Origin of the sequence: Sphingomonas sp. PP-CE-3G-477 (assembly GCF_003050745.1) — a bacterium.
In the GTDB taxonomy this organism is placed as follows: domain Bacteria; phylum Pseudomonadota; class Alphaproteobacteria; order Sphingomonadales; family Sphingomonadaceae; genus Sphingomonas.
In genome coordinates, this window is record NZ_QAOF01000001.1 from 461374 (window position 1) to 574646 (window position 113273).

The window sequence follows — 113273 nt, forward strand, 5'->3', positions numbered from 1 at the left end:
TAGGCCTGGAGTGCCCAGACCTCCATCTCGCCGAAGCGCTGCCCACCGAACTGCGCCTTACCACCCAGCGGCTGCTGCGTGACGAGGCTGTACGGCCCGATCGACCGTGCGTGGATCTTGTCGTCGACCAGATGGTGGAGCTTCAGCATGTAGATGTAGCCCACCGTCACCTTGCGATCGAACTGATCGCCGGTGCGGCCGTCGAACAGGTCCGACTGGCCCGACGTGTCGAGGCCCGCCAGCGCCAGCATCGCCGACACATCGGCTTCGCGGGCACCATCGAACACCGGCGTCGCCATCGGCACGCCGCCCTTCAGGTTCTTGGCCAGCTCGACGATCTCGTCACCCGTGCGGGCGTCGATCTCGGCGTGATACTGCTCGCCGTACACCGTCTTGAGGCGATCGCGGACCGCCTCCGGCATCGCACCCGGCTTCGCATCCGGGTTCTCTTCACGCCACGTCTCCAGAGCCGCGGTGATCGACTGACCCAGGCCACGTGCGGCCCAGCCCAGATGCGTCTCGAAGATCTGACCGACGTTCATGCGCGACGGCACGCCCAGCGGGTTGAGCACGATATCTACCGGCGTACCGTCGGCGAGGAACGGCATGTCCTCCGCCGGCAGGATGCGGCTGATGACGCCCTTGTTGCCGTGACGGCCGGCCATCTTGTCGCCCGGCTGCAGCTTGCGCTTCACCGCGACGAACACCTTGACCATCTTCAGCACGCCCGGCGACAGCTCGTCACCACGCTCCAGCTTCTCGCGACGATCATGGAACTTGTCCGTGATCAGCTTGGCTGCATCGTCATACTGGATCTTGACTGCTTCCAGATCGCTCTGGACCTTGTCGTCGGCGACCGCGAACTTCCACCACTCGTGGCGGTCGACGCTGTCGAGCAGATCCATGTCGATCACGACGCCCTTCTTGACGCCCTTCGGCGCCGAGGTGGCGGTCTGGTCGAGCAGCATCTCGCGAAGACGCGACCAGGTCGCACGGTTCAGGATCGAACGCTCGTCGTCCGAATCCTTCTTCAGGCGCTCGATCTCCTCGCGCTCGATCGCCATCGCGCGCTCGTCCTTGTCGATGCCGTGACGGTTGAAGACGCGAACGTCGACGACCGTACCCGACACGCCCGGCGGCAGGCGAAGCGACGTATCGCGCACGTCGCTGGCCTTCTCGCCGAAGATCGCACGGAGAAGCTTCTCCTCTGGCGTCATCGGCGATTCACCCTTCGGCGTGATCTTGCCGGCGAGAATATCGCCCGGCTCGACCTCTGCACCGATGTAGACGATGCCCGCCTCGTCGAGGTTGCGCAGGGCTTCCTCGCCGACGTTCGGGATATCGCGCGTGATGTCCTCAGGCCCGAGCTTCGTGTCGCGAGCCATCACCTCGAACTCGTCGATATGGATCGACGTGAACACGTCGTCCTTCACGATCCGCTCGGAGATCAGGATCGAATCCTCGTAGTTGTAGCCGTTCCACGGCATGAACGCGACGAGGCTGTTGCGACCCAACGCCAGCTCGCCGAACTCGGTCGACGGGCCGTCGGCGAGCACGTCGCCGGCACGAACCGCATCGCCCACCTTCACCAGCGGACGCTGGTTGATGCAGGTCGACTGGTTCGAGCGCTGGAACTTCATCAGCGTGTAGATGTCGACGCCCGACTTGCCGGCATCGATCTCGCCGGTCGCCCGGATCACGATACGCGCCGCGTCGACCTGGTCGACGATGCCCGCACGCTTTGCCGAAATCGCTGCACCAGAGTCACGTGCCACGGTCTCTTCCATGCCGGTGCCGACGAACGGCGCCTCGGCCTGGACGAGCGGCACGGCCTGACGCTGCATGTTCGAGCCCATCAGCGCGCGGTTGGCGTCATCGTTTTCCAGGAACGGAATGAGCGATGCGGCGACCGAGACGAGCTGCTTGGGGCTGACGTCCATCAGCGTGATGTTGTCCGGCAGCGCCATCAGGAATTCGCCAGCCTGACGCGACGACACCAGTTCCTCGACGAAGCCGTTCGACGAATCGAGCTCGGCGTTGGCCTGCGCGATCGTGTGCTTGGCCTCTTCCATCGCCGACAGGTACACGACGTCGTCGGTCACCTTGTGATCCACGACCTTGCGGTACGGAGTCTCGATGAAGCCGTACTTGTTCACTCGCGAGAAGCTGGCGAGCGAGTTGATCAGGCCGATGTTCGGGCCTTCCGGCGTCTCGATCGGGCAGATGCGGCCGTAATGCGTCGGATGAACGTCGCGGACTTCAAAGCCGGCGCGCTCACGCGTTAGACCACCTGGTCCAAGTGCCGACACGCGACGCTTGTGGGTGACTTCCGACAGCGGGTTGGTCTGATCCATGAACTGCGACAGCTGCGACGAGCCGAAGAATTCGCGGACCGCGGCAACCGCAGGCTTCGCGTTGATCAGATCGTTCGGCATGACCGTCGAGACATCGACCGACGACATGCGCTCCTTCACGGCGCGCTCCATGCGGAGCAGGCCGACGCGGTACTGGTTCTCGAGCAGCTCGCCGACCGAACGGACACGACGGTTACCGAGGTTGTCGATATCGTCGATTTCGCCCTTGCCGTCCTTGAGGTTCACGAGCGTCTTGATGACCTCGAGAATGTCCTCGGTACGCAGCGTCGTCACGGTGTCCTCGACGTCGAGGTCGAGACGCATGTTGAGCTTCACGCGGCCGACAGCCGACAGATCGTAGCGATCCGGATCGAAGAACAGACCCGAGAACAATGCCTCGGCGGTCTCCAGCGTCGGCGGCTCGCCGGGGCGCATCACGCGGTAGATGTCGGACAGCGCCTGCTCGCGCTCTTCGGCCTTGTCGACCTTGAGCGTGTTGCGGATCCACGGACCGGTCGCGACGTGATCGATGTCGAGCAGGTCGAGACGCTCGATGCCTGCCTGGTCGAGCAGTTCGAGGTTCTCGGACGTAACTTCGTCACCGGCTTCGATGTAGATGCGGCCGGTCGACTCGTCGATCAGGTCGTATGCCGAATAGCGGCCGAAGATTTCCTCGGTCGGGATCAGCAGGTCGGTGAGGCCGTCCTTGAACGCCTTGTTCGCGGCGCGGGGGCTGATCTTCTGGCCGTTCGGGAACACGACTTCGCCGGTCTTCGCATCGACGATGTCGAACATCGGCTTCTGGCCACGCCAGTTCTCGACCTGGAACGGAACGATCCAGCCACCCTGGCCGCGGACGAACGTCACTCGGTTGTAGAAATAGTTGAGGATCTCTTCGGACGTCATGCCGAGCGCGTAGAGCAGCGCCGTCACGGGCAGCTTGCGCTTGCGATCGATGCGGACGTTGACGATGTCCTTCGCGTCGAACTCGAAATCGAGCCACGAACCGCGATACGGGATCACGCGTGCCGCGAACAGGTACTTGCCCGATGCGTGCGTCTTGCCGCGATCGTGATCGAACAGGACGCCCGGCGAACGGTGCATCTGGCTGACGATGACGCGCTCGGTGCCGTTGATGAAGAACGTGCCGTTCTCGGTCATGAGCGGCATGTCGCCCATGTACACGTCCTGCTCCTTGATATCGATGACCGACTTGGCCTCGGTATCGGGATCGACCTCGAACGCGGTCAGGCGCAGCGTCACGCGCATCGGCGCGGCATAGGTGATCCCGCGCTGGCGGCATTCCTCGACGTCGAACTTCGGCGGCTCAAGGACGTAATCGTCGAAATCGAGATAGGCGGTGCCGGCGAAATCCTGGATTGGGAACACGCTGCGCAGCGTCTTCTCGAGACCCGAGACGTGGCCGATCGACTTGTCAGAACGCAGGAACTGCTCGTAGCTCTCGCGCTGGACTTCGATCAGGTTCGGCATCTGCACGACTTCGTGGATGTTGCCGAAAACCTTGCGGATACGGCGCTTTGCAGTGCCGTGTTCGATCGCCTTGGAAGCCATAGGTTTTGTTTCGCCCTATAAAAACTGACGGATCAGTCGTAATTTCGTGCTTGGGAACCCCCAAGCGGGACGCACGTTCACGCAAAAAGGCCGCGCGCATCAGGTGCGGCGGCTCTCAGCGTATGAAACCTCGGTATCCAATACGATCGACACGCTGCGCGACGGCATGTCATTTCCCGGATGCTGTGGTGAGGTGCGGATATAGGCGCGCCGTGGCGTCATGTCAAAGGGTGGACGCGGCACGGTCGTTTTGACACGGTCGCACTGCCCGAAATACTATAGCGTCAGCCTTGGTCGACGCTATTTGCGTCCGCATCAGGATGTAACGCGTATTTCTAGCATCAACGGGTGCCATTCGCTGGGGAGTAGGCGACGTCATGAACGATAGGATCGCAGTGCGGACAGCGTCCGACCAGGACCGTGCGAACTGGACCCGGCTGATCGACGATCACGAGAAGATCGCCGGGCAGTGTGCCGAACTCGTCGGCCTGGCGCGACAGTCGAAGTCGCAGAGCGCGCTCGCCTCGCGCAAACTGATCGAACTTGCCGTTACGGTTGCCGACCACCTCGGCGTCGAAGACGAAGTCATCGATCGCACCGTCGTGGCGATGGAGGCGCACTGCTCGGCCGATACCATCGCGATGATGGAAGAGGACCTCGACATCCTCCGTTCGGACTGGAAGGCGTTCATTGGCCGCTGGCTGCCGACGATCTCGCCGAAAGACTGGGCCGCATTCGGGGTTCAGGCGGAGTCGATGCTCGATAGATTGTCGCATCAGGTGAAGCTGGAGACCGAGCTTCTATATGACCATGCGCTGCGTGATGGCGTGGTCCGCCCGGGTGGGCTGGTGCTGCACTGAAGAGCGCGGGGCGGTTAATGGGATGGTTGCTCCCATTCTCGTCCCCAAAAAAGAGCTACCACCCCGGCAAAGGCCGGGGCCCAGTTGGAAAGGTGGCAATAACGAAGCGCTGCCCGTCATCAGCAACGTTCCCCAACTAGGCCCCGGCCTTCGCCAAGGTGGCATTGCTCTTGGGGTCCGTATCTCGGATCAAACCAGCCGTCCGTCTACCGCCGCTTCTTCTTCGACGGCACAACCACCACCGGAACCACCGGCACCGGCGGTTGCACCGTAACCTTCACGACCAACGGCAACACCCCCGGATCCGCCGGATACTCCCGCCGGGCCCGCGCGAACACGAACCGGGCCTTTGCTGCCCCAGGCGCACTCTCGTTCGCGCCGACCCAGCGCCAGTGCCACGGTTCCCATTTAACGTGTTGTTTGTTGCCGCCGGGGAAGCTCTGTTCGAAGCCGAACCTTGGCGCGTTCGCTCGCAGCCAGCGCGCGGCAGGCGTAGCGGCCATGCATGCCTCCGCATCGGGACACCCGTTCGCAGGACGTACTGCGAAGTCGAGCGCGTAGCCGGTCGAATGCTCGCTGTACCCAGGCGGCGCGACCGAGATCGCCCGGTCGGCCGCGCTGCTGGTTTCGCCGCGACAAAAGACGCTGCGCTGCCGAGCTATCGATCGTTGACACGACAAGGCGCGGAGTTGGCCCATCACCGAAGGATCGCCCTGCGCCGCCGCGAACAGCCGCAACAGGTCGGGCAATATGTCGGCGCGCACCACGCACGGATTGCCCACTGAATATTCGGATGGCAGCGTCACCAGTTCGGTCTCGGGCGCATCGCCATATGGCAAATGTCCGAACGCACGACCGTCGGGCGCGATGGCGGCACTCTGTCCCTCGCACAATTGTGCTTCCGCGATCGTGGGGGCGAACAGGAGCGCGAGGGCCAGTGTGCGGTGCAACATTAACGCAAGCTCTGGCACGCAGGCGCTAATGATGGCAAGGGCGGCGCCATGCATGGTGAACGCGTACTCTTCCTCGACGGCGAGGCCCTGGTGATCGACAAGCCCGCAGGGCTGCCGGTCGATCCGCCCCGCGATGGCTCGCTGAGCCTCGAAAATCATCTCGAAAGCCTGAAGTTCGGCTTCCAGCGCTGGCCGAAGGCGGTGCACCGGCTCGACCGCGACACGAGCGGCTGCCTCTTATTGTCGCGCAACCCCAAGGCACACGCTCGGTTGCAGCAGGCGTTCGAGCAGGGCCTCGTCTCGAAGCGCTACGTCGCGCTGCTCGACGGCGTGGTCGAAGGCGCGTCGGGATTGATCGAGATGGCGCTGGGCAAAGTCAGCACGGCCGAGACCGGCTGGCGGATGGTCGAGGACCCCGAGGGCAAAAAGTCGCGCACCAAATGGCGTGTGCTCGAGATCAAGGACGGCCGCTCGCTGGTCGAATTCCTCCCCGAGACTGGCCGCACGCACCAGATCCGCGTCCACGCCGCGAGCGGCCTCGGTGCGCCGGTGGTCGGTGACGGCGTGTATGGCAAGGCGGATGGGCTCGGCATGATGCTCCACGCGCAGCGGCTGATCGTGCCGCGCCCGGGAAAGGCCGACGTGCTCGCCGAAGCGCCGCTGCCCGAGCGGTTCGCCAAGGCTGGTTTCGCCGACGAGGCTGCCCCGGTTTCAGACGTTGCTCCGACTGCCGACGCGGTAACGACACCCGACTCCACCGACGGCTGAGAGCCGAGGGCAGGGGCTTATGGTCGCGATCCCGATCACCCGATCGATCTCGATCGACGACAGCGAACTGATCGAGAGCACGACGCGATCGGGCGGTCCGGGTGGTCAGCATGTCAACACCACCGACAGCGCGGTGATCTTGCGCTTCGACGTCGGCCTCTCGCCCGGCCTCCCACTGGCGGTGAAGAACCGCATCGCGGTGCTGGCGGGATCGCGCCTTACGCGCGACGGTGTGCTGGTGCTGCGCAGCGAAGGCTCACGCTCGCAACTGCTCAACCGACAGGAAGTCCGCGAACGCCTCGTCGCGCTGATCAAGGAAGCGACGATCGTCCCCAAGGCACGACGCGCGACCAAGCCGTCGAAAGCAGCGAAGGCGCGGCGGGTCGACACGAAGAAGGTGCGCAGCGGCGTGAAGGCGGGTCGAGGGAAAGTCCGCGACGATTGAGCGATTCATGGTCAGGTGCCATCCCTCCGCCCCGTCACCCCAGCAAAAGCTGGGGCATCCTTGAGGAACGGACCGCCGTCGCCAACATGGAGATCCCAGCTTTCGCTGGGATGACGGATTTTGGAGCGTGCTAGTTCCATCAAGGCGCCGACCAAGGAAGACACCATGTACCAGTTCGATATCTCCGCCGGCACGAAAGCCGATCTCTACCGCGACCTGCTCGCCGCGCTTGATGCTCTAACGACGGACGAGACCGATCCGATCGCCAATATGGCGAATGCGGCGGCGGTGGTGTGGGAATACCTCCCCGACCTCAACTGGGCGGGGTTCTACCGGCTGGTGGAAGGTGAGCTCGTCCTCGGGCCATTCCAGGGCAAGGTCGCGTGCGTCCGCATCCCGGTCGGCAAGGGCGTCTGCGGTGCCGCCGCCGCGACGCTGATGACGCAACTGGTCGAGGACGTGCATGCGTTCCCCGGCCACATCGCCTGCGACGCGGCAAGCCGGTCGGAGCTGGTGGTGCCGGTGACCAGGGATGGCGTGCTGATTGCGGTGCTCGATCTCGACAGCCCGGAGCCTGCGCGGTTCGATGCGGAGGATGCGGCAGGCTGCGAGGCGCTGGCGAGGTTGCTCGGCCAGCGGCTCGGCTAGCGCCGGCCGACGCGCCCCGTTTCGGGACAGCACGCCTTCTGGCGACTCCAACGTGCGCTTGGTAAGCAACACCTCAAGATATCCGGCGTTTGCGCTGGATCGGGTGGCAAACCAGGGAGACGGACATGCGGATGCTTTTGATCGCGGGCGCGGGGCTGGCGTTGGCAGGCGGCGCGGCAGAAGCGCAGCGGCCGACACCGGGTGCGAGCTATCCTGCTCCCGGCATCGCGATGCAGGCGCCGATGGCCCGCCCGAACCGCCCCGGTCCGATCGCCGCTCGGACACCTGTCGTGCGGGCTCCGACGCGACCCGTCAACGCCCAGCGTACGTCGCGCTGGGGCAGCAAGATCGGCGGTCGCTGGTGGGGTGGTGCGAACGCCCCGGGCGGCTGGGCCGGGTATCGTCGCCCGCAACGCGGCTGGGCCGTGCCGGGCTATTGGAATACGCCGCGCTTCTACGTCGGCGACTGGTCGAACTACGGCCTCGCACAGCCACCCCAAGGCTATAACTGGGCGCGCTACTACGACGACGCCGTGCTGATTGACTCGCGCGGTTCGGTCTACGACACCGCAAGCGACCTCGACTGGGATCGCGCCGGGGGTGGCGGCTACGCGGCGATCAGTCCGCGCGACTATGCGGCTAACGACTCGGTCTATGCGGGTCCCGACGAGCGCGGCTACGCTCCGCCTTACGAGGATCGTGCCGCGCCGCGCCGCGACAATGGTCTGGGTGGCGCTGCGATCGGTGCAGTGGCCGGAGGTGTTGCTGGCAATGTCATCGGCGGGCGTGGCAATCGTCTCGGCGGAACGCTGATCGGTGCAGGTGTCGGCGCCGCGGCCGGCTATGCGATCGACAAGAGCGAAGATCGCGGTCGTCGCGCACCGCCGCCTCCGGGGTATGGCGCGGGATATTCGCCGCCCGCGTACGCCAGCGACTATCCGCCACCAGTGCCAGTCTACGGCGGCGGCTATCAGCAGCCGCGCGGGTATACCGTGGCGCCGGGCGGTACCTGGACGTCGCCAGATGGCGCGACGACGGTGACGACGACTAGCGGCGGCGCGTATCCGGCCGGCTCGACGACGGTGGTCGTGCAGTCCGTGCCCGTTACTACGACCACCACCACGACCGAATATTATGACGCAGTACCGTATCCGCGGAGGAAAGTGCGGCGCCGCCGGTGATTCAGCCGAGCATCCCGGCATAGGTCTGCGGCGGCTGGGGCAACAGCACGCGCGCTGCAATGCCGCTGCCGACGACCATAACGAGTGCCCCTGCGCCGACCACGAGTATCTTGCGCGGCATGGGACGGTCGGCGAGTAGGACGCTCGCCACCGCGGTCGCGATCATCGGCCAGAGATGGTAGCGCAAGTCGGACGCGATGCTCAGGGCTGCGAAGCTCGCCTCGAGCGCAATCGCGGACACGAGCAATGCCATGGCGAGATCGCGGGCCGGATCGCGCGGGCGCGCGAGGCTCGCGGCAAGCGCGGTGATGGCGACAACGATCCACGCGATCGGCCATCCGAGCGGCGTCTCGACGACCACTGCCGTCAGCGCTTCCCAACTCCGGGCTGTGGCACCGGGGTCGGCCAAGCCTAGCGTATTCGGTTCGGACGCGGCGGGCGGCGCCGCGCTCGGCCAGTGGAACGGGACCAGCCAGCGATCGGTGGAGTTCAGATGCGCGAAGCGGTGCCCGGCATAGGCGATCGGATGATGCAGCGCTGCGGATGCCAGCGTGACGTACAGCGTCGCGGTCGGCAGTGCGCGCAGACGCTCCATCGTCGTTGCGCAATGCGCGTCGTCGCCGAGCGGATCCCAAAAGAACGGCTTGGCGCAACGGCGGGCGATCACGGTTGTCGCTTCCGACCGGGTGAGGCCGGTGGTGTCGCTGCCCGGTGCCCGTGCGGCGATGCCGGCAAGGTCGTAGAGCGCCTGCGTTGCCTCGACGCCGCTTGGTTGTGCGCGGAGCATCTGGTGGTTCACTATCGGTGCGACGGCAAGCACGAGCACCACCGCGACAAGCCCAGTGACAAGTTTCGCGAGCGGGTGCGTCGGGCGCGGGGCAAGCGTCACGAGCAGTGGAACGACGATGAAGACGGCGTTGGCGCGGACCAGCACGGCGTAGGCGAGCAGCAGCGCGACCGGCACGCACATCGCGCGGGGAAGCGGACGGCGCGCAAGACGCCACCAGCCGATGATGCCAACCGCCCCGAGCAGCGCGCCGGCGAGTTGCGCGTCCTTGAGGACGACGCCCTGCCAGCCGAGAAAGGGTGGGAGCAGGCCGATCGCAAGGATCGCGACGGCGCTGCGGGGCCGCCCGACCCAGGCTAGCGCGGCGGCGATCAGGCCAAGGCCCAGCCAGTAGGTGAGAAGTTGCAGAACGAGCATCGGTCTCGCGCCGGAGCCGAGCGGCGCGATCAGCGACCAGACGCGCGCCATCGCGGGAGGGTGCCAATCGTCGTACACGCCCGACAGGACTTGCTGGTATTGCGTGACGGTGTCGTACATCGCGGTGCCCGGCCAGAAGATCGCGAGCGAGGCGATGCACAGCGCGGCCGCGCCGATGGCGATATGGCGCTGCGTGAGGCGGGCGGCAGGTTCGATCGGCATTTGCGGGTCCTGCACCGTTGACTTGGAGGGCTACGAAATCCTGCTGGCAAGACCTCTCGGCTGGCGCGACCTTTCGATGCGGCATGCGCGAGGGTCAAGAGATATAGGGCCGAAACGGGATGGTTTGCCCGGATCGGTCGGCCGGTCGGGTATCGCGACCGTCGGAATGCCGTGTCCGACAAGAAACGTACGCCCCATGCGCCTGGTCACCCTGAAGAAGGTCGGGATCCAGAGGCACCAGTAGCTGCGGGCTGTACCCTGGGTCGGACGGCGAAGGTCGCGGTATCGTGCTCGTATTTCCCGCTAGGGGAGGTGGCGCCGAAGGTGTCGGGGGGGGGGAGGGCACAGGCGAAACGTTATCGCCTCCGCCCCCTCCGTCAGGCTAAAGCCTGCCACCTCCCCTTTGCGGGGGAGGATCGATTGCTCAGTAGTGGATCGCCCGGCCATAGGCGGCGAGGACGCTCTCGTGCATCATCTCCGACAGCGTCGGATGCGCGAAGACAGTTTCCATCAGTTCGGCTTCGGTCGTCTCAAGCTGGCGCGCGACCACATAGCCCTGGATCAGCTCGGTAACTTCCGCGCCGACCATGTGCGCGCCGAGCAACTCGCCCGTCTTCGCGTCGAACACCGTCTTCACGAAACCCTCGGCCTCACCCAGGGCAATGGCCTTGCCGTTGCCGATGAAGGGGAATTTGCCGACCTTCAGCTCGTAGCCCGCTTCCTTCGCCTTCGCCTCGGTCATGCCGACCGACGCGACCTGTGGGCGCGAATAGGTGCAGCCCGGGATGTTGGCCTTGTCCATCTGGTGCGGCGAACCGCCGGCGATCTTTTCGACCGCGATGATGCCCTCGTGGCTGGCCTTGTGCGCGAGCCACGGCGCGCCGGTGACGTCGCCGATCGCCCAGATGCCGTCGACGTTGGTGCGGCCGTATCCGTCAGTCTTGATATGACCGCGGTCGGTCTCGACGCCTAAGGCCTCAAGCCCGATATTCTCGGTGTTGGGGACAATGCCGATCGCGATGATCGCGTGGCTGAAGGTCTCTTCCGAGACCTTGCCGTCCTTCGCCTTGATCTTCGCCGTGACGCCGTTCGCGGACGGTGCAAGACCTTCGAGGCCGGTCTGGGTCAGCAGCTTGATGCCCTGCTTGGTCAGCGCCTTGCCCATGAACGCGGACACTTCCTCGTCCTCGACGGGGAGGATGCGCGGGAGCATCTCGACGATCGTCACGTCGGCGCCCATGTCGTTGTAGAAGCTGGCGAACTCGACGCCGATCGCGCCCGAGCCGATGACTAGCAGGTTGGTCGGCATCTCGGTCGGCACCATCGCGTGACGATAGGTCCAGATCCGTTCGCCGTCGGCCTTGGCGAACGGCAGGTCGCGGGCGCGCGCGCCGGTCGCGACGATGATGTTCTTGGCTTCGAGCTCGACGGTCTTGTCGCCCTGCTTGACGCTCAGCTTGCCCTTCGCGGTAACCGTGCCGACGCCCTCGACGACGGTCACCTTGTTCTTCTTCATCAGACCCTTGACGCCGGCGTTCAGCTGACCGGCAACTTTCCGCGAACGATCGACGACCTTGGCGAGATCGAAGCCGACATTGTCCGCCTTGAGGCCGTAGCTCTCGGCGTTCTGCATATAGTGATAGATTTCCGACGTCCGCAGCAGCGCCTTGGTCGGAATGCAGCCCCAGTTGAGGCAGATGCCGCCGAGCCGCTCACGCTCGACGATCGCGACCTTCAGGCCGAGTTGCGACGCACGGATCGCGGCGACGTACCCGCCGGGGCCCGAGCCGAGGATGACGAGATCATAGGTATCAGCCACGGTAAGTCCTTCGATTTCAGTTGGTTTCGGGCGGCACGGGCCGCGGTTTGCGATCGTCGCCGACCGCCACGAAGATGAAGCGCGCCTGGGTCACCTTGCAGCTGTCGTTGCTGTGACGCGCGCGGCGCCAGGCCTCGACCTCGATCGTCATCGAGGTGCGGCCGACCGCGATCAGGTCCGCGTAGACCGACACCTCGTCGCCGACGACGACGGGCATGTGGAACTTCATCGCGTCCGCGGCGATCGTGACGGCACGGCCGCCGCTGCGCCGGGACGCGACCGAACCCGCAGCAAGATCCATCTGGCCCATCAGCCAGCCGCCGAAGATGTCTCCATACGGATTAGCGTCGGCGGGCATCGCGGTGACGCGGATCGTCGGGGCCTTGTTGGGAGGCAGGTCGGTCACGCTTCACTCCTGCGGGTCGTTTTGTCGAGACGGCGGGCGCGACGCAGCGGCCCCACGCCCATCAGCACGGTCGCCACCATCGCTGCCGCGCCGCACGCCCAGATCACGTCCTGCCCGAGCGGGAAGGACCATGCCGCCGCCCAAGTGATTGCCACCGCCGCCACGAGCCCTGCGAGGATGTGCAGGATCTCGATAGTGGTGCCGGAAAGCGACCTGAACGACGATATCAGCCCCATCTTAGGCCAGCATGCTCAGCGGGTTCTCGACGAGATGCTTGAACGCCTTCATGAACTGCGCGCCGTCGGCACCGTCGATCGCGCGGTGATCGAAGCTGCCGGTCGCCGACATGACGGTCGCGACCGCCAGTTCGTCACCGATCACGACCGGGCGCTTCTCGCCCGCGCCGACCGCGAGGATCATCGCCTGCGGCGGATTGATGACCGCATCGAACTGCGTGATGCCGAACATGCCCATGTTGCTGATCGAGGCGGTGCCGCCCTGATATTCCTCGGGCTTGAGCTTGCCGTCGCGAGCACGGGCGGCAAGGTCCTTCATCTGCGTCGAGATCGACGACAGCGACGCGGTGTCCGCACCGACGATGATCGGCGTGATTAGGCCCGACGGGGTGCTCACAGCGACCGAGATGTCGGCACGCTGAAAGGTGATCAGCTGGTCGGGTGTGAACATCACGTTGCAGGTCGGGACCTGCATCAGGGCGACGGCCTGCGCCTTGATCAGCAGGTCGTTGACCGACAGCTTCACGCCGCGCGATTCGAGACTCTTGTTCAGCTCGCCACGCAGCTTAAGCAGCGCGTCGAGGCGGATGTTCACCGTCAGGTAGATGTGCGGAACGGTCTGCTTCGACTCGGTCAGGCGACGCGCGATCGTCTTGCGCACGTTGCTGAGCTTGGTCGCCTCGTGCGGGATATCCGGCACGGTCGCAGGCTTTGCGGCAGGCGCGTGCGCCGCGGCGGCAGTCGGCGCAGCAACTTCGGTCTTCGCGGCAACCGGAGCCGCACCCGGCTTCGCGCTTTCGACGTCGGCCTTGACGATGCGACTCTTCGGCCCCGAACCCGAGACAGCGCCAAGATCGATGCCCTTGTCGGCGGCGAGACGGCGCGCGAGCGGGCTCGCCTTGACGCGGTCACCGCTGGCGGCGGGCTTGGCCGCACCGGCGTCGTCGGGACGGCCGTGATCCTCAGCTGACGCCTCGGTCCGCTCGACCGGCTTGGCCTCGGCACCGGTCTTGTTCGGGTCCGTCGGATCGGGCTTGGCTTCCGATTCCTTTGCGGCCGGCTCAGGCGTCTCGCTCTTGGTCGGCGCGGACGATACCGAAGATGCATCCTCACCCTCTTCGGCGATGATGGCGATGACCGTGCCGACCTTTACATTGTCTGTACCCTCGGCGACGAGGATCTTGACCACGGTGCCTTCGTCGACGGCTTCGAATTCCATCGTCGCCTTGTCGGTCTCGATCTCGGCCATCAGGTCGCCGGATTTCACGACGTCGCCCTCCTTGATCAACCATTTGGCGAGGGTACCCTCCTCCATGGTCGGGGACAGCGCAGGCATCTTGATCTCGATCGACATGGATTTCCCCAGGGCGTGACGTAACGGCATGCCTACTCGCGCCCTCGTCCGCTCGGGTCAACCCCGGCGCACTTGCGTATCGACCCGCCTCGGCCCAATTACCTGCAATAACGGGGGCTAAAATGCGCATTTATCTGGTTGTTATCGACGACAGTCCGGAAGCCGGCATCGCGTTGCGGTTCGCGGCACGGCGTGCGGTAAAGACCGGCGGTGGCGTCGAGATTCTCACCGTGATCCCGCCGCAGGAGTTCATCGCGTTCGGCGGCGTTCAGGCGACGATCGAGGAGGAAGCTCGGTTGCATGCCGAGGGGTTGGTCGCCGGCGCCGCGGGTACGCTGATCGAGGAATCCGGACTCCGGCCGTCGATCACGGTGCGCGAAGGCGAGGCCGCCAAGATCATCCGCGAGATGATCGAGGCGAACCCCGATATCGCGGCGCTGGTGCTGGGGGCTGCCGCAAGCGGGGCACCGGGCGAACTGATCGCGCATTTCGCGGGCACGGACGCGGGCGCGCTGCCCGTTCCGGTCATGATCATTCCCGGATCGCTGACCCGCGAGGCGATCGACAGGCTCAGCTAGCAATCGGCTCCGTGGGCAAAAGGTTGGGTTGGCCATAGGCTGGCTAGCACAGGCTACACGAGATTTCGCTTAGCTGACTTCCATTGCGGGCTGGGTTGCGAGCAGTCGTTCGATACCGTCGATGCCAGTCTGGGTGAGTTGCAGCGCGTCGAGATCGGCGTGAGGCGGCTCGATCAGCGACCGGGTCTGGAGTACCCTGATCCACCGGCCAAGCGTCGCGCGGGACATGCCCAAGGCGCCGGCGACCATGTCGATACTGGCGATCCGGCCTTCGGCTTCGGCAACGTACACGATCAGCAGCGTCGTCCAGGCGTGATCGGCGAACAGGTCTGAGCCGAGCGTCTCGTCGCGCGCGCGCATGACGCCCAGCAAGCTCTTTGCGCGTTGCCAGAGGCGGTAGGGCATGTCCGCGGGGTCAATGACGTCGACCGCGGTAGGGATGGTCGAGAGCGTGCCGACGAGATGACCCGTCTGACCGCTACCGAGTCGCGACACCTGAACCTCTAGCGTCAGGATATCGCCCTCGCCACCGATATAGCGCTTCCTGATTTTCGCGGAATTTCCGTTGGGTTGCAGTGCGATGACCTGCGAGCGGTTACGGGCAAGGTCATCGGGATGGGTGATGGCGAGATAGGACAACCCGACCAACTGTTTCTGGGTGCGCTGCAACAATGTCGCAACCGTTTCGTCGACCACCTGGATAACGCCGTCGCCGTTCGAAATAGAGTGGCCAATGATCATCGTCGTTCCTGCAGCCCCACGAACATCTTTACCAACCACGCCAAAATTTCTGCAACATGGATTATGCAGTTTCGTTTCAAGCCATTGGTAGAGCGTGCGAATAGTTGCTGGCACGCTAAATAGTGCTCGATTGTAAAAATATCATGATCGCAGCTTGAGCTGCGGGTGGGTTCGATCCAAGATCGTGGAATGTCCATCCTTGTCGCTCCGCTGCTACTTGCAGCCGCCGCCGCGTATCCTGCTCCATCTCCGGCACGACTGGAGGCCGATGTCACGACGATGGTCGGTTTCGGCACGCGCCATACCGCGTCGACCACGACCGATCCGAAGCGCGGCATCGGTGCCGCCCGGACCTGGGCCGCCGACCGGTTCAACGCGATTTCGGCAACCTGCGGCGGATGCATCACCGTCGACCGGATCTCGCGGCGCTTTACCGGGCCGCGCGCACCGACCGGTGTCGTCGTCGAGGACGTGCTCGGTATCCAGAAGGGCCGCGATCCGAACCGCGTCGTGATCGTCGGCGCGCATATCGACAGCCGCGTCACTGACGTGATGAACGTGACGTCGGATGCGCCCGGCGCGAACGACAACGCGTCGGGCGTCGCGCTGGTGCTGGAGGCCGCACGACTGCTGTCGCGGCGCCAGTTCGACGCGACGATCGTCTACGCGGTGTTCTCCGGCGAGGAGCAGGGCTTGTGGGGTGCCGAACTGCTCGCCGACACCGCCAAGGCTCGCGGCTGGCAGGTCTCGGCGATGCTCAACAACGATATCGTCGGCAACACGGTCGGGCAGGGCGGCGTGCGCGTCGCTGACAAGGTTCGCGTGTTTTCGGAAGGCATTCGCGCATCGGAGGATCTCGTCGCTCAGCAGGGGCGCAGGGCGGAGGGCGGCGAGGACGACGGTCCCAGCCGCGCCTTGGCGAAGGCGATCGACGGAATCGCACGCGGTATTCCTGGTGGACTGGATGTGATGCTCGATCGCCGGCCGGACCGGTTCGGGCGCGGCGGCGATCACGAGCCGTTCCTGAAGCTCGGCTATCCCGCCGTACGCTTCTCGGTCGCGGCAGAGAATTGGGACCGCCAGCACCAGGATCTGCGCCCCGAGAAAGGCGTGGTCTACGGCGATACGATCGCCGGCATGGACTTCCCGTACCTTGCGAAGGTGACCGCGATCAACGTCGCGACGCTGTCGCGAATCGCCAGCGCACCCGCGGCGCCCGAGGACGTGTCGATCGCAGGGGCATTATCCCGTGACACGACGGTGAAGTGGACTGCGGTACCAGGCGCTGCCGGCTACCGCGTGCGGTGGCGTCGGAACGATGCGCAGAACTGGGCCAAGACCCGCGATGTCACGGGGACCGAAACGGTTCTGACGCAGGTTCCGGTCGACGACAATTTCGTCGGCGTGTCCGCGCTTTCGGCTGCGGGAGCGGAAAGTCTCGTGAGCTTCGCCGGGCGCGAACGGCGACGTTGAACGTCGCGCCCGTCGGGCCGTTCGCGGTCGATCAGGCCGCGGCGGACGCTCTCCAGCGCCGGTTGGCGAGCGCCCGCGCTTCCTCGACCGGCAGGGGGCGACCAAAATAGAAGCCCTGGACCTTGGTGCAGCCGAACTCCTGGACCATGCGGTGTTCGGCCTCGGTCTCCACGCCCTCTGCCGTCGTCGCCATGTCGAGGCTCTTCGCCAGCGCAATAACGGCGTGAACGATCGCAACCGCCTCGCGTAGCCCTTTGGCGGCATCGCGGACGAAGCTGCGATCGATCTTGATCGACGAGAAACGCGTGCGGCTGAGATAGCCGAGTGAGGAATAGCCGGTCCCGAAATCGTCGAGACTGAGGTGGACGCCGAGATCGAGCAGGCGTTCCAGCACTTTCGTTGCGCCAAGCCCCTCATGCATGAAGACGCTTTCGGTGACCTCGAGCTCGAGGCGTTCGGCCGAGAGCCCGGTGTTCGCCAGTGCGGACGTGACGGTGGTCACGAAGCTCGGGTTCTGGAGCTGATTGGCGGATATGTTCACTGCGATGCGAATGTCCGACGGCCATTTGGCCGCTTCCTCGCACGCCGTACGCAATACCCAGGCTCCGATCGGAGCGATCAGGCGGGCATCCTCGGCGAGCGGAATGAACTTGCTTGGTGCAATGGTGCCGTACGCCGTGCTGACCCAGCGCAGCAGCGCCTCGAAGCCCAGCAGGGCGCCGGTGCCGGCGTCGACGACCGGCTGGTATTCGAGATGCATTTCGCCATTCTCGACGGCGGTGCGCAGCGCCAGTTCCAGCACCCGGCGCTCCTCGGCCTTGACGTGAAGTTCGGGCTCGTACGTCCGGTACACGCCGCGCCCGGCATCCTTGGCACGGTACAGCGCCAGGTCGGCGGAGCGCACGAGCATCTCGGCGGTACGACCGTCACGCGGGCCGACCGCGATGCCGACGCTGACCCCGATGTACAACGTATGTGCGTCGATCTCGTAGGAATGGGATAGCGATTCGATGATCCGCTGCGCCAGGCGTTCGATCGCGACGGTATCGCTCGCATCGCGGACGATCACCGCGAACTCGTCGCCGCCGAGCCGGCCGCACAGATGATCGTCGTCCATCAACTGAGCGAGGCGTTCGGAAACCTGGCCAAGCAAGCGGTCGCCGATCGGGTGACCAAGCGTGTCGTTGACCGCCTTGAAGCGATCGAGGTCGAGCATCATGAACGCATAGCGGCCTCCCCAGATGTCCGCCTCCGCCATCGTCTTCACGAGCGTCTCGTTGATCATCAGACGGTTGGGCAGGCCGGTGAGCGTGTCGAACCGTGCCATGCGGTTGATCTTGTCCGCGGATGCGCGCTGTTCGGTTACGTCGGAGCACACACCACGAAAACCCACAAATTCGCCGTCGTCGCCGAAGCGGGGCGAGGCCGCGAGTTCCCACCAGCGATCCTCGCCACCGATCTGCACCAGCAGCCGCAAATCGCGAAAGCTCTGCCGCATCTTCATCTTTTCCGCGAGCGTGCGCAGGCCGGCGGTGAAGTCGCCGGTATCCCAGCTTGGCCCCGCCAGCACCTGCAGGAACGGCATGCCCTCCAAGCCCCGCGCATCGAGCCCGCAGGCGAACGCAAAGCGTGACGACGCCCGGACGATCCGTCGTGCGACATCGGTTTCCCAGAGCCAGTCGGCGCCGGTTTCCTCGAACTCGCGCAGCAACAGGCTGACCGTCTGGTCGCGTTCGTCGAGTGCGATCTCGGCAGCGCGGATCAGGACGAGGGTCCGCGCGCGGCTGACGCAGACGATCATCAACATCAGCGTGAAGCCGAAGATCCCCGCCGCGGCTGCGCTGGCGCCGGCCATCGCCAGCTGGACCACCATCGCCGTGCCGAGATATCCGAGGAAGATCAGCGTCGCGAGCGCGAGCGGCGCCATCGCGAACGCCGCCGCGATCATCAAGACCGCAAGCGTTATGCCGAGGCCCGCGGTCGTTCCCGACGGTGCGTGCGTACAGAACAGCACGGGCACGATCGACCAAGTAAGACCGAGCGCGAGCCCCTCCCATCCGGTGTTCCGGACGTCGCGGACGCTGGCATAGCTATCGCCGCGATGATTCGTCGCGAGCCGACGAAATCCGACGACGAGTGCAACCGTGAGAATCGAGACGGCCCAGCCGACGATCTGCCAGGTCGGAACGAATCCACGCACCAGAAAGGCCGTGGTCAAGGTCGCGCAGATGTTCGCGACCAGCACGAACAACGCCAACCTGCGCCCCGCAAAGAGCTGCGCGGCACGGATGCGGCTCCATTCGAGATGATCCACGCCGCCGCGCAATCCAAGCAACGTCGGCGTATCCACCGTGAACCGGCGTGATGGAGAGGGTGATCTGATGTTCACGGGGTCAGTGTAAAACAACCTGGTTAGCAGATCGTTGGTAATCCACCGAATTGGATGTAATTAACACCCGACATAATGCTAAGTGCTGGACGACACGTACTTTGTCGGCACGAACTTTTTTAGTGCCGGTCCGAGTCGCGATGGTTTCACGCTGCAATGTCATACGGCTTTATATCGCCGCTGAGGTACAGATTACGCGCTTTCGCACGGCTGAGCTTGCCCGACGACGTGCGCGGCAAGGTGCGCGGCGGGATCAGTTCGATCAAGCAGTTCATGCCCGTCACCGAACGGACGCGCTCGCGGATCTCGTCGCGCAGGCGCAGGCGTTCGGCTTCGTCGGAGCTGCGGCACTGGACCAATACGGCGGGGGTTTCCTCGCCGCCGGGCGTCGTGATCGCGAACGCGGCGATGTCGCCCGCCTTGAAGCCGGGAAGCTGTTCCACCGCCCATTCGATGTCCTGCGGCCAGTGGTTCTTGCCGTTGACGATGATCATGTCCTTGGCGCGGCCGACGATGTAGATGTAGCCGTCCGACATATAGCCCATGTCGCCGGTATCGAGCCAGCCGCCGGACATGCACGCCTCGGTCGCGGCGTCGTCACGGAAATAGCCGACCATCACCGACTTGCCCTTGCACCAGACCTTGCCGATCGCGCGCTCGGGAAGGGGCGTGCCGTCCTCTTCGCGGATCTCGATCTGCATGTCGCGGACCGGCTTGCCGCAGTTGACGATTGCCCGGTAGCGCTGCGGACGGTCCCCGCCGCGGCTACCACCCGAGAGCTGGGTTTCCTCGACGAGTTCGACGCGGATGCCTTCGCCCGGCGGCATCAGCGATACCGCGAGCGTCGCCTCGGCAAGGCCGTAGCTCGGCAGGAACGCGCTGGCCTTGAAGCCGGCATCGGCAAATGCGTCGACGAACGACTGCATCACGTCGGGACGGATCATGTCGGCGCCATTGCCCGCGACCCGCCAGCGCGACAGGTCGAACCGGTCGCTCGCCTTGGTCTGCGAGGACATCCGGCGCGCGCAGATATCGTAGCCGAAGGTCGGCGAATAGCTGAGCGTCGTGCCTTCGTTCCGGCTGATGAGATCGAGCCACGCGAGCGGACGGCGCGCGAAATCCTCGGTCTTGAGGTAGTCGGTGGAGACCTGGTTGGCGATCGGCGACAGGAAGCAGCCGACCAGACCCATGTCGTGATACCAGGGCAGCCAGGAGACACAGCGATCGGTGTCGCAGACTTCCATGCCGTGGCTATGGGCAGCGAGGTTGTTGAGCAGCGCGGCGTGCGTGATGACGACGCCGTGCGGAAAGCGCGTCGAGCCGCTGGAATATTGCAGGTATGCGATGTCGTCGGGCTTGGCCTCGGGCAGCGTCGCGACCGGTGCCTCGCGCACGGCGAACTCGGACCAGTCGATGCCGACGGTGCCCGACAGGCGCGCGGCCTCGCCGGCCATCTGTGCCAGTTCGGGCGGGAAGATCAGCATCTTCGGATCGCAGCTGGCGAGCTGGACGCGGAGTTGTTCGATGTACGAGTCGCGACCGCCGAACGAGGTCGGCAGCGGCAGCGGCACGGGCCATGCGCCGGCATAGACGACGCCGAAGAACAATGCGGCGAACTCGGGACCGGTCTCCGCGACCAGCGCGATGCGATCGGCAGGCGCGACGCCGGCGGCGATCAGGCGATCCGCCATCGCACGCGCGTCGGTGCGGAGTTGCGAATAAGGGTAGGGCTGCGACAAAGTGCCGCGGGCGTCGTGAAAATTAAGCCCGCGGTTACCGCTTGCGGCGTAATCGAGCGCTTCGCCCAAGGTGCCGAAATCGGCGAAGCGGCGCGGCAGGGCGTCCTGGGTCGGCGTCGCGGTGATCGCGGTCTGGCCGTCCTTCTGAAGCGTCTCGGTCGTCATCGCAGTTCCTGTCTCTGGCGTCTTGCCCGGCATGGCGGCTGAGCGCACCTCGCCTATTTCTAGTCTAGCCGTTCAACTTCGGGTGTCAGTGTGGCACAATGATGGCGTGTCCGACGATGACGACCCCGATCGCGCGACAGGGCGCCCCAAAACCCGCGGTAAAGAGCGGTCCGCCGGCCGTGGCAACATGCGCAAGGCCGACCGCGCGCCGCCAAAGCCGATCGATGCCGCCGCGCTGGAGCGGATGGCGCTGCGCTATGTCGAGCGGTTCGCGACCACGCGGGGGCGGCTCACCGATTATCTGATGCGCAAGATCCGCGAGCGGGGTTGGGATGGTGGCTCTGCCGCGGCGTTGGCCGAGCCCGGCGAGCTCTCGCAACGGATGGCCGATCTGGGTTATGTCGACGACCGTGCGTTCGCCGAGCAACGTGCTGCTGCGATGCAGCGCCGAGGGCTGGGCGCGCGGCGTGTCGCGGGAGCCTTCCGCGAGGCCGGAATCGATGATGGCGATGCGGAATCGGTCGCGCCTGCGATTGCCGATCGTGCGGTCGAATCTGCACTCGCCTTTGCCCGGCGGAAGCGAATCGGACCGTACGGCAACGGCGAGGCGGACAGGAAACTTCAGGAAAAACAGCTCGCCGCGATGCTGCGCGCCGGTCACCGGTTCGACCTGGCGCGCAAAATTGTTGCTGCACCGCCGTCCGATACGCCGGAATTGGTGGATTTCGATTGAGTTCGGCAACGGATTCGTTGCGGTAGCGACGAAGCGTGCTATCTCGGCGTTCAGGGGTGTGACAATGCGTAACGACACGCAACAGGATGCGGACATGATAGTCGCGGCGGTATCGCCGGCCGTAGCGATGGCGACGCCGATGGTGGTGCCGATCGCTGCGACCGTCGCGAACGGTGAAGACGTGCGCGCGATCGGTGGCGTCATCAAATGGTTCGACGTGACCCGGGGCTTCGGATTCGCGGTCGCGGACGACGAGGACGTGGGCGATATCCTCGTGCATTTCTCCGTCCTGCAATCGCATGGCCGTCGCAGCCTTCCCGAGGGCGCGCGCGTCGAGACGCTGTCGGTCCAGCGCGGTCGCGGTTTCCAGGCGCGCGAGATCGTGTCGATCGACATGACCAACGCGGTCGAGGAGGTCGTGCGCGCCGTGTCCTCGCCCGATCGGGTCGATCCGATTGCGATGATCGACGCGGCGGGACCGTTCGAAGCGGCATCGGTGAAGTGGTTCAACCGGTTGAAGGGTTACGGCTTTCTGGTACGGAGTGCCGATGGCAGCGACATCTTCGTCCACATGGAAACGCTGCGCCGCGCCGGAATCGAGACGGTCGAACCCGACCAGCCGCTCCGCGCGCGCGTGGTCGAAGGGCGCAAGGGACCGCTTGCCGTCGCGGTCGAAGAGGATCCTGGATGAGTTTGGTTGCGAAGGCCGTGTTGGCCGCGGTGCTGGCGGTGGGCGTCGGCGCCGGGGGTGTCGCGTACATGAATAGCAGCACCGACACCGAAGCGGCGAAGGACGGCACGCTGGGGCTGACGATCAAGAGCGCGAACGGGGCGCATGCGTTCCGGGTCGAGAGCGCGAAGACGAAAGCCGAGCAGGCGCGCGGACTGATGTTTCGCACCGACCTGAAGCCCGATCGCGGGATGCTGTTCTGGCCGTATCCCGCCACGGGAGGCAAGCCGGTGGAGGCGAACTTCTGGATGAAGAACACGCCGAGTTCGCTGGATATCATCTACATCCGTAGCGACGGGACGATCGCGCGGATCGCGGAGAATGCCGTGCCGTTTTCGGAAGTGCCGATACCGTCGGGCGAGCCGGTCGGAGCCGTACTGGAACTGATGGGCGGACGGGCTGCGGAACTGGGGATCGCCGAGGGTGATCTGGTGACGTGGGACAAGGCGGAGTAGGCGCGGGCGGTTTGTCGTGCGTCTAACAATTTCATCCGACCGCGCGATATCGTTGAAGGAATTACACCGCCCCGGCGAAGGCCGGGGTCCAGTTGGGTGACGTCGCCAACTGATGCTGCGCTCCGTTACCGCGGCCTCTCCAACTGGGCCCCGGCCTTCGCCGGGGTGGTGGCCTTGCTTGAAGCGTCCTCTAAAAGTTGCTGGTCGGTGAGGGCTAACCCTTCCAAGTAGAAAAGACTGTTTCCCCGCGAAGGCGGGGACCCAGACTGGGCTCCCGCCTTCGCGGGAGAACAAGGAAGCGGGAACAGTTGCAGGCAAGGGCCCCTATCATAACGGCGAACCTCCACGATCCTCCCCCCTGGCGGGGGGGATCAAGAGTAGCGGCAGCCTTCCCTCCAACGATCATGGTTGAAGCCCGTCGCCAGTCGGGTTAAGCGCCAGCCATGGGCTTTCTCGCATCGACTTTCACGTGGTGGAACGGCGCCACCCTCGGCACCAAATTCGGCTTGCGCAGCATGGCGAAGAAGGGCGAGGACGCGCTTGGCAACGTCTATTACGAAGGTGGCAAGGACACCGCCGGCAACCCGCGCCGCTGGGTGATCTACCAGGGCGCGACCGACGCGAGCCGCGTGCCGCCCGCGTGGTTCAGCTGGCTGCATCACCAGGTCGACGACGTGCCCGATCGCGCATTGCCGCCGATCCGCGCGTGGCAGAAGCCTGCCGTGCCTAACATGACGGGTACCGCGCTCGCCTATCGTCCTGCCGGTGCGCTCGAAAAGGGTGGCCACCGCGCCGCCGCGACGGGTGATTACGAAGCCTGGACGCCCGAAGGGTGATCATGCGCTGGCTCGCCGCGGCCGTATTGGTCGTGGCGTTGGCGGTGGGCGGCTGGTTCGGATACCGCGCGCTGACCTCGCCTGCGGCGCCGGTTGCCACGGTCCAGCAGGACCTCCCCGGTCCGGACGAGGCCGGCAATTCGTCGATCGAGACGATCGAGACGGGTACGGCGGCGATCGCCAATGGCGGTACCCCGATGGCGCAGCGCGTTGCCGTGCTGGGCCTGCTCAACAAGCGTAACGGCGAAACCCATGACGTGACGCTCAAGCCGGGCCAGTCGACCCGGATGGGCGACGTCGTGCTGCGCCTCCGCGCGTGCGAGCAGACCGCACCGTGGGAGCAGGAGCAGCTGACCGGCGCCTTCGTGCAGGTGCTGGTGCGTGGCGTGGACACGCATTGGCGTCGGTCGTTCTCGGGCTGGTTGTACAAGGAACGCCCCGCGCTGAACGCGGTGCAGCATCCGATCTACGACGTCTGGACCAAGAGCTGTGCGATGACCTTCCCGGAGACCGGCCCCGATACTGCGCCGCCTGCGGAAGCCTTGCCTGCCAAGCGATCGAGTGCGCGGAAATCGCCGGCGGATGCGACGCCCGCCGCGGCCGACGCGCCGAGCGCGCCTTCGAGTGAAGCGCCGAGCAACGCGACGTAATCCGCGCGGTCGATCTCGATCGCGCCGAGCGAGGCGAGATGCGAGGTCTGAAACTGGCAGTCGAGCAGTGTGAAGCCGCCGGTCCGCAGGCGCGCGACGAGGTGCGCTAGTGCGACCTTGGAGGCGTCGGTGGCGCGGCTCACCATACTTTCGCCGAAGAACGCGCGGCTCAGCGCGAGGCCGTAGAGCCCGCCGACCAGCTTGCCGCCGTCCCAGCATTCGACCGAATGCGCGAACCCCATCGCGTGGAGCGTCTGGAAGACGCGCTCGATGCCGTCGTTGATCCATGTCTCGGGGCGGCCCGCGACGCTTTCGGCGCAGAGCTGCACGACGCGCTCGAACGCGGTGTCGACGGTAACCTGGAAACGGTCTGCGGCGATCGTCTTTCTGAGCGAGCGGGAGAGCTGGAACCCGTCGAGCGGCAGGACGGCGCGGCGGCGGGGCTCGACCCAATAGACGCTGGCGGCGTCGCGACTGTCCGCCATCGGGAATACGCCGACCGAATAGGCGCCCAGCACCAGTTGTGGGTCCAGGACGTCGCTCATGCGGCTAGCCGGTGTTCGATCCGGCGCCAGAGATCGGCGAACGCCTGCGCGGCGGCCGAGCGGGGGGCGAACGCACCGACCGGCGCGCGCTTGACCGCCATCGATTCGATCCCGCTCGCCATCGGGATGACCGGCCAGTCGGGGTGACGGGACAGCGCCTCGGCGTGCAGCGCGCGACGTTTGTCGACCATGACGTGGACGGGGAGCAGGGCCGTGCGGCCGCCGAGATGCTGGAAGACTGCGTCGTACGCGCGGGTCGAGAGCGGGGAGGGGATGACGGGAATCACGATCAGGTCGGCGGCGCGCATCACCTGATCCGCGGTCTCGGTCAGGCCGGGCGGGCAATCGAGGATCACGCGGTCGTAGCCGGCGAGGTCTGACAGCAGCTTGGCGAGCCGCTTCTTTTTGTCCATCTCGTGGAACAGCTGGTCGAGACCGCGCAGCGACGCGTCGGCGGCGATCAGGTCGAGATGCGGGTAGGCGGTCGGCCGCGCCTGCTTGGCGACCGCGATGTCCTTCGAGAACATCGCCTGCGCCTGGTCGGCCTTGGCCCCGACTCCATGGGGTCCGCCGAGTACCCAGGTAGAGGCGGCCTGCGGGTCGAGATCCCAGAGCAGCGTGCGGCGCGCGGACAATGTCGCGGCGCACCAAGCCAGGTTCACCGAAAGCGTCGTCTTCCCGACGCCGCCCTTGAGGCTGTAGATCGCAACGGTTGCCATCGGTCTAGCGTGCCGGTCTGCGGCGATCAGGGCAAGGGTGCGCGGCGCAAAGAAAAACGGCCGGCGGATGATCCGCCGGCCGTTTCAGAACAAACAAGACGTCGAAGACTTACGCGTGGCAGGTCTGGGCGGACTTGCCGGGCGCGGTCAGCGTGACGTTGGTCTCGCTGCCGGTCATCGACCAGCCGCCCTCGGCGGTCTTCGGCGCACCGGCGACATCCGACTTCAGCGTCGTTGCGGGGCCATCCTTCTTGGTCTTGACGACGGCCTGCTTGTCGCCCTGGAAGAACGTCACGAATAGCAGGCTGTTGTCCTTGCAACGCAGCGTTGCCTCGGACTTGATCGCGGGCGGCAGCTCGACTGGCGCCGCGTTGGCGAGCGTATTCGCCATCGGATCGGGATTGCTATCCAGCACCTCGGGCGAAGCGGGCTTGGAGTTGCAGGCTGCCAGCACGAGCAGCGCAGCGACGGCGGTCATGGGGAGGATTTTCATAGCGGCCATCGCTTCGCGCATGCAGCATTGGGCGTCAAGGTTTATGGTTTACGCTACGGCCCGATCGCGATGAACGGGGGAGCCCATCCTCATGGGCCGGGACGCCGCCTGCAGCCGTTCCGATATCCGCTGCCGACGCGTATCTCACTCGCGGCCCGGGCTATTGCGATCCATCAGCCCGCCCTGCGGATAAAGCCGGGCCTCGACCAGCGCGAGCGGCGTCGCGATGTGCGCCGCGATCAGCGTGTCCCCGGCAGCTTCCATGACGTCCGAAGCCTCCTTCAGGAGCGCCTGGGCACGCAGATAGTTTTTCACGACATCCTTCTCCTGCTTCCGAGTCGGTCGGCTAACATAGATCATATCATCTATACTTCCGGGACGCGGTGCAATGGGATGCGGCCGCGGAGTTTTCGGTCGTGGTAATGCCCGTGAGGGCACACCGATTTAACGGCGCAAACTTTCGCTCGCTTGCTCCTGGGGGAGTGCCGCGCCACATAGCGGGCATGCACACGACACCTGATACGCTCGCCCTCATCGGCAATACTCCGCTCGTCCGCTTGAAGGGGCCGAGCGATGCGACCGGCTGCGATATCTTCGGCAAGTGCGAATATGCGAACCCTGGTGCATCGGTGAAGGACCGCGCGGCGCTGTTCATCGTCGAGGATGCGGAGCAGCGCGGATTGCTCCAGCCGGGCGGGACGATCGTCGAGGGCACCGCGGGCAATACCGGGATCGGCCTCGCGCTCGTAGCCAACGCGAAGGGCTACAAGACGATCATCGTCATGCCCGAGACGCAGAGTCGCGAGAAAATGGATACGTTGCGCGCGCTCGGCGCCGAACTGGTGCTGGTGCCGGCCGCGGCATTCTCGTCGCCATGCCATTTCGTCCACACGTCGCGGCGCATCGCCGAGGAAACACCGGGCGCGATCTGGGCAAACCAGTTCGACAACACCGCCAATCGCCGTGCGCATATCGTCGGAACCGCGGAGGAGATCTGGGCGCAGATGGGCGGGCAGATCGACGGCTTTACCTGCGCGGCGGGAACCGGCGGGACGATCGCGGGGGTCGGGCTGGGGCTCAAGGCGAAGGACGAGAGCGTCTGCATCGCGCTCAGCGATCCACACGGTGCGGCGCTGTATAATTACTACGCGCACGGCGAGTTGAAGGCGGAAGGATCTTCGGTCGCCGAGGGGATCGGGCAGGGGCGTATCACCGCCAATCTGGAGGGTGCACCGATCGATACGCAGTTCCGGATCTCGGACCAGGAAGGCTATGCCTGGGTCCGGCGACTGCTCGACGAGGAGGGGCTCTGCCTCGGGCTGTCGTCCGGGATCAACGTCGCCGGTGCAGTGGCGCTGGCCAAACACCTGGGGCCCGGCAAGCGGATCGCGACGGTCCTGTGCGACACCGGATTCCGCTATCTATCTACGCTGTACGATCCCGAATGGCGCCAGGCGAAGGGTCTGGCTTGAGCGGTCCGGTTCCCCAGAATCGACAGAAGCGCGGCAGTCGGGTATCGAGGTGGGGCAAGATGAAGTTACCGCACGAACCTTCCCAGACGATGCAGCGCATCAAGGTCGGCATGATCGGCCTTGCCGCGGTCGTGCTGCTGATCGGGCTCGCGAGCGCGATCATCGGTTCGACGAATCGCGAACGGCCGGTCGCGACTGCGGGTACCGCGCAAGCCGACGTGGTGGCGAACATGGGCGTTTCGAACGTCACCGAAGCCGCCGGTGCGGGTGAACCGCTAGCGGAGATGGGCGTGGCGCCGAGCGCCAACGCGCAGGCACCCGCACAGTAATCACCAGCGCAATGTTGCAATTCTTCGCTCGCCTTCCCTCAAGGAGGGGGTGAGCGTGGCGCTCCATCGAAGTGTGCCTAGCCTCAGCTTCGGCCGGCGGCGGGACAAGCGCTTATCGTGGCCCATCCCCGAATTTCCCCAGCGCTGATGACCGCTCGCCGCCGGTCACATCCAATTCCCCCGCAAATCCCCCCGAACTGAGCGTCGAAACCGGCGTCAAATCCGTCCAATCCCCAAAAATCCCGTTGCGTCCCCGAAGCGCTATGGTAGATGGAGGTTAATACAGGGGCATTTTCATCGTTCGCTGAAAACGCGGTCGAAACGTAGCGATGGCTGCTTTTCGAAGCGGTGAAGCGTGCGCGCCAGTTCGAAGGGTTTTGGCGTGTCGGTACGGGGTCGCTATCAAGGAGACGGTATCGGCCTTGTCGACGACAAGGGCCGGGTAGCCATCCCCTCGGCACTCCGCACGATGCTCTCGGCAAATGCGCCCAAGGCGAACGGCAAGGACGGCGGGACCATCATCATCGGCGCGCATCAGAAGAATCGCTGCCTGGTCGCGTATGATCCCGGTTACGTCGACATCCTCGCCGAGCGCCTCGATCGCCGCGAATCCGAGAACACGTCCGAGAACGGCGAGTACGACTACAACATCAAGCGCGCCGCAGCATCCGGCGAAGCGGTGCCGTTCGACGGCTCCGGTCGCTTCATCATGCCCGCGTTCCCGCGCTTCTATGCGGGCATCAAGGGCCACGCGTTCTTCTACGGCGTGCTCGATTACATCGAGATCTGGGATCCCGCGACGCTGATCGCCACCGACGGCATGCCCCCCGTCGTCAAGGAGATGGCGCGCTTCTACATGGCCGAGAAGGGGGTTCAGTTATGAGCTCGCCCGACGCTCCGCATATCCCTGTCCTGCTAGACGAAGTCCTCGCTGCGCTTTCCCCTGAGCCCGGCGAGACGATGGTCGACGGCACGTTCGGCGCGGGCGGCTACACGCTGGCGTTGCTCAAGTCGGGCGCGCGGATCGTGGCGTTCGACCGCGATCCAGACGCAATCGCCAATGGTCGCGCGATGGAAGAGGCCGAAGAAGGTCTGACACTGATCGCCGCGGATTTCTCGGCGATGGCGTCCGAACTCGAATCGCGTGGCCTCGCGCCGGTCGACGGCGTGACGCTCGATATCGGCGTGTCGTCGATGCAGCTCGACCAGGCCGAGCGTGGCTTTTCGTTCCAGTCGGATGGCCCGCTCGACATGCGGATGGCGCAGGCCGGGATGTCGGCGGCGGACTTCGTCAACGAGGCCGACGAGAACGAGATCGCCGACGTGCTGTATCAATATGGCGACGAGCCCAAGTCGCGGCGCGTGGCCCGCGCGATCGTCGCGGCGCGCCCGCTGACGCGGACCGGCGAGCTGGCGCACATCGTCCGCCGCGCGCTCGGCTACAAGACGCACGACAAGAAGGACCCCGCGACGCGGGCGTTCCAGGCGATCCGCATCCATGTGAACCGTGAGCTTGGCGAACTCGCCGACGGGTTGCTTGCGGCCGAGCGCGTGCTGAAGCCCGGCGGCCGGCTCGCGATCGTGACGTTCCACAGCCTCGAGGACCGGATGGTGAAGCGCTTCCTGCGCACGCGTTCCGGGGGCTCTCCTTCAGGTTCGCGTCATCTTCCGCAGGTGAAAGCCGTTGCGGAACCTAGTTTTTCTCATGTCGGCCGCGGTGTTCGCGCCGGCGAGGCCGAGATCGCACGCAACCCGCGCGCGCGCTCGGCAACATTACGGACGGCGCGGCGGACCTCCGCGCAACCCTGGACGGAAGAGGTGACGACATGACGGCGGCGTATCGGATGAAGGGTGTGGGCTGGTTCGGGGGCTGCGTGGCCGTCGTGCTCGGTTTCTACCTCGTGTCGCTGCAGGTCGCCGCCGAGCGCAAGAAGCTGGAGGCGGTCAATGGTCAGATCCGCTCGGCGCAGCGCGACATCCGTGCGCTCGAAACGGAGTTCGACACGCGGGGCAATCTGGCCCAGCTCGAGCGCTGGAATGGCGACACGCTGGCGCTGTCGGCACCGACCGCGGGCCAGTTCGTCGTGAGCGAGGCCGCGCTCGCGGCGCTCGACGTCAACAGCCTGCGCGCGGACGGGGTCCAGACCGCCGCGCTGCTCGTGCCGTCGGGTGCTGGCTCGGCCGTCACGGTGCCGATCGTCCCGGTCACCGCCGCGCCCGCAGTCGTGAAGCTTGCCCCCGTGCAGATGGCGCAGGTCAGCGCACCGCGCGCGATGAACGTCGCGATCCAGGCTGCGTCGAAGACCGCGCTCAAGCCGGTCGTGATCCGCGCGTCGGTGTCGACGCCCCGCTCGGCCGAGGCCGCACTCGTCCGCGCTGCCAAGACCGAACGCCTCGCCGCCGTCGCGAAGGTCCGGCCGCAGGCAGTGGCGATGCTCGACCGCAAGCTCCTGTCCGACACGACGCTGGGTGACATCATGAGCGGCGCCCGCTCCGAGAGCCGTAAGCGGCGGTGACCGCCTTGGTCGCCCGGCCCGTCTCGCAGCAACGTAGCGCCAACCAGCGTCATGCACTGGTGGCGACGGCGCACACGCGCCTGATGATGCTGATGTTCCTGTTCGGAGCAGCGGTGCTGGTGGTGGTCGGTCGGCTCGGAATGCTGGCGGTACAGGCGTCGCTCGCCGATCCGCAGGCGCGCTCGGCGGCGATCGCGGCGCGCGGCGACATCGTCGATCGCAACGGCGCGCCACTCGCGCGGACGATCGATGCGTGGACGATCGCGGTGCACCCGAAGAAGCTGATCGGCGATCCGACCGAGATCGCCAGCAAGCTCGCCGCGTTGATGCCCGAGGCGGGTGACCAGGCGCATTATTATGCGCTTCTGACGTCGGGCAAGAGCTTCATCTATCTCCAGCGGCGCGCGTCGCCGGCTTTGGTCGAGCAGGTCAATGCGATCGGCGAGCCGGCGATCGTGTTCGACCGCGATACGCAGCGGCTCTACCCGCAATCGACGATGGCGGCGCATGCGCTCGGATTCCTGTCTACCGCGGGCCACGGCATGAGCGGGATGGAGCGCGTACTCGACGAGCGGCTGACCAATCCCGCGCTGAACGGCACGCCCGTCGCGCTGTCGCTCGACAACCGCGTCCAGGCGGCGATGGAGAGCGAACTCGGCCGCGCGATGACGACGTTTTCTGCGCGAGGGGCTGGCGGTATCGTCCTCGATGTGGCGACCGGCGAAGTGATCGCGATGGTCTCGCTGCCGACCTTCAATCCCAACCGCGTAGGCATGTCGGGCAGCGAACAGCTCCGCAACATCACGACTCAGAGCGTGTTCGAGCTTGGCTCGACGTTCAAGCCGATCACGATGGCGACCGCGATGGACACGGGTGTCGTCACATCGTTCGCGCGGCGCTTCGATGCGACTCATCCGCTCCAGGTCGGCCGCTTCACGATCCATGACGAGCGCGGTGATCCGAAACGCTGGCTCAATATGGCCGAGACGCTGATCTATTCGTCGAACATCGCGACTGCACGTGTGGCCGACGAGGTCGGGCCCGCGAAGATGCAGGCGATGTTCAAGAAATTGGGCTTCGATACCAAGCCCGATATCGAACTGCGCGAAAAGGGCCGTCCGCTGTGGCCGAAATACTGGGCGCGGACGACGACGATGACCACCGCCTATGGCCACGGCATCGCGGTGACCCCGCTGCATCTGGCGAGCGCGTATGCGGCGCTGGTCAATGGCGGGATCTGGCGGCCGGCGACGTTGCTGAAGGTGGCGCCGGGGCACGCGGTTGCCGGTCGTCGCGTCATCAGCGAGCAGACCAGCGCGCGGATGCGGCAGATGCTGCGGCTGATCGTGCAGCGCGGCACGGGGCGCAAGGGCGATGCACCGGGCTACCGCGTCGGTGGCAAGACCGGGACGGCCGAGGCGGCGGTGTCCGGCGGCTACGATCATTCGCGCAACGTAGCGACGTTTGCCGCGGCGTTCCCGATGGACGCGCCGCGTTATGTCGTGCTGGCGATGCTTGATTCGCCGCTCGGGACCAAGGAAACCGCCGGGTGGAAGACGGCGGCGTGGAACACCGCGCCGGTGGTCGGCCGGACGATCTCGCGCGTCGGTGCGATCCTGGGCGTGGTGCCGGACGCGCACCGCGACATCGACGTGTCTGACATCCTGCCGACTTTGTGGCAGGACCCGTCGCGTACACAGCCGACCGGGCAATGAGGACTATTGCATGAAACTCGCAGCGCTGACCGACGGGACGGAAGAGGCGCAGGTGACGGGGTTCGCGATCGATCACCGCAAGGTCGCGCCGGGCACGGTGTTCGGCGCGTTCGAAGGCGCGCGCGTCAACGGCGAGGATTTTATTGAGGACGCGGTTCGCTCGGGCGCGATCGCAGTGGTCGCGCGGCCGGGGCTGACGGTCGAGGGCGCCACGTACATTGCCGATGACAATCCCCGGGAGCGGTTCGCGCAACTGGCCGCGAAGTTCTTCGCGCCGTTTCCCGAGACGTCGGTCGCGATTACGGGGACGAATGGGAAGACGTCGTGTGTCGAGATGACCCGCCAGTTGTGGCGGATGGCGGGGTTTCATGCGGCCTCGATCGGGACGCTGGGGGTTACGACGGCGGACGAGCGGGTTACGACCGGGCTGACCACGCCGGACGTGGTGACGTTCCTGTCGAATGTGGCGGGGCTCGCGCGCGAGGGTGTGACACACCTCGCGTTCGAGGCATCGAGCCACGGGCTGACGCAGTATCGGACCGAGGGGCTGAAGGTGGCTGCCGCGGCGTTCACGAACCTCAGTCGCGACCATCTCGATTACCACGGCGATATGGCCGCGTATTTCACCGCCAAGATCCGGTTGTTCTCGGAAGTGCTTTCGCCGGACGGGGCGGCGGTGGTGTGGGCTGACGATCCGCAGTCGGCGCGGGTGATCGACCTGGCGCGCGAGCGCGGCAACCGGCTGGTCACGGTCGGCACGCAGGGCGAGACGCTGCGGCTGGTGGGGCGTGATCCGACGTTGCTCGGGCAGGGGCTGACGATCGAGGCTGACGGCCAGACGTACAAGGTCACCTTGCCGCTGATCGGCGCCTACCAGGCTGCGAACGCGCTGGTGTCGGCGGGATTGGTAATCGCGACCGGTGGCGATGTGGCGGCAACGATCGCCAACCTAGCGCGGTTACAACCGGTCCGCGGGCGGCTCGAACGGGCGGTGATCGCGAAGTCTGGCGCGCCAGTGTACGTCGACTACGCCCACACCCCCGACGCCCTCGAAGCAGCAATCGCCGCGCTCAAGCCGCATGCTGGCGGCAAGCTGATCGTGGTGTTTGGCGCCGGCGGTGATCGCGACACCGGCAAGCGTGAGACGATGGGGCAAGTCGCGGTGCAGCATGCTGACCGTGTGATCGTGACGGACGACAACCCGCGGACCGAGGACGCTCGCGCGATCCGTTGCGACGTCCTGAAGGGCGCGCGCGGGGCTGAGGAAATCGGCGATCGGCGTGCGGCGATCGGCGCGGCGGTGCGCGAGGCGGGGCCCGAGGATATCGTGCTGATCGCGGGCAAGGGGCATGAGCAGGGGCAGACCGTCGGGGACATGGTCCTACCGTTCGATGATGTGACCGTCGCGCGGGAGTGCGCGGCGTGAGGGTGGCGACATCGTTATTCCCCTCCCGCTTGCGGGAGGGGCTAGGGGAGGGCGCGACGTACGTACTGGCGTTCGCTCTGTTTGATCAGCCCCTCCCCCGACCCCTCCCGCAGGCGGGAGGGGGGCAGTGAGTCTCTGGACTTCCACCGAGATCGCGACCGCTACGGGTGGCGTGGCGTCAGGCGACTTCTCCGTCACCGGGGTCGCGTTCGACTCGCGTGAAGTCGGCCCCGGTGACTTGTTCGTGGCGATGAAGGGCGAGGCCAGTGACGGCCACCTCTTCCTCGATCAGGCTTTCGCTCAAGGCGCGGCGGGGGCTATTGTGTCCGAGCCTTGCGATCATCCGCACGTCCTCGTCGCGGACAGTTTTGTCGCGTTGCAGGCGCTTGGGCGGGCGAGCCGGGCTCGGAGCGGAGCGAAGATCATCGGCGTCACCGGTTCGGTTGGGAAGACCAGCGCCAAGGAAGCGCTGTTCGCCTGCCTCGACCGCGCGGCGCCGGGCGACGTGCACCGCTCGGTCAAGAGCTACAACAACCACACCGGCGTCCCGCTGAGCCTCGCCCGGATGCCGCGGGACGCGAAGTTCGGCGTGTTCGAGATGGGGATGAACCACGCCGGTGAGCTTGCCGAGCTGACCCAGCTCGTCCGCCCGCACATCGCGATGATCACTGCGATCGCGCCTGCGCATACCGCGTTCTTTCCCGACGAGAGCGCGATCGCCGATGCCAAGGGGGAGATCTTTGCCGGGCTCGAACCGGACGGGACGGCGATCGTGCCCTATGACAGCCCGCACCGCGACCGGCTGCTCGGCCATGCCGCGCCGCATGCCGCGCACATCGTCACGTTCGGCAGCGAGAAGGGCGCCGATGTCCGCGCGATCGAGGCGATGCGGCTGCCGACCGGTGGGACGTTCGTCACCGCGCGGATGGGGCAGGGGGCCGAGCATGAGCTGAGCTTCACGATCGCGCAGCCGGGCGCGCATTGGGTGTCGAATGCGCTCGGCGTGCTGGCGTGCGTGCAGGCGGCCGGAGGCGATCTCGGACTCGCCGGGCTGGCACTGGCCGAACTCGGTGGCCTGCAAGGTCGCGGCGCAAGGTCGCTGGTGCCCGTTGGCGAAGGCCAGACGCTGGTGATCGACGAAAGCTACAACGCCAACCCAGCCTCGATGCGCGCGACGCTCAGCGTCCTCGGGCATGAACCCGGCCGCCACATCGCGGTACTTGGCGAAATGCGCGAACTGGGCGAGGGCTCCGACGACTATCACGCAGCCCTCGCCGAGCCGATCCTCGCCGCGCGCGTCGAAATGGCGCTGCTCGTCGGTGAAGCGATGGCGCCGTTAGCGCAGGTGCTTGAGGGACAGATCGAAACCGTCCATGTGGGCGACGCTGCGGCCGCGCTCGCGTCGTTACGGACGATCCTGGCGCCCGGCGATGTCGTGCTCGTCAAGGGATCGAACGGGGTAGGCCTCGCGCGCGTCGTAGCGGGTCTCCAGACTGGCCTCAAAGGCGGGATTAACTGAATGTTGTACTGGCTCGCCGAGCATCTGGGGTTTCCCGGCCTGCTGAACCTCATCCGCTATCAGACGGTGCGGACCGGGGGTGCGGTCGCGACTGCGCTGATCATCGGCCTGATCATCGGGCCGAAGTTCATCGGCTGGTTGCGCGTGCGGCAGGGCAAGGGCCAGCCGATCCGCGCCGACGGTCCGCAGTCGCATCTGTCGAAGCGCGGCACGCCGACGATGGGCGGGCTGATGATCCTGACCTCGATGTGCCTGGCCATCTTCCTGTGGATGGACCTGAGCAATCCGTATGTCTGGGCGTGCCTGTTCGTGACGCTCGGCTTCGGGACGATCGGGTTCCTCGACGACTATGACAAGGTGCGCAAGGCGAGCACCGCGGGGATCAGCGGGCGCACGCGGTTGCTGCTCGAGTTCATCATCGCGGGTGTCGCCGCGACGATCATCATGTCGCAGAACGGACCGCATCTGTACCTGCCGTTCACGTCGCGTATGTACCTCGATCTCGGCTGGTTCTTCCCGGTGTTCGCAGCGTTCACGATCGTGTCGTTCGGCAATGCGGTGAACCTCACCGATGGGCTCGACGGGCTGGCGACGATGCCGGTGATCATCGCCAGCGTCGCGTTCATGGTGATCGTGTACCTCGTCGGAAACGTGAAGTTCGCCGATTATCTCGGTATTCCGCATGTCCCTCGCGCGGGTGAACTTGCGATCTTCTGCGGGGCTATCGTTGGGGCAGGGCTCGCGTTCCTGTGGTTCAATGCGCCGCCGGCTGCGGTGTTCATGGGCGATACCGGTTCGCTGGCCTTGGGCGGTGCGCTCGGGACGATCGCGGTCGTTGCACATCACGAGATCGTGCTGGGGATCATCGGCGGGCTGTTCGTGATCGAGGCGCTGTCGGTGATCATCCAGGTGTTCTTCTACAAGCGCACCGGCAAGCGCGTGTTCCGGATGGCGCCGATCCACCATCATTTCGAACAGCTCGGCTGGGCCGAGGCGACGGTGGTCATCCGTTTCTGGATCATCGCGCTGGTGCTGGCGCTGGTCGGCCTTTCGACGTTGAAGCTGCGGTGATTGTTGCTGAGGCCTGGCGCGGGAAACGCTATGCGGTGCTGGGGCTCGCGCGGTCTGGGGGTGCGACTGCGCGGGCGTTGGTGGCTGGCGGTGCGAGCGTTGTCGCGTGGGATTCCGACGAGGCGAAGCGTGCTGTCTTTGCTCCCTCGCCCCCTCGGGGAGAGGGTCGGGGTGAGGGGCAACCCAGCAGTGCTTCGCCTGGAACAGCCCCTCACCCAACCCTCTCCCCGGAGGGGAGAGGGCTTTTAGAAGTCGCACCGCTCGATGATCTTTCGGGGTTCGACGCACTAGTAGTATCGCCGGGCGTACCGCTGAACACGCACCCGCTCGCCGCCGCGGCCCGCGCTGCCAACGTCCCCGTGATCGGCGACATCGAACTCTTCGCCCAAGCCCGCGCAGACCTCCCCCCGCACAAGGTCGTCGGCATCACCGGCACCAACGGCAAGTCCACCACCACCGCGCTCGTCCACCACATCCTCAAGACCGCGGGGATCCCCACGCTGATGGGCGGCAACATCGGGTTGCCAATCCTCGAGCAGGAAGCGCTCCCCGAGGGCGGCGTCTACGTGCTCGAACTGTCGAGTTACCAGATCGACCTGACGCGGACGCTCGATTGCGACGTCGCGGTGTTGCTCAACATCACGCCGGATCATCTAGACCGCTACGACGGCTTCGACGGCTATGCCGCGTCCAAGGCGAGGCTGTTCGCGATGCAGTCGGCCGAGCATGACGCGGTCATCGGCATCGGCGATACGCCGTCCGCGCAGATCGCGGGCGGGCTGTCGGCGAAGGGCGAGCACCTGACCAAGATCGCTCCCGGCGTGTGCATGGATCAAAGCAACTGGCCGACGCTCCAGGGCCCGCACAACGCCCAGAACGCACTCGCCGCGATCGCCGTGGTCAAGGCGCTGGGCGTGAGCGAGGTCGATATCGACCGCGGCCTCACGAGTTTCACGGGCCTTCCGCACCGGATGGAGCAGATCGCCGCGTATGGCGGCGTTGCCTATGTCGACGACAGCAAGGCGACCAATCCCGAGAGCACCGCGCCGGCTTTGGCTGCGTTCGACCGGGTTCACTGGATCGTCGGTGGGCGCGCGAAGGGCGACGATCTCGACGCCTGCAAGTCCGCCTTCGGCCACGTCGTCCACGCCTACACGATCGGCGAGGCTGGCCCGAAATTCGCCGAAATACTGAAGGACTCCATGCCCGTCGATAACGTCGGCACGCTCGACGTAGCCGTCCGGACTGCCGCCGCAAACGCCAAGCCGGGCGACACTGTTTTGTTATCCCCCGCCTGTGCTAGCTTCGACCAGTTTCGCGATTACGAAGCGCGCGGGGCCGCTTTCCGCGCCGCGGTGGAGTCGCTGGCATGACCGATATCCGCGCTGGAAGGATCGACGTTAGGGGCGATATGGGCACACCGAAGACCAGCATCGTCGCCAAGATGAAGCGGCGCGGCGGACGGGGCGATCAGTCGCCGCTCGGCACGTGGTTCTGGGACATCGACCGGATGCTGCTGTTGCTGACACTGTTCCTGATCGCGATCGGGCTGATTGCGGTGGCGGCGGCGTCGCCGGCAAGCGCGGTTCGCTATTCGGGCGAGCACCACAAGATCGCGCCGCTCTACTATTTCTGGCGGCAGTTGATGTGGGTCGGTGTGTCGCTTCCCGTGCTGTTCGGCGTGTCGATGATGCCCGTGTCGATGGCGCGGCGGATGGCGATCGGCGGGTGTGCGCTGTTCGTGCTGATGCTGATGGTGACGCCGTTCATCGGGGTCGAGGCCAATGGCGCACGGCGCTGGCTCGGCGTCGGGTTCGCGCAGTTCCAGCCTTCCGAGTTCCTGAAACCGCTGTTCATCGTCACGGTCGCGTGGCTGTTGTCGTTGCGCGCGAAGGATGCCGAGCTGCCGACCGTGCTGATCACCGGCGCGATGACTGCGGGCGTCGCGGTGCTGCTGATGCTGCAGCCCGATTTTGGCCAGACGATCATCTTCTGCTCGGTCTGGATGGCGTTGCTGATGATCGCGGGGACGCCGGCCAAGGTGATGCTCGGCCTCGTCGCGATGGCGCCGGCGGGACTGATCGCCGCCTATGTCTTCTACGGCGTGGCGCGGTCGCGGATCGATGCGTTCCTGTTTCCGGGGGTCGAGGGCGAGGGCGCGGGCGACCATTTCCAGACGAATGCGGCGCATAATACGCTGACCGCGGGCGGCTGGACCGGGACGGGGCCGGGCGCGGGCGCGGCGAAGTTCGGGCTGCCCGAGGCACATACCGACTATATCTTCTCGGTGATTGGCGAGGAATTCGGGCTGATCGCGTGTTCGGTGATCGCGGTGATCTTCCTGGCGATCGTGGTGCGCGTGTTCGTCAAGCTGCTGGACGAGCAGGATGAATTCAAATTGCTCGCGTCCGCCGGCCTCGCGACGCAGTTCGGCGCGCAGGCGCTGGTGAGCATGGCGGTGAACACCGGCCTCGCGCCGTCGAAGGGTATGACGCTGCCGTTCATCAGCTATGGCGGGTCGTCGATGATCGCGTTGTCGGTCGGCATGGGGTTGCTGCTGGCGTTTACCCGGCGCAATCCGTTTCTCACGCGGAGCCCCTATGTCGTCCGCTGGAGTGGTGAATGAGTAAGCATTACGTCCTCGCAGCCGGTGGCACGGGTGGACACATGGTCCCGGCAGCGGCGCTCGCCGCCGAACTGACCAAGCGCGGCCACCGTGTCGCGCTCGTCAGCGATGCGCGCGGCGTGCGGTTTCCGGGGCTGTTCGAGGATATCCAGACGCATGTCCTGCCAGCGGGACGCTTTACCGGCGGGCCGCTTGGCTGGGCTCGGGCCACGCGCGAGATGTGGCGCGGGCGGGCAATGGCGCGCGAGCTGTACCGGACCTTCAAGCCCGCCGCGGTGATCGGCTTTGGCGGCTACCCTGCGTTGCCAGCGTTGCTCGCGGCGTTCGCGGACAAGATCCCGACTGCGGTGCATGAGCAGAACGCGGTGCTGGGGCGCGTGAACCGCTTCGTCGCGGGGCGCGTGGACGCGATCGCGACCTCGTCCGAGCCGACCGAGCGCCTCGCGCCGAAGCTGCTGGGGAAGGCGCATCTGGTCGGCAATCCTGTGCGCGAGGCGGTGCTGGCGCTGCGCTCGCGGCCGTATCCGCTGTTGGAGGAGGACGGGATCTTCCGCGTGCTCGTGACCGGCGGCAGCCAGGGGGCGAGCATCCTGTCGCAGGTCGTGCCCGACGGTCTGGCGATGCTACCGGTGACCTTCCGGCGGCGGTTGCAGGTGACTCATCAGGCGCGGATCGAGGATATCGACGCGGTGCGCGCCAAGTATGCCGAGCATCATATTCCGGCGGAACTGGCGACGTATCTGCCCGATATGCCCGAGCAGCTGGCGTGGGCGCATCTGGTAATCGCACGCGCGGGGGCTTCGACGATTTCGGAACTGACCGCGGCGGGGCGGCCGGCGATCCTGGTGCCTCTGCCGGGTGCGACCGACGATCACCAGACCGTGAACGCGCGCGAGATCACGCAAGCGGGCGGCGCGCGGACGATCGCGCAGGGAGATTTTACCGCAGTGGAACTGGCCAAGCAGATGCAGAAACTCGGGCTCGATCCGGCGGCGTTGCAGAACGCGGCGGGCCGCGCGCGGAGTTGCGGGCGGCCGAACGCGGCGAGCGATCTGGCCGATCTGGTCGAGAGCCTTGACGCGCCATTGTCGCGGATTCCGGTCGGCGCGCCCTCCAAGCCCAAGGCGCAGTTCGCATGAAGGGCGTCGCAACGGATATCGGCACGATCCATTTCGTCGGCATCGGCGGGATCGGCATGTCGGGCATCGCCGAGGTAATGAAGAACCTCGGCTACCGCGTGCAGGGGTCGGACGTGGCCGAGGGCTATGTCGTGCAGGGGTTGCGCGACAAGGGCATTCCGGTGGCGATCGGCCATGCCGCGTCGAACATCGGCGATGCGGCCGTGGTGGTCGTGTCGACCGCGATCGTGCGCTCGAACCCGGAGGTCGAGGCGGCGTTGAATGCCCGCGTGCCGGTGGTGCGGCGTGCGGAAATGCTCGCCGAGCTGATGCGGTTGAAGTCGACCGTCGCGGTCGCGGGCACGCATGGGAAGACCACGACGACGTCGATGGTGGCGGCACTGCTCGATGCTGGCGGGGTCGATCCGACGGTCATCAATGGCGGGATCATCAACTCGTACGGCTCGAACGCACGGCTGGGCGCGAGCGACTGGATGGTGGTCGAGGCGGATGAGAGCGACGGCAGCTTCCTGCGGCTCGACGGCACGATCGCGGTCGTCACCAACATCGATCCCGAGCATCTCGATCATTACGGCTCGTTCGACGCGGTGAAGGATGCGTTCGTCGAGTTCGTCGAGAACGTGCCGTTCTATGGCGCGGCGCTGCTGTGCCTTGATCATCCGGAGGTGCAGGGGATCCTGCCGCGGGTGCGCGATCGTCGCGTGGTGACGTACGGTTTCTCCGCGCAGGCGGATGTGCGCGGGGTGGAGGTTACGCCGATCCCGGGCGGCAACCGCTTCGATTGCGTGGTGCGCGAGCGTGACGGCGCGACGCGGACGATTACGGGAATCGAGATGCCGATGCCGGGGCGGCACAACGTGCAGAATGCGCTGGCGGCGATCGGGGTGGCGCTGGAACTTGGGATCGCGGATGCGACGATCCAGCAGGGGTTTGCCAAGTTCGGCGGCGTGAAGCGGCGGTTCACCAAGGTCGGCGAAGTGGCGGGTGTGACGATCATCGATGACTACGGACATCACCCGGTCGAGATCCGCGCTGTGCTGGCGGCGGCTCGCGAGGGCGTGAAGGGGCGCGTGATCGCGGTGGTGCAGCCGCATCGCTATTCGCGGCTCGGCAATCTGATGGAAGATTTCCAGACTGCGTTCAACGATGCGGATCGGGTGCTGGTGACGCCGGTCTACGCGGCGGGTGAGGCGCCTGTGGAGGGTGTCGACGCGGCGGCTTTGGTCGAGGGGTTGAAGCGGCGCGGGCACCGGTTTGCTGGTGTGGTCGCTGATGCGGATGCGCTGGCGGTGGAACTGGCTGCGACGATCGAGGCTGATGACATGGTTGTTTGTCTGGGGGCTGGCGACATCACGAAATGGGCGGCTGGGTTGGCGGAGGCGATTGCTGCCGAGCGCGCTAAGGTGCTGGCGTGAACGCTCGCGCTTCTGCTCCCCTCCCGCTTGCGGGAGGGGTCGGGGGAGGGGCTTCGGCCTCCTCCGACGGCCCGGGCGCGGCTATGTCACTCCCTCCCCTAACCCCTCCCGCAAGCGGGAGGGGAATCAAGGTCGAGGCTGGGGCTTCGCTGGCTGCTTTCATATGGTTTCGGACTGGTGGGCCGGCTGAAACGCTCGTGCGACCCGATACGGCGAACGATCTGGCGGCATATTTGCGTGATCTCGATCCTTCGACACCCGTCCTACCCGTTGGTGTAGGCTCGAACCTGATCGTGCGCGATGGTGGCGTGCCGGGGGTCGTTGTGCGATTGCCTAAGGCGATGGCCAAGGTTTCGGTGCAGGACGGCCGCGTTCGTGCGGGGGCGGGGGCGATGGGGATTACGGTTGCCAGTGCCGCGCGAGATGCTGGTATTGCCGGGCTTGAGTTTCTGCGTGGGATTCCGGGTACTGTCGGCGGAGCGGTTCGGATGAACGCGGGGGCTTATGGTCGCGATGTCAGCGATATTCTCGTCGAGGCTACCGTGGTTACGCGAGAGGGTTCGGTCGAAGTCTGGTCCGCCGAGAAACTCGGGTTCACCTATCGTCATTCGGACCTGCCCGCGGGCGCGGTCGTGGTCGAAGCCGTCTTCTCCGGTACGCCCGGCGAGCCGGCTGTGATCGGTGCGGAGATGGACCGGATTGCCGCCGAGCGCGAGGCTTCGCAGCCTCTCCGTTCGCGCACCGGGGGCTCGACGTTCAAGAATCCTGAGGGGCACAAGGCCTGGGCGCTGATCGACGCGGCCGGGTGTCGGGGGCTGACTCGCGGCGATGCGCAGGTCAGCGAGAAGCATTGTAATTTCCTGCTGAACCTCGGGTCCGCGTCGAGCGCGGAGATCGAGGCGCTGGGTGAAGAGGTACGTGATAGAGTGAAGGCGCATTCGGGGGTGACGTTGGAATGGGAAATCCAGCGGGTTGGGGTCGCGAAGTGAGCACGCCACTTCACATCGCGGTGCTCATGGGCGGCTGGTCGGCGGAGCGTGAGGTCTCGCTTATGTCGGGTAATGGCTGTGCCGATGCGCTGGAGTCGCTGGGGCACCGGGTTACGCGGATCGATATGGGGCGGGATGTTGCGGCCAAGCTCGCCGAGGCAAAGCCCGATCTCGTGTTCAACGCACTCCACGGCACTCCCGGCGAGGACGGTTCGGTGCAGGGGCTGCTCGACCTGATGGGTCTGCGCTACACGCACTCCGGTCTCGCGACGTCGGTGATCGCGATCGACAAGGTGCTGACCAAGCTGCTGCTCGTCCCCGCGGGCGTGCCGATGCCGGGGGGGCGGATCGTCAAGTCGGCGGACCTGTTCGAGAGCGATCCGATGGCGCGGCCCTATGTGCTGAAGCCGGTCAACGAGGGTTCCTCGGTCGGCGTGGCGATCGTCACCGACAGCGGCAATTACGGCAATCCGATTTCGCGCGACAGCGTCGGGCCTTGGGGCGAGTTCGATGAACTGCTGGCTGAGCCGTATATCCGGGGGCGTGAACTGACGACCGCGGTGCTCGGCGGCAAGGCTCTTGGGGTGACCGAGTTGAAGCCCAAGAGCGGCTGGTATGATTACGACGCGAAATACACCGACGGGATGACCGTTCACGTCTGCCCGGCGGAGATTCCCGACGATATCACCGATGCTTGCAAGAGCCTCGCGCTCGAAGCGCATCGGTTGCTCGGCTGCAAGGGTGCGTCGCGGTCCGATTTCCGCTGGGATGACGAGCGCGGCGTCGACGGGCTGTTCCTGCTCGAGGTGAACACGCAGCCGGGGATGACTCCGCTGAGCCTCGTGCCCGAGCAGGCACGGCATATCGGCATGACCTATGCCGAGCTGGTCCAGGCGATCGTCGACGAGGCGCTTCAGGACAATCCTTCCCCATGAGCCGCACGATCAAGCGCGGTCCGCCGCCCAAGCGGCCCGCCCCGCGACGGAAAGTCGCGGTCAAGAAAGTGTCGGTGATGGACCGGCTGGTCGGGATGCTCCCGGTCAGCGAGGACACGCTGCGCAAGATCGCGACGTGGTCGATCCTCGGCGCGGGGGGTGCGGTCGCGATCGCGGCGGCGACGTGGGTCGGCATTCCCGGCATGATCGGCGCGGCGGTGGCCGAGGGTGCCGGGCGCGCGGGGTTCAAGGTCGAGCAGATCGAGGTGACGGGCCTAAAGCGGATGGACCGGATGTCGGTCTATGCGGTCGCGCTGGAGGACAAGCAGAACCAGACGTCGATGCTGTCGGTCGACCTGGAGGCGGTGCGGCAGAAGCTGCTGCGCTATGGCTGGATCGCGGACGCGCATGTCTCGCGGCGGCTGCCCAACACGATGCTCGTCGATATCGTCGAGCGCACGCCGGCTGCGGTGTGGCAGGACAATGGGCAGTTGACGCTGATCGACTCGTCGGGCGTGCTGCTGGAGCCGGTCCAGCCGGATGCGATCCCGAACCTGCCGCTGGTGATCGGGCCGGGCGCGGATCGGCAGGAGGCGTCGTACCAGACGCTGCTCGCCGCCGCGCCTGCGCTCAAGCCGCGCGTGAAGGCGGCGACCTGGGTCGGCAATCGGCGCTGGGACCTGACGTTCGAGAGCGGCGAGACGTTGGCGCTGCCGGAAGACGGTGCGCCGCGCGCGCTGGTGAAGTTCGCGGAGCTGGATGGGGCGCGGCCGTTGCTGGGGCGCGGCTGGATCCGGTTCGACATGCGCGATCCGACCAAGCTGGTCGCGCGCAAACCGGGCGCGAGCCTGGCGCACAGTGTTGACGTGCCGGCACCTGCCAGCGCGGGGGCGAGCGTGCCGGCAACGGGCGAAACTACGAATACTCCGTCGCAAACGGCGGGCGCGAACGTAACGGGCGGGGAGGGATGACATGGCGAAGGTGGCACCGGAAGGGCTGATCACGGCGCTCGATATCGGGTCGTCGAAGGTTTCGGCGATGATCGCGCAGAAGGGGGACGGCGGCGAGCTGATCGTGCTCGGCACCGGCCAGCGCGAGAGCCGCGGCGTCAAGCGCGGCTATATCGCCGACATGGCGACGACCGAGGCAGCGGTGCGCGAGGCGGTCGAGCAGGCCGAGCGCATCGCCGGGATCAACATCGAGAACGTCTGGGTCGGGTTCTCGGCCGGCGGGCTCGTGTCCGACGTCGCCGAGGTCGAGTTCGAGCTTGGCGGCCACCGCGTCGAACAGCAGGATATCGACGCGTTGCTTGCCGCCGGGCGCAACTCGATCGATCCGCAGGGGCGCATGGTGCTGCACGCGCAGCCGGCGCTGTATACGCTCGATGGGCTGACGGGCGTGAAGACGCCGCTCGGTCTGCATGCCGATCGGCTCGGCGTTCACATCCATGTCGTCGCCGCGGACGGTTCGCCGGTGCGCAACCTCGATCTGTGCGTGCGGTCGGCGCATCTCGAAGTGAAGTCGATCATCGCCTCGCCGGTCGCGACGGGCCTGGCCTGCCTCAGCGACGAGGAGCGCGAGCTTGGCGTCGCGCTGGTCGAGATGGGGGCGGGGATCACCAACGTGTCGCTGTTCGCAGGGGGCATGCTGGTCGGGCTGACCTCGATCCCGATCGGTGCGCAGGACATTACGGATGATATCGCCAGCGCATTCGGCACGCGGCGGCAGAATGCCGAGCGGATGAAGTGCTTCCACGGATCGGCCAACGCTAGCCCGCGCGATAATCACGACATGATCCCGGTCATGCCGATCTCGGCCGAGGACGGCGCGGGCGAGGGTGCGCAGATTACCAAGGCGCAGCTGATTGGCGTGATCCGCCAGCGGCTCGAGCATCAGATGGGTGAAGTGCGCAACGCGCTCACCAAGCTGAAGTTCGAGGGGCCGGTCGGGCGTCAGGTCGTGCTGACCGGCGGTGGTGCCGAGCTGAAGGGCATCGCCGACTACGCGCAACAGGCGCTCGGGCGGTCGGTGCGGATCGGTCGACCGCGTGGTCTGACCGCGCTGCCGGAAGCGCATGGCGGACCGGCTTTCGCGACGCTAGCGGGGTTGGCCTTCTACGCGGCGACCAACCCGATCGACCTTCGCGGGCTCGCGCCGCAGCGGACGACGGTGCATCGGCCAAAGGGTATGGGCATGATGCGCAAGTTGATTCAGGCGGCACGCGCGAATTATTAAGAGTTTCGAGGGCGCTGGCGTTATTTCGGCTGGAACAGGCCGTGACGTTGGTGCACACAGATTAATCAGGGGCCCGGCCGTAGCGTATCTACCGGGTTGTGCGGAGAACGGCGATGAGCATCGAATTCCTTAGTCCCGAAGTGGACGATCTGGCCCCCCGCATCGCGGTGATCGGCGTCGGCGGCGCGGGCGGCAACGCGATCGCCAACATGATGCGGGCCGACGTCCAGGGCGTCGACTTCCTCGTGGCGAACACCGACGCGCAGGCGTTGAAGCAGTCGACCGCACCGCAGCGGATCCAGCTCGGCACCAAGATCACGCAAGGTCTCGGCGCCGGTTCGCGTCCCGAGATCGGTCGCGCGGCCGCCGAAGAGACGATCGACCAGCTCGCCAAGATGCTCGAAGGCGCGCACATGTGCTTCATCACCGCCGGCATGGGTGGTGGTACGGGTACGGGCGCGGCACCGGTCATCGCCAAGGCGGCGCGCGACATGGGCATCCTGACGGTCGGCGTCGTGACCAAGCCGTTCGCGTTCGAAGGCAACCGTCGCGCCAAGTCGGCCGAGGGCGGCATCGACGAGCTGCAGAAGTATGTCGACACGCTGATCGTCATCCCGAACCAGAATCTGTTCCTCATCGCCAACGCGAACACGACCTTCAAGGAAGCGTTCACGATGGCGGACGAGGTGCTCCAGCAGGGCGTTCGCAGCATCACCGACCTGATGGTGATGCCGGGCCTCATCAACCTCGATTTTGCCGACGTCCGCTCGGTGATGCAGGAGATGGGCAAGGCAATGATGGGCACCGGCGAGGCGAGCGGCGACAACCGCGCGCTAGAAGCTGCACAGAAGGCGATCTCGAACCCGCTGCTCGAGGGCGTCAGCATGCGCGGCGCGAAGGGCGTCATCATCTCGATCACCGGCGGCGACGACATGCGCCTGCTCGAAGTCGACGAAGCCGCGAATCATATCCGCGATCTGGTCGATCCCGATGCGAACATCATCTGGGGTTCGGCGTTCAACCAGGAGCTCGAGGGCAAGATCCGCGTCTCGGTCGTCGCGACCGGGATCGATGCCGATGCGCGCCCGCCGGAAGTCGCACCTGAGCCAACCCGCTCGTTCAGTTTCGGATCGCGCAAGACCGACGAGAACACCTCGTTCCGTCCGAGCGAGCCTGCCGCTTCGTCGGCCGCGCCTGCTGCGTCGTCCGCCGACGAAGAGCCGCTCGACCTGAACGCGTCGTCGGAAGTCGAGCCATCGGCGTCGAAGTCGGATGACGAGCTGGTGCTCGGTGCCGAGACGATGGTGCCGCAGGCCGCGCCTGCGCCGGTTGCTCCTGCTCCTCAGCCTGCTCCCGCGCCGCGCACGTATGGCGACGAGCCTTACGGTCGTGGTCCGATCGCGCGTCCGGCTTCGGCATCGTCGGTGCCCGCTCGCGCACCGATCGCGCCGGCTGTTCCGGTGCCGACGCCGGCTGCCGACGAAGGTGGCGCACGTCGCCGCTGGCTCGCTCCGGGTGCCGAGGCTGCCCCCGAGGCGGTGCCGGCCGCACCGCGCGTGAAGCTCGGCGGTACGCTGTTCGAGCGCATGTCGAACGCGGCACGCGGTGCTGCGAAGGAAGACGGCGAAGCGGCCCCTCAGGATCCGCTCGACATCCCCCGCTTCCTGCATCGTCAGAACAACCAGTAAGTCGGGAACATCTCGACTTATCAATATCTTGCACGATCCAGCCCTGACCTCCCCTCTCCCATCGGGAGAGGGGGATACGCCAGAGGCGGCGACGAGTGAGGGCATGTCGAGCAGGGCTTTCGCGCTTGCGTGCGCAAAACCCTGCATTCGTCGCCGCCCCAGCCCAGTTCGCCGCGCGCATGCGTGCGAGACATTGCCGGTTCGGTCGGGCTGGCGTCTAGACAGTTGAACCTCATGACCCGGTCCTCCCATCATATCCTGACCGCCGCGCTGGCCCTCGTGCTTGCGGCCGTGCCAGCCGCCGCGTCTGCGCAAGCCGTCGTCCAGGCGATCCCCGGCACGACCGACGCGGACAAGCTCGGCGACGTGATGCGCCAGCTCGCCAGCAACCCGCGCAACATCGACGCGCTGATCAAGGCGGGCGATCTTTCGATGGGCCTGGGCGATCTTAGCGGTGCCGCGGCATTGTTTGCGCGGGCGGAAAAGGTGAACCCGCGCGATGGTCGCGCCAAGGCGGGGATGGCGTCGATCCTCGTCCGGTCCGAGCGTCCGGGCGAAGCGCTCCGCTATTATGCGCAGGCGGAGGGCCTCGGCCTCGACCCGCGCAACTTCGCCGCCGATCGCGGGCTCGCCTACGACCTGATCGGCCAGCAGGATCGGGCGCAGCGCGACTACCGCGTGGCACTCCGCGATGCGCCCGACGACGAGACGACGCGGCGCTATGCCTTGTCGCTCGGTATCTCGGGCAAGCCAGAGCTCGCGGTCCAGCAGCTAAATCCGCTTCTGCTCAAGAGCGACCGCGGCGCATGGCGATCCCGCGCCTTCATCCTCGCGATGAACGGCGATGTCGCCGGCGCTGAGAAGATCGCGACGACGATGATGCCCGCAGGCACCGCCCAAGGCCTGCAACCCTTCTTCCAGCGCCTGCCCAACCTGCCGGCGAGCGACCGCGCCTTCGCGGTGCATTTCGGCGAAGTCCACGCGACGCCTGCACGCCTCGCTGATGCGCGCATGGCCCCGCCACTGGGCGTGCTTGCTGCAGACCCGACCGCGCCGGTCATGATGGCAGCCGTCACACCGCAGCCTGCGGTCACGGCCAAGACCGGCAAGAAGGACAAGCGCGATCGCCGCTCGAACCGCGACCGTGTCCAGATGGCCGCGGTGACGCGACCGTCGTTGACACCAGTACCTGTGACAACGTCGGCACCGGTCCCGCCGGTCGCCACCCCACCACGTACGCTGACGACGGTCCCTGCGCCCAGCACCTACGCCGCCCCCGTCCAGCTCGCAGCAGCGCCGATGCAGATGGTCCAGCCCTTGCCGGCCCGCACGGTGCAGCCTGTGCCGCGGCCAAGCTATTCCGCGCCGACCGTGACGCTTCCTGGCGCGCGTACCAACCCGGCCGCGGAAACGAACTCCGTCGTCTCAGCGACCATTCAGCCGAGCGCGTCGCCGGTTGTCCGTACGATCCCGACGCCGTCGCCAGCAGGAACTCTCCCCCCACGCGTGGCCACGCAGATGGCGGCGATCCCGGTAGGGCAAACACGAGCCGATCCGACCCGTACGGCGAATGCGCTCGCAGCATCGGCAGCGGCGCCGCCGTCGGTTTCGCCGCTACCGACTCCGATACAGCAGGCGCCCGTTCAGCAGGTCGCCCCAACGCAGAGTGCCAGCGCCGAGACGCCGACACCCGGCTTCAGCAGTTCGTCCACGCCCGCACCGGTGGCTGCCACCCTGCCACCACGGACTCACGCAGTCGCCGCGAGTGAGGACTCGATTCTCGCGCGGATCGTCGCTGGCCTGTCGATCCCCGCGTCCGAGCTCGACGTCGCGCCGATGCATCCCGCGCCGGTCGTCACGCCCGCCACTATCCCGGTCTCGGATGATTCCGAACGCGTGCTCGTCGAAGCAAAGGCCAAGACCGAGCGCGACGCTGCGGCGAAGGCGATCGCCGCCAAGACGCTGGCCGCGGACAAGCTCGCAGCCGACAAGAAGGCGGCGCTCGACAAGAAGGCCGCGGCGAAAAAGGCGATCGCCGACAAGAAGGCGCTGGCCGAGAAGAAGGCCGCCGCCGCCGAGAAGCTTGCCGCCGACAAGGCTGCGGCGGAGGAAAAGCGGATCGCCCGCGCCAATCCTGCGCGGACCTGGGTGCAGGTGTCGACCGGCGCGACCGAGGGCGATCTGCCCAAGGCGTGGAAGAAGGCGAAGGCCAAGGCACCGACCGTGTTCGGCGCTCGCGGCGGCTGGACCGCACCTTGGAAGGCGACCAACCGCGTGCTCGCCGGCCCGTTCAAGACCGATGCCGAGGCGCGGACCTTCGTCAATCAGCTTGCCAAGGAAGGCGTCTCGACGTTCACCTTCACCAGCGATCCCGGCGAGATCATTACGAAGCTCCCCGCGAAGTGAGCTATCGCGCGCCCTGGGCATCGGACCCGGCGCGCAGCAAAGGACGGCTTCACGAGGAACAGAACGGGTCCGTCCGTGGTCCGCGCGATGCCTTCCACCGCGACCGCGACCGGATCATCCACTCGATCAGCTTCCGCCGCCTGCGCCACAAGACGCAGGTGTTCATGGCCCCCGACGGCGATCATTTCCGCGTCCGCCTGACGCACAGCCTGGAGGTCGCGCAGATCGGCCGGACGATCGCGCGGACGCTCGCACTGAACGAGGATCTGACCGAGGCGCTATGTCTCGCACACGACATCGGCCATCCGCCGTTCGGCCATGCCGGCGAGGATGCGTTGAAGGCGGCGCTGACCGGGCAGGGTGGGTTCGATCACAACGGCCACACGCTGCGCACGTTGATGACGATCGAGCGGCCCTACCCGTTATGGAACGGGCTGAACCTGACATGGGAAACGCTCGAAGGTCTCGCCAAGCATAACGGCCCGGTGCGGCATCCGGGATGGGCTCTGGCCGCGGCGGATGCCGAGTTCGGCCTCGCGCTGACCAGCTTTTCGTCGCTGGAGGCGCAGGTCGCAGCGATCGCCGACGATATCGCCTACGACAATCACGACATCGACGATGGTCTTCGCGCAGGATTGCTGACGCTCGACCAGATGCTCGCGGTGCCGCTGGTGGCGCGCGGCTGGGACGATGTGCGGGGGCGCTTTCCCGATATCGAGCCGAAGCGTCTGGTCGGCGAACTGGTTCGCACGCAGATCGGGACGATGGTCAACGACCTCATCGCGGAGACGCGCGAGCGGATCGCGGCGAGCGGCGTCACCAGCGTCGACGACGTCCGCGATGCAGGCCAATGCCTGGTCGGCTTCTCGCCTGAGATGCGCGAGGCGGAGCGCGACCTGAAGCGGTTCATGTACGCCAATCTCTATCACCACCCGCGCCAGCTTGCCGCGGCGGATGCGGCACACGGAATCGTCTCAGGCCTGTTCGCGGTCTATCGCGACGATCCTATGACCATGCCCGAGGAATGGCGCGACCGCCTGCCTGCGGACGATCCCGATCGCAGCCGGCACATCGCCGACTTCATCGCCGGCATGACCGACCGCTACGCCGTGTCGCGCTACCGCGAACTGGTCGGCCCGATAGACTTGCCTGAAGGGTTTTAGGTCGTGGCGTCCGTATGACGGGCGTCGAGACTAACCCGAGCCGAACGAAAAACGGCGGCCGGACCGAGGTCCGACCGCCGTTTTCGTTATCGTTGCAGCCGCAGTTTAGCGCGCGACGGCAGCGACCCCGCCTGCCGCACCGGTAGCTTCGGCGGTCTTGAACGCGACCGGGACGCCGGCCGACACGCCCGACACACGGTCGCCGCGAACGATCAGATGGAAAGCCTGGCCCGACGGATAGCGGCGACCGTCGATCACCTGGCGACCACCCTGCTGGGTCGACGTGTAAATGTAGGTGCTGCCCTCATGAACGAAGCTCTGCTTGCTCTCGGCGGCCATGCCGATGGTCGACGTGAGGGCGGCCGCTGCTGCTGCGATGATCTTGATGGTGTTGCGCATGATCGTGTCTCCCGCGTGTTGCGTTGAGCCGGATCAGGTCCTGTCCCAACTCTCGATACGAGAAATATTGCAGTGCAGCATAAACGGCAATTGCAAAGCAGACTGTCACGATTGCAGCTTATGCAACGGCCGATGATCGAACACCTGAGCAGGCGGATCAGCGCGACGCGGGATAAAAATTGAGCGTCGCGCTGCGATGGGCTAAAGCGCCCGCTTCCTTACGATACCGGAATTACCATGACGCTCTACGCCCGTTTCGCCGCGCATATCGATGCGGCGCTCGACACCCTGACCGAAGCGGGAACGCTGCCGGCTGGGCTCGACCGCAAGAACGTCACGGTCGAGCCGCCGCGCGACACGAGCCACGGCGATCTCGCGACCAACGCTGCAATGGTCCTGGCCAAGCCCGCCAAGACCAATCCGCGCGTTCTCGCCGATGCGCTGGTCGTCGAACTGTCGAAGCTCGAGGACGTCGCCTCGGCGAGCGTCGCGGGACCCGGCTTCATCAACATGAAGCTGACCGACGACGCCTGGCGCGCCGAACTGGCCGCGATCCCCGAGGCGGGCGCCGACTACGGCCGGTCGAAGCAGGGCGACGGGATCACCGTCAACATCGAGTATGTGTCGGCAAACCCGACCGGCCCGATGCACATGGGGCATTGCCGCGGTGCGGTCGTCGGCGATGCGCTGGCCAGCCTGCTCGAATTCGCCGGCCACAAGGTGATCCGCGAATATTACGTCAACGATGCCGGTGGTCAGGTCGACGTGCTCGCGCGCTCCGTCCACCTCCGTTACCGCGAAGCGCTCGGCGAAACCGTCGAGATTCCCGAGGGCCTGTACCCCGGCGACTATCTCGTCCCCGTCGGCCAGTCGCTCGCGAAGGAGTTCGGCGAACGCTATGTCGGCGCGCCCGAGAGCGAATGGCTGGTCGTCTTCCGCACGCAGGCGGTCGCGGCGATGATGGTGATGATCCGTGCCGATCTGGCGTTGCTCGGGATCGAGCACGAGGTGTTCGCGTCGGAGGCCGAACTTCAGGCTGCGAAGAAGCCTGAGGCAGCCGAGGCGGAATTGCGGTCGCGCGATCTCGTCTACGACGGCGTGCTCGAAGCGCCGAAGGGCGAGACGACCGACGATTGGGAGCCGGTCGAGCTGCCGCTGTTCCGCTCGTCGCAGTTCGGCGACGACCAGGATCGCCCGATCAAGAAGTCGAACGGGTCGTGGACCTATTTCGGCGCCGATCTCGCCTATCATTTCCAGAAGAGCCAGAGCGCCGACCAGCTGATCGACATCTGGGGCGCGGATCATGGCGGCACGGTCAAGCGGATCGTCGCGGCGGTGGCGGCGCTGACCGGCGGCAAGACGCGGTTCGACGTCAAGCTCGTCCAGATGGTCCGGCTGTTGCGCAACGGCGAGCCGGTCAAGATGTCGAAGCGGTCGGGCAATTTCGTCACGCTGGCGGATGTCGTGCGTGAGGTCGGCAAGGATGTCGTGCGCTTCACGATGCTGACGCGGCGGTCGGATGCGCAGATGGATTTCGACTTTGCCAAGGTGGTCGAGGCGTCGAAGGACAACCCGGTTTTCTACGTCCAGTACGCGCACGCCCGCATCGCATCGCTGCATCGGCGTGCGGAAGAGGCGGGAATCACGCCTATTTCTGCGGATTTGTCCCGGCTTGATACGGACGAACTTGCTCTCGTACAGCTTGCAGCGCAGTTTCCGCGGCTCATCGAGATCGCCTCGACCGCGCGCGAACCACACAGAATCGCGTTTTATCTCTATGACTTGGCGGCAGCGTTCCACGCGCTATGGAATGTCGGAAACGACCGGCCCGACCGTCGTTTCCTGGTGATCGAGGATCCACAGGCGACCGCGGCACGCCTTTTCTTGGCGTCCGCTATAGGGCAGATTATTCATAACGGCCTCGCCATCATGGGTGTCGAAGCGGTTTCGGAGATGAAGTGATGGCCGAAGATATGGATCTGCGCGAGGAAGACCGGCTCCCCTGGCTCGAAACCGTCGAGCCGGACGAGCAGGAAACCGTTGGCATCGGCCGCGTCATTGCGCTCGTCGTGCTCGGTCTCGCGGTGCTCGCGGCGATCATCTTCGGTATCTACAAGCTGCAACAGCGCGCGCCGACGGGCGACGGCCAGATGATCGCCGCGCAGGAAGGCGACTACAAGGTCAAGCCCGACGACGCCGGCGGCCTGAAGGTCAAGGGCGAGGGCGATTCGGCGATCGCGACCAGTGCGGGGAAGTCGGGTAACGGCGCGATCGATCTGCGCGGCGTGCCGGAAGCGCCGGTCGACGGCAAGCGTGCGGTCGCGGCCAAGGCTGACGACGCAGCGGGTCGCAACGCGGTCGCACAGGTTCCTGCCTCGGGGGGGCGGCTGGTCGCCACGGCACCGCTATCAGCGTCGAAGCCGAGTGGCGCTGGCGCGGCTACTGGCGGTTCGCTCGTCCAGCTCGGTGCGTATCCGAGCGAAGCAGTCGCCAACGCGGCCTGGACGAACTTCTCGAAGCGGTTCGCGTATGTCGGCGCGCTCGGCAAGTCGGTCCAGCCGGTCGCGACTGGCGGTCGGACCCTGTATCGTCTGCGCGTGAACGCGGGCAGCGCGAACCAAGCGGCGGATATCTGTGGCCGGTTGCGGGTCGCTGGCGAGACTTGCTTCGTCGCCAGCTAAGAGCTGTGGCGATCGGCGGGAGCTTACTGTTTGCCGCAGACCCTGGCTGAACGCCGGTTGTCATAGATCTATTTGTTGCGCGCGGTTTCGGTGGCGTGATGACACCGCCAAGGTGCGTCCGGCCTCGCGCACGGCGCTCTGCTTGAGGTTGCGCGGCGCGTTACAGTCGCGCGACGCTATGGCACAGTCGATCGTCTTTGCCGGGCTTGGCGACCCGCTAGGGCATCACACCACGCGACGATGCTTTCCACCGTATTTACGCCCGATATAATCGCCGATCTGTGCGACTTCGGTGGCTGCGGCGAGCGCGCCATTCATCTGGCAAGGGAGCGGATCGCTATCGTGATTGGCGACCCGGGCCTGAACCTTGTCGCACAACTCCTCGATATCCGCGCGAGAGAGAACGTTCTTCTCTCGCAGCAGGCAGATGAGGCTTTGCAGGATGACCAGGTTTTTGTCCTCGGGGTCTGCTTCGAGTTTCAGGGGCGTTGCCATCATGCCTCTCCTTCAATGTTTTCAGTAGACTATGCCGATCTGGACCCGTTGCAAGCCCTAAAGCTAAAAATGGCGTACCGATTGCTCGAAACTGGAGGGCTATCCTTCTGGCCGGCAGGCGTTTCGGGCGTCAATTCCGTACCGGATAAGTTATCGGCCATTCCTTCCGGATGCTGTCGGTCCGAGTGAAGCCGGGGTGACGGAACGGGTTGGCGTGCTTATCTGTGTGCGATGTACAAACCAAAAGCCGGTCTTCCCACGCGCGAGCAGATCCTCGACTTCATCGCCACCTCCGACGTGCCCGCGGGCAAGCGCGAGATCGCCAAGGGCTTCGGGCTCAGCGCGCAGGACAAGATCGGGCTGAAGGCTTTGCTCAAGGACATGGCCGATGAGGGGTTGATCGACAGCGCCCCGGGTCGTGCGTTCCACAAGATGGGCGGCATCCCGAAGGTAACGGTGCTGCGGATCGCCGATGTCGATGACGGCGGCAACGTGTGGGCGGTCCCGGAGCGCTGGGAGGCGGAAGGCGTGCCGCCGCCGCGTCTTCGCGTGCGCGAACGGAAACGCGGGGCGCTGGGCGTTGGCGAGCGGATCCTCGCGCGCACCGAGGAGGCCGGGAATGGCTGGATCGCGCATCCGATGAAGGTGCTCGCGCCGGCGTCCGAGCAGGTCCTGGGCGTCTTGCGCGAAGAGGCGGGGCGGCTCTGGCTGACGGGTGTCGACAAGCGCGAGCGGCGTGAGTTCGCCGTCGCGGACGCAGGTGGCGCGGCGCCGGGCGACCTCGTGCTGGCGGAACTCGCGGGCAAGCCGCCGAAGATTGCCGCACGCGTGGTGTCGAAGCTTGGCGATCCGTTTGCGGCGCGGAGTTTCTCGCTGATCGCGATCCACAAGCTCGGCATTCCGGACGTCTTCTCGCAGGAGGCGCTCGACGAGGCGGAGCGGGTGTCGAAGCTGCCGCTGGGTGAAGGGCGTGAGGATCTGCGCGACCTGCCGATCGTCGCGATCGATCCCGAGGATGCGCGCGATCACGACGATGCGGTCTGGGCGGAAGCGGATGACGATCCCTCCAATGCGGGCGGGTGGAAGGCGATCGTCGCGATCGCCGACGTCAGCTTTTACGTGCGGCCGAAGTCGGAGGTCGACCGCGAGGCGCGGCGGCGCGGGAACTCGGTGTATTTCCCCGACCGGGTCGTGCCGATGCTGCCCGAAATTCTCTCGGCCGAGGTGTGCTCGCTGAAGGAAGGCGCGGACCGTGCAGCGCTCGCGTGCCATCTGCGGATCGGCAAGGATGGTTCGCTCAAGTCGTGGCGCTTTACGCGCGCGGTGGTGCGGATCGTCGCGAACCTTGCGTATGAAGAGGCGCAGGCGATCATCGACGCCGCATCGCCGGTGGTGGACGAGCGCGGCGATATGCTGAGCGTATTGCAGCCGCTCTGGGCTTGCTGGCATGCTCTGGCCAAGGCGCGGGATGCGCGGGCGCCGCTCGATCTCGATTTGCCGGAGCGTCGCGTGGTGCTCGACGAGCAGGGACGGATCATGTCGGTGTCGCCGCGCGAACGGCTCGATGCGCACCGGTTGATCGAGGACTACATGATCGCCGCCAACGTTGCCGCCGCCAAGGCGCTGGAGGCGAAGAAGGCGCCGGTGATGTACCGCATCCACGAGCCGCCGAGCCGTGAAAAACTGGCGGCGCTCAAGGAATATCTCGAGACGTTCGACGTGCCGTTCGCGCTTGGGCAGGTCGTGCGGCCGGCGACGTTCAACCATATCATCGAGCGGATCGGCGATGCGGATTTCCGTCCGCAGGTGATGGAGCAGATCCTCCGCACGCAGACCCAGGCCTATTACGCGCCCGGCAATCACGGGCATTTCGGCCTCAGCCTCGGCAGTTACGCGCATTTCACCTCGCCGATCCGGCGATATGCCGATCTGCTCGTCCACCGCTCGCTGGTGTCCGCCTACGGTCTTGGCGAGGGCGGGTTGCCGGCGGACGATGCGGCCAACATGGAGACGGTCGGCGAGATCATCAGCCGGCTCGAACGCCGCGCGATGGAGGCCGAGCGCGACACCACCGATCGCTATGTCGCGGCGTTTCTGTCGGAGCGCGTCGGCCAGGTGATGGACGTGCGGATCACCGGCGTCACCAATTTCGGCTTCTTCGCGACCGTCGAGGGGATCGGCGGCGACGGCCTGATGCCGGTGCGCGATCTGGGCGGCGAATATTTCCGCTTCGACGAGGGCGCGCGGACGCTGACCGGTGAGCATACCGGCGACGTCTTCGCGCAGGGCCAGACGCTGGAACTGCGGCTGGCAGAGGCGAACCCGGTGTCGGGTGCACTGCGCTTCGAGATGCCCGAGGGGAAGGGTGCGGCCCAGCCTCCCCGTGGCGGCCGCAAGCCGGTGCGCGAGATCAAGCGGCGCGGTCGCCCGGCGAACATCCACCATAAAGGCAAGCGGCGTTAGGAATTGCGCAAACCCCCCGCGCTATGCGAGATCGGCGCGGGGGGAAGAGTATGCGGGGACTTATTCTAGGCCGATCGCGACGACGGATCGTCAAGGATTTCGTCGGGGCACGGGCCACGTCGGCTGATCGTGCGATCCCCTATGTCGCGAACGACGCGCGGATATTTCGCCAACTTCGAGTCTATGGCGCGATCGTCGACGACGGGGCGGGGCGTTATCATCTCGATGCGCGAAAGCTCGGCGCATTTCGCGCTTCGGTACGACTTCGAGCCGCAGCGATCGTCGGGGTATCGGGCGTCGCTGCAAGCGTTGCGGCGGCGGCGACGGTCTTCGCGCTTGCCGAATAAGCTATCGCCGGTAAATCCGAGCCCATCCGGCATGCCGATGGCGTTGCGTCCGCATCGGATCCGCGGCGTCATCCCGGCGCTGTTTCTGGCGCGACACGCGATAGGACCCGACGATGCGATCGTCTTCCTACCGCGTGATGCTCGGGAGCGGGCGGCGTTCGATCGGCTGCGCGCCAACGGCATCGTCCGCGAAACCGCACCAGGCCGCTTTTATTTCGATCTCGACGCGCATTACGCTGCTGTCGAGCGCCGCCGGCGTCTCGCTGTGCCGATCGCCATCATCGTGTCGGTGCTGATCGCCTGGATCGCCACGCGGTTCTTCCGCGGTTGATCACCCGACCGTGAAGGTAAGCCCCGCCTTCGCCACCAGCCGATCGCGCAACTTCGCCCCCATCAGCGCACCCGGCGTCCAGACGCCGCCATCGCCTTCCACGTCCTGGACGAGGCATAGTGCAGACTCGGCGATCATCTTGCTGGTCGATCCATAGCCGGGATCACGGTCGCCGGTGACGACCGCGTCGATCCGCTCGCCATCGGGCATGATACCCGCGAACAGCAGGTCGTAATGGCCGGCATTGCGTTCCTCCTTCGACGGGCCTTCGCCGGGTTTCGGCCCCTTGTCGCCCGAGAATGGATTGAACTTGGCGATCGCCTCCGCCGCGACCTTGCCGATATCGCCGAGGCCGGCGACCATCATCTCGTCATATACGAAGTCCGCGCCATACGCCTCGCCGAGCAGGAAGTTCGTGCGGTGGACGTTCTTGGTATTGATCGGCGCCATCACGAACGGCGCGACCCAGGCCGAGAGGGTCGTGTCGTATTCGGGGAGCAGCCCGGTCGGCTGGTGCGGTCCCTGGAAGCCGGGGGTGAGCGCGAACGGGCTGGTCAGCAGCTTGATGATGCCGGGATCGCGGGCGGCAGCAGCCAGCGTCGCATTGAGGCTGGCCGCAGTGCCGCCGGAGAACGTGCCCTGCATTTTGCGCACGCGGCCTTTCACGCGGGGTGCGGGGATGCCGTATTTGGCCTTCGCCGCATCCTGCAATGTCAGCACGCCGAGATCGAATGGGATCGAGTCGAAGCCGCAGGAGAACACAATCCGCGCACCGGTGCGCGTCGCTTCGCCTTCGTGCGCGTCGATCATGTGGCGCATCCAGGCGGGCTCGCCGCACAGGTCGACATAACCAGTGCCGGTCGCAGCGCAGGCGGCGACGAGGTTGGAGCCGTACAGCTGGTACGGTCCGACCGTAGAGATAACTACGGTGGCGCGTTCGGCCATCGCGCGGAGGCTGGCGGGATCGTCGGAGTCGGCAGCGATCAACGCCGTCTCGGCAGGCGCGCCGATCAGGTCGCGGACCTCCTGCAACTTCGACAGCGAGCGTCCCGCCATCGTCCATCTAACGCCGGTGGGATAGGTCTGGACGAGATACTCCGCCACGAGTCGGCCGGTGAACCCGGTCGCGCCGTAGATGACGATGTCAAAGTCGCGCATATCCATCTCCTGTTTTGCTGAGTTTGCGCGCGCGGGCATGGCATCGCAAGCGAAACGCCGTCGTCGGCATGGCTCGCCAAGGCCGCGACGATCTGCGAGGATCGCCCGATGGCATCCGATCGCAAGACCGTCGCGTTCATCGTCGACCAGCTCGCCGCGGCGGGGGAGGTCTCGGCAAAGCCGATGTTCGGCGAATACGGCGTCTATTGCGATGGCAGGATGGTCGCGCTGATCTGCGACGACCAGCTTTTCGTCAAACCGACGCCGGGCGGCCGCGCGTTCGCAGGAGCGATCGACGAGGCACCGCCCTATCCGGGCGCCAAACCATGCCTGCTGGTCGACGCCGATCGCTGGGACGATGCCGAGTGGCTGGCGGAACTCGTCCGTATCTCGACCGCGGAACTGCCGATGCCCAAACCGAAGAAGGCCAAGCCCACGAAGGTTTAGGCGGCCTCGTTGAACTGGAGACTCGCCAGCCGCGCGTAGAGCCCGCTGTTGGTCATCAGCGACGCGTGCGAGCCTTCCTCGACGATCTGTCCGTCGCTCATCACGATGATCCGCTCGGCCGCGCGCACGGTGGCGAGGCGGTGCGCGATGACGAGCGTGGTGCGGTTCGTCATGAGCCGCTCGAGCGCCTCCTGCACGAGCCGTTCGCTTTCGGCATCGAGCGCACTGGTGGCCTCGTCGAGCAGCAGGATCGGCGCATCGCGGAGGAGCGCGCGCGCGATCGTGACGCGCTGGCGCTGGCCGCCCGACAGCCGAGCGCCGCCTTCGCCGAGGAAGGTGTCGAGGCCTTCGGGCAGCTTGCGCAGGAATTCGGCGGCGTTGGCGGCTTCGGCGGCGGCCCAGAGCTGGTCGTCGGTCGCGGACCAGTCGCCGTAGCGGAGGTTGTCGCGTGCCGAGGCGCCGAAGATGATCGTTTCCTGTGGGACCATTGCGATGCGGGCGCGGACTTCCGCCGGGTCGGCGTCGCGCAGGTCGATGCCGTCGAGCGTCACGCGGCCGGCGTCGGGATCGTAGAAGCGCTGGACCAGCTGGAAGAGGGTAGTCTTGCCTGCGCCCGAGGGGCCGACGACGGCGACCGTCTCGCCCGGCTTCACGTCGAGCGAGAAGCCGTTCAGCGCGGCGACGTCGCGCTGCGTCGGGTAGTGGAACTGCACGCCTTCGAACGCGAGCGCGCCGCGTGGCGGCTGGGGCAGGGCGACCGGGTTGGCGGGCGCGGCGATCTCGGGCTTTTCGCGGAGCAACTCGGACAGGCGTCCGGCCGCACCGGCGCCGCGCAACAGGTCGCCGTACACTTCGGTCAGCGCGCCGAACGCGCCTGCGACGATGCCGCCGGTCAGGACGAACGCGGCGATCGCGCCACCGCTGATGCGGCCGGCGGCTACGTCGATCGCACCTTCCCACAGGACCAATGTGATCGATCCGAAAACGAGGCCGATGACGATCGCGGTCATCACCGCACGCAGCATGATCCGCGCGCGAGCCGCGGCGAAGGTCGCGCTGACCGCGTCTCCGAAGCGGATCGCCTCGCGGTCTTCCTGCCCGAACGCCTGTACGACCTTCATCGCGCCGAGCATTTCCGTGGCGATCGAGCCGACATCGGCGACTCGGTCCTGCGAGGTGCGCGAGTAGTTGCGCACGCGTTTGCCGAGCAGCGCGATCGGCAGGATGATCAGCGGGATACCGATCATCAGCATGCCGGCGAGTTTGGGCGAGATCGCGAACAGGTAGATCAGCCCACCGATGCCGGTGAAGGTATTGCGGAGCGCGATCGACACAGTGCTGCCGACGACCTGTTCGATCAGCGCCGTATCCGAGGTCAGGCGCGAGGCGATTTCCGACGGGCGGTTCTCCTCGAAGAAGCGCGGTGTCAGGCGGAGGAGATGGCGTTGCACGTTGGTGCGGATATCCGCGACGACGCGCTCTCCGAGCCACGACACGTAGTAGAAGCGCACCGCGGTCGCGAGCGCGAGCACGACGACGATCATCAGCAAATAGTGGAAGGAGTTGGCGACCGACCCGCCTGCACCGGGGCCGAAGCCGCGGTCGATGACGCGCTTGAATCCGTACGGGATGCCGATCGTCGCCGCCGACGTCATCATCAGCGCGAGCCCCGCGAACGCGATCTGGCGAGGATATTGGGAGGCGTGATGCCACACCATCGCGAGATCGCCGATCCGGCGGGAGGTCTTCTCTTCGGGTATCGGCTTGGCCATGCGCGGTGCCTAGCAGTGGCGGGGGTGGTGCTCAACGAGAACCGGGCGTCGCAGCGAGCGGTGATCCGGTCGCGCGGGACGGAGCGGCGGTCGATCGCGCGTTGCACTGCGGCAAAATTGCGTTACCACCGTGCAAAGCCCGATGAGGCGAGAGGATACCGCATGCTCTACGATGCCTATGAATTCCAGCGTTCGATGATGGCCGGCGCCAGCAAGATGGCGAGCTTCGGCGCGGATCTGCTCAACAATCCGGCAAACCCGTTCGCCTATTTGGGTGGCGGCACGGTGGTCGCGTCGGCGCTCGAAGTGTTCGCACACGCGAATGCGACGCGAGGGAAGCCTGCCTTTGGTCTCGACACGACGACGATCGACGGCCGCGAGGTCGCGGTGCGCGAGGAGATCGTGTTGCGGAAGGACTTCGGGCAGCTGAAACGGTTCGTGCGCGAGGGTGTGGAGGACGGTCCGAAGCTGCTGATCGTCGCACCGATGTCCGGCCATTACGCGACCTTGCTGCGCGGGACGGTCGAGCGGATGCTGCCGTTCGCCGACGTCTACATCACCGACTGGCGCGACGCGCGCAGCGTGCCGCTCTCGGCAGGGCGGTTCGATCTCGACGACTACATCGATTATCTGATCGAATATCTGGAGACGATCGGCGCGAATGAGGGGCAGGGGGGCACGCACATGCTGGCCGTCTGCCAGCCCTCGGTTCCCTGTTACGCCGCCGTCGCTTTGATGAGTGCGGACAAGAACCCGTGCCGTCCCAAGACGCTGACGATGATGGGTGGTCCCGTCGATACGCGCGAGGCGCCGACCGCGGTGAATACGCTGGCGACCGAGCGGCCGCATGCGTGGTTCGAGCAGAACGTGATCGCGACGGTGCCGGGCAATTATCCGGGTGCGGGTCGGAAGGTGTATCCCGGCTTCCTGCAGCTTGCAGGGTTCATGTCGATGAATCTGGGCAACCACATGGTCTCGCACTGGGAGATGTATAAGCATCTCGTCCAGGGCGACGGCGAGAGCGCGTCGCAGAGCCAGGATTTCTACGAAGAATATCGCTCGGTCTGCGACATGACCGCGGAATTCTATCTCCAGACAATAGACGTCGTGTTCCAGAACCACGCGCTGCCGCGTGGGATCATGACGCATCGTGGTCGGCTGGTAGATCCGGCGGCGATCACCGATATCGGTCTGCTCGCGGTCGAGGGTGAGCGCGATGATATTTCGGGGTTGGGGCAGACCAAGGCGGCACTGACACTGGCGACTGCGCTACCCGACGAGAAGAAGCGCTATCTGATGGCGGAAGGTGCTGGCCATTACGGCATCTTCAACGGCTCGCGCTGGCGGGACAAAATCGCGCCAGTGGTTGAGGAGTTCATCACCGCGAACGGGTGAGGAAAACGGGCAGCCCTCGCAGGCTGCCCGCAGTCGTTAGGCGATCGAGTTTACCACCGCGTGGCTGCTCGATTCGTCCGTGCGGATCGTGCCGCCGAACAGCATCTTGAGGCGGCCGCCGATCGATATGTCGGTTTCCCAGAGCTCCGCGCTGTCGATGTCGAAGCGCAGCAGCGTCAGGTTGGGGTCTTCCTTGCCGCCCGGAAACCATGCCTCGACCTGATTGTTCCAGAGCTTGTCGATCTGCGTGCGGTCGTTCGACGTCGAGACGTCGCCAGCCATGCAGGCGAAGAAATCATGGCCCTTGCCGACGAACTGCGCCATCGCCGCGCCGCCCTTGGCGATACGGTTGTCGCGGCCGGCGAAGAAGAACAGCGTGTTGGGCTGATCGTCGTCGATTTGCGCTGTCATCGGCTCGGAATGCTGGCCGTCATGCAAGCCGATCATCACGAACGGGCTCGCCTTCAGCTTCTCGATGAACTTCGCTGCGACTTCCTGCGGGGTATCCTTGTCGGCCATCGTCATTCTCCTATTGGCTTGGATTGCCACTGAGAACGGGCGGGGCGGAGGTTGGTTGCGCGGGGGCGCCGATCGGGGCACGCGATGCCGCTTGGTGAAAGCGCATGCGACGCGCCATGGTGTTGGCGGCAGCAGTTCTGCTGTCGACCAGAAAGGATCGAGAATGTCTCTCACCGATCTGTGTCTGATACTAGGCGTGCTCTTCGCCTTTGCGACCTTGGTCGTGAAGATCATCGAAGTGGCACGTCGAGGATAAGCACACGGGCGGGGTTCGGGCTGACACTCGAGCCCCAAACGTATTAGAGCCCCGGCCGCTGACACGGCCGAGGCTCCCAGAAAGGCGAGAATGTCCTTCGCCGAACTCTAAATATCCCTTTGCCGGATACCTTGCAAGGTCACAGTACTTCGAACAACCCGGCTGCGCCCATGCCGCCGCCGACGCACATCGTGACGACGACGTACTTCGCGCCGCGACGCTTGCCTTCGATCAGCGCGTGGCCGGTCGCGCGAGCGCCGGTCATGCCGTAGGGGTGGCCGATCGAGATCGCGCCGCCGCTGACGTTGAGCAGTTCGTCGGGGATGCCGAGGTTGTCGCGGCAGTACAGGACCTGCACCGCGAACGCCTCGTTCAGCTCCCACAGGCCGATATCGTCCATCTTCAGTCCGAAGCGCTTGAGCAGCTTGGGGATCGCCACGACCGGGCCGATACCCATCTCGTCGGGCTCGGTGCCGCCGACCGCCATGCCGACATAGCGACCGAGCGGCTGGAAACCGCGCTGCGAGGCGATCTTCTCTTCCATCAGCACCGAGGAGGACGAGCCGTCCGACAGCTGCGATGCGTTGCCGGCGGTGATGGTGAAGTCGGGGCCCATTACCGGCTTGAGCGACTGGAGGCCTTCGAGCGTGGTGTCGGCGCGGTTGCCCTCGTCCTTGGTGATCGTCACGTCCTTGTACGTGACCTCCTTCGTCTCCTTGTTGACGATGGCCATGTTGGCATCGACGGGCACGATCTCGGCGTCGAAATAGCCAGCGGCCTGCGCGGCGGCGGTGCGCTGCTGCGACTGGAGCGCGTAGGCGTCCATCGCATCGCGGCTGATCCCGTAGCGCTTGGCGACGACCTCGGCGGTCTGCAGCATCGGCATGTAGACGTCCTTGTGCATCGCGATCAGCTGAGGATCGGGGGCGACGCGCATCTGCGGGGTCTGGACGAGGCTGATGCTTTCGACGCCGCCGCCGATCGTGATGTCCATGTTGTCGGTGATGATTTGCTTGGCCGCGGTGGCGATCGCCATAAGGCCGGACGCGCACTGGCGATCGACCGACATGGCCGAGACGGTGACGGGAAGCCCGGCGCGGAGCAACGAGGTGCGAGCGATGTTGCCGGCCTGGTGACCCTGCTGAAGCGCGCAGCCGAAGACGACGTCGTCGACTTCGGCGCCGTCGATGCCGGCCCGCTCGACCGCGGCCTTGATCGAATGCGCGGCCAGCGTGGGGGCGGGGGTGTTGTTAAAGCCGCCGCGATAGGCGCGGCCGATGGGGGTGCGGGCGGTGGAGACGATAACGGCTGAACGCATGGGTATTCCTCTTCTTCACTCCCCTCCCGCATGCGGGAGGGGTTGGGGGTGGGCGCCCGGCCAAAGCGGGCGAAACGGTCGTGGAGAGCGGCAGCCCACCCCCCGGCCCCCTCCCGCAAGCGGGAGGGGGAGAAGCATTAAACGGAGACTTGGCTGATCCATTCGGCGATCAGGGCGGGCTTTTCCTGGCCCTCGATCTCGACGGAAAACGCGTTGGTCTGCTGCCACTGGCCGGGACGCTTCTCGTCGAACGAGAGCAGCTTGAAGCGGCCGCGTACCTTCGAACCCGAGCGGACGGGCGTCAGGAAGCGGACCGAGTTGCCGCCGTAATTGACGCCCATCTTCGCGCCTTCGATGGTCGGCGCATCGGGGACTTTCGACGACAGCAGCGGCATCAGCGACAACGTCAGGAAGCCGTGCGCGATCGTGCCACCGAACGGGGTCTGTGCCGCACGGACCGGATCGATGTGGATGAACTGATGGTCGCCGGTCGCATCGGCGAACTTGTCGATCATCTCTTGCGTGACCTCGACCCAGTCGGAAACCGTCTCGGTGCCGATGCGCTGTTGCATCTGCGCGGTGGTGATCGTCGCCACGGCATTCCCCTCAAAGCTCATTTGGCGCTAAGCGCTGAAATGTCTCTAGGCGTACAGGCGAGCGGATCGCAAGCCTCACCCAACCGGAAGCTGGAAAATGTCGACTGCCGTAACGTCCCATGCCCGCGCTATCATGGCAAAGCTGTACCGCGCGAGCGAACCCGATGTTCTAAAACCGTTGCTGGACCGCGCCGCGCTCGATTCGGATTCGCGTGAACGCGTGATGGGGCATGCGCTAGGCCTGCTCGCGGACCTGCGAGCGGCGCAGAGCAAGGGGTGGGTGAACCAGTTCCTCCAGGAATATCGGCTGAATTCGTCGGAAGGCGTCGCGTTGCTGTCGCTGGCCGAGGCGTTCCTGCGCGTGCCCGATCCGGAGACGGCGGATCTGCTGATCGCGGACAAATTGGGCGATGCCGACTGGCGCGCGCATGCGGGCAAGTCGAACTCGAAGCTCGTCAATTCGGCGACCTGGGGGCTGGTTGTCGGCCGCGTGCTGGTCGGCGAGGGATCGACCGGGCCGCTGCGGCGCCTGATCAGCCGCGCGGGCGAGCCGTTCGTGCGCCAGGCGGTCGGCGCGGCGATGAAGATGATGGGCGAGATCTTCGTGATGGGTCGCACCATCGACGAGGCGATGAAGCGGATGCGCCGCCCGGAGAACAAGGGCTTCACGGCGAGCTTCGACATGCTTGGCGAGGCGGCGCGGACGCATGCCGATGCGCAGCGATACTTCCAGGCGTATGTCGGCGCAGTCGATGCGGTCGGGCGCGATCCGGCGGCGGGGCACTCGATCTCGGTCAAGCTGTCGGCGCTGCACCCGCGGTACGAGGTGGCGCGGTGGAGCGAGTGCGTCCCCGCGCTGACCCAAATGCTGGAGGCGCTGGCGGTGCAGGCGGCGTCGAAGGGCATCGCGCTGACGGTCGACGCGGAGGAATCCGAGCGGCTCGAAATGAGCCTCGACATTATTGGCGCGGTCGCGGGGCTCCCGTCGCTGAAGGGCTGGGACGGGTTCGGCATGGCGGTGCAGGCCTATGGCAAGCGCGCGCGGCCGGTGATCGAATGGGCGAACGGGCTGGACCGCGTGATGAACGTGCGGCTGGTGAAGGGCGCGTATTGGGATAGCGAGATCAAGCGCACGCAGGTCGAGGGGCTGGCGGACTATCCGCTGTTCACGCGCAAGGCGGCGACCGACGTGTCGTACCTGGCGGTGGCGAAGGACATGCTGGCCGCGGAGAATATCCGGCCGGCGTTCGCGAGCCACAATGCGCTGACGGTCGCGACGATCATGGAGTGGGCGGGCAACTCGCGCGACTTCGAGTTCCAGCGGCTGCACGGGATGGGCGACGGGCTGTACGAGCGGCTTGTGCAGGAGAATGGCTATCACTGCCGGGTGTATGCGCCGGTTGGCGGGCACCGCGATCTGCTGGCGTATCTGGTTCGGCGGTTGTTGGAGAATGGGGCGAATTCGAGCTTCGTGCACCAGTTGGCGGATGAGCGGCTGACCGAGGCGGAGATTCTGGCGGATCCTGTGGCGAAGATCGCTGCGGTCGGGGGGAAGCGGCATCCCAGCATTCCGTTGCCGGTGGATTTGTTCGGGGCCGGGGGGCACCGGAATTCCGCCGGGTTGGATTTGAGTGATGTTGGGACGCTGGAGGCGGTGGCGCGGGCCGTTTCTGCTCCCCTTCCGCTTGCGGGAGGGGTCGGGGGAGGGGCCGACCTTTCCTCCACGGGTTCCGATCGCGGGTTGGTCATCCCCTCCCCCGACCCCTCCCGCGAGCGGGAGGGGAGTGCGGTTGCGGTTGCCATTGGCCGTGCGCATGCGGCGTTTCCGGGTTGGTCGACCACGCCGGTCGACGAGCGAGCCGCTTGCCTCGAACGGCTCGCCGACCTGCTCGAGAAGCATCGCGACGAACTCATGGCGATCTGCGTTCAGGAGGCGTTCAAGACGATTGGCGATGCGATCGGCGAGGTGCGGGAAGCCGCCGATTTCTGTCGGTATTACGCGCAGCAGGCGCGGCTGAACCTGCATCCGATCGAGCTGCCGGGGCCGACCGGCGAGCGCAACACGCTGCATATCGAGGGTCGTGGCGTCTGGGCGACGATCGCGCCGTGGAACTTCCCGCTGGCGATCTTCCTCGGGCAGACGGTGGCGGCGCTCGTCACCGGCAATACCGTCGTCGCCAAGCCTGCACCGCAGACTCCGCGGATCGCGGCGCGTGCGGTTGAGTTTGCGCATGAGGCTGGCGTGCCGGTCGATGCGCTGGTGCTCGTGACCGGCGGGCCGGAGGTTGGCGCGGCGCTGACGGCGGACGTGCGGATTCAGGGTGTCGCGTTCACCGGGTCGACTGCGACGTCGCGGAAGATCGCGCGGTCGTTGCTCGACGACGAGACGCGGCCGATCGTGCCGCTGATCGCGGAGACCGGCGGGATCAACGCGATGATCGTCGATTCAACCGCGCTGCCCGAGCAGGTGGTGGCGGACGTGATCGCGTCGTCGTTCCGGTCGGCGGGGCAGCGTTGCTCGGCGTTGCGCTTGCTGCTGGTGCAGGAGGATATCGCGGACGGCGTGATCGAGATGCTGTCGGGGGCAATGGAGACGCTGCGAATCGGGCGGTCGGGCGATCCCGCAACCGACGTCGGGCCGGTGATCGACCAGGCCGCGTATGACCGGCTGATGGCGTATCGCGAGAGTGTGAAGGCGAAGATCGTCAAGACGCTCGATGCACCCGCGGACGGGCTGTTCGTGCCGCCGACCTTGGTGCGGATCGGGGCGATCGAGGATCTCAACCAGGAGTGGTTCGGGCCGATCCTGCACGTGGCGACGTGGGAGGCGGGGAAGCTGAGCGAGACGATCGCTCGGGTCAACGCGAAGGGTTACGGCCTGACGATGGGCCTGCACAGCCGTATCGCGCGGGCGGCTGAGGTGATCGAGGCCGAGGCTGCGGTGGGGAATCTGTATATCAACCGGTCGATGATCGGGGCGGTCGTGGGGTCTCAGCCTTTTGGGGGCGAGGGGTTGTCGGGGACTGGGCCGAAGGCTGGCGGGCCGCGGTATCTGTACCGGTTCTGTGCTGAGCGGGCTGTTTCGGTGGATACGACGAGTGCTGGGGGGAATGCGACGTTGTTGTCGTTGGATGAGGGCGGAATTTAAGCGGGCCGGCGGGACACCGACGCGTGTCAGCTAACGTACTGATCGAGCACCTCCCCGGCGGAGGCCGGGGTCCAGCTGGGAGACGTTGCTGAAGGGCGTTGCGCTTCGTTACTGCGACCTCACCAACTGGACCCCGGCCTCCGCCGGGGTGGTGACTGGGAGGGCGGTGGACACGTCATGCCGGGGTTTGTCTGCCAGCGGCAGGTTCGCGGTACGCTAGCCCAGAATTGTTTCCCCGCGAAGGCCGGGACCCAGACTGGGCTCCCGCCTTCGCGGGAGAACAAATTAGCAGGGATAACGGGGTTTTAGGCAGGCGATGCTTCCGCATCCGATCGTCTGCCCTCAGGATACGGCATCACCACCGAGCCATCCGGTGCGGCCATCATGTTGACCTGCGTCGGGAAGGCGATCTCGATCTTCTCGTCGTTGAACCGCTTCAGGATCGCGATCCCGACGGCCGTCCGACCGTCGTAGAAACTCGCATAATCCGGCCCCTTGCTGTCGAACTGGACCTCGAAATCGAGGCTCGACGCGCCGAAGCCGGTGAAGCCGGCGCGGGTGAAGATCTTGTCGTTGGCTTCGACGATTTCCTTCAGCATCGCGGGGATGCGCGAGCAGACTTCGGGGGGCGTCGAATAGGTGACGCCGATGACGAACTTCGCGCGGCGGTGGTTGCGCTGCGTGTTGTTGAGAATCTCCTTGTTCAGGAGGTTCTTGTTCGAAATCACGCGCTCCTCGCCGTCGATGCCGCGGATACGCGTCGATTTGAGGCCGATTGCCTCGACGCTGCCAGAGGCTGTGTCGTAGCTGATCGAGTCGCCGCGGCGGAACGGGCGGTCGAAGATGATCGCGAGCGCGGCGAACAGGTCGGCGAAGATGCCCTGCGCCGCCAGCCCGATCGCGATGCCGCCGACGCCCAGTCCTGCGACCAGGCCGGTAACGTTGACGCCGAGATTGTCGAGTACCACCACCAGCGCGACCGCGAACACCACGAAGGTGACGAGCAGGCGGATGAGGCCCATCGCCGAGAGCAACGCTTCACCCGAATAATGCTCGGACTGCGTACGGTGCTCGATCGCGCCGAGAATGATCTCGCGCACCCATACGGCCGCCTGGAACACCGCGGCGACGGTGAAGAGGAAGTTGATCGTCGTAGCGACCTCGCCGGGGGCGGCGGAGTATCCCGCGACCAGCTTTGCGGCGAGCATGACGATGAAGAAATTGCCGGTGCGGGCGATCGCCTTGCCGACGACGATGCCCCAGCCGTTCAGCGCGCGCGGGCGTTCGCAAAGCTTGCTGCCGAAGCGACGCGCGGTGTGGAGCGCGACGACGATCACCGCGCCGATCCCGAACGCGATCAGGATCTGGAGCCAATAGGCTTGCACCCAGGCGAAACTGGCGGTGACGAAGCCCTGGGCCTGATCGCCGACGTCGCCCGCGTCGAAGATCGGTTGCTTGGCGGCAGCAGTGGTATTGGTCATGGAAATACTCGTCAGGCCGCTTTGGCCAGTGTCGCAACAGCGGGCGTGCCGGCTTCGAGGAAGGTGATCAGGCCACATTCCTCGCGGCTCATGTAGCGCTTGGCGCGCGGAAGGCGGAGCGCCTTGCGGAAGGTCGACTGACCGGTCTTCACCAGCGCGATCAGCGACGGGTGGACGTAGCTCTTCCGCGCGATCGCGTGGGTGTTGCCGAGACGGGCGACGACGGGTTCGAGCATCGTCTTGAGGCTCAGGTCCCGCTCGGCCGACGCGAGTGCCTCGAACGCGGCAACGCTGGCGGCCCAGGTGCGGAAGTTCTTGGCAGTGAAATCGGTGCCCGTCACGTCGCGGATGTAGCAGTTGACGTCGGTCGAGGTGACGGGGTGCGCAACGCCGGCATCGTCGAGCCACGCGAACAGATGCTGTTCGTCGAGATCCTGGCATTTCTTGACGAAGCTGCTGAGCGAGCGATCGGTGATCCTGAGCGTCCGCATCTTGCCGGACTTGCCCTTGTACTGGAGTTTCAGGGTCGAGCCCTTCACTTCTCCGTGACGCTTGCGCAGCGTGGTGGCGCCGAAGCTCTCGTTCGCTTCGGCATAGGCTTCGTTGCCGATGCGGATGTGGCCGCCGTCGAGCAGGCGGATGACCGCGGCGACCGCGCGTTCGCGGGTCAGCGAGCGTTTGCGGAGATCGGCCTCGACCGCCTTGCGGATCTTGGGGAGCGCGTGGCCGAAGTCGGCGCAGCGTTCGTACTTGGCGGCTTCCTGTGCCTCGCGGAAGCCGAGGTGATAGCGGTATTGCTTGCGCCCCTTCTCGTCCCAGCCGACCGCCTGGATATGACCGTTGGGCTTGGGGCAGAACCACGCGTCGCGGTAGGCGGGGGGCAGGCCGACTGCGTTCAGCCGGTCGATTTCTTCGCGGTCGGTGATGCGTTCGCCCTTGGCATCCCAATAGCCCCAGCCGTTCCGCATCTTCTTGCGGGTGATGCCGGGCTTGGAGTCGTCGGAATACACGATCTTGGTGGGCAATGCGGTGGTCCCTTGGGGGCGTCTGATTCTGACTATCTCTGCAAATGTTCGGGAAGGCGCATCGTTCCGGAACGAGGCGGGCTGCGCTTGGTTGAGGGGGCACGGGATTTCACTGGAGACATGACATGGCCGATCTTTCCCAAGCTCGCGTATTGATGCTCGCTGCCGATGGTTTCGAGACCGTCGAACTGTTCGAACCGCGCAAAGCGCTGGAGGCGGCGGGCGCGAAAGTGACGCTCGCCTCGATCAAGACCGACCCGATCCAGGGCATGAAGGGCGACATCAACAAGGCCGAGACCGCGACGCCCGACCTGACGCTCGACGAGGTCGATACCGACGACTACGACGCGCTGGTGCTGCCGGGCGGCGTCGCCAATCCCGACACGATGCGCCAGCAGGAGCGCGCGATCGAGATCATCACCGAGTTCATGGAGGACGGCAAGATCATCGCCGCGATCTGCCATGCGCCGTGGTTGCTGGCCGAGGCGGACGTGATCGATGGGCGCCGCGTGACGAGCTTCCCGTCGATCCGGACGGACCTGGAGAATGCGGGCGCGGACGTGGTGGACGAGGAGGTCGTGGTCGACGGAAACCTGATCACGAGCCGTAAGCCGGACGATATTCCGGCGTTCAACAAGGCGATCATTGCGGCGCTCGAGGAAGAGCTGGCCGACGAGCCGGTCGACTGACGCGTGATGCTCCCCTCTTGCTAGCGGGAGGGGAGTACGCGGTGCATCGGGCGGAATGTCTGTTCGCCGCGCTTTCGGGCGAGATAGGTGTCGAGCCCGATCTGCGCGCCGATCAGCATGTAGACGAACGGCTGGAACGCGATGCCGACAAACGCCGCACCGAACAAATAGATGATCTGCGCAGTCTGGAGCGCGCCGGCGAGCGGCCCGGCCCAGGCGAATTCGCCGGCCGGGTCGGCATGGCGTCGGCGCAGAAGCTCCATGCGGAAAATGCCGATCACGTTGATTGAGAGCCACAGCGCGAGCCCGAAATAGCCCTGCTCGCCAAGCATCTCGAAATAGGCGCTGTGGAAGGCGCGTGCCTTATCGGTCTCGACGCGCGGGCCGGTGCCGGGACCTTCGGACTTGAGATCGAGGCGGATGTGATTGCCGCGATACGCCTCGAAGCCGCCGCCGAACGGGTGTGTCTTCGCGTATTCGATCGTCCACTGCCAAACCGCCAGCCGGGTCGAGGCGGATTCGTCCGCGTCATAAGTCTTGATCGTGTTCATCCGGTCGGTGAATGCCGAGGGCAGGAACGGGACCGCGGCGAGACCGAGTGCCGTGACCGCCGCGAGGTACAGCGCCTTTCGCTTGACCGCGCGCACCGAAAGCAGCGCGAGCAGGACGATGCAGACCAGGCCTGTCCTTGTCGACGTGCCGACCGGGATCAGCAGGCAAGCGAACACCAGCGCGAGGCAGAAGCCCTTCACGCGCCAGTCTGGCTTGAAGATCGTGCCGTAGGTGGCGAACCAGACGATGATCGGGATGATCGCGACGGCGACCGCGCTGATCGTGCTGCCCTCGTACAACCCCGAATTATTGTCGACCATCAGGTTCAACTGGCCGTAGCCGCCGCCGCCGCTGGCAACCGTCTTGATGCCGCCGACGATGATGATCGACGAGGCTGACAAGATCATGAACAGCAGCAGCGATTCGATCCGCAGCCGCGTGCGCAGCGTCAGCGGGAGGAAGGCGGCGAAGATCAGCGTCTTCCAGACCCAGTCCCATTTCTCCTTCGCCTCGACCGGGAAGTCGGCGCCGAGCGTGGTCGCCCAGCAATAGAGCATCAGCAGCACGATCAGCACCTGCCGCGCGCCGACCCGCGTATCGCGCTTGTCGTCGGCGAGGGTCCAGCCGCCGACAGCCAACGCCACCGCGATCAGCGAGATCGGCACGGTGTTGAGCAGCAGATAGGTCAGCCGCTGCGGCGAGACGATGTCGATATAGACGTAGACGAGCACGAGCAGGAACGGCCGCTTGAACCCCATCACGAAGAACGCGATCAGGAACGCGATGAACGACAGATCACGCATCGCGGCGAGGCACCTTGCCGGTGGCGCGCGGCTTTTCGGGCGGGTCGTGCGGGCTCGGCTCGCGATCGAGGTCGGGGCGCTTGAGCAGCAGGAACGCAGCGAGCATCATCAGCCCGTGGCTGAGGCCGAGCGCAAGGTTGTCGATCATGGGTGCGGCCTCCCTTCCCGAGCGGGTGTCATGGAATGTCCGTACCCATAGTCGGTTGACGCGCCGTTAAGCGATATGTGGCAGACGGCCTCCACGATGCGTATCCTTCACATTCTTGATCACGGCCTGCCGCTGCAAAGTGGCTACACGTTCCGCACGCGGGCGATCCTCAAGGCGCAGGAGGCGCTGGGCTGGACCGTCGCTGCGGTGACCGGCCCGCGGCACGGGATCGCGCGAGCGTCGGTGGAGTCGGTCGACGGGCTGACCTTCCACCGCACCGACGCGGGAGTGAAGTCGGGACCGGTCGGCGAAGTCGTCGGGATCGCGGCGTTCGCCAAGCGGATCGAGGCGGCGGTCGATGCCTTCAAGCCCGACATCCTCCACGCGCATTCGCCGGTGATCGATGCGCTCGCCGCGCTGATCGTCGCGCGGAAACGCAAGCTGCCGTTGGTGTACGAGATCCGGGCGTTCTGGGAGGATGCGGCTGTCGGCAACGGTACGGGCACCGCGACGTCGCTGCGCTATCGGGCGACGCGCGCGCTGGAGACGTGGGCGGTGCGGCGGGCCGATGCGGTAGCGGTGATCTGCGAAGGCCTGCGCGGCGACCTGATCGCGCGCGGCATCGCGGCGGACAAGATCATGGTGTCGCCCAACGGCGTCGACCTCGACCTGTTCGGCAATGCACCGCCGCGTGACGATGCGCTGGGGGCCGAACTCGGGCTGGATGGTGCGGATGTCGTCGGGTTCATCGGCAGCTTCTACGATTACGAAGGACTCGACGACCTGATCGCGGCGATGCCTACGCTGGTGGCGTTGCGGCCCAAGGCGCGGCTGTTGATGGTCGGCGGCGGCCCGATGGAGACGATGTTGCGCGCGCATGCAGAGGCGTCGTCGGTGGCCGACGCGATCCACTTCGTCGGGCGCGTGCCGCACCAGGAGGTCGAGCGCTATTACGGGCTCGTCGATATCCTTGCTTACCCCCGCAAGCGCATGCGGTTGACCGATCTGGTCACGCCGCTGAAACCGCTGGAGGCGATGGCGCAGGGGCGGCTGGTCGCGGCGTCGGATGTCGGCGGGCACCGTGAGCTGATCCGCGATGGCGATACCGGAACGCTGTTCCCCCCCGACGATCCGCAGGCGATCGCCGATGCGCTGGCGGGGATGTTCGCGGATCGTTCGGGCTGGGACGAACGGCGCGCGCGCGGTCGTGCGTTCGTCAAGGAAGAGCGTAACTGGTCGTCAAACATTCGGCGCTATGATCCTCTTTATGGACGGCTGATCGCGGCCGCCGCACGGGAAAATTGATGGTCGCGTATATCCGCCAGAACCTGATCCGAGCGCTGCCCCTGTACGGCGCGGTGACGGGCGGCGTACTCATGACCGTGATCGTCGCATTGTTGTCGACCGAGACGCTCGAGGGCCTGGTGTGGACGACGGGCGTCGCTGCACTGGTGCCCGCCGCGTCGCCGCCGCTCGGGATGACGGCGCGGGTGTTGCTGGCGCTGGGTAGCGGATTGCTGGTCGGGGCACTGCTCTGGTCGTCGCTGTTCCTGCTGTTTGGGCCCGGCGGGATGCTCGCCAAGCGCACGCCGCGCGAAGACGGCATGCCGGTTATCCGTCGCGCCGACGCGCATCCTGACGCGCCGCCGCGCAAGCCGATGTCGGCGGCTGATCTCGGTACGCCGATGATGGAAGTCGGCGTTGGCGGCAGCGGCGGCGCGCGTGACGAACGGACGATTCCGGTCGATCTCGATCTGCCGCTCGCTGCGTTCGATCCGAAGGCGATCCTGCCGGTGCCGATGGAACCGGTTCGGCCGGTGCCGCCGCTGGCGCAGCCGACCCAGCCGACGATGGTCGCGCCTGTGATTGAAATGTCGCCGACGGCCGAACCGGCGACGTTCGTGACCGCGCCTGCGCCGCAACCGGTCGAGCCGCCGGTTATGCCGGAGCCGAGCATGGCGGCGCCCGAGCCGGTGCCGGAGGTCAGCGCGCCGACGCCGATCGCCCGTCCACCGCGTACGCCGGCCGAGCCGACCACGCCGCCGACGATCGAGACGTTGTTGCAGCGGCTGGAACAGGGTGCGCTGCGCCGCGGGCGTATGGGTTCGCACTAGAACGGACACTGGCTGGCAGCGGACTGAGACCCTCTCCAGTCGGTGGAGGATCGCAGGATGCTCTGCCGTACCCGACCCCTCCGAAAGGGCTTCGTCTATTCGGAACGTCCTGATACCCGTAGCTCGAAAACATCGAGGAGGGGTCAATGGCGAACGCCGAAACCACAGCTGGCGAGCCGGAGAAAGGTGCCACCCGCTACGCCTGGTACGTGCTGTCGGTGCTGTTTCTCGTCTATGTCCTAAATTTCGTCGACCGGCAGATCATCTCGATCCTGGCGGAGGACATCAAGCGCGACCTGGGGCTGAAGGATCAGGATCTCGGGTTCCTGTACGGCACTGCGTTCGGCGTGTTCTATTCGCTGTTCGGTATTCCGCTGGGGCGGCTGGCGGACAATTGGCACCGCGTCAGGCTGATGACGATCGGGCTGTCGCTCTGGTCGGTGATGACTGCGCTGTCGGGCTTTTCGAAGACCGGCGGGCATCTTGCCGCGGCGCGGATCGGGGTCGGGATCGGCGAGGCTACCGCGAGTCCGTCGGCGTATTCGATCATCTCCGATTATTTCCCGAAGCGGCTGCGCGCGACGGCTTTGTCGATCTACTCCGCTGGATTGTACGTCGGTGGCGGCTGTTCGTTGTTTATCGGCGGGCTGATCGTGCAGGGCTGGAACAAGGCCTATCCCGGCGGCGGACCGCTCGGGCTGGTCGGCTGGCAGGCGGCGTTCATGGCGGTCGGGGTGCCGGGACTGTTGCTGGCGGTATGGATCGCGACGCTGAAGGAGCCGATCCGCGGGCTGGTCGAGGGTCTGCCCGAGCCGGAGAAGCATCCGGCGCCGTTCCGCGCGTTCGGGGCCGAACTGGTAACGATCGTGCCGCCGCTGACCTTGATCGGCGCGGCGATGGGTGGGTCGCGGGCGCTCGGGTACAACCTCGTTGCGCTAGCGCTGGTGGTCGCGGCGGTGTCGGGGCTGGTGGCGGCGGGCGAGCCCTGGCCGCAATGGGTGGCGATCGGGATCGGGGTGTATGCGGTGTTCTCATGGGCGTCGGCGCTGAAGCGGCGTGATCCGCCGACCTTCGCGTTGATCGTGGGCACACCGGCGTTCCTGTGCACGGTCGTGGCGTATGGGCTGAATGCATTTTTGAGCTACGCGGCGAGTTTTTGGGCGGCGCCCTATGCGTTGCGCGAGCTTGGCGCGACGCCGGCGTCGGCGGGGTTCATGATCGGCAGCCTCGGCGCGACCGCGGGGTTCCTCGGGCTGACGATCGGCGGGGTGGTGTCCGATCGGTTGCGGCAAGGCAATCCGGCGGGGCGGTTGTGGGTGGTGATCTTCGGCGCGGTGGTGCCGGTGCCGTTCCTGATCCTCGCCTTCACCGCGTCGTCGCCGGTCGCTTTCTATGCGGGGATATTCCTTGCGCAGTTGACCGCGTCGTGCGCGCTGGGGGCGGCGGCGGCGACCACGCAGGACATGGTCTTGCCGCGGATGCGGGGGACGGCGACGGCGACGTTCTTCATCGGGACGACGCTGATCGGGCTGGCGCTTGGGCCATATATGGCGGGGCGGGTGTCGACGCTGACCGGGAGCCTATCGATCGGGATGCTGTCATTGCTGGTGGTGACGCCGATCACGCTGGCGTGTGCGGTTGCTGCGTACCGGCTTGCGCCGGGGGCCGAGGCTACGCGGGAGGCCAGGGCGCGGGCGGCGGGGGAGGCGGTTTAAGCGCTCCTGTTGAACCTAGCCCGGTCACCCATTTCCGTTCGTGCTGAGCGAAGTCGAACCACATACGCCTGGGGCATGCCCTTCGACTTCGCTCAGGGCGAACGGGGAGGGGGCAGGTCGGTGCGCGAAAAAATGTGCTTCGATACGAGCCCTCGATACGCCGCCTTTGGCGACTACTCGGTCTCTACTCAGCACGAACGGAAGTTGTGGAGGCGAATGCGCCCCTCCCGACGCGCAGGAGGGGCCACGCACTCACCCCGCCTGGAACACACCGCAGGCAATCCGCCCGCCGCTGTTGCCGGCCGGGTCGGTCATCAGATCGTCGGGACCCGCATGCACCACGAATGCCGAGCCGTCCGTATCCATCAAACCCGCCATCGTCGCGCCGGGGATCGTGATGCCGATCGTGCCGCGGCCGTCGGTGCCGATGATCAGGTTGGGCAGGTCGCCTTCATGCGGACCCTGCGGGTTCATGCTGCCGTGCTTCATGCCGGTCGGGTTCCAGTGGCCGCCCGCGGTCGTGAAGTCGGGGGCGTCGCAGCGGCCGACCATGTGGATGTGCGCGCCGTGCGTGCCAGGGGGCATCGCCTTGGCGTCGAGCGTGAAGCGGAGGCCGCCCGCGACTTCGGTGGCGGTGGCGCGGCCGACGTCGGTGCCGGTCGCGGTCTGGAGCGTGGCGGTGGCGCGCTGGCCGCCGGATACCGGCGTACCGGTATCCATGCCGCCCTTCTCGCAGGCGGTCAGCCCGATCGTCGCCGCGCCGAGCAGTGCCAGTGTCGCAATCCGCATAGTGTCTCTCCCTGTTGATCTCTTGGCGAACCCTTCGCCGTGGCTCAGGTTCCACCCCCGGTATCGAGCGCCCAGCGCGCGACTGGTTCGTACGTTGCGCCGTCGCGGCCGAGATGGCTCTGGTACAGCACGAGATGGGGTAGCGGGAAGGGCGCGCTCGACAGTGCGGCATGCGTCGCGAGCCAGTCTTCGATCGCGAACCCGACACCCGCGGACCGTGCCAGCCGCGCAACCGTGATGTGCGGGAGATAGGCGCGGTGTTCGGGCGTGAGACCTGCGCGAACGCACGCCTGGTCGACCTTGCGGTGGAGAGCGGCGAGCGCCTCATGCGGCGTCACGCTCGCCCAGAGCGTATCGGTACGCCCGCGCTTCTCGAAGCGGCCGACTCCGGTGAGCGACACTCGTGGTGCTGGCGCGACGATCTGGCTCAAAGCGACGGCGACGTCCTCGGCGACCGGTCGTTCGACCTCGCCGATGAAGCGGAGCGTCACGTGCAGCTGTTCCTCGTCCTGCCAGCGCGCGGACGGCACGCCCTCCATAATGTCGAGCAAGCTCTGACGGATAGCGGGCGGCGGGCGGAGGGCGACGAAAAGGCGGATCATGGATTGCGGCAGGTTAACCGCGAACCACCATGCCGATGCAACCACTCTGCTTGAAAAGCGTCCTGTAAAAGACGATATTCAATGTAACCGGCACCATGCCGGACAAAGGAGCTGATTTCACCATGGCTAATTGGTCTGACCCCCGGCCCCGCGCCGCGCCGTTCGGAACGACGGCCACGGGCCAGCGTACCGAGGCCTATGACGCTGGTCTCCGGTCATACATGCTGTCCGTGTATAACTACATGGGCTCGGCTGTCCTGCTGACGGGCATCGTCGCGATGCTGTTCGCATGGGGCGGCGCAGCGTCGCCCGCTGCACAGGTGTTCATGAGCGGTGGCATCCTGAAGTACGTCATCATGTTCTCGCCGCTCGCGATCGTGTTCGGCATGAGCTACGGCCAGAACAAGATGTCGACCGGCACGATGCAGATGCTCTTCTGGGGCTTTGCCGTCTTGATGGGCCTGTCGATGTCGACCATCTTCCTGGTCTATAGCGGCACGTCGATCGCGGGTGCGTTCTTCGCCACCGCAGCCGGTTTCGCTGGTCTCAGCCTGTACGGCTACACCACCAAGCGCGACCTGTCGGCGTTCGGGACGTTCCTGATCATCGGTGTCGTCGGTCTGCTGGTCGCGAGCCTGATCAACATGTTTCTGCAGTCGGGCGTGATGCAGCTGGTCATCAGCGGCGTCGGCGTGCTGCTGTTCGCGGGTCTCACCGCCTACGACACGCAGCGTACCAAGAGCCTGTATGCGCAGGTCGCTGGCACGGACATGGTCGGCAAGGTCGTCATCATGTCGGCGCTGAGCCTGTACCTCGACTTCATCAACATGTTCATGTTCGTGCTGCGTCTGTTTGGTAGCAGCCGCAACTAACTCCCGCTAAGGGTGTGACGAACGCAGGGCTCGGCGGGACACCGCCGGGCCCTTTTCTTTTGGCCTCGGGACAGGAATGGGACGCGCAATGCGGCTCTCGATCGACGTGCGTCTGGATTACGGGATCACGGGGGATGCCGATGTGCTCCTCCAGATCGAGGCGGCGGCGATGGCCGACCAGACGATCGAGTCCGAGTCCCTCACCTTGTGGTCCGACAGTCCGATCCGTGCGGTGCGCGGCGAGGATGGGATCGGGCAGCGTTGCTGGTCGCGCGGACATGGGCGGTTCACGGCCGAGTATAAGGCCATCGTCGCCGTAAATCGCGAGCGGGTGCAACTCGAGCTGTATCCGGCGACGCCGCCGCGGATGCTCGATGGCGAACTGACGCCGTATCTGATGCCGAGCCGCTATTGTCCGTCGGACCGCTTCGAGGGCTTCGTTGCGCGCGAGTTCGGCGGGCTGGAAGGCGGTCCGCTGGCGGCGGCGCTGACCGAGTGGGTGTACCAGTCGCTCGACTATCGCTGTGGATCGAGCAGCGGCGAGACGACCGCGCTCGATACGTTTGCGTCGCGCTCGGGGGTGTGTCGGGATTATTCGCATCTGCTGGTGTCGCTCGCGCGGGCGGGCGGGATCCCGGCGCGGTGCGTGTCGGCCTATGCGCCGGGGGTCGATCCGCCCGACTTCCATGCGGTCGCGGAGCTGTGGCTGGCAGGCGACTGGCGGCTGATCGATGCGACGAAGATGGCGACGTGCAGCGATATCGCGCGGGTTTGCGTCGGGCGCGATGCGACCGATATCGCGTTCATGACGGTCTTCGGGCAGGCATATCTGTGGGAGCAGACGGTCAAGGTGACGCCGCTCGACTGAGCGCTTCCCGGGGCCCTTCGCGGGGAAACAAAGGGCAGTTCGACCGTTGGTCATCGCCAAGATTAAAAAGGGACGTCGCAATGACCGACATAGACAAGAGCGCGCTGGATAGCCTGTCCGTAGCGCCCGACGACAAGGATGCCGAGGGCAAGAGTTCGGGTCGCGATCCGCGCCAGGAAGCGGGCCAGGACAAGTCGATCGGCAAGCGCCTGCAGAAGAATCCCGACAGCGCCGACGCGCGTCTCGACAACGGGCTCGACGAGTCGATGGACGGCAGCGATCCGATTTCTGCGACGCAGCCGGGGTCGGGCACCGAGCCGGCGAAGTCGTCGGGTTATGACGAGGATGCCGAGCGGGCGCTGCGCGAAAAGCAGGCGTAACCTTCACATCTGCTCAACGAACGGGCGTCGGTCGGCAACGACCGGCGCCTTTTTGTTGCCCAAACGCCTCGCAAGACGATCAAATCGCTTAGTTTCGTTCGGTTCGTCGCAGCCTTGTTGCAGCGCAACAGCTTTCATGGTCGCTTGGTGTTACGGAAAGATGACGCGCGATAGGGTCGTTGTTAACCATCCGAGCGCATAGTCTGCCGGTTCCTTGACGAGAGCGGGGTGACGACATGGCTTCCAGAATGAAACCGGCACAGGGGTCGATGACCCTCGCCGAGATGAAGGAATTCGCGGCTTTTCCGAGTTCGACGCAGCGGTATATCCGGCGTTCGCTCGACGTGGGCCTGGACCGCGAGGACGCGATGCAGCGCTGGTCGCGCGACGTGGTCGAGGCGGCGAGCATCCGGGCACAGGCGCGGTTGTACAACAACCTCCCCGATCTGCGCGCGATGGTGCCGGACGATAGTGGTCTCGATGCGATCGAGCCGTTCCTGGCGCCGTTGATGACGCTGGTTGCGTTCGACCTGGGGCAGGGGCGGCTGACGAGTTTCTCGGCGTTGCGGTTCCTGTACGAGCGGTTGATCGGGGCGGAAGTCCGGCCGTGGCTGCCATCGGCGTTCTGCGCGGCGGCGGCGCTGCCGCATCTGCATCCGGAACTGCGGCGCAAACTGCTCCAGTCGATCAGCGAGGCGGCGGCGACAGCATCGGGCTGGTCGAACCGGCAGCCGGCGTTCTTCCCATACTGGGTCGAGAAGGTGGATTCGGGGACGACTTTGGCGAGCTGACTCCTGCTGATCCTCCCCCTTGCGGGGGAGGATAGGTCCTCTCTCGCCAAACTACCGGCACGCGCGCCAGCCGGTTGCGCCGCGGTTTGCCTGGTCGAGATGCAGGTGATCGGCGTGCGCGGCGTTGTAGTCGGGGGATAAGGTCGTCGCGAACAGCCGGCACGCGCCGTCGCGGACTTCGCGGAGGAATGCGGCCTTGGGATCGTCGCCTTTCCAGTCTCGCGCGACGGTGATGCGGGTGCCGTCGGTCAGGCGGAAACCGGCGATGTCGACCGCGTCGGCGGTCGAGTGTTCGCTCCAGTTGCTCGAATGGCTGCCAGCGATACGGCGGCAACTATAGCTGCCGAAATGATCGATCGTCGCGACGCGTGCGCCGAAGTGACGTTCGGCGGCAGGCTGGACGATGTTCCATTCCCACATCGCCAGTGCCGCCGCGACGGGGCAGGCGACGCCTAGCCCGGCAGGTGCGAAGGCGATTTTTCGAGCGCCACCGGTCAGACGCACGCCATCGGCATAGCCGCATTGCCCGTCGCCCTTGCGCGGCGGCAGGACGGTGTAGCGGACGCCGGCACGGTCGAGCAGCGCGCGGCATTGCGGAAAATCCTCGGTCAGCGCGGTGAGCTTGCGGCCCGTGAACAGGCCGATCGGCTGGCCGAGATCGAGCGGCGCCCAAGGCACGTCCTGCGGCCGGCCGCGCAGGCTAGCCCACAGCATCAGCGCCAACGTCGCGATGACGACCAGCGCCACTAGCCACCCGATCGTCCTTCGCACCGCGCGCATGTCAGCCGCGCACCGCGTCCGACATCGGCTTCGACGTTATCGGATAACCGAGGTCGTCGGGGATGCAGAGATGCTCGACGCCGTCGCGTATCTCGGTCCACGGCGTGACGGTGCGGATGGGATGCGCGCGGGCATTGGCGACCGCGGCGTCGAAATCGGTGAATTGCGCGAGGCGTTCGAGATTGCGGCGGGTCGGGAAGATGATCGTCGCGCGTCCGGCATCGGTCTCGGCGAGAACGTGCGCGGCGGTGGCCCAGAACAAACGGACGTTTTCGGTCTCGTCGACTCGCGCCGCGGGGGCATCGGCGGGCAGGCGGGCGAGATAGAAGCGCGTGTCGAAGATGCGCGCGTGGGCGTGTGCTGGTCGCCAGCGGGCGAAATATTCCAGCGCATCGAGATCGAGGGACGTGTCTGCGTCCGCCAATGCTTCACCGAACGCGGTTCCGGCGTGAAGGGCGGCGCGCAACTGCTCGAAGGCCTGGATGGAGGGCATCGGCGACAGGCCGATCGGCAGCCCGGCTTCCTCGATCGTTTCGCGGATCGCGGCGATGCGCGCGGCGGTTTCGTCGTCGGGGTGGCCGAGCAGAGCCGCCAGCGCATGGTCGCCGGGATCGACGCGGCCGCCGGGGAATACCAAGGCGCCGCCCGCGAACGCCATCGCCTTGGCACGCTCGACCATCAGCAGTTCCGGGGGGCCGGCTGGCGTGTCGCGGAAGATGACGAGCGTCGCGGCGGGGATGGCGGGGGGAAGCGCGTCGGTCATTGGCTTTGGTAACGCGCGAGGGCGGGATCGGGTAGCGTCGTGGGGTGGAGTTACTCGGAGGTGGGACGGTGCAATCCGACGCAATTAAGCTTGTTCTCCCGCGAAGGCGGGAGTCCAGTCTGGGTCCCCGCCTTCGCGGGGAAACAGGGACGTTCAGTTCTAGCCGTCAGTCTGCGAGCATCGCGGCGAGTGCGGGAGTCAGGTATTCGCGGGCGGTGCCGTCGATTTCGGTGACGAGGCGGGCGGCGATGCCGTGATTGTGCGCGAGGTCGAGGCCGTTTGGGCCGAGGACGGTCAGGGCAGTTGCCCAGGCGTCGGCGTTGAGGGCGGTCTGGTGGATGACGCTGGCGGAGATGACGCCGGTATCGATCGGGCGTCCGGTGCGTGGATCTAGGGTGTGGGCGCCGCGGCGGTAGTCGCCGGAGGTCGCTACCGCTTGGCCGTGCAGCGCGATTCGGAGCGGGGGGAGTGTCAGGCCGGGCGGGCTTTCAAGGTCGACCCACCAGGGGTCGCCGTCCGGCCGGATGCCGCGACCGACGAGTTCGCCGCCGATCTCGACCAGTGCGTTCGCGATGCCGGCGTCGCGCAAGAGGTCGGCGATGGCGTCGACCGCGTGGCCCTTGGCGATCCCCGACAGGTCGAGCGCGGTGCCGCCGGGTTGGCGGAGGTGCGCGCTCGTGGGGGCGAACGAGAGCCGGGACCAGCCCGATGTCGCGCGCGCTTTCTCGATTTCGGCCGTGCTTGGGGGGCAGGCGACGGGGACGGGGCCGAAACCCCAGGCATCGACGAGCCTGCCGATCGCGGGATCGAACGCGCCGCCGGTTATCTCGGCGATCGCCAGGCCGCGCGTCATGACGTGTGCGAAGTCGCGTGGGAGCGTCGTCCAGGTGCCGCTCGGCGACCGGTTGAAGCGGGACAGGAGCGAGTTCGGTGCCCAGTGGCTCATCTCCGCGACGAGCCCAGCCAGCCGCGCGACGATCGCGGCGTGGATCGACGACGGATCGGTGCCGGCGGGCGCCGCGAAGCGCACGCTCCACGACGTCCCCATGGTCGCGCCGTGCAGATCGAGCACCACCGCCGACGGATCGCGCGCGCCGAACGCCGCGGCGTCGATCGTCGGTGGCAGCGCGATCCTCATGCCGCCAAACTCATGCCGCCAAACTCATGCCGCCAAACTCATGCCGCCAAACTCACACCCGGACGCCTCAGGGCGTGAGGACTTCGAGCGTCGTGACGTAGCTCATCCGCCGCTCGGTCGCGCGCGGGGTGGTTGCCTTGGCGTCGGTCAGCGTCGCGTTGAGCCAGTACATTCCCGCGGTCGGCCACGAGACGCTCAGCACGCCGTCCGCGCCGGTGGTCAGCTCGCGTGCGCCCTCGTCGTTGCGATAGCGCTTGCCGCCGGGGATCACCGTGACCTTCAACCCCGCCGCGGGCTTGCCGTCGACCAGGAAGCGGAACTTGGCGGTCTCGCCCGCGACCAGTTCGTCGGGGTGCGTGATCGGCGCGAACTCGAGGCCCTTGCCGGTCGTCTTGAAGACGGTGGTGGTCGGCGCGCCCGCGGTCACGAAGATCTCGTTGCGGCCCGAAACCTCGGTGACCTTCACGTCGGTCGCGTTGGCGGGGATGTCGGCGACGGTCAGCGGGGCGGGCGCGTTCGGCTGCGGTGGACCGCGACGACCGCCGAGACGCTTCTCGACGCCGTCGACCTTGAAGCTGCCCATGACGGCGGACATCTGCGTGCCGATCTTCCACGTGCCGGGTTTGTCGAGCTTCACGTCGAACACCGAGCGATAGCGGCCGGTCGCGCCGTTCTGCAACGTGCCCTCGCTGCCGTCGGGCTGCCAGACCTTCATGCCGTCGAGGCGGAGCGGCTGGTGATCGAAGAAGAACAGGTCGTTCGATACCGCGGCGTCGACCGTCACCCAGCCATCGGTCCCTGAGAACACCGTGGCCGACGGCAACAGCCACATGCGGTGCGCAGACAGCGCGGCGGGGATCGACAACAGCGCGGCGGCGGCCATCAGGCGTGCAACAAAAGGCTTCATGCTGTGATCCTTAGCGGGCGGAGATGGCGACGGCGCCGAGCTCGGTCTTGCCCGTGGTGCGGGCTCCGGCGGTAAGCGGTACGGACACGAGTTCGCGGCCGCCGGTCTCGCGCGCAGCCTCTACGTTCAGGACATACTGGCCGGGCTTGACGTCGGTGGGCAGCGCGATGGTGTACTGGCCCGGAGCACGCGTCGCGCCGCTGACGCCGTCGGCGGGCATCGTCATGCTGCGGCCGCCCTTGCGCCACCATGCGCGCAGGTCGGCAAGCCATTTGGTGCCGGGATCGTTGCCGCGCTTCTTCAGATCGTACCAGACCGCCAGCGTGCGCGGTGCTCCACCACCGACCGGCTCCAGCCAGACCGCGACATAGGGCTTGTGATATTCCGCGACGCTCAGCCGGGGGATGGTGATCGTGACAGTGCCCGCGGGCGCGGCGCTGGCGGGCAACGACAGCGCGGGCGCGGTGATCGCCCCGCCAAACAAAAGCAACGCGGTAGGACGCATGGCAGAACCCCTCAATGGACGAACAGGATGGCAAGCAGGACGGGAATGGCGAGCCCGGCGGCAACGATCGGCCAGGTCGTCGGCCGATGGCGCGCATGGAGCTGCAACAGGAGCAGTCCGGTCAGCGTGAACAGGATGCAGGCGCCGGCGAAGATGTCGATGAACCACGCCCAGGCTTCGCCCGCGTTGCGACCCTTGTGGAGGTCGTTCAGGTACGAGATCCAGCCGCGGTCGGTCGTTTCCGCGGTGATACGTCCGGTCGCGCGCTCAATGCTGACCCAGGCGTCGCCCCCCGGGCGTGGCAGCGCGACATAGGCGTCGGTGTCCGACCACTCGACCGACTTGCCCGCGGGATCGAGGCCGACCGTGGCCGCGACGCTTTTCGCGACGGGTGCGGGTAGAGGCGTGTCCGGTGTGTGCGGTGCGGTCAGCATGCGACGCAGCGAGGGGAGCAGCATGCCGCTTTTCTCGACGACCACCGGCTTGGCACCGATCGATGCCGCATGATTGAGTGTGATGCCGGTGATCGCGAACAGCAGCATCGCGGTCAGCGACAGCGCCGCGCTGATCCAGTGCCAGTTGTGCAATTGCTTGAGCCACCAGCTTCGCCATTTGCGTTTGCGCTTGATGGCCGCCGCCGACGTTGCGGACGCTTGAGACGCGAGAGATTGGGGCGAGTTCACCGCCACCGCCTATCGGCTCGTGAAACGCAGATCAAGGCTATTGAGAATAGTTAGCAGAAAAGTGATGCGGCTGATCTTACGCTGCGAGTGCCGTCGGAATGCGCGGGGTTGCAGGCGGTGTCAGTAGCAGGACGGAGGGCGTCGCTGTGGGATCGAAGGCGCGGAGGTAGAAATGCCCCGTGCCTGCCAGCCCCAGCATCAGGCTCGGCGACTCGCTGGCGCCCGGCGTTCCCGATGGCCAGGGGCGGGCGGGTGTGGCGTAGGTATCGATACCGTGTCGGGCGATCTCATCGACGAGCGTTCGCGCCTCGGAATCGCCGCTGGCCTGGGCCCAGCTCAGGAACAGCTCGGCATCACCCGCCGCGCCGTGGCAGAGCGAGTAGTTGCAGCTGGTGCGGGCGAGCTGGCCGATCACCGATCGCGCGGTGATCCGCAACGCGGACTGGATCGCCGGCCGCATGGTCGCGTCACTGGTCAGTTCGAAGGCGCGGATGCGGGCGAGGCCGATACCGACTGCACCGTGGCACCATGCGGCGGGGGCGACACCGAGCGGCTTGCCCGCGTCGTGGCTGCGCAGATCGGGCCATTGATCGCTCGGGGTGTCGAACCAGCTATCCTCATAGGCGAACGCCGCGCGGCCCGCGGCGGCGAACCGATCGTCGCCGGACACGGCGGCAAGTTCGAGCAAGGCCCAGCCGACGCCGCCGGCACCATGCGACAACCCGGTCAAATTGGGGCGGCGTTGCGCCCGGAAGTCGGCCACCAGATCGTCGGCCAAGCTCGAGAGATCGACCAGTTCGGCCATCTCGCCCATCGCGTTCCAGGACAGGCCACGGTCGCTGGGTTCCGATGCGTCGAGCAACCATTCCCCGGCGACGATCGCGGCTTCGGTCAGCGATGGCGCGGCGTGCGCGGCACCCAGCGCGAGCAGCACGGGAATCGTCCCTGCGTTACCGGACATCACGTCGATCGCGACGCGACCCTCGGGGGACAGCGCGACGGCGCGGTGGACCATCGCCAGGCCTTGCGCGCGCAGATCCTCGCGATCGAGCGCGGCTCCGGCTTCCATCGCGGCGTAGCCGATGCCGAGAAAGCCCGTGTAGAACCCGCGGTGCAGGGCGTCGGGAATATCGGCGGCGCGGTCCAGCGCATGCGCGATCCCCCCGCTCGCGGTGCGCGCTGCGAGAGGATCGCCCGTCGCCCGGTGCAGGCGTGCGAGGAACAGTCCGATCCCCGCCGTACCGTCGTACAAGGTCGGGCCCATCGTGCCGCAGCCGAGCATCTGCGTACCGGTGAAATCCTCGTGCACGGGACCAAACCAGTTGCACCGCGCGCCGTGCCACACCGCGTCGCGCGCGAGCTTGGTGCCGACATCGAAGGCGGTTTCGAGATAGAGGGGGTTCATGGTCAATGTATCGCCTGCTGCGAGAGGACCGGAGGAACGTCGTACCGATCGTCGGAACCGGCGTTGAGCCACAAGGCGTCGGCGCGCAGGCCTGCCTCCGCGATCTTGCGAGTCAGCGTTTCGGCGAACACGGGAGCCCCGAACCTACTTTCGGTGCGCGAGGCGGCGAGCGCCTGCGCGACCAGTCGGCTGCGCGCCATGCCGAAGCTCTCGCGGTTGCCCGGGTCCTCGGCAAAGCCCAGTCCCGGCGCCAATTGCCTCGCGAACAGCGGCACCGGCGCGTCCAGATACGCGGCGAAGGCGGGGTAGCTCGCGAGGAGGATCGTCGATACCGCGGGGAACAGGTGCTGGGCCACGTAGAGGACCGCATTGTCGCGGCGGACGTAATCGGCGCTGCGGACGACGATCTTGAAATCGAACGGTATGCGGTAGCGGTTGAGCAGCGTGGTCAGTCCGGCGACCAGGTCGACCGCGCCGCCGATCCGCACGTTCCAGTAGAAGCGGACGATCGGCGCAAGATCGTTCACGTCGCGAAACGCTTCGCCGAACGCGTAGTAGAAGCCGGCCTGCGCGGTGGTCGAGCCGCCCGGGATCTGCACCGCCAGCGGACTTCCCCTGCGCATCGGCATCACACCGTCGACGGCGAGGAACTGGCCGGGTGCGAACCGGCGCGTGCGGCCATGGCGCGTGGCGATTACGCTGCCGTTGGTGTCGCTGCCGCTGAAGATCCAGCCCTGCTCGGCGCGCGATCGGCTGGCATTGGCGCGTTCGAGTTCCGCCGTCAGGTCGACCGGCTCTGGTGCGATGGCGGCGGCACCGTCCTGCGGGAACACGCGGGCATAGGCGTGCTCGTACACCACGGGCATCAACGCGGTCGCCAGCGCGTCTTCGGTCGCGGGGCCGCTTAGACGCCCCACCGGACTGTCGTCGAGCAGGATCGCGCCATCGTCGCCGATCCGCAGCGCCGCGACGAACGCGCCGAGATCGATCGCCGTGCCGGTCACGCCGCGATCGCCTGGTGGCGTGAATCTGGTGCGGGATCGACGATACCGAGCAATTCCTCCGCCACCCGGTCGGGATCGGCGAGAATGTTGAGTGCGGTCTGCGCGAGCAGGATCGCGGTGGGATCGGTCGCCTGGCTCCACGCGCTGCGTTCGAACGCGGTGACCATCATCCGCGCGGCCATCATGCCGATGCACCGCTTCAGGAAATCCGTGGCGTCGTCGTGATAAGCGGTGCTGGCGGTGATGTACGCGGTCCAGAATGCTGCGATCGCAGGCTGGACGGTCGCGAGCGGTACGGTGGCGCCCGCGAACAGCGCGACGGGGTCCGTTCCGGCGGGCATCGAGCCGATCCAGAAGGCGAGGTAGGATTGGAGCATGCTGCCGACGTCCCAGGCTGCGTCGCCGATATCGGCCAGCTCCCAGTCGATGACGTACAAACGCCGGTCGGCCAGCGCGTCGCCCTTGGGGGCGAGCAGGCAATTCTCCCAGCGCATGTCGGTATGGATCAGCGTATCGCGCTTCCACCCGTCGCGCAGCGTGCCGAGCATCGCACGCGCGCCTGGCGCCGCGAGCAGGATGTCGACCAGCGCAGAGGCGGCCGGGCTCCGTCGCATGCTGCTCAGGTCCGCTTCGCCGTGAAGGCGCAGGATCCAGGGCGATTGTTGCGGAAACAGCGCGGCTTGCGGCGCGCCTTCGACGAAACGGATCGCGTGATAGGTGGATAATGCCGTCCCCAGCCGTGCGGCGAGATCGACCGGACACGTCCCGAGCTTCTTGTGCACGGCGGTCAGCGTCTCGCTGTTCGGGATGAGATCGTTGATGAGGATGCCCTGCTCGGCATCGTAGAGTCGGAAGCGTGGCAGCAGATCGCGCAACGGGCGCAGGCGCTCGTCGCCGAACGCGCCGCGATAGACTTCCGCCTCGCGCGCGATCGTCTCGCGCGTGCCGGGTTCGCTCTCGATCGCCTGCTTGATGAAATAGGCTGGGCCGTTCCGCTGCTTGAGCATCACGAACCGGTTGCGGCTGCGGCTCATGGTCAGGACCATGCCGCCATCGACGATCCCGGCGCGGTCGATCAGGCCCTTGCCGGTCAGATACCGTACGAGATTGCGGGTGACGATCGGGTCCATGCGGCCTGCCATATGCGAGGAAAAGTGCGAAGAACCGCCGACCCGCGAGGGGCCGGCGGCTTCGACGATCGATCAGAAGGTGCAGCCCGCCGACCACATCACGTGCTTGCAATCGAGTTCGACCTCGGCGACCTGCGGCTGGCCGGCAAAGGTGCAGCCCGCCGTCCACATGACGTGCTTGCAGTCCGTCGTCGCGACGCTCTCGTCGGGAACGGCCAGCAGCGTGCAGGCCAAGGTCGTCAGGACATGTCCGCAATCCGCGACCGATTCGGCAGCCTGGAACGTGCACCCAGCAGTCCACAACACATCCTTGCAGCCGGGCTCCGCATCGGCCGAACCGGTCTGCTCGGTGCCGAGCGTACAGGCGAGCGTCGTCAGGACGTTGCCGCAGTCGACCGCGGCTGCCGGTTTTGCCGCGCCCAGCGTGCAGAGCGTCGTCGTCAGCAACTGTACGCATTCGACGGCATTCTGCTGCTGGCCGGCGAAGGTGCAGCCTGCGGTCCACATGACGTGCTTGCAGTCCGCGCCCTGCACACCGCCGCCGGCACCGGTCGGGATCGGCGCGCACCAGGTCGGCCGTGCGGTGACCAGCGTGACGCACATGGCATCGCTTGCCGCAGGGGCCTGGGCCTCCAGCGTACAGGCAAGCGTGGTGAGGACGTTGCCGCACTCCGCGCCGTAGCCGCCGGCAGCGCCCTTCTGCTGCGCGCCGAGCGTACAGGCGAGCGTGGTGAGCACGTTGCCACATTCGGCAGCCACAGCTTGCGGTCCGCCGAAGGTGCAGCCCACGGTCCACATCACGTCCTTGCATCCCGGGGCAAGGGCAGTGGCGGGGGCCCCGGCGCCGAGACCCGCGACGACTGCGTCGACGCCGACCGTGCAGACGATCGTACCCGTCACGATCGCGCAACCGACATTGACCGGGCTCCCGCCGCCATGGCGTTGCTGAACGAGCCCCCCGAGATAGTTCTGAGCATAACCAGTCATAGCGCCTTCTCCTTGTTGCCGGATGATCCGGAGCGATCAGGCGATCATGCGGGCATCCGCCCCGAACACAGGTCGCCGCAGTCGGCGGCACGTGAAGGTGCGCCGAGTGATGAACCTCGAAATACTTTCGAGTATATGTGATCAGTAGAGGCTGGGACCGTGAAGCGGTTGGCGGCCGAATGCTATTCGATCATCGCCTGAGACAAGGGGATTATCCCAAAACCCCGCCTGCCACGCAGCAATGATCTTGTTCGGGATATGCGACAACTGGGGATTGACCCGAAACGGAGGGTGTCGAGCGGACTATATCCATATCAGACGAAGCGCATGACTAGTCGATGCCGCCGCTTCGTCAGCGCGATGTGTACGCGGGTAAACGCGGCGACAAGTGAAGGCCGTCGATCGGCACAAGAGTTTGGCGATGTGGGAGGTGCAGCCCAGCGACGATCGGATCGGATCGATGCGGCTTGCTGGCTGGGAAGCTGGTGACCCCTACGAGAATCGAACTCGTGCTTACGCCGTGAGAGGGCGTCGTCCTAACCGCTAGACGAAGGGGCCGTTAGCAGATGCGGGCGTCTACGGAAGGCGGCGGCAGGCGTCAAGACGCTTGCCGCACTTTCCTGCGGCGCCCGCATATTTATCAGGCGGCGACCTTCTTGCGCTCGGCCATTTCCTCGTTGAGCATCTCGGCCAGCAGGAAGGCGAGCTCGAGACTCTGGCTGGCGTTGAGGCGCGGGTCGCAGTGCGTGTGGTAGCGATCGGCGAGGCTCTGCTCGGTCACGTCGACCGCGCCGCCGGTGCACTCGGTCACGTTCTGCCCGGTCATCTCGGCATGGATGCCGCCCGCGTGCGTGCCTTCCGCGCGGTGGACCGCGAAGAAGCCGCGGACTTCGGCGAGGATGCGGTCGAACGGCCGCGTCTTGTAGCCGTTGGCAGCCTTGACGACGTTGCCGTGCATCGGGTCGCAGCTCCACACCACCGGATGGCCCTCGCGTGTGACGGCACGGACGAGACGGGGCAGGTTCGCCTCGATCTTGTCATGACCGTACCGCGTGATCAGCGTCATCCGGCCGGGGATGCGGCCGGGGTTGAGCGTGTCGAGCATCCGTAGGAGCGCGTCGGGCTCCAGGCTCGGGCCGCACTTGATGCCGATCGGGTTGCCGATGCCGCGCAGGTATTCGACGTGGCTGGAGCCCTCGAACCGCGTGCGATCGCCGATCCACAGGAAATGCGCGCTGGTGTCGTACCAGTCGCCGGTCAGCGAATCCTGCCGGGTCAGCGCCTGCTCGTACTGGAGCAGCAGCGCCTCGTGGCTGGTGTAAAAATGCGTCTGCGCGAGCTGCGGCACGGTCTCGGGATCGATCCCGCAGGCGGCCATGAACTCGAGCGCCTCGCCGATCCGGTCCGCGGTCTCGGCGTATTTCTTCGACCAGGGGCTGCGGCCCATGAAGTCGTGCGTCCAGCGGTGAACCTGATGCAGGTTCGCGTAGCCGCCCTGTGCGAACGCGCGCAGCAGGTTGAGCGTCGCCGCCGACTGCGAATAGGCGCGGATCATCCGCTGTGGATCGGGCGCACGCGATTCCGCGGTGAAGGCGATATCGTTGACGTTGTCGCCGCGGTACGACGGCAGCTCGACGCCGCCGATCGTCTCGGTATCGGTCGAGCGCGGCTTGGCGAACTGGCCCGCCATGCGACCAAGCTTCACGACCGGGAGCTTCGACGCGAAGGTCAGGACGACGGCCATCTGGAGGATGACGCGGAACGTGTCGCGGATGTTGTTCGCACTGTGCTCCGCGAAGGACTCGGCGCAGTCGCCGCCCTGGAGCAGGAACGCCTTGCCTGCGGCCACTTCGGCGAGCGACGCTGTCAGGTTGCGGGCTTCACCGGCGAAGACGAGCGGCGGAAAGGTCGCGAGCTGGTCGGTCGCGGCGGTCAGCGCTGCTGCGTCGGGATAAGTGGGGAGCTGCCGCGCTTCGTGACGTGTCCAGCTGTCGGGGGCCCAGTTCGCGGCCATATCATATCGTCCGATTGGTGAATTGTGACGATGGCAATGCGCGAAAACGCCTTTTTGCGCAACGAAGTAAAGCTTGAAGGCGCCGCGATCAGTATTGGCAGGCCGGTCCGGTCATTTCCGTTCTAAAAAAATTATGGCGTCATCACTGTCCATTTGGCATGGGCAACGGATGGACATGCCCATGCGTATCATCATCGCGTTTTCGATCATCGCCGGCGGAATGGTGATTGCCGTACCGGTACTGATCATCGCCGCGCGCCGTCGTCGCGCCGACAAGCTGCGCCGCCGCGGCATCAAGACCTACAATCGCAGCTCGGGCGCTACCAACGGTCAATAGCCTGCGTCGAGGTCGGCGACGTTCTTCATCGGCGTCCCTGCGAGGAAGGCATCGAGGTTTTCAAGGAACAGCGCTGCCCCTCGCTTGAACATCGTCGTCTGGCTGCGGCCGGAGAGATGCATCGTGACGATGGCGTTGGGCGCCGACCATAGCGGATGCTCGGCAGGAAGCGGCTCCGGGTTGGTCGGATCGAGGACTGCGCCGGCGATACTGCCATCGGTCAGCGCGGCGATCAGCGCGTCGTCGTCGATCATGTCGCCTCTGGCGATATTTATGAGCCAAGCGGATGGCTTCATCGCTGCGAGTTCGTCGCGGCCGATCATCGCGTGGGTGGCGCCGGTCGAGGGCGCGGCGAGGATGACCCAGTCGAAATCGCCGAGACGGTCGCGCCAGGCGTCGGGTGTGATCGTGCCCTCGCGGCCGGTGCGCGTGACCCCGGTGACGTCGACCCCGAACGCGGCCAGCCGGTCGCCGATCATGCGGCCGATCGTGCCGTAGCCGATGACGAGCGCCTTGGTGCCCGCCAGTTCGACCTTGCCCGGCGCATCCTTCAGCCATTCGTGGCGATCCTGCGCGCGCACGACGGTGTCGAAGCGCTTGGCGGCGACCAGCACGCCCATCACCGCATATTCGGCGACGGCGACGGCGTTGATACCGGCGCCGTTGGTCAGCGTGACGTCATTGTCGCGCAACGTCTCCAGCGGAAACGCATCAAGCCCGGCATAGATCGTCGAAACCCATTTGAGATTGGGCCCCGCCTTGCGGATCGCGTCTGCGACCAACTCGGTCGGCTGCATGTCGACCCAAGCGATGTCCGCATCGGCGATCATCGCGTTGGCCTCATCCGGCTTGGCGAACCAGACGGCTTCGAGGTCCGCAGGCAGATGCGGTTCGAGGAGAGGGCGGGCGGCGGCGGGGAGGACGGCTTTCATCCGAGGAACATCGTTCGGCCGCCCACCAAGTCAAGGCGTGCCAGTCGCCTCGACCGGGATCTTCCAGTCCCATCCGAGCGAATCGCCATCCATCACCTCGACGCCGGCGGCCGCCAGCTCGTCGCGGATCGTGTCGGATCGTTCGAAATCCTTCGCAGCCCGTGCGTCGCGTCGGGCGGCAAGGTGTTCGGCGATGGTCGCTTCGTCGATCGTCGCCGATACGGGTCGGATGCGCAGGTCCTCCCGACGGATCGTCGCGAGATCGAGCCCGAGCACGGCATCGAAATCCATGAGTGCCGCGATGCGGTCCGCCGGCGCGACACGCTTGTCCGCCAGCAGTTCGTCGAGGATCGGGAGCGCGCGCGGCGTGCCCAGATCGTCCGAGATCGCCGCATCCAGCCGTTCGCGATAGGCGGAGGCGCTACCCGAGGGGCCGCCCGGCTGCCGCGCCCGCAGCGTGTCGACGGTCATCGCAAGCCGTTTCAACCGCGTCTGTGCGGCCGCCAGATTCTCCCACGAGAATTCCAGCTCGCTACGGTACTGCGCCTGGAGGCACATCAGGCGGTAGGCGAGGGGGTGGAAGCCACGGTCGACCAGCGTCTGGAGCGTGGTGAACGCACCGCCCGATTTCGACATCTTGCCCGAGCGCTCGACCAGGAAATTATTGTGCATCCAGATGTTGGCACCGGTATCCGCGCAGTCGCAATGCGCCTGGTTCTGCGCAATCTCGTTGGGGTGGTGGATCTCGCGGTGATCGATCCCGCCGGTGTGGATGTCGAAATGCTCGCCCAGATACTGCTTGCTCATCACCGAGCACTCAAGATGCCAGCCGGGCGCGCCGCGGCCCCACGGTGAATCCCATTCCATCTGGCGGTTGTCGCCGGGCGCGGACGTGCGCCAGATCGCGAAGTCCTGCGGATGGCGCTTGCCCTCGACCGGATCGATACGGCTCTCGCCCGCATCGTCCTGCGAACGGGCAAGGCGGCCATAGTCGGGAACGGTCGAGGTGTCGAAGTACAGGCCGTCCGCGAGCTGGTAGCAATGCTTGTCGGCGATCGCCTTGCCGAACGCGATCATGCCGTCGATGTGATCGGTGGCGAGCGGGAATTTGCTTGGTGGGCGGATGTTGAGGTCGTCGAGGTTGCGTTTGAAGGCGTCGGTATAGTGCTTGGCAATCGCCCAGATATCCTGACCGCTGGCGCGCGCCGCGGCCTCCATCTTGTCGTCGCCGACGTCGGCATCGGAGGTCAGGTGCCCGACATCGGTGATGTTGATGATATGGGTGAGCGGATAGCCCTTCCACGTCAGCACGCGGCTCAGCGTATCGGTGAAGACGTACGCGCGTAGATTGCCGATATGCGCGTAATTGTAGACCGTCGGGCCGCAGGAGTAGATGCCGACATCGGTCGGATCGATCGGCTTGAACGTCTCGAGCTGTCGCGTGAGGCTGTTGTATAGCGTAAGGGGAGTGCGGGTCATGCGCCGCTCTTAGCGACGCCGGAGCGGTCTCGCAAAGATACTCCGGGTGTTGGTGCGACCTGCGGGCCCCTTGCGGCCGGTCTGCGCGAGGCGTGGCGTTGCAACGTCAGCCTTGAAACGCATGCCCTCCCCTGATAGGGGGCCCAGTTCATGCGGCGCGGACCTATTCGCGACGGCAAAAATCTATTCGACCGGAGCTTAACGGGTTTATGCAGATCATCGTACGCGACAATAACGTCGACCAGGCACTCCGCGCGCTCAAGAAGAAGCTGCAGCGCGAAGGCGTGTATCGCGAGATGAAGTTGCGCCGGCACTATGAGAAGCCGTCCGAGAAGCGTGCGCGCGAGCGTGCAGCAGCGATCCGTCGCTCGCGCAAGCTCGACCGCAAGCGCGCAGAGCGCGACGGCGCACGGTAAGATTTGGCCACGCCCGGCGAACGGGTAGGCCGATAGGTTCGGGGGTGTCGTGATCGGCACCCCCATTTGCTTTCCAACGGCACGCGCGGCGCTCCGGCGTGACCAGATGACCGGGGCTTGATCCGATGTCGACCGTCACCGCAGTGCCGCTGCAGCCTACGAAGCGCAGCTACCTCGTCTATCTCTGGGTCGGGATCGCGCTGGCGCTGATCGCCGCGGTCGCGCTGGCACGTCAGGGCGACGATCCCCTGGCACGCAATGCGCGGGCAAAGGGTGTCGTAGTGACGGCGTCCGGTCTGCAGTACAAGGTGATCGCGCCCGGCAAGCCCGGCGCAGCGAAGCCTACCGATGCAGACGTGGCGCTGGTGAACTACGAGGGCAAGCTGCTCAACGGCACGACCTTCGACAAGTCGCAGCAGCCGACGCCGATGCCCGTGACCGGCGTCGTGCCTGGGTTCTCCGAGGCATTGAAGCTGATGCCGAAGGGTTCGAAGTATCGCTTCTGGATGAAGCCGTCGCTTGGCTATGGCGACAAGGCGACGGGGCCGATCCCGGCGAACTCGACCCTGGTGTTCGACGTCGAACTGCTCGACTTCCTGCCGCAGAGCGTCGTGCAGCAGATGCAGGCGCAGGCCCAGATGGGACGCGGCGCGCCGGGTGGTATGCCGGGTGGCGCTCCGGGTGGTATGCCAGGCGGTGCTCCGGGTCAGCCGCAGCCTTAATTGGGCGCGCGAGCGATACGGGGGACTTGGTCGCTCGTATCGCTTAATAGTCGAGACGTGCAAAACGCGCCCGCGGTTCGCTGCTGGCGCGTTTTTTTGCGTTTATGATGTCTGGCAGGTCGATCCTCGGGGCGGATCGGTGACGCAGCCCTCTGGCGCGTAACTTTCCCATCATGCTGATGCCGGTCAGTGCGCGGCAGCCCTGCACGGTGGCGCTCAATCCGGACGGTCGTCAGAATGCCGGAGGGGAGTGTCTGTTCGATTGGTGGCTGGCGCTGTCGCTGTTGCCGTGCAGCATCGGAAGGCTGAGTCCTCCCCCGACTGCGGCGCATTCGTGCCGGTGCTCGGCGAGCCGTAGAAGCTCGAACTTCTGTGAACCTTGTACGGCAGGCAAAAAAATAGCGGCCCGAAGACCGCTATTTCTCGAACTAAAGTCGTAAGACTTAGTTGCTGTCCGAATCGTCGTCGTTGTCAGCAACGATAACGATACCAGCGACAACTGCAGCTGCCGCGAGAACCGCAACGATGATGCCGCCGCCAGCGAGCTCGTTCTTCTTGCCCGAAACCGAACCCGAACGAACCGACTTAGCAACCGACAGGCTGGCCGGTGCTGCCATGGCCGGAGCAACTGCCATCGTGGCTGCTGCTGCGGTCAGGAGATACTTCCCAAGACGCATAAATAAACTCCCTTTGTGCTCGTCAGCTTGGCATTGGCACGAAACCGCCACCAAGGCAACCGAGGTCTAGACAACCGCGCAAAGTGTTTCGCGCTGTTGCCGCGGCGCAACACGCGCCGCGGCCCGTTGACTATAACGATCCGCAACAGCGCGAGAAGTGGCAGTTTGCCGACTGCAAGATATTCGCGGCAGGCCGATCAGTGCGCTTACGGCACGGAGGCGGTCTGCAGCGTCCAGGTCTCGGTCCCCTCGAGTCCGAGCGCCGTCAGCCGACCGGACGAATAGGCGCCGGTGTCGATACCGATCCGATGGCTGCGTCGCTCGATCTCGTCGGTCATGGTGTGACCGTGAACGACGATCTTCTCCAGCGCGGACCGGTGATCGAGGAACGGGTCGCGGATCCAGCGCAGGTCCGAGGTTCGCTGCAGGTCGAGAGGCGTGTCGGGGCGGACGCCGGCGTGGACGAAGGCATAATCGCCGATCACGATCATATCCTCGAACGCCCGCAGGAACTCCTGATGCTCGTCGGGTACGAGTTGCTCGATGCGCTGCGAGAACGCCTCATAATCGAGCTGGTCGTATTCGGCGGCGTCCATGCCGTAGCTCAGGATGGTTTCACGCCCGCCGATGCGACAGAACAGCCGGAGCGCCTTGGGTTCGCCGTCGAGCGCGCCGAGGAATATCTCTTCGTGATTGCCCAGCAGGAAGCGAACGTCGGACCGTGTCGCGTCGAGTCCCCGAAGGCGATCGATGACGGCGGCGGAGGCCGGCCCGCGGTCGACGATATCGCCAAGGAAGATGAGCGTCGTTTCCGCCGGCCCCCGGGCAATCTCATCGGCTTCGATCAGGCCGATCAACTGGTCGAGCAGGTCGGCGCAGCCGTGGATATCGCCGACTGCATAAACGCGTCGACCGGCGGGAATAGTCGGGAGGTTCGCCTTGGCTACGCTACGAGACTTGAAAAGCTTTGAAATCATGCTGCTATCGATGGGGAGGGAAACATGTACGGGGCCTGATCGGAGGTGTGGTCGCATAAGGCGTAACGCAACCCGTCGCAACGCATCCCCCGATCACGGGTACGATGGATCGCACTCGGGGCACGGCCATACGGCATGACGCGGCGGTCGGCGATGGGTAAGGGGTGGCTATGTCGATGCCCATGACCCTCCGCCTGTTGCCGCTCCTGATGCTCGCGGCGGCAACGTCGCCTGCGGATGCCGTACCCGCGGACGATGCCCCCCAGCCGGCGTTCTTCGAGGCATTGCGCGCCGCCGATCTGCGGCTTGCGACGATCGCCTACCGCCTGACGACGGCGAACGCCGCGCTCTGCGATCAGCTCCAGCCGCAGATCGGCATGCCGATCCACGCGCTCACGCAATATGCGCCGGCTGCGCGCAAGGCCGCCGCGACGACGTTCCGATTCGGCGCGACGATCGGCGTCGAGGCGGTTGTTGCCGGTGCGCCCGCGGATCGCGCCGGGGTTCGCGCGAACGATTCGATCGTGGAAATCGATGGCAAGGCGCAGCCGGCTCTACCGGGTACGGACGCGCCGGAGAATGCGGGGGCAAGAGATGCGGCGGAAGCGGCGATCGCCAACGCTCCGGTTGCGCAGCCGTTGCGGATGACCTTGTTGCGGGACGGCCAGCGCGTTCCGGTCGCGATCAAGCCCGTCGCTGGGTGTCGATCGCGGTTCGAGATCCTGCTCGGCAGCGGGCTGGATGCCAGCGCGGACGGATCCGTCGTGCAGATCGGCGAGAAGTTCTTCGAAGGCTATAGCGATGCGGAGATCGCGGTGATCGTCTCGCACGAACTGTCGCACAACATCCTGCGGCACCGTGCGCGGCTCGACGCGGTGAAGATCAATCGCGGGATGCTGGCGGAGTTCGGGCGCAACGGCCGGTTGATCCGCGAGACCGAGGACCAGGCCGACCTGCTCGGCATCTACCTTCTCGCCAATGCCGGCTACGACCCGATGTCCGCGCCGAAATTCTGGCGCGAGAAGGGGGGCGACATCGACGGCGGGCTGTTCCGCAGCCGCACGCACGGGTCGTCCAAGGCGCGTGCCGAGGCGCTCGTAGCCGCCGCGCGCGACATTGCGGCGACGCCGACGCGGCCGATCATTCCGGCCGTGCTCGCAACGCGGAACGTGCCGCTTCGCTGACGCCTAGAAAACGGGGCGGGGCTGATCCGGCCAGATGCCGCGCGTATCGAGCACCGTCTTGTCGGCGCGTTCCTCCAGCGGGATCGACTTGAAGACGTCGTGATCGACCAGCACGACCATGATCGGGCAAGTCTCGATCGCGGTGTCGACGTCGATCAGCGTTGCGCCGGTGCCGGCGAACGCCGTGGGCAGGGTCTTCGCATAGGGCTCGACGATCCGCACGCGGTTGCCGAAACGCTGGGCCACGGCGTGCGCGACCTTCAATGCCGGGCTTTCGCGGAAATCGTCGATGTTCGCCTTGAAGGCGAGGCCGAGGCAGGCGACCGGGGCATCCGGCGTCGCCTCGACCAGGGCGGCGACCTGCGCGATGACGTGGTCGGTCTTGCCGTCGTTCACTTCGCGTGCGGTGCGGATCAGCGGCGTCTGTTCGGGGGCCGCGTGGACCAGGAACCACGGGTCGACAGCGATGCAATGCCCGCCGACGCCGGGGCCGGGCTGGAGGATGTTGACGCGCGGATGACGGTTGGCGAGGCGGATCACCTCCCACACGTCGACCCCCATCGTGTCGGCGATCAGCGACAGTTCGTTGGCGAAGGCGATGTTGACGTCGCGAAACGCGTTCTCGGTGAGCTTGGTCATTTCCGCCGCGCGCGCCGTCGTCGTGACGCAAGCACCGCGGACGAAGCGTCGGTAGAAGGTCAGCGCTTTCCGCGCGCACCGCGGGGTGATCCCGCCGATCACGCGGTCGTTGTCGATCAGTTCGACCAGGATCCGGCCGGGCAACACGCGCTCCGGGCAATAGGCGATGGCGATGTCCGCCTGCTCGCCCGCGCGGCCGGGAACGCGGATATCGGGGCGAAGCTTGGCCAGGACGTCGCGGACCTGTTCGGTGGTGCCGACCGGTGAGGTCGATTCGAGGATGATCGTGTCGCCGGGCTTGAGCACGGTTGCGATCGTCGACGCAGCTTGCAGGACGTAGCCGATGTCGGGTGCATGATCGGCGTCGAACGGAGTCGGTACGGCGATCACGAACACGTCGGCGGGTTCGATCGTCGTCGACGCGCGGAGCGTACCGCGCGCCACCACGCCCGAGACGAGACCGTCGAGGTCGACCTCCTCGATATGGACGCGACCCGAATTGACCGTCTCGACGACCGAGTCGGTGACGTCGACGCCGAGCACGCGCGCACCCGTCCGCGCGATGATCGCGGCAGTCGGCAGGCCGATATAGCCGAGGCCCATGACGACGACGGAGAGTTCGGTATCAGACAGCATGCTGGGCGAATCCCTTGGCGATGATTTCGGCGATCCTGGCGGCCGCATGGCCATTCCCGAACGGGTTGTGCGCGCGCGCCATCGCCGCATAGGCGGTTCTGTCGTCGAGCAGCGTGAAGATTTCGGAAACGATGCGGTCTTCGTCGGTGCCGATCAGCTTCGCGGTGCCGGCGGCGATGCCTTCGGGACGTTCGGTCGTTTCGCGCATGACCAGCACGGGCTTGCCGAGTGCGGGTGCTTCCTCCTGCACGCCGCCCGAATCGGTCAGCACGATCTCTGCCATGCCGAGCGCGCGGACGAAATGAGGATAGTCGAGCGGTTCGATCCGGGCGACGTTGGCGCGGTCGCCGAGGATGTCATCCATCACCGAGACGACGTTCGGATTGGGATGGACCGGGAACAGCACGGCGACGTCGTCGCGCTCTGCAATCCGACCGATCGCGCGCGCGATGGCGGCCATGCCGTCGCCGAAATTCTCGCGCCGGTGCGTCGTGACGAGGACGATGCGCTTGCCCGCGAACCGCGCGACGATCTCGTCGAGACCAGCGGCGAGCGACGGATCGGCAGCCACGCGGTCGGCGGTCCAGTGGAGTGCGTCGATCACGGTATTGCCGGTGACGTGGACCGTGTCCGCCGCGATCGTCTCGCGGCGCAGCGCGTCCGCCGCGGTTTCCGTGGGGGCAAAGTGTAGCGCGGCGATCGGCGCGACGATGCGGCGGTTCACTTCCTCCGGCCAGGGCTGGTAGATGTCGCCCGATCGAAGCCCCGCCTCGACATGCGCGACCGGCACCTTGCGGTAATAGGCGGCGAGCGCGCCGGTCATCGCGGTCGCGGTATCGCCTTGCACCATGACTAGGTCCGGTTGTTCCGCGTCCATCACTTCGCCGAGCCCTACCAGCAGGCGCGCGGTAAGCCGGTCGAGCGTCTGGCCGGGCTCCATCAGGTCGAGATCGATGTCGGGCGCGAGATCGGCAATTGCCAGAACCTGGTCGAGCAATCCGCGATGCTGCGCCGTGACGCAGGTGCGCACAACGAGGCCCGGCGTTTCGGCCAGGGCGCGAATGACGGGGAAGAGTTTGATCGCTTCGGGACGCGTGCCGAATATGACGAGGATCTTTGACATGGAACCTCTGTAGCCCACCGCGTTTAAAGAGGCGCTAACCGGCTGCGACGTTTCGCCGATCGGGCAGCCCGATTTGCACGGACCCGTAACGACCGGTAAATGGTGCAGTGCAACCAAAGACCTCGAAGACAACACTGGGAGCTCCGAATGACCATAAAGCCACTGCGCAAGGCCGTCTTTCCGGTCGCTGGCCTCGGCACCCGCTTCCTGCCCGCCACCAAGGCGATGCCGAAGGAAATGCTGACCGTCGTCGACAAGCCGCTGATCCAATATGCGGTAGAGGAAGCGCTGGAAGCCGGGATCGAGCAGATCATCTTCGTGACAGGTCGCGGCAAGGGTGCGCTCGAGGATCATTTCGATATCTCGTACGAGCTCGAAGACACGATGCGTGCACGCGGCAAGTCGCTGGATGCGATCAGCCATATCCGCATGAAGCCCGGCTCGCCGGTGTATGTCCGCCAGCAGGAGCCGCTCGGCCTCGGTCATGCCGTCTGGTGCGCGCGCGAGATCGTCGGCGCCGAGCCGTTCGCGGTGCTGCTGCCGGACGAGCTGATGGTCGGCAAGCCCGGCTTCATGAAGCAGATGGTCGAGGCGTATAACCAGGTCGGCGGCAACGTGATCGGCGCGCTCGAAGTCGCCGATTCCGAGACCGACAAATACGGCATCATCTCACCCGGCGCGATCGATGGCCGGCTGACCGAGGTGAAGGCTCTCGTCGAGAAGCCCAAGCAGGGTACGGCGCCGTCGAACCTGATGATCCCGGGCCGCTATATCCTCCAGCCCGACGTGATGCGGATCCTCGAGAACCAGGAAAAGGGTGCGGGCGGCGAGATCCAGCTGACCGACGCGATGGCGCAGCTGATCGGCGACCAGCCGTTCCACGGCTTCACGTTCGACGGCCAGCGCTATGATTGCGGCGACAAGGCCGGATACATCCAGGCGAACCTGGCGATCGCGCTGTCGCGTGCCGACATCGGTCCGGCGGTCCGCGAGTTCGCGAAGGGCCTGCTGGCCGGCTAAAACCGCCGGAGTTCCAAGATCACGCCGCGCTTGCAGTACCGCAGGCGCGGCACCCTGGATCCTTTGGCAGGCGGATCGAGCGGAAACGTAGCGCGAGCAGGTCCACCAGCAGCAATTTGCCGGCCGGATCCTCGCCGAATGGCGCGATCGCGCGAAGGACTTCGAGCGCGGCGAGACTGCCGAGGACGCCGGTGACTGGCCCCAATATGCCGTCCTCTGCGCAGCTGGTCTCCGCGCGTTCCGGGTCTTCGCCGACGAAACAGCGATAACACGGCTTGTCTGCTTCCCAGCCGCGATACGTCGCGAGCTGCCCTTCGAACTGACCGACCGCCGCCGAAACGAGCGGAATCTTCGCGACATAGGCGGCATCGGCGACGCAGAAGCGCGTCGCGAAGTTGTCGCAGCCGTCGAGCACGACATCGGCGCTCGCGAGCAGGCCCGTCACGTTCGAAACGTCGATCCGAACGCGGTGCGTGTCGACCGCGACGTACGGGTTGATCCGCTGCACCGCAGCCGCCGCCGCCTCAACCTTGGCGATACCGGTATCCGCCGTGGTGAAGATCGTCTGGCGCTGCAGGTTCGACGGCTCGACCGAATCGTCGTCGATCAGGATCAGTCGGCCGACGCCTGCTGCGCCCAGATACTGGATCGCGGGCGAGCCGATCCCGCCTGCGCCGACGATCGCGACGGTCGCCGCATTCAGCCGCGCTTGGCCGCTACCGCCGAATTCCTTGAGGACGATATGGCGCGCATACCGGGTGAGTTCGTCGTCGGAGAGGATCATGCGCCCCAGGCGAACGTCAGGCTGGTGCGGTACCAGGTGTCGGTGTCCGTATCGACCACGTCGATCGAATCGCGCGCGCCAAGGATCACGCCGGCGGCATATTGCTCGACCGTCGGGCAGTCGATCGCGCGCGGCGTGACGCGGCGGACGCGACCATCGGGGGTCATCAACACGGCAAGATCGAGCGTCAGGCTCCAGCCCTGCATCGTCCTGATCGCCTTGACGCACCGCCCGGCCATCACTTCGCCGTGCACATAGGCGGACGTGTTTGCGAGCGTGCTTGCCTGCTTGCGGATGCGCAGGACGGGCAGCGCGGTCCAGTCCTGCGGTGGCATTCCCGCCGTCGTCACGGTCGACGGCACGAGGATCGGCGGCGGCGCGATCGGCGTAACGGCCTGGGCCAGGAGGAGAAGTGCGGCGATCATCGGCCGGTCGATCCGAACCCGCCGATGCCGCGCGACGTCTCGTCCAGCGTGCCGACTTCGGCGAGCGTCGCGCGTAGGACGACCGCGGGGACGAGCTGCGCGATGCGGTCGCCGCGGGCGATCTCGAAGGGGTCCTGGCCGAGGTTTGCGAGGATGACCTTCACTTCGCCGCGATAGTCGCTGTCGATCGTGCCCGGCGTGTTGAGGCAGGTGACGCCGTGCTTCAGCGCGAGGCCGGAACGCGGGCGGACCTGGACCTCGTGGCCGACGGGAATGGCGATCGCGAAGCCGGTCGCGACGGCGGCGCGTGCGCCGGGCGCGAGCGTCAGCGCTTCGGCGGCGACGACGTCCATCCCGGCGGCACCCTCGGTCGCATAGGCAGGCAGCGGCAGGCCCTCGCCGTGCGGCAGGCGCTTCAGTTCGATACGGATCATGACGCCGCTTCTAGCGCATCGGCGATGCGGTCCGCCAGTCGTGCGGCGACCGCGTCCTTGGGCAGGCGCTCCCAGCTCTCGACACCGGCTTCGGTGACGAGGTGTACGCTGTTATCCGCGCCGCCCATGACGTCGCCCGAGACGTCGTTGGCGACGATCCAGTCGGCGGTCTTGCGAATACGCTTGGCGACGGCGTGCTCGAGTACGCGCTCGGTCTCGGCGGCGAACCCGATCAGCAGGCGAGGACGGTGGGAGCTGCGCGCCAGGGTCGCGAGAATGTCGGGGTTTTCCGCGAGCGTCAGCGTCGGCGTGGCATCGCCCTTCTTGATCTTCTGCTGCGAGGGTTCGACGTGCCAATCCGCGACCGCGGCGACCATGACGGCGGCGTCGGCGGGCAGCGCACGGTCGACCGCGTCCGCCATCTCCCGCGCCGTCTCGACATCGATCCGGTCTACGCTCTGTGGCGTCGGTAGCGTCACCGGGCCGGCGACCAGCGTCACGCGTGCGCCGAGCCGTGCGAGCGCTGCGGCGATCGCGAAGCCCTGTTTGCCCGACGAGCGGTTTGCGATGTAGCGGACCGGGTCGATCGGCTCGTGCGTCGGGCCGGCGGTGACGAGGATGTGACGGCCCGCCAGGCGCTTCGGCGGGGCGGGGGCGAGCATTGCTTCGATCGCCGCGACGATCGCAGGCGGCTCGGGCAGGCGGCCGGGACCGTATTCGCCGCACGCCATGATGCCTTCGTCGGGCGTCATCACCGTCACGCTGTCGGCACGAAGTTGCGCCACGTTGCGGACTGTTGCGGCATGGCCCCACATGCGCACGTTCATCGCCGGCGCGACCAGCACCGGTGTGTCGGTCGCGAGCAGCAGCGTCGTCGCGAGGTCGTTCGCGAGCCCCGCCGTCATCCGCGCCATCAGGTCCGCGGTGGCGGGCGCGACGACGATCAGGTCGGCCTCGCGGCTGAGCTGGATATGGCCCATCTCGGCCTCGTCCTTGAGGTCCCACAGCGTCGTGTAGACCTTGTCCTCGCTGAGTGCTGCGAGCGTCATCGGCGTGACGAAATGATGCGCCGCCTCGGTCATCACGCATCGCACCGCGTACCCGCGCGTCTTGAGCAGGCGGATCAATTCGGCGGCCTTGTAGGCGGCGATCCCGCCACCGACGATCAGGAGGATGCGTTTCATGCCGCTACCCTAGCGGATAATGCGCTTCACGGTAATGCGCCGGGTATCGAGCGCCGCGGCGAACAGGTCGCGCAATCCGTCGAGCGCCAGCACCAGGCCGACCAGCAGCAAGGGGGAGACCAGCAACGCGCTTTGCGACGTGCCCGATCGGTCGAGTAGCGCGATCAGAAGCACCGCCAGCAGAATCGTGCCGAGGACACGCGGCGCGATCGCGTCACGCCATGGCGTCCATCCGAACAGCGCCAGACCGACGACCGGGCCGGCCACCCATAGCGGCGCATAATCGAGCATGGTGGCCGACGCGAACGCCGACACGACGCTGCCGGTACCGGCCGGAGCGTCTGTGCCCACGGCGATGTCGAGTGACGTGACGATCGCAGCGACGGCATGGGCGTGGAAGGCGAGCACGATCGCGAGCAACCCCAGCGCTGCGATCCAGCCTAGCGTCTCGTCGCGTCGGCGCTCGCGTATCGCAAACCCGGTCATCGTCACGATGTAGAGCACGGCGGCATCGCAGATCAGCGTCGCGGCGAGCCCGAACGCGACTGCGTCGATCCAGCGACCCGGTCGATGCACACCGAGCGACAAGGCTATCAGCAAGCCCGCCCAGGTCTCCGGTAAATTCGAGAGATCCGTTCGCAACAGGGGCGCTAGCCCGGCGAACAGCAGGACCGCGGCGAGCGTCCGTGCCGCGCGCGTCTTCAACGCGAGCGTTAGTCGCGCATACCAGGCCACCGCGACGGCCGCTACGAGGCAATACAGCATCGTCGTGACGGCGAGGCCGGGCAACGAGCCTGCCACGACGGCCAGCGTCGGCAAGGGGAACGTAGTGAACGGTTCGAGCGGATATTTACCCGCGCGCAACGCATCGCCGGCGACCGCATAATAGCTGCCGCAATGCCGTACGGCTTCGACGATCCCGGCATATAGGCTGGTGTCGGGCTGACCTAAGGGAGCCGAGACCGCCATCAGGGTGGCGAGCAGTACGAGGGAGACCAGCGCCAGCACAAGGCGTGCCGTGGGTTGCGACACCACCGCGAACCGGGATGGCGACGCAAGCCACCGCGGGGTCAGCGCGCGGCGCATCGCCCGACTTTCCCGCACTCGTCTCGTCGAAGCTCGACCCGGCGAATCACGTCAGAACGAACCAGGATCCCACGATCCCGGAGGCGGCGGCGAGTACGGCGACGAGGCCGTAGCGCCAGCCGCCACCGATCCGGATCACTTCGATCTCGCGCAGCGGCATCGTCGGGGGCGCGCCACCGGGAGCGGGATAATGCGCCTCGATCCGGCGGACGAGCTCGGGCAGGCGGGTCAGCGTCTGGAAATCGGCGATCAGCCGGTCGGCGATCATCGCCTCCGGCCCCAGCTCGCCGCGGATCCAGTCGCGGACGAACGGCTCGGCCGCCTCCCACAGGTTGATGTCGGGGTTGAGGCTGGTCGCGACGCCCTCGACCATCACCATCGTCTTCTGGAGCAACAGCAGGTGCGGCTGCGTCACCATGTCGAAATCGCGCGTGATCGAGAACAGGCTGTCGAGCATCATGCCGATCGACATGTCCTTGACCGGCAAACCGCGCATCGGCTCGCCGACTGCGCGCAGGGCCGTGGCGAATTCGGCGACGTCGTGGTGCGCGGGGACGTAGCCCGCCTCGAAATGGATCTCGGCGACGCGCTTATAATTGCCGGTGATGAGACCGTAGAGGATTTCGGCGAGCCAGACGCGGGCGCGCCGGTCGATCCGGCCCATGATCCCGAAGTCGATCGCGGCGATGCGATTGCCGGGGAGCGCAAACAGGTTTCCCTGGTGCATGTCGGCGTGGAAGAACCCGTCGGCGATCGCCTGGCGCAGGAACGCGCGGACGAGCGTGTTGGCGAGGCCGGGCAGGTCGTAGCCGGCGGCTACGAGCGCGGGGCGGTCGGACAGCTTGATGCCGTCGATCCACTCGATCGTCATGACCTTGTTGGTCGAGCGCGCCCAGTCGATCGCGGGAATGACGAAATCGGGTTCGGCAGTCATGCCCTCCGCGAGTTCGGAGGCGGAGGCGGCTTCGCGGCGGAAGTTGAGTTCGCGTAAGGTCCAGCGCTTGAACGTCTCGATCGTGAGGCGGGGGCGGAGGCGCATCGCCTCGGGGCTGAGCGCCTCGAGTTGCGCTGCGGCCCAGCTGTAAGTGTCAATCGCGCGCGCGAAATCGTCCTCGACGCCGGGGCGGAGGACTTTCACCGCGACCTGGCGACCGTCGGTGGTGACGGCACGGTGGACCTGCGCGATTGATGCGGCGCCGACCGGGATCGGTTCGATGCGCGAGAACAGCGTTTCCAGCGGCTTGCCGAAGCTTGCCAGCATCGCCGCCTCGATCGTCTCGTAGGGGACCGGGGAGAGCTGGTCCTGCAACCTTAAAAGATCATGCGCGGCATCCTCACCGACCAGATCCGGCCGCGTCGCGAGCGTCTGCCCCAGCTTGATCGCCGCAGGCCCGATCGCCTGGAACGCATCCGCATAGCGTGGCACCGCCGGCACCCGCGCGCCGAACCGAGCGATCCGCGCAAGGCGGCGAACGGGGGCGGGCGTGTTGGGGTCGCGCTCGATGCCCCGCAGGGCTCCGTGGCGAGCAAGGATACGGCCCCATTTGAGGAGGCGCCAAACGTGGGTGGTGGAGGCCGTCACTGGGGGAGGGTGCCTTGAGAAGGGCTTTGTTCACGCGAAGGCGCGAAGGCGCGAAGAGAGATTTGTTCACGCGGAGACGCGGAGACGCGGAGAGAAGGAAGAACTGGTTCGCGCAGAGGCGCAGAGGCGCGGGGGTGTTTGGCTTCGCCGCGGATGCGGCTTTTCATTATTGGCGAATGGCTAGCAAAGCGCTGACGCGCGCAAGATCTGGCGCCTTCGCGCCCACTTACTCTCCGCGTATCCGCGTCTCCGCGTGAACCACTCTTCGCGCCTTCGCGCCTTCGCGTGCTCACTAGATCTTCCAACCGCTGTGGATCGCGACCAGCCCACCCAGCAGCGGTTCGACCTTGGTCTGCACGAAGCCCGCGTCCGCGATCATGCCCTTGAACTTGGGCATGTCGGGGAAGCGGCGGATCGATTCGATCAGGTAGCGGTAGCTGTCGGCGTCCTGCGCCAGAAGCTGACCAAGCTTCGGGACCATCTTGTGCGAATAGGCGTCGTATACCTCGGCGAATCCAGGCCACACGGTGGTCGAGAATTCGAGGCAGTAGAAACGCCCGCCGCGGCGCAGGACGCGGTGCGCCTCGCGCAACGCCTTCGGGATATTGGTCACGTTACGGATGCCGAACGCGATCGTGTACGCGTCGAAGAACTTGTCGGGGAAGGTCAGCGTTTCCGCGTTGGCTTCGGTCCAGACGAGGCCGTCGATCCCGCGCTTCTGGGCGCGCTGCATGCCGACTTCGAGCATCTGCGGGTTGATGTCGGCGACCGTGATCGACGCGCCCGACGGCTCCATGCGGAACGCGATGTCGCCGGTGCCGCCGGCCATGTCGAGGATCTGCTCGCCTTCGCGCGGCTTCACGCGGCGGACGAAGCGGTCCTTCCACAGGCGGTGCATGCCGCCCGACATCGCATCGTTCATCAGGTCGTATTTGCCTGCGACGTTCGAGAAGACGCCGCCGACGCGGGCGGTCTTCTCGGTGGCGGGGATGTCTTCGTAGCCGAAGGAAACGGTATCGGGCGTGAGTGCGGGCGCGGGCGCGATCAAGTCGTTCATATCCTGCGCTCTAGCCGCGCCTTGTGGCGCGAGCAAACGCAACCTAGCTGCAAACCGTGCCAGAATTACCAGAAGTCGAAACCACCGTGCGCGGGCTGGAGCCCGTGCTGAAGGGCCAGCGCCTGACCTCGGTCGAGCCGCGTCGCGCCGACCTGCGTAAAGCGATCCCGGTCGACCTGCGCCAGCGGATGACCGGGGCGACGGTAACGACGCTCGGGCGGCGCGCAAAATATGGGCTGATCGATACCGATCGCGGCGATACGCTCGTGTTCCATCTCGGCATGTCGGGGCGCTGGCGAGTCGATCCGAGCGAACTGCTCGCGCATGATCACCTGCTGATCGGGACGGCGGCGGGGCGGATGGTCGCGCTCAACGATCCGCGGCGATTCGGCTTTCTCGATCTGTGGGCGACCGACGACATCGCGAATTACCCGCCTTTCCTCAGCATGGGGCCGGAGCCGCTCGGGCCCGACCTGACCGCTGCGTATCTGCTGGAAGCGCTTGAGGGGCGGGGGGCGTCGATCAAGGCGATGCTGCTCGACCAGCGAATTGTCGCGGGGCTCGGCAACATCTATGTGTGCGAGGCGCTGCACATGGCGAAGATCGCGCCGTCACGTGCGGCGGGGCGGATTTCGCTGTTTCGACTCGAGCGACTCGTCGAGGCGATTCGGACGGTGCTGACGGCTGCGATCCTCGCGGGTGGTTCGTCGCTGCGTGATTACGTGCGGCCCGATGGCGAGCTCGGCTATTTCTCAAAGCAATGGCGCGTCTATGGGCGTGAAGGCGAAGCGTGCGAATGTGGTGCTACCGTGAAGCGGCGGACGGAGGGCGGGCGCTCGACGTTCTGGTGTCCGAAGTGCCAACGCGGTTGAGCCTATCAGTTGACGGGCTAGCACAAAGTGAGTAGGGCCGCGGCTTCGAGAGGGCGTAGGAGCAATCCGGCGCCCCTTTTTATTCATTCGAACATCCAGAGGGCTTCATGGCGAACACGCCGCAGGCGAAAAAGCGTATCCGTCGCAACGACCGTCGCGCGGAAGTGAACGGCAACCGCGTCGGCCGTATCCGTACCTTCATCAAGAAGGTCGAGGCCGCACTGGCGTCGGGCGACAAGGGCGCAGCGACCACCGCACTGGCCGCGGCACAGCCTGAGCTGCAGCGCGGCGTCGCCAAGGGCGTGCTGCACAAGAACACCGCGAGCCGCAAGTTCGCGCGTCTGACCAAGGCCGTGACCGGGCTCGCCTAAGCGAACCGTCATTGCTGAGTAGATCACCCGTCGGGAATTCCCGGCGGGTTTTTTGCGTCTGCGAACGGAACCGATCGGGAGTCTGCATAACCCCAGGATTCCCCGCGATTCGAGTATGCACAGATCAAGTCAGTCGATGACTAGATTCACAAAAAATGCGTAAAGACAGCCACTTATAAAAATATCGACGCATTTCCGGGGCTTGGTCAAGTCAAGCCGGTTTATTTCGAAAATGTGACGTGTCCGGGCCTTGCTCAACGCGCCGATCGCTTCATAACTGGCCCGACAGCGACGATGCTCACGACCGTGAATCACGGGGGCACGCATCGGCGCTTCATGAATAGGGCGAAGATGCCGGATGACCGTTGTGGGTCGTCGCGGGGGATCATTTTCTGTCGGAACTAAATCACCAGCGCGAGCGTCGCGCGGGGTCGGAGAAGTGTGCGCGTGGCGAACTGGCAAGGATCGATGGCGCACGTGACCGAGGCCGAAAAGGCCTGGGCCCGCGTTCGTGCGTCCTTGCGCGAGTCTGCCGGCGTGCGCCTGTTCGAGCAGTGGTTGAAGCCGATCGAGCTGATCCCGGGGGAAGATCGCGACACGATCCGCCTCGCGTTGCCATCGGCGTTCATGACGAACTGGGTGCGCAATCATTACGCCGACCGGCTCGTGCTCGAATTCAAGCAGATCCTGCCGCACGTCCGCACCGTGCAGATCGAGACCCGAGCGTCGGGCCGCGCGCCGGTGGTGCTCGCGATCGAACCGGCTGCGCCCGTGCCCGCGACGCCCGCACCTGTCGCGAACCCCGTGCCGGCCGAGACCAGGTCGGTTGCGGAGCCCGCGCAGGTTTCGATGAAATTCGGCGTCGATCCGTCGCTGAAGCCGGCGCCGGCGGTTCCCGTCGCTGCGCCGGTGGCGATGGGCGTGCCGGCCGAACGGCCGCCGCTCGATCCGCGCTACACGTTTGCGCGATTCGTCGTCGATCCGTCCAACAAGGTGGCGTTCAACGCGGCCAAGGTGCTCGCCGAGCCGGGCCCGGTCCGGTTCAGCCCGCTGTTCCTCCACAGCGGCACGGGGCAGGGCAAGACTCACCTCATGCACGCGATCGGCCACGCGTTCCTCGAGCATAACCCGCACGCGATCGTGCTGTGCATGTCCGCCGAGCGGTTCATGTACGACTTCGTCGCGTCGATGCGCGCGCGCGATACGCATGCGTTCAAGCAGCGGCTGCGCGGGGCCGACCTGCTGCTGATCGACGACCTCCAGTTCATCGCCGGCAAGGACGCGACGCAGGAAGAATTCTTCCACACCGTCAACGAGATTATGGCGGCAGGCAAGCGGCTGGTGATCTCCGCCGATCGCTGCCCGCAGGCACTCGAAGGCGTCGAGGCGCGGATCGTCAGCCGCATGTCGGTCGGGCTCGTTGCGGACATCAAGGCGCCCGATCTGGTGCTGCGTCGGACGATCCTCGACCGGAAGCTCGTCGACCTGCCCGACATGCGCGTGCCGACCGACGTGCTCGACCTGCTTGCCAGCCGCATCCACGCGAACATCCGCGAGCTCGAAGGCGCGCTGAACCGGGTGGTGGCCTACGCGCAGCTGACCGGTGACACGATCGATCTCGACTTCGCGGTGGCCACGTTGGGTGAGGTGCTGCGAGGCGCACAGAAGCGCGTGACGATCGACGAGATCCAGAAGCTGGTGTCGGCGCATTTCGAACTGAAGCCGCTTGATCTCATTTCCGCGCGGCGCGCTCGGGCTGTCGCGCGGCCGCGGCAGATCGCGATGTATCTGGCGAAGCGTCTGACGACGCGGTCGCTGCCGGAGATCGGCCGAAAGTTTGGTGGACGCGATCACTCGACGGTGATCCATGCGGTGCGGAAGATCGAGGAACTGCGTGATTCGGACCGCGATATCGATGCGGCCGTGCGGGTGCTGATGCGCGAGCTCGAAGGCTAGGCTAGCCCGTACTTCCTTGTTCTCCCGCGAAGGCGGGAGCCCAGACTGGGCCCCCGCCTTCGCGGGGGAACACGCTGCATGCGGTATGCCAAGATGTAGCCGCATCGGCCGGCACACCAAAAACTCCCCCGTCATCCTGACGAAAGTCAGGATCCAGAGTTACGGACGGTTGCTTATTTGGCTCTGGATCCTGACTTTCGTCAGGATGACGGAATAGGGGTTAAACCTGCAATCCCATCGCGTCCTGCGTCTGCTTCAGCACCGGTGCCGCCAGCGCGCGTGCCTTTTCCGCGCCCGCCTGCAACACCGCCGTCACCGCGCTGCGGTCATGGAGCAGCCGCACCATTTCGTCACGGATCGGCCCGAGCTTCGCCACCGCCAGATCCGCCAGCGCAGGCTTGAACGCGCCGAAGCCCTTGCCGCCGAACTCGCCCAGCACGGTCGCGACGTCGCTATCCGCCAACGCCGCGTAGATCGTCAGCAGGTTCCGCGCCTCGGCGCGGTCGCCCAGTTCCTCGACCGACGCCGGCAACACGTCGGGATCGGTCTTCGCCTTGCGGAACTTGTCGGCGATCGTGTCGTCGCTGTCGATCAGCTTGACCACCGACTGCTCGGACGGGTTCGACTTCGACATCTTGGCCGAGGCATCGCGCAACGACATGATCCGCGGGGCGGCCTTGCTGATCAGCGGGGCGGGGAGCGTGAACAGGTCGACACCGTAATCACCGTTAAATTTGGTGGCGATATCGCGCGCGAGTTCGAGATGCTGCTTCTGGTCCTCGCCGACCGGCACGTGGGTTGCATTGTACAGCAGCACGTCGGCCGCCATCAGCACCGGATAATCGTACAGCCCGACGCTCGCGCCCTCGCGGTTCTTGCCCGCCTTGTCCTTGAACTGCGTCATGCGGTTCAGCCAGCCGACCCGGGCGACGGTGTTGAGCAGCCACGCCATCTCGCTATGTGCCGGCACACGCGCCTGGTTGAACAGGATCGACTTC

General features: G+C 66.1%; 107 protein-coding genes, 1 tRNA gene and 1 pseudogene (2 of these 109 only partly in view). 56 read left to right on the forward strand and 53 right to left on the reverse strand.

The window, feature by feature from the left end; genetic code table 11:
- Positions 1-3926 carry the 5' portion of a DNA-directed RNA polymerase subunit beta gene (rpoB, locus tag C8J45_RS02125; protein ID WP_060526672.1) on the reverse strand. The gene continues 229 nt to the left of window position 1, outside the view, so only the first 3926 of its 4155 coding nucleotides appear in the window; its start codon is at positions 3924-3926; the stop codon falls past the left edge of the window.
- A gap of 377 nt (positions 3927-4303) precedes the next feature.
- Between rpoB and C8J45_RS02130 the strand changes: the two genes are divergently transcribed.
- Entirely contained in the window at positions 4304-4786 is a 483-nt protein-coding gene (locus tag C8J45_RS02130; RefSeq protein WP_107961682.1) for a hemerythrin domain-containing protein, read from the forward strand.
- A gap of 206 nt (positions 4787-4992) precedes the next feature.
- Here C8J45_RS02130 and C8J45_RS02135 read toward each other — a convergent pair whose 3' ends face one another.
- Positions 4993-5739 (reverse strand): M15 family metallopeptidase, encoded by a 747-nt coding sequence (locus C8J45_RS02135; protein WP_181321064.1) that lies wholly within the window; start codon positions 5737-5739, stop codon positions 4993-4995.
- A 48-nt stretch (positions 5740-5787) separates the two neighbouring features.
- Here C8J45_RS02135 and C8J45_RS02140 point away from each other — a divergent pair, with 48 nt between their 5' ends.
- The 4 genes from C8J45_RS02140 (at position 5788) to C8J45_RS02155 (ending at position 8781) form a co-directional block, all read left to right on the forward strand.
- On the forward strand, positions 5788-6507 hold the full coding sequence (locus C8J45_RS02140; protein ID WP_107961684.1) for an RluA family pseudouridine synthase: 720 nt from the start codon (positions 5788-5790) through the stop codon (positions 6505-6507).
- 19 nt (positions 6508-6526) lie between these two features.
- Positions 6527-6952: an alternative ribosome rescue aminoacyl-tRNA hydrolase ArfB gene (gene arfB, locus C8J45_RS02145; protein ID WP_093399511.1), complete on the forward strand. Its 426-nt coding sequence runs from the start codon at positions 6527-6529 to the stop codon at positions 6950-6952.
- 165 nt (positions 6953-7117) lie between these two features.
- A complete protein-coding gene (locus C8J45_RS02150; RefSeq protein WP_107962193.1) occupies positions 7118-7600 on the forward strand; it encodes a GAF domain-containing protein in 483 nt (160 codons plus the stop codon).
- Positions 7601-7725: 125 nt separating this feature from the next.
- Positions 7726-8781 carry an RcnB family protein gene (locus tag C8J45_RS02155; protein ID WP_107961685.1) on the forward strand — a complete coding sequence of 352 codons (1056 nt, stop codon included), beginning with the start codon at positions 7726-7728 and terminating at the stop codon, positions 8779-8781.
- A 1-nt stretch (position 8782) separates the two neighbouring features.
- On the opposite strand, the gene C8J45_RS02160 is transcribed toward C8J45_RS02155, so the two are convergent.
- The 5 genes from C8J45_RS02160 to C8J45_RS02180 all read right to left on the reverse strand — a co-directional run bounded on the left by C8J45_RS02160 (position 8783) and on the right by C8J45_RS02180 (position 14022).
- Positions 8783-10207, reverse strand: coding sequence for a hypothetical protein (locus C8J45_RS02160; RefSeq protein ID WP_107961686.1), 1425 nt, complete (start codon positions 10205-10207; stop codon positions 8783-8785).
- A gap of 424 nt (positions 10208-10631) precedes the next feature.
- The gene (lpdA, locus tag C8J45_RS02165) at positions 10632-12026 is read right to left on the reverse strand and encodes a dihydrolipoyl dehydrogenase (RefSeq protein WP_107961687.1); all 1395 of its coding nucleotides are present in this window, start codon (positions 12024-12026) and stop codon (positions 10632-10634) included.
- Between the two features lie 16 nt (positions 12027-12042).
- Positions 12043-12384: an acyl-CoA thioesterase gene (locus C8J45_RS02170; RefSeq protein ID WP_093399601.1), complete on the reverse strand. Its 342-nt coding sequence runs from the start codon at positions 12382-12384 to the stop codon at positions 12043-12045.
- A gap of 44 nt (positions 12385-12428) precedes the next feature.
- Positions 12429-12668 carry a hypothetical protein gene (locus C8J45_RS02175; protein WP_107961688.1) on the reverse strand — a complete coding sequence of 80 codons (240 nt, stop codon included), beginning with the start codon at positions 12666-12668 and terminating at the stop codon, positions 12429-12431.
- A 1-nt stretch (position 12669) separates the two neighbouring features.
- The gene (locus C8J45_RS02180; RefSeq protein ID WP_107961689.1) at positions 12670-14022 is read right to left on the reverse strand and encodes a pyruvate dehydrogenase complex dihydrolipoamide acetyltransferase; all 1353 of its coding nucleotides are present in this window, start codon (positions 14020-14022) and stop codon (positions 12670-12672) included.
- 122 nt (positions 14023-14144) lie between these two features.
- Here C8J45_RS02180 and C8J45_RS02185 point away from each other — a divergent pair, with 122 nt between their 5' ends.
- Positions 14145-14600 carry a universal stress protein gene (locus C8J45_RS02185; RefSeq protein WP_107961690.1) on the forward strand — a complete coding sequence of 152 codons (456 nt, stop codon included), beginning with the start codon at positions 14145-14147 and terminating at the stop codon, positions 14598-14600.
- Positions 14601-14669: 69 nt separating this feature from the next.
- On the opposite strand, the gene C8J45_RS02190 is transcribed toward C8J45_RS02185, so the two are convergent.
- A complete protein-coding gene (locus tag C8J45_RS02190) occupies positions 14670-15455 on the reverse strand; it encodes a PAS domain-containing protein (protein ID WP_146168555.1) in 786 nt (261 codons plus the stop codon).
- Positions 15456-15530: 75 nt separating this feature from the next.
- Between C8J45_RS02190 and C8J45_RS02195 the strand changes: the two genes are divergently transcribed.
- Positions 15531-16814: a M20/M25/M40 family metallo-hydrolase gene (locus C8J45_RS02195; RefSeq protein ID WP_107961692.1), complete on the forward strand. Its 1284-nt coding sequence runs from the start codon at positions 15531-15533 to the stop codon at positions 16812-16814.
- 31 nt (positions 16815-16845) lie between these two features.
- Here C8J45_RS02195 and C8J45_RS02200 read toward each other — a convergent pair whose 3' ends face one another.
- Positions 16846-19203, reverse strand: coding sequence for a bifunctional diguanylate cyclase/phosphodiesterase (locus C8J45_RS02200; protein WP_258191230.1), 2358 nt, complete (start codon positions 19201-19203; stop codon positions 16846-16848).
- Between the two features lie 146 nt (positions 19204-19349).
- Entirely contained in the window at positions 19350-21107 is a 1758-nt protein-coding gene (locus C8J45_RS02205; RefSeq protein WP_107961694.1) for a fatty acyl-AMP ligase, read from the reverse strand.
- A 106-nt stretch (positions 21108-21213) separates the two neighbouring features.
- On the opposite strand from C8J45_RS02205, the gene C8J45_RS02210 reads away from it, so the two are divergent.
- The 5 genes and pseudogenes from C8J45_RS02210 to C8J45_RS19510 form a co-directional block, all read left to right on the forward strand.
- Entirely contained in the window at positions 21214-21840 is a 627-nt protein-coding gene (locus C8J45_RS02210) for a RecX family transcriptional regulator (RefSeq protein WP_308811325.1), read from the forward strand.
- A 139-nt stretch (positions 21841-21979) separates the two neighbouring features.
- Entirely contained in the window at positions 21980-22531 is a 552-nt protein-coding gene (locus tag C8J45_RS02215; protein WP_244647265.1) for a cold-shock protein, read from the forward strand.
- Between the two features lie 68 nt (positions 22532-22599).
- Complete coding sequence (locus tag C8J45_RS02220) at positions 22600-23025, forward strand: DUF192 domain-containing protein (protein ID WP_107962195.1); 426 nt, start codon at positions 22600-22602, stop codon at positions 23023-23025.
- Between the two features lie 443 nt (positions 23026-23468).
- A complete protein-coding gene (locus C8J45_RS02225; RefSeq protein ID WP_056060269.1) occupies positions 23469-23861 on the forward strand; it encodes an NADH:ubiquinone oxidoreductase subunit NDUFA12 in 393 nt (130 codons plus the stop codon).
- Positions 23862-24058: 197 nt separating this feature from the next.
- Positions 24059-24292: pseudogene (locus C8J45_RS19510) on the forward strand (DUF2155 domain-containing protein); the annotation flags it as partial.
- A 35-nt stretch (positions 24293-24327) separates the two neighbouring features.
- On the opposite strand, the gene aat reads toward C8J45_RS19510, so the two are convergent.
- The 4 genes from aat to C8J45_RS19050 all read right to left on the reverse strand — a co-directional run bounded on the left by aat (position 24328) and on the right by C8J45_RS19050 (position 26583).
- Complete coding sequence (gene aat / locus C8J45_RS02235; RefSeq protein WP_107961695.1) at positions 24328-25056, reverse strand: leucyl/phenylalanyl-tRNA--protein transferase; 729 nt, start codon at positions 25054-25056, stop codon at positions 24328-24330.
- The gene (locus C8J45_RS02240; RefSeq protein ID WP_107961696.1) at positions 25053-25775 is read right to left on the reverse strand and encodes a ParA family protein; all 723 of its coding nucleotides are present in this window, start codon (positions 25773-25775) and stop codon (positions 25053-25055) included. Before C8J45_RS02240 ends, aat begins: the two co-directional genes overlap by 4 nt.
- A 109-nt stretch (positions 25776-25884) precedes the next feature.
- Positions 25885-26253: a hypothetical protein gene (locus C8J45_RS02245; protein ID WP_374956412.1), complete on the reverse strand. Its 369-nt coding sequence runs from the start codon at positions 26251-26253 to the stop codon at positions 25885-25887.
- A gap of 159 nt (positions 26254-26412) precedes the next feature.
- Positions 26413-26583, reverse strand: coding sequence for a hypothetical protein (locus C8J45_RS19050; protein ID WP_181321065.1), 171 nt, complete (start codon positions 26581-26583; stop codon positions 26413-26415).
- Between the two features lie 188 nt (positions 26584-26771).
- Here C8J45_RS19050 and C8J45_RS02255 point away from each other — a divergent pair, with 188 nt between their 5' ends.
- The 20 genes from C8J45_RS02255 (at position 26772) to C8J45_RS02350 (ending at position 50912) form a co-directional block, all read left to right on the forward strand.
- Positions 26772-27740 carry a cysteine synthase A gene (locus tag C8J45_RS02255; protein WP_107961698.1) on the forward strand — a complete coding sequence of 323 codons (969 nt, stop codon included), beginning with the start codon at positions 26772-26774 and terminating at the stop codon, positions 27738-27740.
- Between the two features lie 59 nt (positions 27741-27799).
- Positions 27800-28069, forward strand: a complete 270-nt coding sequence (locus C8J45_RS02260; RefSeq protein WP_244655382.1) for a hypothetical protein — start codon at positions 27800-27802, stop codon at positions 28067-28069.
- A 355-nt stretch (positions 28070-28424) separates the two neighbouring features.
- Complete coding sequence (locus C8J45_RS02265; RefSeq protein ID WP_243643328.1) at positions 28425-28952, forward strand: division/cell wall cluster transcriptional repressor MraZ; 528 nt, start codon at positions 28425-28427, stop codon at positions 28950-28952.
- Entirely contained in the window at positions 28949-29899 is a 951-nt protein-coding gene (gene rsmH, locus C8J45_RS02270) for a 16S rRNA (cytosine(1402)-N(4))-methyltransferase RsmH (protein WP_107961699.1), read from the forward strand. The genes C8J45_RS02265 and rsmH overlap by 4 nt, the downstream gene beginning before the upstream one ends.
- On the forward strand, positions 29896-30585 hold the full coding sequence (locus C8J45_RS02275; RefSeq protein ID WP_107961700.1) for a hypothetical protein: 690 nt from the start codon (positions 29896-29898) through the stop codon (positions 30583-30585). Before rsmH ends, C8J45_RS02275 begins: the two co-directional genes overlap by 4 nt.
- Complete coding sequence (locus tag C8J45_RS02280; RefSeq protein WP_056486659.1) at positions 30582-32300, forward strand: penicillin-binding protein 2; 1719 nt, start codon at positions 30582-30584, stop codon at positions 32298-32300. The genes C8J45_RS02275 and C8J45_RS02280 overlap by 4 nt, the downstream gene beginning before the upstream one ends.
- A gap of 10 nt (positions 32301-32310) precedes the next feature.
- On the forward strand, positions 32311-33726 hold the full coding sequence (locus C8J45_RS02285) for a UDP-N-acetylmuramoyl-L-alanyl-D-glutamate--2,6-diaminopimelate ligase (RefSeq protein WP_107961701.1): 1416 nt from the start codon (positions 32311-32313) through the stop codon (positions 33724-33726).
- A gap of 127 nt (positions 33727-33853) precedes the next feature.
- Positions 33854-35245 (forward strand): UDP-N-acetylmuramoyl-tripeptide--D-alanyl-D-alanine ligase, encoded by a 1392-nt coding sequence (murF, locus tag C8J45_RS02290; protein WP_107961702.1) that lies wholly within the window; start codon positions 33854-33856, stop codon positions 35243-35245.
- Complete coding sequence (gene mraY / locus C8J45_RS02295) at positions 35246-36316, forward strand: phospho-N-acetylmuramoyl-pentapeptide-transferase (RefSeq protein ID WP_056051331.1); 1071 nt, start codon at positions 35246-35248, stop codon at positions 36314-36316.
- Positions 36313-37689, forward strand: coding sequence for a UDP-N-acetylmuramoyl-L-alanine--D-glutamate ligase (gene murD / locus C8J45_RS02300; protein ID WP_107961703.1), 1377 nt, complete (start codon positions 36313-36315; stop codon positions 37687-37689). Before mraY ends, murD begins: the two co-directional genes overlap by 4 nt.
- 71 nt (positions 37690-37760) lie before the next feature.
- Positions 37761-38942, forward strand: coding sequence for an FtsW/RodA/SpoVE family cell cycle protein (locus C8J45_RS02305; RefSeq protein WP_060526809.1), 1182 nt, complete (start codon positions 37761-37763; stop codon positions 38940-38942).
- Positions 38939-40081, forward strand: a complete 1143-nt coding sequence (murG, locus tag C8J45_RS02310; RefSeq protein WP_107961704.1) for an undecaprenyldiphospho-muramoylpentapeptide beta-N-acetylglucosaminyltransferase — start codon at positions 38939-38941, stop codon at positions 40079-40081. Before C8J45_RS02305 ends, murG begins: the two co-directional genes overlap by 4 nt.
- Complete coding sequence (gene murC, locus C8J45_RS02315) at positions 40078-41496, forward strand: UDP-N-acetylmuramate--L-alanine ligase (protein ID WP_107961705.1); 1419 nt, start codon at positions 40078-40080, stop codon at positions 41494-41496. Before murG ends, murC begins: the two co-directional genes overlap by 4 nt.
- A gap of 83 nt (positions 41497-41579) precedes the next feature.
- Positions 41580-42485, forward strand: a complete 906-nt coding sequence (gene murB / locus C8J45_RS02320; RefSeq protein ID WP_107961706.1) for a UDP-N-acetylmuramate dehydrogenase — start codon at positions 41580-41582, stop codon at positions 42483-42485.
- Positions 42482-43420, forward strand: a complete 939-nt coding sequence (locus tag C8J45_RS02325) for a D-alanine--D-alanine ligase (protein ID WP_181321066.1) — start codon at positions 42482-42484, stop codon at positions 43418-43420. Before murB ends, C8J45_RS02325 begins: the two co-directional genes overlap by 4 nt.
- Positions 43417-44391 carry a cell division protein FtsQ/DivIB gene (locus tag C8J45_RS02330; protein WP_107961708.1) on the forward strand — a complete coding sequence of 325 codons (975 nt, stop codon included), beginning with the start codon at positions 43417-43419 and terminating at the stop codon, positions 44389-44391. Before C8J45_RS02325 ends, C8J45_RS02330 begins: the two co-directional genes overlap by 4 nt.
- 1 nt (position 44392) lies before the next feature.
- Positions 44393-45655, forward strand: a complete 1263-nt coding sequence (gene ftsA, locus C8J45_RS02335; RefSeq protein WP_056051322.1) for a cell division protein FtsA — start codon at positions 44393-44395, stop codon at positions 45653-45655.
- 113 nt (positions 45656-45768) lie between these two features.
- Entirely contained in the window at positions 45769-47343 is a 1575-nt protein-coding gene (gene ftsZ / locus C8J45_RS02340) for a cell division protein FtsZ (RefSeq protein ID WP_107961709.1), read from the forward strand.
- Between the two features lie 234 nt (positions 47344-47577).
- The gene (locus C8J45_RS02345; protein ID WP_107962198.1) at positions 47578-49749 is read left to right on the forward strand and encodes a tetratricopeptide repeat protein; all 2172 of its coding nucleotides are present in this window, start codon (positions 47578-47580) and stop codon (positions 49747-49749) included.
- The gene (locus C8J45_RS02350) at positions 49746-50912 is read left to right on the forward strand and encodes a deoxyguanosinetriphosphate triphosphohydrolase (protein WP_107961710.1); all 1167 of its coding nucleotides are present in this window, start codon (positions 49746-49748) and stop codon (positions 50910-50912) included. The genes C8J45_RS02345 and C8J45_RS02350 overlap by 4 nt, the downstream gene beginning before the upstream one ends.
- Before the next feature lie 105 nt (positions 50913-51017).
- On the opposite strand, the gene C8J45_RS02355 is transcribed toward C8J45_RS02350, so the two are convergent.
- Positions 51018-51311 carry a hypothetical protein gene (locus C8J45_RS02355; RefSeq protein ID WP_107961711.1) on the reverse strand — a complete coding sequence of 98 codons (294 nt, stop codon included), beginning with the start codon at positions 51309-51311 and terminating at the stop codon, positions 51018-51020.
- A 237-nt stretch (positions 51312-51548) separates the two neighbouring features.
- Here C8J45_RS02355 and argS point away from each other — a divergent pair, with 237 nt between their 5' ends.
- The gene (gene argS / locus C8J45_RS02360; protein ID WP_107961712.1) at positions 51549-53273 is read left to right on the forward strand and encodes an arginine--tRNA ligase; all 1725 of its coding nucleotides are present in this window, start codon (positions 51549-51551) and stop codon (positions 53271-53273) included.
- Positions 53273-53992, forward strand: a complete 720-nt coding sequence (locus C8J45_RS02365; RefSeq protein ID WP_107961713.1) for an SPOR domain-containing protein — start codon at positions 53273-53275, stop codon at positions 53990-53992. The genes argS and C8J45_RS02365 overlap by 1 nt, the downstream gene beginning before the upstream one ends.
- A gap of 225 nt (positions 53993-54217) precedes the next feature.
- Here the strand turns inward: C8J45_RS02365 and C8J45_RS02370 are convergent, their stop codons facing one another.
- Complete coding sequence (locus C8J45_RS02370; RefSeq protein ID WP_056052907.1) at positions 54218-54487, reverse strand: hypothetical protein; 270 nt, start codon at positions 54485-54487, stop codon at positions 54218-54220.
- 231 nt (positions 54488-54718) lie between these two features.
- On the opposite strand from C8J45_RS02370, the gene rnr reads away from it, so the two are divergent.
- The 3 genes from rnr to C8J45_RS02385 are packed head-to-tail and all read left to right on the forward strand — an operon-like array spanning position 54719 to position 57628.
- A complete protein-coding gene (rnr, locus tag C8J45_RS02375) occupies positions 54719-56950 on the forward strand; it encodes a ribonuclease R (protein WP_107961714.1) in 2232 nt (743 codons plus the stop codon).
- A 50-nt stretch (positions 56951-57000) separates the two neighbouring features.
- Positions 57001-57297 carry a hypothetical protein gene (locus C8J45_RS02380; protein WP_107961715.1) on the forward strand — a complete coding sequence of 99 codons (297 nt, stop codon included), beginning with the start codon at positions 57001-57003 and terminating at the stop codon, positions 57295-57297.
- Positions 57298-57328: 31 nt separating this feature from the next.
- Positions 57329-57628, forward strand: a complete 300-nt coding sequence (locus C8J45_RS02385; protein WP_107961716.1) for a hypothetical protein — start codon at positions 57329-57331, stop codon at positions 57626-57628.
- Here C8J45_RS02385 and C8J45_RS02390 read toward each other — a convergent pair whose 3' ends face one another.
- Complete coding sequence (locus tag C8J45_RS02390; protein ID WP_107962199.1) at positions 57629-58786, reverse strand: trans-acting enoyl reductase family protein; 1158 nt, start codon at positions 58784-58786, stop codon at positions 57629-57631.
- 108 nt (positions 58787-58894) lie between these two features.
- Here C8J45_RS02390 and C8J45_RS02395 point away from each other — a divergent pair, with 108 nt between their 5' ends.
- Positions 58895-59233 carry a TfoX/Sxy family protein gene (locus C8J45_RS02395; RefSeq protein WP_107961717.1) on the forward strand — a complete coding sequence of 113 codons (339 nt, stop codon included), beginning with the start codon at positions 58895-58897 and terminating at the stop codon, positions 59231-59233.
- On the opposite strand, the gene C8J45_RS02400 is transcribed toward C8J45_RS02395, so the two are convergent.
- A complete protein-coding gene (locus C8J45_RS02400; protein ID WP_107961718.1) occupies positions 59230-61005 on the reverse strand; it encodes an ABC transporter transmembrane domain-containing protein in 1776 nt (591 codons plus the stop codon). The genes C8J45_RS02395 and C8J45_RS02400 overlap by 4 nt on opposite strands.
- Positions 61006-61167: 162 nt before the next feature.
- On the opposite strand from C8J45_RS02400, the gene C8J45_RS02405 reads away from it, so the two are divergent.
- Positions 61168-62400: a polyhydroxyalkanoate depolymerase gene (locus C8J45_RS02405; RefSeq protein ID WP_107962200.1), complete on the forward strand. Its 1233-nt coding sequence runs from the start codon at positions 61168-61170 to the stop codon at positions 62398-62400.
- 36 nt (positions 62401-62436) lie between these two features.
- Here the strand turns inward: C8J45_RS02405 and C8J45_RS02410 are convergent, their stop codons facing one another.
- The 3 genes from C8J45_RS02410 to C8J45_RS02420 form a co-directional block, all read right to left on the reverse strand.
- A complete protein-coding gene (locus tag C8J45_RS02410; protein ID WP_107962201.1) occupies positions 62437-62919 on the reverse strand; it encodes a pyridoxamine 5'-phosphate oxidase family protein in 483 nt (160 codons plus the stop codon).
- A gap of 395 nt (positions 62920-63314) precedes the next feature.
- Positions 63315-64493: an acetyl-CoA C-acyltransferase gene (locus C8J45_RS02415; RefSeq protein WP_107961719.1), complete on the reverse strand. Its 1179-nt coding sequence runs from the start codon at positions 64491-64493 to the stop codon at positions 63315-63317.
- A gap of 137 nt (positions 64494-64630) precedes the next feature.
- Positions 64631-65065, reverse strand: a complete 435-nt coding sequence (locus C8J45_RS02420) for a MaoC family dehydratase (protein ID WP_181321105.1) — start codon at positions 65063-65065, stop codon at positions 64631-64633.
- 157 nt (positions 65066-65222) lie between these two features.
- Between C8J45_RS02420 and putA the strand changes: the two genes are divergently transcribed.
- Positions 65223-68237: a bifunctional proline dehydrogenase/L-glutamate gamma-semialdehyde dehydrogenase PutA gene (gene putA / locus C8J45_RS02425; RefSeq protein WP_374956418.1), complete on the forward strand. Its 3015-nt coding sequence runs from the start codon at positions 65223-65225 to the stop codon at positions 68235-68237.
- A gap of 305 nt (positions 68238-68542) precedes the next feature.
- Here putA and C8J45_RS02430 read toward each other — a convergent pair whose 3' ends face one another.
- Positions 68543-69718, reverse strand: coding sequence for a mechanosensitive ion channel family protein (locus C8J45_RS02430; protein ID WP_107961721.1), 1176 nt, complete (start codon positions 69716-69718; stop codon positions 68543-68545).
- Between the two features lie 11 nt (positions 69719-69729).
- A complete protein-coding gene (locus C8J45_RS02435; RefSeq protein WP_107962203.1) occupies positions 69730-70686 on the reverse strand; it encodes a DNA topoisomerase IB in 957 nt (318 codons plus the stop codon).
- 182 nt (positions 70687-70868) lie between these two features.
- Here C8J45_RS02435 and C8J45_RS02440 point away from each other — a divergent pair, with 182 nt between their 5' ends.
- The gene (locus C8J45_RS02440) at positions 70869-71432 is read left to right on the forward strand and encodes a type 1 glutamine amidotransferase domain-containing protein (protein ID WP_107961722.1); all 564 of its coding nucleotides are present in this window, start codon (positions 70869-70871) and stop codon (positions 71430-71432) included.
- Positions 71433-71452: 20 nt separating this feature from the next.
- Here C8J45_RS02440 and C8J45_RS02445 read toward each other — a convergent pair whose 3' ends face one another.
- Both C8J45_RS02445 and C8J45_RS19055 read right to left on the reverse strand, forming a co-directional pair.
- A complete protein-coding gene (locus C8J45_RS02445; RefSeq protein WP_107961723.1) occupies positions 71453-72787 on the reverse strand; it encodes a putative O-glycosylation ligase, exosortase A system-associated in 1335 nt (444 codons plus the stop codon).
- Positions 72780-72935, reverse strand: a complete 156-nt coding sequence (locus tag C8J45_RS19055) for a hypothetical protein (protein WP_181321067.1) — start codon at positions 72933-72935, stop codon at positions 72780-72782. The genes C8J45_RS02445 and C8J45_RS19055 overlap by 8 nt, the downstream gene beginning before the upstream one ends.
- 96 nt (positions 72936-73031) lie before the next feature.
- On the opposite strand from C8J45_RS19055, the gene C8J45_RS02450 reads away from it, so the two are divergent.
- From C8J45_RS02450 to C8J45_RS02460, 3 genes are all read left to right on the forward strand, one after another.
- Positions 73032-74240 (forward strand): TIGR04063 family PEP-CTERM/XrtA system glycosyltransferase, encoded by a 1209-nt coding sequence (locus tag C8J45_RS02450; protein ID WP_107962204.1) that lies wholly within the window; start codon positions 73032-73034, stop codon positions 74238-74240.
- Entirely contained in the window at positions 74240-75049 is an 810-nt protein-coding gene (locus C8J45_RS02455; RefSeq protein ID WP_107961724.1) for a hypothetical protein, read from the forward strand. Before C8J45_RS02450 ends, C8J45_RS02455 begins: the two co-directional genes overlap by 1 nt.
- Before the next feature lie 146 nt (positions 75050-75195).
- The gene (locus C8J45_RS02460; RefSeq protein WP_107961725.1) at positions 75196-76764 is read left to right on the forward strand and encodes an MFS transporter; all 1569 of its coding nucleotides are present in this window, start codon (positions 75196-75198) and stop codon (positions 76762-76764) included.
- Between the two features lie 252 nt (positions 76765-77016).
- Here the strand turns inward: C8J45_RS02460 and C8J45_RS02465 are convergent, their stop codons facing one another.
- On the reverse strand, positions 77017-77553 hold the full coding sequence (locus tag C8J45_RS02465; RefSeq protein WP_107961726.1) for a superoxide dismutase family protein: 537 nt from the start codon (positions 77551-77553) through the stop codon (positions 77017-77019).
- 44 nt (positions 77554-77597) lie between these two features.
- On the reverse strand, positions 77598-78155 hold the full coding sequence (thpR, locus tag C8J45_RS02470; RefSeq protein ID WP_107961727.1) for an RNA 2',3'-cyclic phosphodiesterase: 558 nt from the start codon (positions 78153-78155) through the stop codon (positions 77598-77600).
- A 122-nt stretch (positions 78156-78277) separates the two neighbouring features.
- Between thpR and C8J45_RS02475 the strand changes: the two genes are divergently transcribed.
- The 4 genes from C8J45_RS02475 to C8J45_RS02490 all read left to right on the forward strand — a co-directional run bounded on the left by C8J45_RS02475 (position 78278) and on the right by C8J45_RS02490 (position 81066).
- On the forward strand, positions 78278-79027 hold the full coding sequence (locus C8J45_RS02475) for a Bax inhibitor-1/YccA family protein (RefSeq protein ID WP_107961728.1): 750 nt from the start codon (positions 78278-78280) through the stop codon (positions 79025-79027).
- An 88-nt stretch (positions 79028-79115) separates the two neighbouring features.
- Positions 79116-79895, forward strand: a complete 780-nt coding sequence (locus C8J45_RS02480) for a transglutaminase family protein (protein ID WP_056491021.1) — start codon at positions 79116-79118, stop codon at positions 79893-79895.
- An 80-nt stretch (positions 79896-79975) separates the two neighbouring features.
- The gene (locus C8J45_RS02485; RefSeq protein ID WP_056051272.1) at positions 79976-80275 is read left to right on the forward strand and encodes a hypothetical protein; all 300 of its coding nucleotides are present in this window, start codon (positions 79976-79978) and stop codon (positions 80273-80275) included.
- Between the two features lie 236 nt (positions 80276-80511).
- Complete coding sequence (locus tag C8J45_RS02490; RefSeq protein ID WP_056065323.1) at positions 80512-81066, forward strand: hypothetical protein; 555 nt, start codon at positions 80512-80514, stop codon at positions 81064-81066.
- 51 nt (positions 81067-81117) lie between these two features.
- Here C8J45_RS02490 and C8J45_RS02495 read toward each other — a convergent pair whose 3' ends face one another.
- The 12 genes from C8J45_RS02495 to C8J45_RS02550 all read right to left on the reverse strand — a co-directional run bounded on the left by C8J45_RS02495 (position 81118) and on the right by C8J45_RS02550 (position 92382).
- A complete protein-coding gene (locus C8J45_RS02495) occupies positions 81118-81846 on the reverse strand; it encodes an extensin family protein (protein WP_107961729.1) in 729 nt (242 codons plus the stop codon).
- A gap of 1 nt (position 81847) precedes the next feature.
- Entirely contained in the window at positions 81848-82609 is a 762-nt protein-coding gene (locus C8J45_RS02500) for an NUDIX domain-containing protein (RefSeq protein WP_107961730.1), read from the reverse strand.
- Positions 82610-82775: 166 nt separating this feature from the next.
- The gene (locus C8J45_RS02505; protein WP_258191231.1) at positions 82776-83747 is read right to left on the reverse strand and encodes an FAD:protein FMN transferase; all 972 of its coding nucleotides are present in this window, start codon (positions 83745-83747) and stop codon (positions 82776-82778) included.
- 67 nt (positions 83748-83814) lie between these two features.
- The gene (locus C8J45_RS02510) at positions 83815-84654 is read right to left on the reverse strand and encodes a DUF4198 domain-containing protein (RefSeq protein ID WP_107961731.1); all 840 of its coding nucleotides are present in this window, start codon (positions 84652-84654) and stop codon (positions 83815-83817) included.
- Between the two features lie 10 nt (positions 84655-84664).
- Positions 84665-85159: a DUF2271 domain-containing protein gene (locus C8J45_RS02515; protein WP_107961732.1), complete on the reverse strand. Its 495-nt coding sequence runs from the start codon at positions 85157-85159 to the stop codon at positions 84665-84667.
- Positions 85160-85170: 11 nt separating this feature from the next.
- The gene (locus tag C8J45_RS02520; RefSeq protein WP_107962206.1) at positions 85171-85788 is read right to left on the reverse strand and encodes a PepSY-associated TM helix domain-containing protein; all 618 of its coding nucleotides are present in this window, start codon (positions 85786-85788) and stop codon (positions 85171-85173) included.
- Positions 85789-85918: 130 nt separating this feature from the next.
- Positions 85919-87247, reverse strand: coding sequence for a lanthionine synthetase LanC family protein (locus C8J45_RS02525; protein WP_107961733.1), 1329 nt, complete (start codon positions 87245-87247; stop codon positions 85919-85921).
- Between the two features lie 2 nt (positions 87248-87249).
- Positions 87250-88251, reverse strand: coding sequence for a T3SS effector HopA1 family protein (locus tag C8J45_RS02530; RefSeq protein ID WP_107961734.1), 1002 nt, complete (start codon positions 88249-88251; stop codon positions 87250-87252).
- Positions 88248-89381, reverse strand: a complete 1134-nt coding sequence (locus C8J45_RS02535) for a phosphotransferase family protein (protein ID WP_181321068.1) — start codon at positions 89379-89381, stop codon at positions 88248-88250. The genes C8J45_RS02530 and C8J45_RS02535 overlap by 4 nt, the downstream gene beginning before the upstream one ends.
- A 72-nt stretch (positions 89382-89453) precedes the next feature.
- Entirely contained in the window at positions 89454-90368 is a 915-nt protein-coding gene (locus tag C8J45_RS02540) for a hypothetical protein (RefSeq protein WP_107961736.1), read from the reverse strand.
- 483 nt (positions 90369-90851) lie between these two features.
- Positions 90852-90926, reverse strand: a tRNA-Glu gene (locus C8J45_RS02545).
- Between the two features lie 82 nt (positions 90927-91008).
- On the reverse strand, positions 91009-92382 hold the full coding sequence (locus tag C8J45_RS02550; protein WP_107961737.1) for a class II 3-deoxy-7-phosphoheptulonate synthase: 1374 nt from the start codon (positions 92380-92382) through the stop codon (positions 91009-91011).
- A gap of 181 nt (positions 92383-92563) precedes the next feature.
- Between C8J45_RS02550 and C8J45_RS19060 the strand changes: the two genes are divergently transcribed.
- Positions 92564-92719: a hypothetical protein gene (locus C8J45_RS19060; RefSeq protein WP_181321118.1), complete on the forward strand. Its 156-nt coding sequence runs from the start codon at positions 92564-92566 to the stop codon at positions 92717-92719.
- Here the strand turns inward: C8J45_RS19060 and C8J45_RS02555 are convergent.
- Together C8J45_RS02555 and cysS are read right to left on the reverse strand one after the other, a co-directional pair.
- Positions 92713-93651 carry a D-2-hydroxyacid dehydrogenase gene (locus C8J45_RS02555; protein ID WP_107961738.1) on the reverse strand — a complete coding sequence of 313 codons (939 nt, stop codon included), beginning with the start codon at positions 93649-93651 and terminating at the stop codon, positions 92713-92715. The two genes, C8J45_RS19060 and C8J45_RS02555, sit on opposite strands and share 7 nt — an antisense overlap.
- Positions 93652-93681: 30 nt before the next feature.
- Complete coding sequence (gene cysS / locus C8J45_RS02560; RefSeq protein ID WP_107961739.1) at positions 93682-95130, reverse strand: cysteine--tRNA ligase; 1449 nt, start codon at positions 95128-95130, stop codon at positions 93682-93684.
- Between the two features lie 209 nt (positions 95131-95339).
- Here cysS and rpsU point away from each other — a divergent pair, with 209 nt between their 5' ends.
- Together rpsU and C8J45_RS02570 are read left to right on the forward strand one after the other, a co-directional pair.
- Positions 95340-95546 (forward strand): 30S ribosomal protein S21, encoded by a 207-nt coding sequence (rpsU, locus tag C8J45_RS02565; protein ID WP_055878578.1) that lies wholly within the window; start codon positions 95340-95342, stop codon positions 95544-95546.
- 125 nt (positions 95547-95671) lie between these two features.
- Complete coding sequence (locus C8J45_RS02570) at positions 95672-96268, forward strand: FKBP-type peptidyl-prolyl cis-trans isomerase (protein WP_107961740.1); 597 nt, start codon at positions 95672-95674, stop codon at positions 96266-96268.
- 443 nt (positions 96269-96711) lie between these two features.
- Here C8J45_RS02570 and C8J45_RS02575 read toward each other — a convergent pair whose 3' ends face one another.
- A complete protein-coding gene (locus tag C8J45_RS02575; RefSeq protein WP_181321069.1) occupies positions 96712-96945 on the reverse strand; it encodes a hypothetical protein in 234 nt (77 codons plus the stop codon).
- A gap of 206 nt (positions 96946-97151) precedes the next feature.
- On the reverse strand, positions 97152-97922 hold the full coding sequence (locus C8J45_RS02580) for a metallophosphoesterase family protein (RefSeq protein ID WP_107961741.1): 771 nt from the start codon (positions 97920-97922) through the stop codon (positions 97152-97154).
- A 182-nt stretch (positions 97923-98104) separates the two neighbouring features.
- Between C8J45_RS02580 and C8J45_RS02585 the strand changes: the two genes are divergently transcribed.
- Positions 98105-99106: a PDZ domain-containing protein gene (locus tag C8J45_RS02585; protein ID WP_146168557.1), complete on the forward strand. Its 1002-nt coding sequence runs from the start codon at positions 98105-98107 to the stop codon at positions 99104-99106.
- A 3-nt stretch (positions 99107-99109) separates the two neighbouring features.
- On the opposite strand, the gene wecC is transcribed toward C8J45_RS02585, so the two are convergent.
- Positions 99110-100381: a UDP-N-acetyl-D-mannosamine dehydrogenase gene (wecC, locus tag C8J45_RS02590; protein ID WP_107961743.1), complete on the reverse strand. Its 1272-nt coding sequence runs from the start codon at positions 100379-100381 to the stop codon at positions 99110-99112.
- Entirely contained in the window at positions 100371-101504 is a 1134-nt protein-coding gene (gene wecB, locus C8J45_RS02595) for a non-hydrolyzing UDP-N-acetylglucosamine 2-epimerase (protein ID WP_107961744.1), read from the reverse strand. The genes wecC and wecB overlap by 11 nt, the downstream gene beginning before the upstream one ends.
- A 147-nt stretch (positions 101505-101651) precedes the next feature.
- On the opposite strand from wecB, the gene galU reads away from it, so the two are divergent.
- Positions 101652-102524, forward strand: coding sequence for a UTP--glucose-1-phosphate uridylyltransferase GalU (galU, locus tag C8J45_RS02600; RefSeq protein ID WP_107961745.1), 873 nt, complete (start codon positions 101652-101654; stop codon positions 102522-102524).
- A 19-nt stretch (positions 102525-102543) separates the two neighbouring features.
- Here the strand turns inward: galU and C8J45_RS02605 are convergent, their stop codons facing one another.
- The 7 genes from C8J45_RS02605 to C8J45_RS02635 all read right to left on the reverse strand — a co-directional run bounded on the left by C8J45_RS02605 (position 102544) and on the right by C8J45_RS02635 (position 109076).
- Positions 102544-103308 carry a molybdopterin-synthase adenylyltransferase MoeB gene (locus tag C8J45_RS02605; RefSeq protein ID WP_107961746.1) on the reverse strand — a complete coding sequence of 255 codons (765 nt, stop codon included), beginning with the start codon at positions 103306-103308 and terminating at the stop codon, positions 102544-102546.
- Positions 103305-103733: a hypothetical protein gene (locus C8J45_RS02610; protein ID WP_107961747.1), complete on the reverse strand. Its 429-nt coding sequence runs from the start codon at positions 103731-103733 to the stop codon at positions 103305-103307. The genes C8J45_RS02605 and C8J45_RS02610 overlap by 4 nt, the downstream gene beginning before the upstream one ends.
- Positions 103730-104167, reverse strand: coding sequence for a dUTP diphosphatase (gene dut / locus C8J45_RS02615; RefSeq protein WP_107961748.1), 438 nt, complete (start codon positions 104165-104167; stop codon positions 103730-103732). Before dut ends, C8J45_RS02610 begins: the two co-directional genes overlap by 4 nt.
- Positions 104164-105351, reverse strand: a complete 1188-nt coding sequence (coaBC, locus tag C8J45_RS02620; RefSeq protein ID WP_107961749.1) for a bifunctional phosphopantothenoylcysteine decarboxylase/phosphopantothenate--cysteine ligase CoaBC — start codon at positions 105349-105351, stop codon at positions 104164-104166. The genes dut and coaBC overlap by 4 nt, the downstream gene beginning before the upstream one ends.
- Before the next feature lie 9 nt (positions 105352-105360).
- Complete coding sequence (locus C8J45_RS02625; RefSeq protein WP_107961750.1) at positions 105361-106437, reverse strand: hypothetical protein; 1077 nt, start codon at positions 106435-106437, stop codon at positions 105361-105363.
- A gap of 46 nt (positions 106438-106483) precedes the next feature.
- Complete coding sequence (gene ubiB / locus C8J45_RS02630; protein WP_107961751.1) at positions 106484-108019, reverse strand: 2-polyprenylphenol 6-hydroxylase; 1536 nt, start codon at positions 108017-108019, stop codon at positions 106484-106486.
- Between the two features lie 292 nt (positions 108020-108311).
- Entirely contained in the window at positions 108312-109076 is a 765-nt protein-coding gene (locus tag C8J45_RS02635) for a class I SAM-dependent methyltransferase (protein ID WP_107961752.1), read from the reverse strand.
- A gap of 56 nt (positions 109077-109132) precedes the next feature.
- On the opposite strand from C8J45_RS02635, the gene mutM reads away from it, so the two are divergent.
- From mutM to dnaA, 3 genes are all read left to right on the forward strand, one after another.
- Positions 109133-109948, forward strand: a complete 816-nt coding sequence (gene mutM / locus C8J45_RS02640; RefSeq protein WP_107961753.1) for a bifunctional DNA-formamidopyrimidine glycosylase/DNA-(apurinic or apyrimidinic site) lyase — start codon at positions 109133-109135, stop codon at positions 109946-109948.
- Between the two features lie 107 nt (positions 109949-110055).
- Complete coding sequence (gene rpsT / locus C8J45_RS02645; protein WP_031394736.1) at positions 110056-110319, forward strand: 30S ribosomal protein S20; 264 nt, start codon at positions 110056-110058, stop codon at positions 110317-110319.
- Between the two features lie 468 nt (positions 110320-110787).
- Positions 110788-112275: a chromosomal replication initiator protein DnaA gene (gene dnaA, locus C8J45_RS02650; protein ID WP_107962208.1), complete on the forward strand. Its 1488-nt coding sequence runs from the start codon at positions 110788-110790 to the stop codon at positions 112273-112275.
- Positions 112276-112495: 220 nt separating this feature from the next.
- Here the strand turns inward: dnaA and trpS are convergent, their stop codons facing one another.
- Positions 112496-113273, reverse strand: partial view of a tryptophan--tRNA ligase gene (gene trpS / locus C8J45_RS02655; protein WP_107961754.1) — the 3' portion only. 230 nt of this gene lie beyond the right edge of the window; 778 of the gene's 1008 nt are visible here — the last part of the coding sequence; its start codon lies off the right edge, out of view; its stop codon occupies positions 112496-112498.

Coding starts and splice junctions, on each gene's coding strand:
- C8J45_RS02455 (WP_107961724.1), top strand. CDS start 74,240: ATGGTCGCGTATATCCGCCAGAACCTGATCCGAGCGCTGCCCCTGTAC.
- wecB (WP_107961744.1), bottom strand. CDS start 101,504: ATGTCAAAGATCCTCGTCATATTCGGCACGCGTCCCGAAGCGATCAAA.
- C8J45_RS02345 (WP_107962198.1), top strand. CDS start 47,578: ATGACCCGGTCCTCCCATCATATCCTGACCGCCGCGCTGGCCCTCGTG.
- C8J45_RS02580 (WP_107961741.1), bottom strand. CDS start 97,922: ATGATTTCAAAGCTTTTCAAGTCTCGTAGCGTAGCCAAGGCGAACCTC.
- C8J45_RS02175 (WP_107961688.1), bottom strand. CDS start 12,668: ATGGGGCTGATATCGTCGTTCAGGTCGCTTTCCGGCACCACTATCGAG.
- C8J45_RS02440 (WP_107961722.1), top strand. CDS start 70,869: ATGGCCGATCTTTCCCAAGCTCGCGTATTGATGCTCGCTGCCGATGGT.
- C8J45_RS02610 (WP_107961747.1), bottom strand. CDS start 103,733: ATGATCGCCGCACTTCTCCTCCTGGCCCAGGCCGTTACGCCGATCGCG.
- thpR (WP_107961727.1), bottom strand. CDS start 78,155: ATGATCCGCCTTTTCGTCGCCCTCCGCCCGCCGCCCGCTATCCGTCAG.
- C8J45_RS02495 (WP_107961729.1), bottom strand. CDS start 81,846: ATGCGCGCGGTGCGAAGGACGATCGGGTGGCTAGTGGCGCTGGTCGTC.
- coaBC (WP_107961749.1), bottom strand. CDS start 105,351: ATGAAACGCATCCTCCTGATCGTCGGTGGCGGGATCGCCGCCTACAAG.
- C8J45_RS02275 (WP_107961700.1), top strand. CDS start 29,896: ATGACGGCGGCGTATCGGATGAAGGGTGTGGGCTGGTTCGGGGGCTGC.
- C8J45_RS02525 (WP_107961733.1), bottom strand. CDS start 87,247: ATGAACCCCCTCTATCTCGAAACCGCCTTCGATGTCGGCACCAAGCTC.
- dnaA (WP_107962208.1), top strand. CDS start 110,788: ATGGCGCACGTGACCGAGGCCGAAAAGGCCTGGGCCCGCGTTCGTGCG.
- C8J45_RS02465 (WP_107961726.1), bottom strand. CDS start 77,553: ATGCGGATTGCGACACTGGCACTGCTCGGCGCGGCGACGATCGGGCTG.
- C8J45_RS02245 (WP_374956412.1), bottom strand. CDS start 26,253: ATGACCGCCGTCGCTGCGCTGCTCGTGCTGGCAGCCTGCAACTCCAAG.
- ftsZ (WP_107961709.1), top strand. CDS start 45,769: ATGAGCATCGAATTCCTTAGTCCCGAAGTGGACGATCTGGCCCCCCGC.
- C8J45_RS02625 (WP_107961750.1), bottom strand. CDS start 106,437: ATGCGCCGCGCGCTGACCCCGCGGTGGCTTGCGTCGCCATCCCGGTTC.
- C8J45_RS02430 (WP_107961721.1), bottom strand. CDS start 69,718: ATGACCAATACCACTGCTGCCGCCAAGCAACCGATCTTCGACGCGGGC.
- C8J45_RS19055 (WP_181321067.1), bottom strand. CDS start 72,935: ATGATCGACAACCTTGCGCTCGGCCTCAGCCACGGGCTGATGATGCTC.
- argS (WP_107961712.1), top strand. CDS start 51,549: ATGACGCTCTACGCCCGTTTCGCCGCGCATATCGATGCGGCGCTCGAC.
- C8J45_RS02220 (WP_107962195.1), top strand. CDS start 22,600: ATGAATAGCAGCACCGACACCGAAGCGGCGAAGGACGGCACGCTGGGG.
- C8J45_RS02475 (WP_107961728.1), top strand. CDS start 78,278: ATGGCTAATTGGTCTGACCCCCGGCCCCGCGCCGCGCCGTTCGGAACG.
- C8J45_RS02285 (WP_107961701.1), top strand. CDS start 32,311: ATGAAACTCGCAGCGCTGACCGACGGGACGGAAGAGGCGCAGGTGACG.
- C8J45_RS02485 (WP_056051272.1), top strand. CDS start 79,976: ATGACCGACATAGACAAGAGCGCGCTGGATAGCCTGTCCGTAGCGCCC.
- C8J45_RS02385 (WP_107961716.1), top strand. CDS start 57,329: ATGCCGATGGCGTTGCGTCCGCATCGGATCCGCGGCGTCATCCCGGCG.
- C8J45_RS02445 (WP_107961723.1), bottom strand. CDS start 72,787: ATGCGTGATCTGTCGTTCATCGCGTTCCTGATCGCGTTCTTCGTGATG.
- C8J45_RS02550 (WP_107961737.1), bottom strand. CDS start 92,382: ATGGCCGCGAACTGGGCCCCCGACAGCTGGACACGTCACGAAGCGCGG.
- C8J45_RS02535 (WP_181321068.1), bottom strand. CDS start 89,381: ATGGACCCGATCGTCACCCGCAATCTCGTACGGTATCTGACCGGCAAG.
- C8J45_RS02215 (WP_244647265.1), top strand. CDS start 21,980: ATGGTGGTGCCGATCGCTGCGACCGTCGCGAACGGTGAAGACGTGCGC.
- C8J45_RS02635 (WP_107961752.1), bottom strand. CDS start 109,076: ATGAACGACTTGATCGCGCCCGCGCCCGCACTCACGCCCGATACCGTT.
- C8J45_RS02405 (WP_107962200.1), top strand. CDS start 61,168: ATGCTCTACGATGCCTATGAATTCCAGCGTTCGATGATGGCCGGCGCC.
- C8J45_RS02365 (WP_107961713.1), top strand. CDS start 53,273: ATGGCCGAAGATATGGATCTGCGCGAGGAAGACCGGCTCCCCTGGCTC.
- C8J45_RS02395 (WP_107961717.1), top strand. CDS start 58,895: ATGGCATCCGATCGCAAGACCGTCGCGTTCATCGTCGACCAGCTCGCC.
- C8J45_RS02460 (WP_107961725.1), top strand. CDS start 75,196: ATGGCGAACGCCGAAACCACAGCTGGCGAGCCGGAGAAAGGTGCCACC.
- C8J45_RS02140 (WP_107961684.1), top strand. CDS start 5,788: ATGCATGGTGAACGCGTACTCTTCCTCGACGGCGAGGCCCTGGTGATC.
- C8J45_RS02240 (WP_107961696.1), bottom strand. CDS start 25,775: ATGGCAACCGTTGCGATCTACAGCCTCAAGGGCGGCGTCGGGAAGACG.
- C8J45_RS02400 (WP_107961718.1), bottom strand. CDS start 61,005: ATGGCCAAGCCGATACCCGAAGAGAAGACCTCCCGCCGGATCGGCGAT.
- C8J45_RS02180 (WP_107961689.1), bottom strand. CDS start 14,022: ATGTCGATCGAGATCAAGATGCCTGCGCTGTCCCCGACCATGGAGGAG.
- murB (WP_107961706.1), top strand. CDS start 41,580: ATGTCACTCCCTCCCCTAACCCCTCCCGCAAGCGGGAGGGGAATCAAG.
- C8J45_RS02135 (WP_181321064.1), bottom strand. CDS start 5,739: ATGTTGCACCGCACACTGGCCCTCGCGCTCCTGTTCGCCCCCACGATC.
- C8J45_RS02585 (WP_146168557.1), top strand. CDS start 98,105: ATGACCCTCCGCCTGTTGCCGCTCCTGATGCTCGCGGCGGCAACGTCG.
- murG (WP_107961704.1), top strand. CDS start 38,939: ATGAGTAAGCATTACGTCCTCGCAGCCGGTGGCACGGGTGGACACATG.
- C8J45_RS02500 (WP_107961730.1), bottom strand. CDS start 82,609: ATGACCGACGCGCTTCCCCCCGCCATCCCCGCCGCGACGCTCGTCATC.
- C8J45_RS02185 (WP_107961690.1), top strand. CDS start 14,145: ATGCGCATTTATCTGGTTGTTATCGACGACAGTCCGGAAGCCGGCATC.
- C8J45_RS02130 (WP_107961682.1), top strand. CDS start 4,304: ATGAACGATAGGATCGCAGTGCGGACAGCGTCCGACCAGGACCGTGCG.
- C8J45_RS02155 (WP_107961685.1), top strand. CDS start 7,726: ATGCGGATGCTTTTGATCGCGGGCGCGGGGCTGGCGTTGGCAGGCGGC.
- C8J45_RS02435 (WP_107962203.1), bottom strand. CDS start 70,686: ATGCGGAACGGCTGGGGCTATTGGGATGCCAAGGGCGAACGCATCACC.
- aat (WP_107961695.1), bottom strand. CDS start 25,056: ATGAGCGACGTCCTGGACCCACAACTGGTGCTGGGCGCCTATTCGGTC.
- C8J45_RS02555 (WP_107961738.1), bottom strand. CDS start 93,651: ATGAAAGCCGTCCTCCCCGCCGCCGCCCGCCCTCTCCTCGAACCGCAT.
- C8J45_RS02570 (WP_107961740.1), top strand. CDS start 95,672: ATGTCGACCGTCACCGCAGTGCCGCTGCAGCCTACGAAGCGCAGCTAC.
- C8J45_RS02575 (WP_181321069.1), bottom strand. CDS start 96,945: ATGCGTCTTGGGAAGTATCTCCTGACCGCAGCAGCAGCCACGATGGCA.
- C8J45_RS02330 (WP_107961708.1), top strand. CDS start 43,417: ATGAGCCGCACGATCAAGCGCGGTCCGCCGCCCAAGCGGCCCGCCCCG.
- C8J45_RS02255 (WP_107961698.1), top strand. CDS start 26,772: ATGCACACGACACCTGATACGCTCGCCCTCATCGGCAATACTCCGCTC.
- C8J45_RS02540 (WP_107961736.1), bottom strand. CDS start 90,368: ATGACTGGTTATGCTCAGAACTATCTCGGGGGGCTCGTTCAGCAACGC.
- C8J45_RS02390 (WP_107962199.1), bottom strand. CDS start 58,786: ATGCGCGACTTTGACATCGTCATCTACGGCGCGACCGGGTTCACCGGC.
- wecC (WP_107961743.1), bottom strand. CDS start 100,381: ATGCTGTCTGATACCGAACTCTCCGTCGTCGTCATGGGCCTCGGCTAT.
- C8J45_RS02410 (WP_107962201.1), bottom strand. CDS start 62,919: ATGGCCGACAAGGATACCCCGCAGGAAGTCGCAGCGAAGTTCATCGAG.
- C8J45_RS02420 (WP_181321105.1), bottom strand. CDS start 65,065: ATGCAACAGCGCATCGGCACCGAGACGGTTTCCGACTGGGTCGAGGTC.
- C8J45_RS02480 (WP_056491021.1), top strand. CDS start 79,116: ATGCGGCTCTCGATCGACGTGCGTCTGGATTACGGGATCACGGGGGAT.
- mraY (WP_056051331.1), top strand. CDS start 35,246: ATGTTGTACTGGCTCGCCGAGCATCTGGGGTTTCCCGGCCTGCTGAAC.
- putA (WP_374956418.1), top strand. CDS start 65,223: ATGGCAAAGCTGTACCGCGCGAGCGAACCCGATGTTCTAAAACCGTTG.
- C8J45_RS02415 (WP_107961719.1), bottom strand. CDS start 64,493: ATGCGTTCAGCCGTTATCGTCTCCACCGCCCGCACCCCCATCGGCCGC.
- rpsU (WP_055878578.1), top strand. CDS start 95,340: ATGCAGATCATCGTACGCGACAATAACGTCGACCAGGCACTCCGCGCG.
- dut (WP_107961748.1), bottom strand. CDS start 104,167: ATGATCCGTATCGAACTGAAGCGCCTGCCGCACGGCGAGGGCCTGCCG.
- C8J45_RS19060 (WP_181321118.1), top strand. CDS start 92,564: ATGCGTATCATCATCGCGTTTTCGATCATCGCCGGCGGAATGGTGATT.
- C8J45_RS02260 (WP_244655382.1), top strand. CDS start 27,800: ATGAAGTTACCGCACGAACCTTCCCAGACGATGCAGCGCATCAAGGTC.
- C8J45_RS02370 (WP_056052907.1), bottom strand. CDS start 54,487: ATGGCAACGCCCCTGAAACTCGAAGCAGACCCCGAGGACAAAAACCTG.
- galU (WP_107961745.1), top strand. CDS start 101,652: ATGACCATAAAGCCACTGCGCAAGGCCGTCTTTCCGGTCGCTGGCCTC.
- C8J45_RS02515 (WP_107961732.1), bottom strand. CDS start 85,159: ATGCGTCCTACCGCGTTGCTTTTGTTTGGCGGGGCGATCACCGCGCCC.
- ftsA (WP_056051322.1), top strand. CDS start 44,393: ATGGCGAAGGTGGCACCGGAAGGGCTGATCACGGCGCTCGATATCGGG.
- rpsT (WP_031394736.1), top strand. CDS start 110,056: ATGGCGAACACGCCGCAGGCGAAAAAGCGTATCCGTCGCAACGACCGT.
- C8J45_RS02305 (WP_060526809.1), top strand. CDS start 37,761: ATGAAGCGGCGCGGCGGACGGGGCGATCAGTCGCCGCTCGGCACGTGG.
- C8J45_RS02505 (WP_258191231.1), bottom strand. CDS start 83,747: ATGAGGATCGCGCTGCCACCGACGATCGACGCCGCGGCGTTCGGCGCG.
- murC (WP_107961705.1), top strand. CDS start 40,078: ATGAAGGGCGTCGCAACGGATATCGGCACGATCCATTTCGTCGGCATC.
- C8J45_RS02355 (WP_107961711.1), bottom strand. CDS start 51,311: ATGCGCAACACCATCAAGATCATCGCAGCAGCAGCGGCCGCCCTCACG.
- C8J45_RS02380 (WP_107961715.1), top strand. CDS start 57,001: ATGCGGGGACTTATTCTAGGCCGATCGCGACGACGGATCGTCAAGGAT.
- C8J45_RS02510 (WP_107961731.1), bottom strand. CDS start 84,654: ATGAAGCCTTTTGTTGCACGCCTGATGGCCGCCGCCGCGCTGTTGTCG.
- rnr (WP_107961714.1), top strand. CDS start 54,719: ATGTACAAACCAAAAGCCGGTCTTCCCACGCGCGAGCAGATCCTCGAC.
- C8J45_RS02150 (WP_107962193.1), top strand. CDS start 7,118: ATGTACCAGTTCGATATCTCCGCCGGCACGAAAGCCGATCTCTACCGC.
- C8J45_RS02225 (WP_056060269.1), top strand. CDS start 23,469: ATGGGCTTTCTCGCATCGACTTTCACGTGGTGGAACGGCGCCACCCTC.
- C8J45_RS02605 (WP_107961746.1), bottom strand. CDS start 103,308: ATGATCCTCTCCGACGACGAACTCACCCGGTATGCGCGCCATATCGTC.
- C8J45_RS02450 (WP_107962204.1), top strand. CDS start 73,032: ATGCGTATCCTTCACATTCTTGATCACGGCCTGCCGCTGCAAAGTGGC.
- rsmH (WP_107961699.1), top strand. CDS start 28,949: ATGAGCTCGCCCGACGCTCCGCATATCCCTGTCCTGCTAGACGAAGTC.
- C8J45_RS02490 (WP_056065323.1), top strand. CDS start 80,512: ATGGCTTCCAGAATGAAACCGGCACAGGGGTCGATGACCCTCGCCGAG.
- C8J45_RS02205 (WP_107961694.1), bottom strand. CDS start 21,107: ATGACGACCGAGACGCTTCAGAAGGACGGCCAGACCGCGATCACCGCG.
- C8J45_RS02170 (WP_093399601.1), bottom strand. CDS start 12,384: ATGCCCGCCGACGCTAATCCGTATGGAGACATCTTCGGCGGCTGGCTG.
- C8J45_RS02160 (WP_107961686.1), bottom strand. CDS start 10,207: ATGCCGATCGAACCTGCCGCCCGCCTCACGCAGCGCCATATCGCCATC.
- arfB (WP_093399511.1), top strand. CDS start 6,527: ATGGTCGCGATCCCGATCACCCGATCGATCTCGATCGACGACAGCGAA.
- cysS (WP_107961739.1), bottom strand. CDS start 95,130: ATGACCCGCACTCCCCTTACGCTATACAACAGCCTCACGCGACAGCTC.
- C8J45_RS02195 (WP_107961692.1), top strand. CDS start 15,531: ATGTCCATCCTTGTCGCTCCGCTGCTACTTGCAGCCGCCGCCGCGTAT.